This is a genomic window from Amaricoccus macauensis (assembly GCF_049800915.1).
GTDB lineage: Bacteria > Pseudomonadota > Alphaproteobacteria > Rhodobacterales > Rhodobacteraceae > Amaricoccus > Amaricoccus macauensis_A.
Genome location: NZ_JBNAFY010000007.1, coordinates 1 through 115343, shown reverse-complemented (window position 1 = coordinate 115343; position 115343 = coordinate 1). Strand labels below are relative to the sequence as shown.

Annotated in this window: 103 protein-coding genes (1 of these 103 running past the window's edge); 43 read left to right on the top strand and 60 right to left on the bottom strand. The window is 64.0% G+C overall.

Annotated elements, in window-relative coordinates; genetic code table 11:
* On the top strand, positions 1-849 hold the 3' portion of the coding sequence (locus ACP15W_RS17165) for a SulP family inorganic anion transporter (RefSeq protein WP_424934159.1). It extends 861 nt beyond the left edge of the window; the window shows 849 of its 1710 coding nt (coding positions 862-1710); its start codon lies off the left edge, out of view; the stop codon is at positions 847-849.
* Positions 850-974: 125 nt separating this feature from the next.
* Positions 975-1835, top strand: coding sequence for a universal stress protein (locus ACP15W_RS17160; RefSeq protein ID WP_424934158.1), 861 nt, complete (start codon positions 975-977; stop codon positions 1833-1835).
* A gap of 35 nt (positions 1836-1870) precedes the next feature.
* Here ACP15W_RS17160 and ACP15W_RS17155 read toward each other — a convergent pair whose 3' ends face one another.
* The 6 genes from ACP15W_RS17155 to ACP15W_RS17130 all read right to left on the bottom strand — a co-directional run bounded on the left by ACP15W_RS17155 (position 1871) and on the right by ACP15W_RS17130 (position 11870).
* Positions 1871-4255 carry a putative bifunctional diguanylate cyclase/phosphodiesterase gene (locus ACP15W_RS17155; protein ID WP_424934157.1) on the bottom strand — a complete coding sequence of 795 codons (2385 nt, stop codon included), beginning with the start codon at positions 4253-4255 and terminating at the stop codon, positions 1871-1873.
* 135 nt (positions 4256-4390) lie between these two features.
* A complete protein-coding gene (locus ACP15W_RS17150) occupies positions 4391-5998 on the bottom strand; it encodes a peptide chain release factor 3 (protein ID WP_424934290.1) in 1608 nt (535 codons plus the stop codon).
* Positions 5999-6143: 145 nt separating this feature from the next.
* Complete coding sequence (locus ACP15W_RS17145; protein WP_424934156.1) at positions 6144-7913, bottom strand: toll/interleukin-1 receptor domain-containing protein; 1770 nt, start codon at positions 7911-7913, stop codon at positions 6144-6146.
* Between the two features lie 353 nt (positions 7914-8266).
* Complete coding sequence (locus tag ACP15W_RS17140; protein ID WP_424934155.1) at positions 8267-8944, bottom strand: SDR family oxidoreductase; 678 nt, start codon at positions 8942-8944, stop codon at positions 8267-8269.
* Positions 8945-9047: 103 nt separating this feature from the next.
* The gene (locus ACP15W_RS17135; protein ID WP_424934154.1) at positions 9048-11555 is read right to left on the bottom strand and encodes a methyl-accepting chemotaxis protein; all 2508 of its coding nucleotides are present in this window, start codon (positions 11553-11555) and stop codon (positions 9048-9050) included.
* A gap of 102 nt (positions 11556-11657) precedes the next feature.
* A complete protein-coding gene (locus ACP15W_RS17130) occupies positions 11658-11870 on the bottom strand; it encodes a hypothetical protein (RefSeq protein ID WP_424934153.1) in 213 nt (70 codons plus the stop codon).
* Between the two features lie 120 nt (positions 11871-11990).
* On the opposite strand from ACP15W_RS17130, the gene ACP15W_RS17125 reads away from it, so the two are divergent.
* Together ACP15W_RS17125 and ACP15W_RS17120 are read left to right on the top strand one after the other, a co-directional pair.
* On the top strand, positions 11991-12260 hold the full coding sequence (locus ACP15W_RS17125) for a DUF2312 domain-containing protein (protein WP_424934289.1): 270 nt from the start codon (positions 11991-11993) through the stop codon (positions 12258-12260).
* Between the two features lie 367 nt (positions 12261-12627).
* Positions 12628-12813, top strand: a complete 186-nt coding sequence (locus ACP15W_RS17120; RefSeq protein WP_424934152.1) for a hypothetical protein — start codon at positions 12628-12630, stop codon at positions 12811-12813.
* A gap of 55 nt (positions 12814-12868) precedes the next feature.
* On the opposite strand, the gene ACP15W_RS17115 is transcribed toward ACP15W_RS17120, so the two are convergent.
* Complete coding sequence (locus ACP15W_RS17115; RefSeq protein WP_424934151.1) at positions 12869-13279, bottom strand: secondary thiamine-phosphate synthase enzyme YjbQ; 411 nt, start codon at positions 13277-13279, stop codon at positions 12869-12871.
* Positions 13280-13396: 117 nt separating this feature from the next.
* Positions 13397-13807, bottom strand: a complete 411-nt coding sequence (locus ACP15W_RS17110) for a cupin domain-containing protein (protein ID WP_424934288.1) — start codon at positions 13805-13807, stop codon at positions 13397-13399.
* 602 nt (positions 13808-14409) lie between these two features.
* Here ACP15W_RS17110 and ACP15W_RS17105 point away from each other — a divergent pair.
* Positions 14410-14733 (top strand): antibiotic biosynthesis monooxygenase family protein, encoded by a 324-nt coding sequence (locus tag ACP15W_RS17105; RefSeq protein WP_424934150.1) that lies wholly within the window; start codon positions 14410-14412, stop codon positions 14731-14733.
* A gap of 223 nt (positions 14734-14956) precedes the next feature.
* A complete protein-coding gene (locus tag ACP15W_RS17100; RefSeq protein WP_424934149.1) occupies positions 14957-15382 on the top strand; it encodes a response regulator in 426 nt (141 codons plus the stop codon).
* A gap of 13 nt (positions 15383-15395) precedes the next feature.
* Here ACP15W_RS17100 and ACP15W_RS17095 read toward each other — a convergent pair whose 3' ends face one another.
* Positions 15396-15791 (bottom strand): response regulator, encoded by a 396-nt coding sequence (locus tag ACP15W_RS17095; RefSeq protein WP_424934148.1) that lies wholly within the window; start codon positions 15789-15791, stop codon positions 15396-15398.
* A 102-nt stretch (positions 15792-15893) separates the two neighbouring features.
* Here ACP15W_RS17095 and ACP15W_RS17090 point away from each other — a divergent pair, with 102 nt between their 5' ends.
* The 8 genes from ACP15W_RS17090 to ACP15W_RS17055 all read left to right on the top strand — a co-directional run bounded on the left by ACP15W_RS17090 (position 15894) and on the right by ACP15W_RS17055 (position 26466).
* Entirely contained in the window at positions 15894-18557 is a 2664-nt protein-coding gene (locus ACP15W_RS17090; RefSeq protein WP_424934147.1) for a CheR family methyltransferase, read from the top strand.
* Positions 18547-22524 (top strand): chemotaxis protein CheB, encoded by a 3978-nt coding sequence (locus ACP15W_RS17085; protein ID WP_424934146.1) that lies wholly within the window; start codon positions 18547-18549, stop codon positions 22522-22524. The genes ACP15W_RS17090 and ACP15W_RS17085 overlap by 11 nt, the downstream gene beginning before the upstream one ends.
* On the top strand, positions 22505-22912 hold the full coding sequence (locus ACP15W_RS17080; protein WP_424934145.1) for a response regulator: 408 nt from the start codon (positions 22505-22507) through the stop codon (positions 22910-22912). Before ACP15W_RS17085 ends, ACP15W_RS17080 begins: the two co-directional genes overlap by 20 nt.
* A gap of 165 nt (positions 22913-23077) precedes the next feature.
* A complete protein-coding gene (locus ACP15W_RS17075; protein ID WP_424934144.1) occupies positions 23078-23704 on the top strand; it encodes an ATP-dependent Clp protease proteolytic subunit in 627 nt (208 codons plus the stop codon).
* A 145-nt stretch (positions 23705-23849) separates the two neighbouring features.
* Positions 23850-25118, top strand: coding sequence for an ATP-dependent Clp protease ATP-binding subunit ClpX (clpX, locus tag ACP15W_RS17070; RefSeq protein WP_424934143.1), 1269 nt, complete (start codon positions 23850-23852; stop codon positions 25116-25118).
* A gap of 116 nt (positions 25119-25234) precedes the next feature.
* Entirely contained in the window at positions 25235-25609 is a 375-nt protein-coding gene (locus ACP15W_RS17065) for an NADH:ubiquinone oxidoreductase subunit NDUFA12 (protein WP_424934142.1), read from the top strand.
* 27 nt (positions 25610-25636) lie between these two features.
* The gene (gene mlaD, locus ACP15W_RS17060; protein ID WP_424934141.1) at positions 25637-26080 is read left to right on the top strand and encodes an outer membrane lipid asymmetry maintenance protein MlaD; all 444 of its coding nucleotides are present in this window, start codon (positions 25637-25639) and stop codon (positions 26078-26080) included.
* Entirely contained in the window at positions 26077-26466 is a 390-nt protein-coding gene (locus ACP15W_RS17055) for a DUF2155 domain-containing protein (protein ID WP_424934140.1), read from the top strand. The genes mlaD and ACP15W_RS17055 overlap by 4 nt, the downstream gene beginning before the upstream one ends.
* Here ACP15W_RS17055 and aat read toward each other — a convergent pair.
* From aat to ACP15W_RS17030, 5 genes are all read right to left on the bottom strand, one after another.
* Positions 26430-27083 (bottom strand): leucyl/phenylalanyl-tRNA--protein transferase, encoded by a 654-nt coding sequence (aat, locus tag ACP15W_RS17050; RefSeq protein ID WP_424934139.1) that lies wholly within the window; start codon positions 27081-27083, stop codon positions 26430-26432. The genes ACP15W_RS17055 and aat overlap by 37 nt on opposite strands.
* Positions 27084-27090: 7 nt before the next feature.
* Entirely contained in the window at positions 27091-28434 is a 1344-nt protein-coding gene (accC, locus tag ACP15W_RS17045) for an acetyl-CoA carboxylase biotin carboxylase subunit (RefSeq protein ID WP_424934138.1), read from the bottom strand.
* A 31-nt stretch (positions 28435-28465) separates the two neighbouring features.
* Complete coding sequence (gene accB, locus ACP15W_RS17040) at positions 28466-28963, bottom strand: acetyl-CoA carboxylase biotin carboxyl carrier protein (protein ID WP_424934137.1); 498 nt, start codon at positions 28961-28963, stop codon at positions 28466-28468.
* A 120-nt stretch (positions 28964-29083) separates the two neighbouring features.
* Positions 29084-29854: a DsbA family protein gene (locus ACP15W_RS17035; RefSeq protein WP_424934136.1), complete on the bottom strand. Its 771-nt coding sequence runs from the start codon at positions 29852-29854 to the stop codon at positions 29084-29086.
* A 5-nt stretch (positions 29855-29859) separates the two neighbouring features.
* Entirely contained in the window at positions 29860-31230 is a 1371-nt protein-coding gene (locus ACP15W_RS17030) for a M48 family metalloprotease (protein ID WP_424934135.1), read from the bottom strand.
* Between the two features lie 46 nt (positions 31231-31276).
* On the opposite strand from ACP15W_RS17030, the gene ACP15W_RS17025 reads away from it, so the two are divergent.
* Positions 31277-32494, top strand: a complete 1218-nt coding sequence (locus ACP15W_RS17025) for a pyridoxal phosphate-dependent aminotransferase (protein WP_424934134.1) — start codon at positions 31277-31279, stop codon at positions 32492-32494.
* Positions 32495-32524: 30 nt separating this feature from the next.
* Here the strand turns inward: ACP15W_RS17025 and ACP15W_RS17020 are convergent, their stop codons facing one another.
* From ACP15W_RS17020 to ACP15W_RS17010, 3 genes are all read right to left on the bottom strand, one after another.
* Positions 32525-34138: a DEAD/DEAH box helicase gene (locus ACP15W_RS17020; RefSeq protein WP_424934133.1), complete on the bottom strand. Its 1614-nt coding sequence runs from the start codon at positions 34136-34138 to the stop codon at positions 32525-32527.
* Between the two features lie 307 nt (positions 34139-34445).
* Complete coding sequence (locus ACP15W_RS17015; protein WP_424934132.1) at positions 34446-35243, bottom strand: metallophosphoesterase family protein; 798 nt, start codon at positions 35241-35243, stop codon at positions 34446-34448.
* Positions 35240-36184: a diacylglycerol/lipid kinase family protein gene (locus tag ACP15W_RS17010; protein ID WP_424934131.1), complete on the bottom strand. Its 945-nt coding sequence runs from the start codon at positions 36182-36184 to the stop codon at positions 35240-35242. Before ACP15W_RS17010 ends, ACP15W_RS17015 begins: the two co-directional genes overlap by 4 nt.
* Positions 36185-36550: 366 nt before the next feature.
* Here ACP15W_RS17010 and ACP15W_RS17005 point away from each other — a divergent pair, with 366 nt between their 5' ends.
* Together ACP15W_RS17005 and ACP15W_RS17000 are read left to right on the top strand one after the other, a co-directional pair.
* On the top strand, positions 36551-37342 hold the full coding sequence (locus tag ACP15W_RS17005; RefSeq protein WP_424934130.1) for a ferredoxin--NADP reductase: 792 nt from the start codon (positions 36551-36553) through the stop codon (positions 37340-37342).
* A gap of 135 nt (positions 37343-37477) precedes the next feature.
* Positions 37478-38728, top strand: a complete 1251-nt coding sequence (locus tag ACP15W_RS17000) for a sensor domain-containing phosphodiesterase (RefSeq protein WP_424934129.1) — start codon at positions 37478-37480, stop codon at positions 38726-38728.
* A 52-nt stretch (positions 38729-38780) separates the two neighbouring features.
* On the opposite strand, the gene ACP15W_RS16995 is transcribed toward ACP15W_RS17000, so the two are convergent.
* The 5 genes from ACP15W_RS16995 to ACP15W_RS16975 all read right to left on the bottom strand — a co-directional run bounded on the left by ACP15W_RS16995 (position 38781) and on the right by ACP15W_RS16975 (position 43865).
* The gene (locus ACP15W_RS16995) at positions 38781-39677 is read right to left on the bottom strand and encodes a CehA/McbA family metallohydrolase (RefSeq protein WP_424934128.1); all 897 of its coding nucleotides are present in this window, start codon (positions 39675-39677) and stop codon (positions 38781-38783) included.
* Between the two features lie 92 nt (positions 39678-39769).
* Positions 39770-41071 (bottom strand): NAD-dependent dihydropyrimidine dehydrogenase subunit PreA, encoded by a 1302-nt coding sequence (gene preA, locus ACP15W_RS16990; protein WP_424934127.1) that lies wholly within the window; start codon positions 41069-41071, stop codon positions 39770-39772.
* A gap of 4 nt (positions 41072-41075) precedes the next feature.
* Entirely contained in the window at positions 41076-41546 is a 471-nt protein-coding gene (locus ACP15W_RS16985) for a GFA family protein (protein ID WP_424934126.1), read from the bottom strand.
* A gap of 104 nt (positions 41547-41650) precedes the next feature.
* Positions 41651-42484, bottom strand: coding sequence for a class I SAM-dependent methyltransferase (locus tag ACP15W_RS16980; RefSeq protein ID WP_424934125.1), 834 nt, complete (start codon positions 42482-42484; stop codon positions 41651-41653).
* Positions 42485-42527: 43 nt separating this feature from the next.
* On the bottom strand, positions 42528-43865 hold the full coding sequence (locus tag ACP15W_RS16975; protein WP_424934124.1) for an NAD(P)-dependent oxidoreductase: 1338 nt from the start codon (positions 43863-43865) through the stop codon (positions 42528-42530).
* 191 nt (positions 43866-44056) lie between these two features.
* Here ACP15W_RS16975 and ACP15W_RS16970 point away from each other — a divergent pair, with 191 nt between their 5' ends.
* The 6 genes from ACP15W_RS16970 to ACP15W_RS16945 all read left to right on the top strand — a co-directional run bounded on the left by ACP15W_RS16970 (position 44057) and on the right by ACP15W_RS16945 (position 47562).
* A complete protein-coding gene (locus ACP15W_RS16970; RefSeq protein ID WP_424934123.1) occupies positions 44057-44893 on the top strand; it encodes an urease accessory protein UreD in 837 nt (278 codons plus the stop codon).
* Between the two features lie 82 nt (positions 44894-44975).
* Positions 44976-45278 (top strand): urease subunit gamma, encoded by a 303-nt coding sequence (locus ACP15W_RS16965; protein WP_424934122.1) that lies wholly within the window; start codon positions 44976-44978, stop codon positions 45276-45278.
* Positions 45279-45285: 7 nt separating this feature from the next.
* Positions 45286-45543 (top strand): DUF1272 domain-containing protein, encoded by a 258-nt coding sequence (locus ACP15W_RS16960; RefSeq protein WP_424934121.1) that lies wholly within the window; start codon positions 45286-45288, stop codon positions 45541-45543.
* A complete protein-coding gene (locus tag ACP15W_RS16955; protein WP_424934120.1) occupies positions 45540-45848 on the top strand; it encodes an urease subunit beta in 309 nt (102 codons plus the stop codon). The genes ACP15W_RS16960 and ACP15W_RS16955 overlap by 4 nt, the downstream gene beginning before the upstream one ends.
* A gap of 176 nt (positions 45849-46024) precedes the next feature.
* Positions 46025-47038, top strand: a complete 1014-nt coding sequence (locus ACP15W_RS16950) for a YHYH protein (protein WP_424934119.1) — start codon at positions 46025-46027, stop codon at positions 47036-47038.
* Positions 47039-47049: 11 nt separating this feature from the next.
* On the top strand, positions 47050-47562 hold the full coding sequence (locus ACP15W_RS16945) for a hypothetical protein (protein WP_424934118.1): 513 nt from the start codon (positions 47050-47052) through the stop codon (positions 47560-47562).
* 15 nt (positions 47563-47577) lie between these two features.
* Here ACP15W_RS16945 and ACP15W_RS16940 read toward each other — a convergent pair whose 3' ends face one another.
* From ACP15W_RS16940 to ACP15W_RS16925, 4 genes are all read right to left on the bottom strand, one after another.
* A complete protein-coding gene (locus ACP15W_RS16940) occupies positions 47578-48114 on the bottom strand; it encodes a ricin-type beta-trefoil lectin domain protein (protein WP_424934117.1) in 537 nt (178 codons plus the stop codon).
* Positions 48115-48143: 29 nt separating this feature from the next.
* On the bottom strand, positions 48144-49094 hold the full coding sequence (locus ACP15W_RS16935; protein ID WP_424934116.1) for a hypothetical protein: 951 nt from the start codon (positions 49092-49094) through the stop codon (positions 48144-48146).
* Between the two features lie 130 nt (positions 49095-49224).
* Entirely contained in the window at positions 49225-49962 is a 738-nt protein-coding gene (locus ACP15W_RS16930; RefSeq protein ID WP_424934115.1) for a DUF1499 domain-containing protein, read from the bottom strand.
* 142 nt (positions 49963-50104) lie between these two features.
* Complete coding sequence (locus ACP15W_RS16925) at positions 50105-51085, bottom strand: NAD(P)-dependent alcohol dehydrogenase (protein ID WP_424934114.1); 981 nt, start codon at positions 51083-51085, stop codon at positions 50105-50107.
* A 101-nt stretch (positions 51086-51186) separates the two neighbouring features.
* On the opposite strand from ACP15W_RS16925, the gene ACP15W_RS16920 reads away from it, so the two are divergent.
* The 4 genes from ACP15W_RS16920 (at position 51187) to ACP15W_RS16905 (ending at position 57088) form a co-directional block, all read left to right on the top strand.
* A complete protein-coding gene (locus ACP15W_RS16920) occupies positions 51187-52071 on the top strand; it encodes a LysR family transcriptional regulator (RefSeq protein WP_424934113.1) in 885 nt (294 codons plus the stop codon).
* 231 nt (positions 52072-52302) lie between these two features.
* A complete protein-coding gene (locus tag ACP15W_RS16915) occupies positions 52303-54138 on the top strand; it encodes an N-acetylglutaminylglutamine amidotransferase (protein ID WP_424934112.1) in 1836 nt (611 codons plus the stop codon).
* A 2-nt stretch (positions 54139-54140) separates the two neighbouring features.
* On the top strand, positions 54141-55913 hold the full coding sequence (gene ngg / locus ACP15W_RS16910; RefSeq protein ID WP_424934111.1) for an N-acetylglutaminylglutamine synthetase: 1773 nt from the start codon (positions 54141-54143) through the stop codon (positions 55911-55913).
* Positions 55895-57088 carry an osmoprotectant NAGGN system M42 family peptidase gene (locus ACP15W_RS16905; RefSeq protein WP_424934110.1) on the top strand — a complete coding sequence of 398 codons (1194 nt, stop codon included), beginning with the start codon at positions 55895-55897 and terminating at the stop codon, positions 57086-57088. The genes ngg and ACP15W_RS16905 overlap by 19 nt, the downstream gene beginning before the upstream one ends.
* Positions 57089-57176: 88 nt before the next feature.
* Here the strand turns inward: ACP15W_RS16905 and ACP15W_RS16900 are convergent, their stop codons facing one another.
* The 7 genes from ACP15W_RS16900 to dusA all read right to left on the bottom strand — a co-directional run bounded on the left by ACP15W_RS16900 (position 57177) and on the right by dusA (position 66589).
* The gene (locus tag ACP15W_RS16900; protein ID WP_424934109.1) at positions 57177-58628 is read right to left on the bottom strand and encodes a hypothetical protein; all 1452 of its coding nucleotides are present in this window, start codon (positions 58626-58628) and stop codon (positions 57177-57179) included.
* Between the two features lie 354 nt (positions 58629-58982).
* Positions 58983-60785, bottom strand: coding sequence for an NAD(P)/FAD-dependent oxidoreductase (locus ACP15W_RS16895; protein ID WP_424934108.1), 1803 nt, complete (start codon positions 60783-60785; stop codon positions 58983-58985).
* Positions 60786-60817: 32 nt separating this feature from the next.
* A complete protein-coding gene (locus ACP15W_RS16890) occupies positions 60818-61942 on the bottom strand; it encodes a 2,3-butanediol dehydrogenase (RefSeq protein ID WP_424934107.1) in 1125 nt (374 codons plus the stop codon).
* 14 nt (positions 61943-61956) lie between these two features.
* Positions 61957-62745: a glucose 1-dehydrogenase gene (locus ACP15W_RS16885; protein WP_424934106.1), complete on the bottom strand. Its 789-nt coding sequence runs from the start codon at positions 62743-62745 to the stop codon at positions 61957-61959.
* Between the two features lie 305 nt (positions 62746-63050).
* Positions 63051-64952, bottom strand: coding sequence for a sigma-54-dependent Fis family transcriptional regulator (locus ACP15W_RS16880; protein WP_424934105.1), 1902 nt, complete (start codon positions 64950-64952; stop codon positions 63051-63053).
* Between the two features lie 121 nt (positions 64953-65073).
* Complete coding sequence (locus ACP15W_RS16875) at positions 65074-65421, bottom strand: hypothetical protein (protein ID WP_424934104.1); 348 nt, start codon at positions 65419-65421, stop codon at positions 65074-65076.
* 133 nt (positions 65422-65554) lie between these two features.
* Positions 65555-66589, bottom strand: coding sequence for a tRNA dihydrouridine(20/20a) synthase DusA (gene dusA, locus ACP15W_RS16870; protein ID WP_424934103.1), 1035 nt, complete (start codon positions 66587-66589; stop codon positions 65555-65557).
* A 327-nt stretch (positions 66590-66916) separates the two neighbouring features.
* Between dusA and ACP15W_RS16865 the strand changes: the two genes are divergently transcribed.
* On the top strand, positions 66917-67114 hold the full coding sequence (locus ACP15W_RS16865; RefSeq protein ID WP_424934102.1) for a DUF1127 domain-containing protein: 198 nt from the start codon (positions 66917-66919) through the stop codon (positions 67112-67114).
* A 553-nt stretch (positions 67115-67667) separates the two neighbouring features.
* The gene (locus tag ACP15W_RS16860) at positions 67668-69605 is read left to right on the top strand and encodes a TonB-dependent receptor domain-containing protein (protein ID WP_424934101.1); all 1938 of its coding nucleotides are present in this window, start codon (positions 67668-67670) and stop codon (positions 69603-69605) included.
* Between the two features lie 52 nt (positions 69606-69657).
* Here ACP15W_RS16860 and ACP15W_RS16855 read toward each other — a convergent pair whose 3' ends face one another.
* Positions 69658-69960: a DUF2218 domain-containing protein gene (locus ACP15W_RS16855; RefSeq protein WP_424934100.1), complete on the bottom strand. Its 303-nt coding sequence runs from the start codon at positions 69958-69960 to the stop codon at positions 69658-69660.
* A 134-nt stretch (positions 69961-70094) separates the two neighbouring features.
* On the opposite strand from ACP15W_RS16855, the gene ACP15W_RS16850 reads away from it, so the two are divergent.
* The 4 genes from ACP15W_RS16850 to ACP15W_RS16835 are packed head-to-tail and all read left to right on the top strand — an operon-like array spanning position 70095 to position 73650.
* Positions 70095-71003 (top strand): siderophore ABC transporter substrate-binding protein, encoded by a 909-nt coding sequence (locus ACP15W_RS16850; protein WP_424934099.1) that lies wholly within the window; start codon positions 70095-70097, stop codon positions 71001-71003.
* Complete coding sequence (locus tag ACP15W_RS16845; RefSeq protein WP_424934098.1) at positions 70993-71958, top strand: ABC transporter permease; 966 nt, start codon at positions 70993-70995, stop codon at positions 71956-71958. The genes ACP15W_RS16850 and ACP15W_RS16845 overlap by 11 nt, the downstream gene beginning before the upstream one ends.
* Positions 71951-72895, top strand: coding sequence for an iron chelate uptake ABC transporter family permease subunit (locus tag ACP15W_RS16840; protein ID WP_424934097.1), 945 nt, complete (start codon positions 71951-71953; stop codon positions 72893-72895). The genes ACP15W_RS16845 and ACP15W_RS16840 overlap by 8 nt, the downstream gene beginning before the upstream one ends.
* Positions 72892-73650, top strand: coding sequence for an ABC transporter ATP-binding protein (locus ACP15W_RS16835; protein ID WP_424934096.1), 759 nt, complete (start codon positions 72892-72894; stop codon positions 73648-73650). Before ACP15W_RS16840 ends, ACP15W_RS16835 begins: the two co-directional genes overlap by 4 nt.
* A gap of 14 nt (positions 73651-73664) precedes the next feature.
* Here the strand turns inward: ACP15W_RS16835 and ACP15W_RS16830 are convergent, their stop codons facing one another.
* From ACP15W_RS16830 to uxaC, 6 genes are all read right to left on the bottom strand, one after another.
* Positions 73665-74606, bottom strand: coding sequence for a TonB family protein (locus ACP15W_RS16830; RefSeq protein WP_424934095.1), 942 nt, complete (start codon positions 74604-74606; stop codon positions 73665-73667).
* Positions 74603-75253: a MotA/TolQ/ExbB proton channel family protein gene (locus ACP15W_RS16825; protein ID WP_424934094.1), complete on the bottom strand. Its 651-nt coding sequence runs from the start codon at positions 75251-75253 to the stop codon at positions 74603-74605. Before ACP15W_RS16825 ends, ACP15W_RS16830 begins: the two co-directional genes overlap by 4 nt.
* Positions 75254-75529: 276 nt before the next feature.
* Entirely contained in the window at positions 75530-76987 is a 1458-nt protein-coding gene (locus ACP15W_RS16820; RefSeq protein ID WP_424934093.1) for a mannitol dehydrogenase family protein, read from the bottom strand.
* The gene (kduD, locus tag ACP15W_RS16815; RefSeq protein ID WP_424934092.1) at positions 76965-77693 is read right to left on the bottom strand and encodes a 2-dehydro-3-deoxy-D-gluconate 5-dehydrogenase KduD; all 729 of its coding nucleotides are present in this window, start codon (positions 77691-77693) and stop codon (positions 76965-76967) included. Before kduD ends, ACP15W_RS16820 begins: the two co-directional genes overlap by 23 nt.
* A complete protein-coding gene (gene kduI / locus ACP15W_RS16810; protein ID WP_424934091.1) occupies positions 77690-78514 on the bottom strand; it encodes a 5-dehydro-4-deoxy-D-glucuronate isomerase in 825 nt (274 codons plus the stop codon). The genes kduD and kduI overlap by 4 nt, the downstream gene beginning before the upstream one ends.
* Before the next feature lie 87 nt (positions 78515-78601).
* A complete protein-coding gene (gene uxaC, locus ACP15W_RS16805) occupies positions 78602-80017 on the bottom strand; it encodes a glucuronate isomerase (protein WP_424934090.1) in 1416 nt (471 codons plus the stop codon).
* 92 nt (positions 80018-80109) lie between these two features.
* On the opposite strand from uxaC, the gene ACP15W_RS16800 reads away from it, so the two are divergent.
* Both ACP15W_RS16800 and ACP15W_RS16795 read left to right on the top strand, forming a co-directional pair.
* Positions 80110-80811, top strand: a complete 702-nt coding sequence (locus ACP15W_RS16800; protein ID WP_424934089.1) for a GntR family transcriptional regulator — start codon at positions 80110-80112, stop codon at positions 80809-80811.
* 52 nt (positions 80812-80863) lie between these two features.
* A complete protein-coding gene (locus tag ACP15W_RS16795; RefSeq protein ID WP_424934088.1) occupies positions 80864-81784 on the top strand; it encodes a sugar kinase in 921 nt (306 codons plus the stop codon).
* A 71-nt stretch (positions 81785-81855) separates the two neighbouring features.
* Here the strand turns inward: ACP15W_RS16795 and ACP15W_RS16790 are convergent, their stop codons facing one another.
* From ACP15W_RS16790 to ACP15W_RS16775, 4 genes are all read right to left on the bottom strand, one after another.
* Positions 81856-82137: an HlyU family transcriptional regulator gene (locus ACP15W_RS16790; protein WP_424934087.1), complete on the bottom strand. Its 282-nt coding sequence runs from the start codon at positions 82135-82137 to the stop codon at positions 81856-81858.
* A gap of 27 nt (positions 82138-82164) precedes the next feature.
* The gene (gene rpoD / locus ACP15W_RS16785; RefSeq protein ID WP_424934086.1) at positions 82165-84216 is read right to left on the bottom strand and encodes an RNA polymerase sigma factor RpoD; all 2052 of its coding nucleotides are present in this window, start codon (positions 84214-84216) and stop codon (positions 82165-82167) included.
* 86 nt (positions 84217-84302) lie between these two features.
* Entirely contained in the window at positions 84303-86291 is a 1989-nt protein-coding gene (gene dnaG, locus ACP15W_RS16780; RefSeq protein WP_424934085.1) for a DNA primase, read from the bottom strand.
* A gap of 88 nt (positions 86292-86379) precedes the next feature.
* Positions 86380-86982: a LysE family translocator gene (locus ACP15W_RS16775; protein WP_424934084.1), complete on the bottom strand. Its 603-nt coding sequence runs from the start codon at positions 86980-86982 to the stop codon at positions 86380-86382.
* An 81-nt stretch (positions 86983-87063) separates the two neighbouring features.
* On the opposite strand from ACP15W_RS16775, the gene ACP15W_RS16770 reads away from it, so the two are divergent.
* A complete protein-coding gene (locus ACP15W_RS16770; RefSeq protein ID WP_424934083.1) occupies positions 87064-87507 on the top strand; it encodes an Lrp/AsnC family transcriptional regulator in 444 nt (147 codons plus the stop codon).
* A gap of 22 nt (positions 87508-87529) precedes the next feature.
* Here the strand turns inward: ACP15W_RS16770 and ACP15W_RS16765 are convergent, their stop codons facing one another.
* On the bottom strand, positions 87530-88174 hold the full coding sequence (locus ACP15W_RS16765) for a L,D-transpeptidase (RefSeq protein WP_424934082.1): 645 nt from the start codon (positions 88172-88174) through the stop codon (positions 87530-87532).
* Positions 88175-88436: 262 nt separating this feature from the next.
* Between ACP15W_RS16765 and ACP15W_RS16760 the strand changes: the two genes are divergently transcribed.
* Positions 88437-89141, top strand: coding sequence for a hypothetical protein (locus tag ACP15W_RS16760; protein WP_424934081.1), 705 nt, complete (start codon positions 88437-88439; stop codon positions 89139-89141).
* Positions 89142-89175: 34 nt separating this feature from the next.
* On the opposite strand, the gene ACP15W_RS16755 is transcribed toward ACP15W_RS16760, so the two are convergent.
* Positions 89176-89517 carry an ArsR/SmtB family transcription factor gene (locus tag ACP15W_RS16755; RefSeq protein WP_424934080.1) on the bottom strand — a complete coding sequence of 114 codons (342 nt, stop codon included), beginning with the start codon at positions 89515-89517 and terminating at the stop codon, positions 89176-89178.
* A 130-nt stretch (positions 89518-89647) separates the two neighbouring features.
* Entirely contained in the window at positions 89648-92518 is a 2871-nt protein-coding gene (locus ACP15W_RS16750; protein WP_424934079.1) for an adenosylcobalamin-dependent ribonucleoside-diphosphate reductase, read from the bottom strand.
* A 134-nt stretch (positions 92519-92652) separates the two neighbouring features.
* Here ACP15W_RS16750 and ACP15W_RS16745 point away from each other — a divergent pair, with 134 nt between their 5' ends.
* Entirely contained in the window at positions 92653-93066 is a 414-nt protein-coding gene (locus ACP15W_RS16745; protein ID WP_424934287.1) for a DUF1489 family protein, read from the top strand.
* 11 nt (positions 93067-93077) lie between these two features.
* A complete protein-coding gene (locus ACP15W_RS16740; protein WP_424934078.1) occupies positions 93078-93524 on the top strand; it encodes a hypothetical protein in 447 nt (148 codons plus the stop codon).
* Positions 93525-93526: 2 nt separating this feature from the next.
* Here the strand turns inward: ACP15W_RS16740 and ACP15W_RS16735 are convergent, their stop codons facing one another.
* From ACP15W_RS16735 to ACP15W_RS16690, 10 genes are all read right to left on the bottom strand, one after another.
* Positions 93527-93760, bottom strand: a complete 234-nt coding sequence (locus tag ACP15W_RS16735) for a hypothetical protein (RefSeq protein WP_424934077.1) — start codon at positions 93758-93760, stop codon at positions 93527-93529.
* A gap of 117 nt (positions 93761-93877) precedes the next feature.
* Positions 93878-96157 carry a methyl-accepting chemotaxis protein gene (locus ACP15W_RS16730; RefSeq protein ID WP_424934076.1) on the bottom strand — a complete coding sequence of 760 codons (2280 nt, stop codon included), beginning with the start codon at positions 96155-96157 and terminating at the stop codon, positions 93878-93880.
* 374 nt (positions 96158-96531) lie between these two features.
* Positions 96532-98127, bottom strand: a complete 1596-nt coding sequence (gene ftsZ / locus ACP15W_RS16725; RefSeq protein WP_424934075.1) for a cell division protein FtsZ — start codon at positions 98125-98127, stop codon at positions 96532-96534.
* Between the two features lie 179 nt (positions 98128-98306).
* Positions 98307-99623 carry a cell division protein FtsA gene (gene ftsA / locus ACP15W_RS16720; RefSeq protein ID WP_424934074.1) on the bottom strand — a complete coding sequence of 439 codons (1317 nt, stop codon included), beginning with the start codon at positions 99621-99623 and terminating at the stop codon, positions 98307-98309.
* Complete coding sequence (locus ACP15W_RS16715; protein ID WP_424934073.1) at positions 99620-100504, bottom strand: cell division protein FtsQ/DivIB; 885 nt, start codon at positions 100502-100504, stop codon at positions 99620-99622. Before ACP15W_RS16715 ends, ftsA begins: the two co-directional genes overlap by 4 nt.
* Positions 100492-101406: a D-alanine--D-alanine ligase gene (locus ACP15W_RS16710; RefSeq protein ID WP_424934072.1), complete on the bottom strand. Its 915-nt coding sequence runs from the start codon at positions 101404-101406 to the stop codon at positions 100492-100494. The genes ACP15W_RS16715 and ACP15W_RS16710 overlap by 13 nt, the downstream gene beginning before the upstream one ends.
* Positions 101407-101478: 72 nt before the next feature.
* Positions 101479-102399, bottom strand: a complete 921-nt coding sequence (gene murB / locus ACP15W_RS16705) for a UDP-N-acetylmuramate dehydrogenase (protein WP_424934071.1) — start codon at positions 102397-102399, stop codon at positions 101479-101481.
* Positions 102400-102829: 430 nt separating this feature from the next.
* Positions 102830-104257, bottom strand: a complete 1428-nt coding sequence (gene murC / locus ACP15W_RS16700; protein ID WP_424934070.1) for a UDP-N-acetylmuramate--L-alanine ligase — start codon at positions 104255-104257, stop codon at positions 102830-102832.
* Complete coding sequence (gene murG, locus ACP15W_RS16695; RefSeq protein WP_424934069.1) at positions 104254-105357, bottom strand: undecaprenyldiphospho-muramoylpentapeptide beta-N-acetylglucosaminyltransferase; 1104 nt, start codon at positions 105355-105357, stop codon at positions 104254-104256. The genes murC and murG overlap by 4 nt, the downstream gene beginning before the upstream one ends.
* Complete coding sequence (locus ACP15W_RS16690; RefSeq protein ID WP_424934068.1) at positions 105354-106526, bottom strand: peptidoglycan glycosyltransferase FtsW; 1173 nt, start codon at positions 106524-106526, stop codon at positions 105354-105356. The genes murG and ACP15W_RS16690 overlap by 4 nt, the downstream gene beginning before the upstream one ends.
* 244 nt (positions 106527-106770) lie before the next feature.
* Between ACP15W_RS16690 and ACP15W_RS16685 the strand changes: the two genes are divergently transcribed.
* Positions 106771-107385 carry a hypothetical protein gene (locus ACP15W_RS16685; RefSeq protein WP_424934067.1) on the top strand — a complete coding sequence of 205 codons (615 nt, stop codon included), beginning with the start codon at positions 106771-106773 and terminating at the stop codon, positions 107383-107385.
* 49 nt (positions 107386-107434) lie between these two features.
* Here ACP15W_RS16685 and ACP15W_RS16680 read toward each other — a convergent pair whose 3' ends face one another.
* Positions 107435-107791, bottom strand: a complete 357-nt coding sequence (locus ACP15W_RS16680; protein WP_424934066.1) for a winged helix-turn-helix transcriptional regulator — start codon at positions 107789-107791, stop codon at positions 107435-107437.
* A 130-nt stretch (positions 107792-107921) separates the two neighbouring features.
* Here ACP15W_RS16680 and ACP15W_RS16675 point away from each other — a divergent pair, with 130 nt between their 5' ends.
* Positions 107922-108530, top strand: coding sequence for an NAD(P)H-dependent oxidoreductase (locus tag ACP15W_RS16675; RefSeq protein WP_424934065.1), 609 nt, complete (start codon positions 107922-107924; stop codon positions 108528-108530).
* The gene (locus ACP15W_RS16670; protein WP_424934064.1) at positions 108517-109218 is read left to right on the top strand and encodes a glutathione S-transferase family protein; all 702 of its coding nucleotides are present in this window, start codon (positions 108517-108519) and stop codon (positions 109216-109218) included. Before ACP15W_RS16675 ends, ACP15W_RS16670 begins: the two co-directional genes overlap by 14 nt.
* A 61-nt stretch (positions 109219-109279) precedes the next feature.
* On the opposite strand, the gene ACP15W_RS16665 is transcribed toward ACP15W_RS16670, so the two are convergent.
* Both ACP15W_RS16665 and ACP15W_RS16660 read right to left on the bottom strand, forming a co-directional pair.
* A complete protein-coding gene (locus ACP15W_RS16665) occupies positions 109280-110485 on the bottom strand; it encodes an FAD-dependent oxidoreductase (RefSeq protein WP_424934063.1) in 1206 nt (401 codons plus the stop codon).
* 195 nt (positions 110486-110680) lie between these two features.
* Positions 110681-111439: a trypsin-like peptidase domain-containing protein gene (locus ACP15W_RS16660; protein ID WP_424934062.1), complete on the bottom strand. Its 759-nt coding sequence runs from the start codon at positions 111437-111439 to the stop codon at positions 110681-110683.
* 267 nt (positions 111440-111706) lie between these two features.
* On the opposite strand from ACP15W_RS16660, the gene ACP15W_RS16655 reads away from it, so the two are divergent.
* Positions 111707-115343, top strand: a 3637-nt coding sequence (locus ACP15W_RS16655; RefSeq protein ID WP_424934061.1) for an MBG domain-containing protein, incomplete at its 3' end; no start/stop codon positions are given.

The window sequence follows — 115343 nt, the reverse complement described above, 5'->3', positions numbered from 1 at the left end:
GACGGAATGACGGGCCGGCGGCACCGGTCCAACTGCGAACTGGTGGGCCAGGGCGCGGCCAATATTGCCTCTTCGATCTTTGGCGGGTTCTGTGTCACCGGCACCATCGCGCGTACGGCGACGAACGTGCGGGCCGGCGCCCACGGGCCGGTGGCGGGAATGCTGCATTCGGCCTTCCTGCTCGTCTTCATCCTGATCGCAGCACCGCTTGCCAGCTACATTCCGTTGGCCTGCCTTGCCGGTATTCTGGCGGTGGTCGCCTGGAACATGGTTGAGAAACAGGCCTTCGCAACGCTCCTCCGGGCCTCGCGCGGGGATGCGGCGGTTCTGCTCACCACCTTCGGGCTGACCGTCTTTCGTGATCTGACAGAGGCCATCGTCGTGGGCTTCGCGCTGGGCTCGGTCCTGTTCCTGCACCGGATGTCGCAGGCAACGGCCATCGAGAGCCATGTGCCGCTGGTCGCCGAGGATCAGGCGGATACCGAGGGTGATGCGCGTGCGCCCTATGCCGGGCGGGACCCGCGGTTCCCGGATGTGATCGTCTACCGGATTTCCGGGGCGTTCTTCTTCGGTGCGGCGGGCTCGATCGGTTCGGTTCTCGACCGGATCTCGGATCAGTACCGGGCTTTGGTGCTCGACCTCTCCGCCGTGCCGCTGGTGGATTCCACGGCCGCCAACACCCTGGAAATGCTGGCTCACAAGGCCGAACGTCGGGGCACGCGGGTTGTCCTGACCGGCACCACACATGCACTGCGGCGGGAGCTATTCGCCCATGGGATCAAGCCGCCGCTCGTGCGCTACGAGCCTTCGATCGAGGCCGCGATGCGTTACATCGGGCCCGCGGATTGACCGTCCGGTTCCGGCTGTCATAGCGTGGTGTGCGGGGCACCCCAATCGATTTGATAAACTCATTCTCGCCCGGTCAGCCATTCGCCGCCGGGCAGGGTTCGCAATTATGGCGGAAGGCTGGTGAAATGAAGAAGATCATGGTGGCGACGGATCTTTCGGAACGGTCGGATCGGGCGGTGCGGCGCGCTGTCTTGCTTGCCAAGCAGACCGGCGCGCGCCTGATGCTGATCCACGTCGTTGATGACGACCAACCGGCTCGGATCGTGGAGAGCGAGCAGGCGGTGGCGGGCGATCTGCTGTGCCGTCAATCCGCGACGCTGAATTCCGTGGACGGGGTGGAGTGCGAGGCGCGGATCGTGCTTGCCTATGCCTTCGCCGGGATCGCTCGGGCCGCGGAAGAGATCGCACCGGACCTGCTGGTGCTGGGGCCGCACCGCAGGCAGGCGTTGCGCGATGTGTTCGTGGGCACGACCGCCGAGCGCACACTCCGTTCCGTCTCCTGCCCGGTCCTGATGGCCATCGCGCCGCCGGTGGGCGCCTATCGCCATGCCATGCTCGCGACGGATCTCTCCGAGGATGCCCGCCATGCGGCGCGGTCGTTCGAGGGGCTGCGCATCGCGAGCCCGGCCTCCTCCTCCATCCTGCATGTCTTCGATGCGCCGGAGTTGCGGCGCACCCTGAACCACGCGGTGGGGGAAGAGGAAAAACTGGCGCACCTCCAAGACATGCGACGGGATGCGGACCGCGCGCTGGCCGGCTTCATCAAGGACCTGGGCGGCACCTGGGGCAAGCGCATCGTGACGCGCAGAATGGAGCCGGTGGCGCGGGAGATCCTCGCAGTCTCAAACGAGCGGAACGCGGATCTCATCGTGATGGGAACCCGCCGCACCGGAATGGAGAAATTCCTGCTCGGGAGCGTCGCCGAACAGGTGGTGCGGTTGTCGACCCATGACGTGCTGGCGATCCCGCCCTGCTGTCGCGACTAGAGGGCGCGGGCGGATAGGTGCCCGACATCGGTGGATCAGGCGGTCTTGCGCGGTCCGGTTCTGCTCTCGAGAAACACGGTGAGCTCCGCGAAGGCCATCGGTCTGGCCAGTGCGAAGCCCTGAACGAAGTCGCAGCGCATTTCGGCCAGGCGGCCGACCTTTTCCATCGTATCGGCGCCCTCGGCGATGACCGGGATGTCGAGGGAATGTCCCATTTCGATGATGGAGCGCACAAGGCGTTCGGGAATGTTGCCGTCTGCCATGCCGGAGACGAGGTTGCGGTCGATCTTGAGATGTGCGGGCTCGACATTCATCAGGCCGAGAATGGAGGCGTTCGCCGCCCCGAAATCGTCCAGGTCGAGCGCGAAGCCGGATTCGCGAATGCGGTCCAGCGTCCAGGCCATGCGACCTTCGATCTTGTCGAGGACCATCGTCTCCATGAGTTCGAACCGCAGTTCGAAGGGCAGGTTCGTCAGGCCGTCGAGGGTCTCGGAGAAGTCGGAAGACGCCATCCGCTCCTCGGAGAGATTGACCGCCAGCGCGCCGAAGCGGTGCCCCTGCGCGTGCAGCTCCTTCATGCGCTGGACCGAGGACTGAAGGACGAGCCTGTCGATGGTCGGCAGGAGGTTGAGATCGCGCGCCAGTTCGAGGAAGGCGGCCGGTGGCAGCGTGCCGCGCTCGGGGTGTTCCCAGCGCACGAGCGCCTCGACCGAGCTGACCTCGAGGCCCGGCAGGCGGAACTGTGGCTGGAAATGGGGAACGAACTCGCCGTTCGCGAGGCCCTCCTCGATCTCCTGACCCAGTTTCCGCAGTTCGAGATGCTCGGTCATCAGCTCGGGCGTGAACGGCACGAAGCAATCCTTGCCGGCCTTCTTGGCCTCGTACATCGCCATGTCGGCGGCCTTGATGAGACCCGCGAGGTCCGAGGCATCCCGCGGCGAACGCGCGACCCCGACGCTCGCGCCGACCTTCAGATCGATCTCGTTGATCGTGATGGTTTCGCCGACGCGCGCCACGATATCTGCCGCGATGTCTGTCGGCATTTCGGAGTTCGCTGCGGGGATCCAGACGGCGAATTCGTCTCCGCCAAGCCGGGCGGCGAAGGGGCGATGGGCTTCCACATGCGCGCGGACGTTCTCCACATCCTCGGAGGCGAAGCGGGAGATGCCGATTACCTCACAGAGGCGGCGGGCCACGGTATCAAGAACCTTGTCCCCGACATCATGCCCGTGCAGGTCGTTCACCGCCTTGAAGCCGTCGAGGTCGATCAGCATGAATTCCCCGCTCTGCGCGTTGTCGAGCGCGGAGCCGAGATGGAGCTGGAGATAGGTCCGGTTCCCGAGATTGGTGACGCCGTCGCGATAGGCGAGCGCATTGATGGTGGCGATGTTGTCATGCAGCCGCTTCACCATCTCGCGGAAGCGCTGCTTGAGTTCCCGCAGTTCCGTCGGAAGGAAGCCTGTGCCGCGCTTCAGGTCCGGAATGTCGAACTTGCCACTCGCGATGCTCGAGGCTGCGGAGGTGAGCTGTTCCAGCGGGCGCACGATCCGCAGCGAGACGAGATAGGCGAGTGCCAGCGCCGACACGATCCCGATGAGGTAGACGATGATGCTGGAACGACGCGCATGGTCGGCCTTCTCGTGAAGTTCGGCTACCGGTTGCGGGATCATCACACCCCAGCCCACGGGTTCGACGGAGGTAAGCCCCGCGATCATGTCGCCCTTGAGGGCGGGGGAGTAGAACTGTTCGACGCCGGTCTCGCCGTTGAGCATCCGCTGGACGGCCGAGATCTTCGACATGTCCTTCCGCTCGGCGACCCAATGCGGCAGCGGGTGGGAGAGGGCGCGCCCGGTCTGATCGACGATCGCGGCGTGCCCCTTGACGCCGAACGCAATCGCCTCGCCCAGCTCGCGAAAGTAGGTTGTCGGGATCGTTGCGAACGCAAGCTCCTCACCGATACGCCGCACCATGTGGATGACGTTCTCGCCGCTCGGCGCCATCACCACGCCCCCGAAGGTGACCGCCTCGCTGGTTGCAAAGCCCTGCAACCGGGCCAGCTTGTCGGCTGGAAGAGTTGTCGGGCAGGGTTTTCCCTCCAGAGAGATCTCGGAGGACAGGACGCCGGTTTCCCAGTTCGCGAGGCAGATGTGCTTGACGCTGAGATTGGCGAGGACAGGCTTCATCGCGCTGCCATCGGACCAGTTCTCGGGCGTAGTGACCAAGAGATCGAAGGTCGTCACGAGATCCCGATAATAGCGTTCGAGGGCCGCGGCGAGATTGTTGGCGAGCAGAAGGTGGCGTTCATGCACCTCGGCGAATTCGCTCTCGAGTACCTCGGAATGGGGCCAGGCCCGGAACAGCACAAGCGGGGCCAGCGACAGAAAAAGGAAGAGAGACAGCAGGTAATAGCGCAGTTTCATGTCGCCGGAGCTTTCGTCGATGGGACTCCGGCGCAAGATGGGGCAAAAATCTGAAGTGTGAATAAATGCTCACGCCCTGTCTTGATGAGAACTTTATTCAACAGGGCGCGGGGTGGAGCGGGGGAGACCCCCCGTTCAGACCATCATTTCCTTGGTCGCGGTAAGTTTCAGCTCCGGGTAGTCGCGTTCGACGCGGTCGATATCCCATTGCAGGCGGGTCATGTAGACCGGATCGCCGTCGTGGTCCTCGGCCATGTGGCCCTTGTTGGCCTTCACGAACTCTTCGATTTTCTCCTTCGGACCGGAGATCCAGCGCGCGGAGGTGAACTGCGTCGGCTCGAAGCGCACGGGCAGCCCATATTCCAGCTCGATGCGGGAGGCGAGCACGTCGAACTGCAGGGGGCCGACGACGCCGACGATCCAGCCCGAGCCGAAGACCGGCTTGAAGAGCTTCGAGGCGCCTTCCTCGGCGAATTGTGTCAGCGCCTTTTCGAGGTGCTTGGCCTTCATCGGATCGCCCGCGCGGACGTTCTGCAGGAGTTCCGGCGCGAAGGAGGGAATGCCGGTGAAGCGCAGATCCTCGCCTTCGGTCAGCGCGTCGCCGATGCGGAGCTGGCCGTGGTTGGGGATGCCGATGATGTCGCCGGCCCAGGCGTCCTCGGCAAGTTCGCGGTCATTTGCGAGGAACAGCACGGGGTTGGAGATCGCCATCGGCTTGCCGGAGCGCACGTGCTTGAGCTTCATCCCGCGGGAGAAATGGCCCGAGCAGAGGCGGACAAAGGCCACGCGGTCGCGGTGCTTGGGGTCCATGTTGGCCTGCACCTTGAAGACGAAGCCCGCGACCTTCTCTTCCCAGGCGCCGATCTCGCGGGTCAGAGACGGGCGAAGCTGTGGCGGGGGGCCGTAAAGGCCGATGCCGCGCATGAGTTCCTGCACGCCGAAGGAGTTGATGGCGGAGCCGAACCAGATCGGTGAGAGATTGCCGTCGAGCATGGCCTGGTGGTCGAAGGTCGGGAGCAACTCCCGAGCCATTTCAACCTCTTCGCGAAGCTGTTCGAGCTGTGCTTCGGGAATGTGGTCGGCCATCCGGGGGTCGTCGAGCCCCTCCATGCGGATGCTTTCGGCGCGCTTGTTCCGGTCGGCGCGATCCATCAGTTCGAGCCGGTCGTTGAGCATGTCGTAGCAGCCCAGGAAATCGCGCCCCATGCCGATCGGCCAGCTTGCCGGGCAGACGTCGAGCTGTAGCTCCTGCTGGATTTCGTCTATGATTTCAAAGGTATCGCGGGCCTCGCGGTCCATCTTGTTGCAGAAGGTGATGATGGGCAGATCGCGCAGGCGGCAGACCTCGAAGAGCTTGCGGGTCTGGCTCTCGACGCCCTTCGCGCCGTCGATCACCATGATGGCGGCATCGACGGCTGTCAGCGTGCGGTATGTGTCCTCGGAGAAGTCGCTGTGGCCGGGCGTGTCCACGAGGTTGAACCACCAGTCCTGGAACGGGAAGGACATGGCGGACGCCGAGACCGAGATACCGCGGTCCTGCTCCAACTTCATGAAATCGCTGCGTGTTCTGCGCGCTTCGCCCTTGGCGCGGACCTGGCCCGCGAGCTGGATCGCGCCGCCGTAGAGCAGGAATTTCTCGGTCAGCGTCGTCTTGCCCGCATCGGGATGCGAGATGATCGCGAAGGTTCGCCGGCGGGCGACTTCGGGGGGGAGGTCGGGGGCGTTCGAGGCTCGGTCCAGCATGGCGGGGATATAGCCGGGGGGCAGGGATTGCGCAATCTGGGGCATGTGCACCGCATGCATATTTCATGCATATTCGATATGCATGGTGTTTTGGTCGGGTATTTTTGGAAGTCCGGATGACGGTTCGCCCTGATCGCGCAAAACGCTACAAGAAGAACGGTAGGATCTTTTCCAGGATCGCTTGAAACCGCGCAATGAGCACGACTGCAGCGTCGGCGGATGTAAGCAGCTCCACTGTGACACCCGTGGCGAGAGGCATCACTAATGCCGCTAACACCATTCCCAGGCGTCGAAGTGCGCGCCTAATCCGGGACGACCGCCTATCTTCACCCTCAGGTGAGAAGCTGAGCATCTTTACGGCGCCTGCCAGATCGGCAACGGCGCGCGCTAGAGCATCTTGTGCAGTAGGATCGAGGACGCTTTGCGCTTCCGGTGCTTCGAGTGCCTCGCTCGCTTCAAACGCGATTTCTTCCAGATCTTTCTCATTTTTGCCCGCGAGATCCGGATCTGGCACCGGCGGCTTCGCGTCTGGATCACCAGTCGCAGGCTGTTTGGGTCGAAGGAGAGGTTCGAGATCGCCAATTCTTTGAATGATCTGATCCAGTTGCCTGACCAGGGTACTATTCCAGCATTCACGTCCATCATGAATAGCAATGCAGTCGGCGAGTGATTGCCGCGTGAAATCAAGCGTATACCAATTCTGTTCTTGGTGTTCACGAAGCGACACGATGTCTTTCATGCAAACCGCCAAGTCAGGTGGAACCTGATAAATGCGATCTTCAATTCTTGCGGCAATCATCCCGACGGACTGAAACAGGCCCTCAAGCCGCGCCTTCAGATCATCGGGGTTGGAGATGGGCGGTGGCACATGGGGTGGTGTATCGAAGGCCGCAATCTTGCCGTTTTTCGGTTCAAAGGCGACAGGACTGGCACTTGATAGGCGGGTTTCCAAGGCGGCTCGCGGGGGAGGAGCAAGCTTGTCGCGCATCGCCTGAAGCAACTTCGCCATTTCCGCGTGGGTTGCGGTGCCGTCCCAGCCGCGCAGATCGACATACTGCGTCTCACCAAAACCATACGGCAGTGTCGAACTGTCAACACGGGCGTGGAGCAATTTTCGTGAAGCCTGTGCGGAACTGGCTTCTTCGATGACCGCGGTGGATTTCGTGCTTGCTTCCGTCCAGAATGTGAGAACGGCAGCCGCTGTTTCGAGTTTTTCAGCAATTGTCTCACGCCATGCGCCTCCGGCGGGGATATACTGATCCCACCAGATCGACAGGTTCTGCTGCTCGAAAAAGGAACGGTATCTGCCGACCAAATCTCTGTCGTGGCTGCTATAGGACAGGAAGATGAACGGTTGGCTCGGGTCGACGGTCTGAAATGGGGTGTCGGGTTTCGGCGGCTCCGGATCTGGCCAATGGGCCGGGTGGTGGAGGCCTTCGGGGAGGATGACGCCGATGTCGCCATTCATGGAGTCGAGCGATGGTTGGTCGAGGGTTGCGCCTCTTAAGTCTGTAAAGACAGGTCGCAGTTCGCCGGTGCTTTCTGATCGTTGCCAGAAAGTCCGGATGTCTGCATCTGCTACGCTCATGGCGCTGGGGCCATTGTCCCTGGAATCTCCAAGAAATGTATTGCGCAAATCGGCACCACGTAGATCTGCATCCGAAATGGTGTTGATACCGAATGTTGCGCCTCTCAGGTTTCCGAGCTTCAGGTTGGCTCCACTGAGATTGCACATAAGGAAGTTGATCCCACTGAGTGGAATGCGTCCCTCTGGAGTTAATTTGCCTGCGTCTTTGAACGCTCCGTAGATATCAGTATCTTGCAGAGTGACAACTGCGATATCTTCAGCAATTCGCCGTGCATTCCATGCCTCGACGCCTTCGAGGAGCCATTCGACATGTTGGGGATTGGCCATGGGTGGGACGCTCGGAATGAGTTCGTGAGAGAATATCCGGCGAGTATGGCAGGGTGGGGCGGTTGAGAAAACTCCTATGATGGTGTGAGCCCGATTTGACGAGTGGCAAATCGGGCAGCGCCTGCCTGCGAGAAATTGCTGGCGTGCCTTCTGCACGACGGCAGGCGCTCTTGCGCCCGCCCAGGCAGACGCCGCCAGGCTGATGCGTTCGGTGGCAGCTTTGCCCCTTTCACCCTTCGCTCACGCTTCGGGCGATCGATCCGCGAATGGCTCCACTGGAGCCCTTCCGTGCGGACCTCTGGACTGGCGGTTTGATGCGTGGCAGGCCGGGCAAGGCTCCACCGGAGCCTTGCTCAGAACGCGACGGGATTGCCGAGGTAGTCCTCGAAGGCGCCGGTGGTCTCGACGCTCAGTTCCGCGAAGCGTTCCAGCAGGCCGGTCGCGCTATGGTTGACATCAACCGGGGCGGCTTCGGTGCCCATGTCGGTGCGGACCCAGCCCGGATGATAGGCGCCGACCGCGATGCCGAGGGGGGCGAGTTCCACCGCGAGGTTGCGTGCGAGGTTGATCGCGGCAGCCTTCGAGGCGCGGTAGATGTAGGACCCGCCGGCGGCATTCTGGTTCGAGCCCATCACCGAGGCGATGATGGCCACGCGCGGGTGCTGGGAGAGCTGGAGATTGGGCAGGAGATCGCGCACGGTGAAATAGGGGCCGGCCACGTTGGTCATGAGACCGGCGAACCAGTCGAGCTCGGAGCAGTTCGCCTCGCGCAGTCCGCCGCGTCCGGGAAAGACGCCGGCATTGCAGACGAGAAGGTCCACCGCTTCGCCCTTGAGCTCGCTTGCAAGGGCGGCGGTCGACTCGGATTTCGTCACTTCAAGGCGGTAGATCTCGATCTCCGGCGGAAGGTCGGCGGCACGTTCGGGCGCGCGCATGGTGGCAAGCACCCGGTCGCCGCGGGCGTGCGACTGCAGCGCAAGTTCGCGGCCCAGGCCCCGGCCCGCGCCGGTGATCAGGATGGTCTGGCTCATCTGGCAGTCTGTCTCCCGCTGAATCGCGCCACCCTAAAGGGCGCTTCGCGGCGAGCGCAACCGAAAGAGGTGGCAGGATGGAGGCATTCGCCCGTGCGGTGCCTCATTCTGCCGCATGGACCCGGCGCGGTCCCGCATCCGGCGCCGATTTGCCGGTGCGGAAGCTGCGCACGAGGTCGAGCAGGTGGTTGCCGCTGGCCACGAGGTTGCCCATGAGCCGGGCGTTGTGCTGGACGAGGCCGGCGTTGCTCCGGGTGATTTCGCCGATCTCCGACATGCCCTCGCCGAGTTCGCGGATGCCGCCCGCCTGTTCCTGGCTTGCGGCGGAGACCTGCTCCACCCGGTCGATGACATGCCGGACCGCCTCCTGGATGCGCTGCAGGGCAAGGCCGCTCTCGCGGACCTTTTCGGAGCTGGCCTGCACGTCGCGGACATTGCCCTCGATCAGCCCGCCGATCCGCCGGGAGGCCTCGGAACTGCGTTCGGCGAGAGAGCGCACCTCGGAGGCGACGACGGCGAACCCCTTGCCCGCCTCGCCGGCGCGCGCGGCCTCGACGGAGGCGTTGAGCGCAAGCAGGCTGGTCTGGAGTGCGATGTCGTCGATCACGCCCACGATCTTCGCCATTTCGCCGGAGGTGCCCTCGATGGCCTCGATGGAGCGGATCGCCTCGTCGGAGATGCGCGCGCCCTCTTCGGCATGGGTGCCGAGCTGCCGTGTGAGTTCGCGGCCCGTGTCCATGCTGTCGGCGTTGCTCTGGACGGTTCGGGCGAGACCTTCGGTGGCGGAGAGCGACTGTTGCACGGATTGCGACTGGCGTTCGGTGCGGCGGGAGAGGTCGTCGGTGCCGTTCTGGATGTCGTCCACGGTTCGCGCGACGAGGCCGGACTGGTCCTCGATCTCGGCCAGCATCTGCGACAGCTTGGCCAGCGTTTCGCTGAGCGCGGTCTGGATCTCGGCGTAGAGGCCGTGGAACTCGCCCTCCATGCGCTGGGTGAGGTCACCGGCGGCAATGGCCGAGAGGCTGGCCTGGATCTGGCGCAGGCCGGACTCGGCGGCCGACGCGATGCCGTTCACGCCTTGGGAGAGGGTGGCGAAGACGCCCTCCTTGTCCACGACCGGGATGCGGCGGGAGAAATCGCCCTGCGAACAGGCCGCGACGATCTCGGCCAGTTCGGCGGCGGCGGCGGCCTGGATGGCGGCTTCCTCCTCGGCGCGGCGCAGGCTCTCGGCATGGGCGGCCTCGTCGCGGCGCTTGCCCTCGCTGACGACGGTTTCGGCGGTCTCGAGGATCTGGTTGATGCCCTGGCCGAGCACGAGGTTCGGACCCTGGAGGTCGCGCAGTCGGAACCGGGCGGAGAAGTCGCCCTGCTGGACGCCGGCGACGACGCGCCGGATGCCCTCGCTTGCGGTCTGCTGCAATTCGCGCGCCTCCTCTTCCTGGCGGATGCGCGCGAGTTCGCGGGCCTGGAAGCTCCTGAGCGCGCCCGTCATCTTGGCGAACTCCTTGAGGTCCGCTTCGGGAATGGGACTGTCGATATCGCCGCTGGCCAGCGCGTCGAGGCGTTCGATGGTCAGGTCCGCTTCGCGGGAAATTCGCCGCACGAGGGCCGCGCCCGCCCCGCCGATGAGGATCGTGAGCCCGATGAGCGTGTTGATGTGCAGGAGGGCGGCGGAGGCCACCGAGGTGGCGGCACGGTCGAGATGGGCGGTGATTTCCGCCGTGCTGGCGGTCTCGATGCCCTTGATGGCCTCGATCTTGCGGCTGATGGCATCGAACCAATCGGTGCCGGAGATCGCGAGGACTTCGGCGGGATTGCCCGAATTGGCGGCCGCGCGCATCCGCTCGACCGTCCGGGCCGCGTCGGTTGTGCGCATGGTATCGAGCTTTCGGGCGAGCGGCGGCGTGCCCGCGATGGCGAACGCCTCGAAAAGCGTGTCCTGGGTGCGGAAGAGCGTGTTGAAGCGCTCAAGGACAGGGGCGGGAAAGGCGCCGCCCTCGGCCGCGGCTGCCGCGAAGCCCGCGGCACCGGTGGCGCGCTCGAGACCGGCGAGATCCTTGGCGGCCAGAAGCAGGCTGTGGCGGATCATGGCGCGGGCGGTGGGCGCATCCCCGATCCGGGCGGCGGTCTCGGGCACGAGACCGATCAGGGCGGTATTCAGCGCGGTGATCGCGGCGACGGCTTCGAGCCTTTCGATGGAACGCGCGTCGATCTGTTCCCTGAGGCGGGCCAGCCCGTCGATCTGCCGCTCGGTGGCTTTGAGTGGTTCGGCGAGTGTGGCGTCCGTGACGCGGGCCTCGGACTGGGCCGCGCGGAAATCCGCGAGGGCGGCATCTGTCAGCCGGCGCTGGTCCGTCAGACGGTCGGCGAAGGCGGGATCGCCGCTCGCGAGGTAGCCCGAGGAAATTCCGCGTTCCTTCTGGAGTTCATGCACGAGATCTCCGATGCCAACGCCGAGTGCGGCGTAGATCCGGGCCTCGGACACCCTCTGCCTCGCGCTGAAGTCGTTCGAAATCTCGAATCCCGCGAAGACAAAGGCGACGAAGAAGCCACAGAAGGTGAGCAGCCCCATGACCTGGAACAGCGAAGTTCTTCGAAGCAATCCAAACATATCAAACTTCTCATCGCCGACAAACTATTGCAGCTAGTGAGAAAGTACTCGGACGCCTTGTCTAAGATTTGGTGAATGGCGCGGTAATGGCCCGCAAGTTGCTCAGAACTTCAGGCCGATGAACAGCATGATGAGGCCGAAGGTGGCAAGCGCCATGGAGCCGAGATTGACGGCGATGAGCTTTTGCAGGAGCGAATGGGTTTCCTCGGGAGGCAGACCCGCGCGGCGGATACGGAAGCCCTTCCAGATGCAGTATCCCAGACCGCCGAGACCGGCGAGGATCAGGAGCACCCCAAGAATTGTAAGCAGGATCAATGGAAAGCCCCTTTGCGTCGGTCGGCGCTGCATATTCCAGGACAAGCGGGCTTGCAAGCCGTGGCGGGACACGGTTAGGAGAGTGCCCGCAATCGAGCAGGAGACGGAAGCTTGAACGAGATCGTGGAAGAGATCGGGGAAGACGGGTCGCAGAGCCAGTACCGGGTGACCGCGGGCGAGTTGCGTCAGTTCGTGGAACGCTACGAGCGTCTGGACCAGGAGAAGAAGGACATCGCCGACCAGCAGAAGGAGGTGATGGCCGAGGCCAAGGCGCGGGGCTACGACACGAAGGTCATGCGCAAGCTCATTGCGCTTCGCAAGCGCGACACCGAAGAGATCAACGAGGAAGAGGCGATCCTCGAGCTTTACAAGGAAGCGCTGGGCATGTGAGCCGCTCCTGGCGGCGTCGAGCCTGCCCAAGATGCCGCGCCGCGCCCTTCGCAGGCTGCGGTTCGCGATGTTTTGCCCATTTTATGGGCAAACTTTCCCCCATAATGGTTGATGGCGACAATAGGCTGATAATACTCGGAATTCGCCTATGTAATTTCGTGTTCTCCGGGCCACTACTCATCAATATCGGCGGAAAATGGATCACGAACGCGAAGAATCGTCACTGAAACTCTCAAAATCGCAAATTGCGTCACGATCTTATTGGAGCGTGACTCACGGTATGGTAATTTATCGGCCGGGAAAACACGCATAGCGTGTGTATTGCGAGATAGGCGAGCCAGAAAGGCTCATGTGCAGGAGTATGAAGATGAGTGAATCCACCGAGATGAAGGTTCGCGCCCTGATCGAAGAACAGCTTGGCGAGTTTCGCCAGTTTGCCGGACTGCCTTCGGCTGAGATAGAGGCCATGGCGCTGCGGATCACCCGCGCCATCAAGAACCACATCCAGACGCCCGGCGAAGCGGAAGAGACGGATCGACAGAACGCGGCCTGAGTTGCCTGCCTGTGACGGGCCATGCCGGAGCGCACAGCGCCCGGTGGCCCCGAAATCAGGCGAAATGCGCCGCGACCTGCCGCGCATGAGGCGCGCTGCGGTGCTCGAACAGGTAGATCCCCTGCCATGTGCCGAGCGCCATACGCCCGCCGCTCACGGGAATGGACAGTGAAACCGGCGTCATGGCCGCCTTGATATGGGCGGGCATGTCGTCGGGACCTTCCATGGTGTGGGTGATCCAGGACATCGACGGATCGTCACTGTCAGGCACCAGCCGGCGGAAGAAGGCATCGAGATCCCGCTTCACATCGGGGTCTGCATTCTCCTGGATCAGGAGCGAGCAGGAGGTGTGGCGCACGAAAAGCGTGAGCAACCCGTCTCCGGCGCCGGAGATCCAGCGGCCTACCGGGGCGGTGAACTCGTAGAGGCCAGGGCCGTGCGTGGCGATCTTGAAGGTTGTCTGCATGGTGGGACTCTTCCGGGCGGGACTTGGGGGCGGCGGTTGAAACCTGTCTGTCGGGACGAAGCTATCCTTGCGCCAGTTCGACCAGACGGCCAATGGGGCATTGAATGCCATGAAGCGCTACGTCGCATCCTCGGGTGGGTGTTCTTTGAACCAATCGACGATCTGGGGCATTCTGGCCTCGAACGCACCAGGCGCAAAGACATTCAGCACGCCCGCCCGTTTCTCGCTCCGGTTCTCGAAGTCATGCTGTACACCTGCGGGCACGAAGATGAAGCTGCCCTGTTCCGCATCGCGCCATCTGTCACCCACAAGAAAACTCATCGTTCCCTCCAGGACATAGAAGATCTCGTTCTCATGGTCGTGAGAATGTGCCCCTACACCTTTGGTGTTGGGCTCCATCCACCATTCCGAAATCGAGTACTGGTTCGCGATTTCATCGCCGTCCGCTTTGAAGCTGGCCTTGATCCGGCCCATGTCGTAATCGCGGCCTTGCCCGCGCTTCAGGAAGATGGGCTTCGGGTTCTCCATGTCGGTCACATTTCAGGTCCCTGAGCTTTTCGGTCATTCGGAGCTACAACAAACGCCGGCATGCGCGCAATTCGCAGGAATCTCTGGACTGAGCCTCATGCGGATTTTTGGCGTTCGGCGGCATGGGCGGCGAGGCCCCATGCGGATGCGCGGTGCCTCTTGCGGCCGTTGGCAACGCGGAACATGCCTTGCACCTGCTCAACCACTGCGACAACCGCCTCAGGTTGTTGCGGAGCGGGCTCTTCTCCGGGGCGATGATACAGCCGATCAGGGCAATTGCCGCACTCTCGATCCGCACGGACAGACATGTTCTTTGTCTCGGGTGGCATTCTCGGGAAAGAGCCGGACATGACGCTTGGTCGGCAGGTCCGACCGGAAGAGGCTTTTGGCCATTTCGATGATCTGGAGCAAAATCCTCTGTTCAAACTGTTTCAGTTTGATCCGTTTCCGCTCTAGAGTTTCCCTGTTCGGGTCGCGATGGCCCGGAGACGGATACTGACCCAGACTGATCGCGCACGCGCGGGGGTGACATTTCGGACCAGGCTGGAGCCGAACTGCATGTCCCGCCCGAAGCGCGGCGGATGCGAACCAGGGAGGCCGCCATGCCAACGATTTCTTCAAGCCAGGCGCTGCAGACGGTGATAACGACCTTCGAGACCATGCCGGGAAACTGCCACGTGCTGCTCGATGAGCTGATGGATGCCTACGAGAGCTTCATCCGCCACCAGGAGGGGTTCATCGGCGCGGGCCTGCATGTGAACGACGCGCAGACGCGGATCGCGAACTATTCCCAATGGCGCAAACGGGAGGATTTCCTTGCGATGCTGCGCTCGACGGAGATGCAGGAACGCAACCGCAAGATCAGCGCGCTCTGCAAGGGATTCGAGCCGGTCATGTATGACGTGGCGCGCACATTTCCGGGCTGAGCCGAACGCGGGCAGCATGGGTGCGCAAGTGCCCATGGTGACATCTGGTCATATTCAGATTTTTCTTCGTGCGATAATTCATCCACAACGGATAGACTATTATTAAAAAACAATCTAAGGTAGCATGATCTCCACCTTGCAGGGCACCCCTGGATACTTGTGGGTAGGGCCGTTTCTAGAAGTTTTCTGACGAGGACGTGATTTGAGCGACAAAGAGAACAGTTTGACCGCTGCGCTTAGACCGAGAATTCTCGTTCTTGAAGATCATTGGCTCGTGGCGATGCATACCGAGGTGCTCTTGCAGGAGCTTGGGTGCGATGTGATCGGCCCTTTCATGACACTTGAAGAAGCCATTTCGGCCATGCTCCTGGAGACGCCGGACGTGGGCCTGCTCGATGTTCATCTCGAGGAGGGCACCTGCTTTCCGCTCGCGTCCATCTTCGAGGCGCAGGGGATTCCCTTCGCCTTCGCCACCGGCTGCACCCGCGAGATGGTGCCGGAGCAATTCCAGGGCCAGCCGCATATCGACAAGCCCTACACGCGGGAGGCGCTCGGTGCATGGCTCCGCTCTGCCGGGCTCTTAGGTCAGCCGTCCTGCCTGGGCGCGGACCCCACATGTGACGACGCACCGAAGGTGCAGGCCCGCTAGGGCGGGCTGCGCCTCAATCGGTGAGGGGGCGGGGTATCTCCGGTTTGGCTGACGTGAGGTCCGAGATGACCTCGGCAAGATCCCGCAGGCCGCCGGTTTTCGACATTTTCGCCTGAGCGAGCTGGAGGCCTTCCCTGATGATCGGGGAATCGAACACGACTTCGTTGCCGCTGATGATGACGATGGGGGTGTCGGAGTGTATCCGGCGGATGGCATGGAGGGTGGAGATCGCGCCGCGCCGGGGCATGAGCACATCGAGAAAGATGATGTCGAACGCCTGTTTGCGAAGCATCTTGATCGCCTCGTCGCCATCTCGCGCACTTTCGCACGCATACCCCAGCGACATCACGGCCTCCTTGAAGAAGAACCGGAAGTCGGGATCGTCGTCGGCTATCAGGATCCTGATCAAGCATGTACTCCGGCGGGTTTTGTCGCATAGCGCTTATCGCTTGCCGCTACCGGCTCTCTGTTACAAGAAGAAAAGACGGGCGGAAACCGAGGGACTGGTTAAATGAATTCGGGCAGAGAGGGAATGCCGGGCGAGGCCGAAAGGGTGCCTGTGGTTGCATTGGGGGCATCCGCGGGTGGACTGGAGCCGCTGGAAGCCTTTTTCGAGACCGTGCCGCCCGATAGCGGGTACTGTTTCGTCGTCTTGCAGCATCTTTCACCCGACCGGCGCTCGATGATGGACGAGATCCTCTCGCGGCGCACCGGGTTGACGATCCGGCATGTCACCGAGGGCGCGAAGATCGAGCCCGACACCATTTTCCTCAACCTGCCCGGAACGCTTGTTTCTCTGATCGATGACCGGTTCATGCTCACCCCCTATGCCGAAGGCGATCCGCTGCCGCATCTGCCGATCGACACTTTCTTCATGTCGCTGTCGCGGCGTGGCGGGGGCAAGTGCGCGGCGGTCGTGCTGTCGGGGTCCGGGCTCGACGGAGCCGCGGGAGCGACGGCGATTCGCCAGACGGGGGGCAGCGTCTTCGTCCAGTCCCCGGCTGAGGCCCGCTTCGATTCGATGCCCCGTGCCGCGATCCTGGCAGGTTCGGCGTCGGGCGTCCTGCCGGCCCCGCAGATCATGAAGGCGATCACCGCCGCTTTCGAGGGGTTAGAGGACGAGCCGCGACCGGAGAAGGAACAGATGCCGAGCGACGAAATTCTCATGGCGCTCGAACGGGCGCATCGGGTCGACTTCTCGGCCTACAAGCGGCCCACGGTCATGCGCCGGATCGAGCGGCGGCACCAGCTGCGCGGGATGTCGACGATCGAGGCCTATCGCGACTTCGTGGTCAAGAATCCAGAGGCGCTGGAAGAGCTTTACCATGACCTTCTGATCGGGGTGACGGAGTTCTACCGCGACCCGGAGGCGTTCTCGGAACTGCGGAGCAAGGCGCTCATGCCCCTGGTCGAGGCCTCACAGAAGGACATGCGCGAGATCCGGGTCTGGGTCCTGGCCTGTGCGAGCGGAGAAGAGGCCTACACGATCGCCATCGAGTTGAGCGAGGCGTTCCGCATCGCCGGCTATCAGCCGAATTTCCGGGTCATCGCCACGGATGTTCACCGCCCTTCCATCGAGCGGGCGGCGGCCAGCATCTATTCCGACGAGGCGCTCAAGAAGCTGCCGCGCGAGATCAAGGAGCGGTATTTCATCCGCCACCGGCAGGGCTGGCTGGTCGATCCGGTGCTGCGGCGCCGGGTGATCTTCTCGGTGCATGACGTGATGCGCGATCCGCCCTTCATGCAGCTCGACCTGCTGACCTGCCGCAACCTGCTCATCTATCTCAAGGAAGCGGCGCAGGACCGGACCTTCGCCAAGTTCGTCTTCGCGCTGCGCAAGGGCGGCTACCTGTTTCTGGGTCCGTCGGAGTCGATCCGGCAGAAGATCGACGATTTCGTGCCCATCGACACGAAATGGCGGATCTACCGCAAGGACAGCGATCGGAGGGTGCTGGAGCGATCGATGCTGATGGAAGCCGTGATGGCCAACCAGAGTGCGCCGCCCCCTCTGGCCCACCGGGATCAGAGCCGCGAGGTGGCGCAGGATCTGCCCGCGCGGCCGCCGCTGACGATGGTCGACCAGACGCAGGGTGCGCGCCCGGATCGGGACAGCCTGTTGCGCGGCTATGATGCACTGCTGCGCCGGTTCGCGCCGTCCTCCATTCTGATCACTTCGGACGGAGCGGTGCTGACCTGGTTCGGCGCGGCGGGCGCCTATATCGACACCATGAGCAATCTGGCGGAATGGACCGTGGACGAGATCGTTCATTCCGATCTGCGCTATGCCATCAACCTCGGCATCGAGCGGCTGATGCGCGCGGGCGATAATCACTACAAGCGGACGGCACAGGTCACCGGCGAGAACGGCGAGACACATTCGATCGAGGTGAGCATGTCGCCTCTGAGCGGCAGTGCCTCGGGTCGCCGGTTTCTGCTCGCTTCGCTCAAGCGGACGGGCGAGGCCGAGCCTGTGGAGGAGGCGGACGAGGGCGCGAACGAGGTCTCGTCGGAGCAGGAGACCGGGACCCAAGGCGACAATGCGCTTCTGGTCGGGCGCATCCGGGAACTCGAACGCGACCTGCGCCTGACGGAGGAAAGCCTCCAGTATGTGACCGAACGGCTGGAAGCGAGCGGGGAGGAGCTTCAGGCTTCGAACGAGGAACTGCAGGCCTCGAACGAGGAGCTTCAGGCGTCGAACGAGGAATTGCAGGCGTCGAACGAGGAGTTGCACGCGGTCAACGAGGAACTGGTCTCGGTCAGTGCCGAGCATGAGCGCAAGATCGAGATGCTTTCCGATCTGAACTACGACATGGAGCGGGTCTTCGAGAGCATAGAGGCCGGAATGATCATGCTCGACAAGGATCTGCGGATCAGCCGGTTCACCCATGCCTGCGGCAATGTCTTCGAACTGGAGCATCAGGACGTGGGGCGGAACATCGCGAACGTGGGCGCACGGCCCGAATTCGTCGATCTTGCGGCACTGGCGCGTGCGGCGAAGGACAGCGGACGGGAGCAGGTGGCTTCCGGCACGTTCCGTGGCGGCGACATGACGATCCGCGCGAATACCGTGGCCGCAGCCTCGACGGGGCGCGGCGGTGTGATCCTGCTGGTTACGGGCGGTGCTGTCGAGGCGGTGATCAAGGGCCGTCATGACGGAGGTGGCGATGGTTCGTAACCGTGCCAACGGAACCGTGACCGTGGGGGTCGGGGCGTCTGCGGGCGGGCTCGACGCGCTGGTGCGGTTCTTCGGGGCAACCAATACCGATCTGAACGCAGCCTTCATCGTGGTCCAGCATCTCGATCCGACCCAGAAGAGCATCATGGCAAGCCTGCTCGGGCGCGAGACGGCGCTGGAGGTGCATGAGGCGCGGCACTCCGAGCGGTTGCAGCCGCGCACGGTCTACACGGTGCCACCGGGAAAATATGCCACGCTGCTCGATGGGCATATCGTGCTCGAGGAGCCGACGGAGGAGCGCTATCACCGCTCGCCCATCGATCACCTCTTCCGCGGGTTGGCCGAGGCCTATGGCGCGCGGAGCATCGGTATCGTGCTGTCAGGCACGGGAAGCGATGGCAGCAAGGGCCTTTCCGCGATCAAGGCTGCGGGGGGCATGACGCTGGTGCAGTCGCCGGCGGACGCGGAGTTCGACGGGATGCCGCGGGCGGCCATCGAATGCGGGGCGGCGGATATCGTCGCGGGCGCCGAGGATCTCCCGAACCGGCTGCGCCAGCGGCTCGGGCTCGTGCAGCGGATGCCCCCGCCCTCGGAGGATCGCGACGACGGTCTGGCGGAGGTGCTCGATGTACTGAGCATCTGCGACGGTTTCGATTTCTTCGAATACAAGCCCTCGACGCTCGGGCGGCGGGTGCGCCGGCGGATCCTGCGCAGCGGTGTGGGCGATATCGAGGAATACGTCGAGTTGCTGCGCAAGACGCCCGACGAGCGCAAGACGCTGATCAATGACCTGCTGATCGGGGTGACGAGCTTCTTCCGCGATCCCGAGGCCTGGCAGGAATTCTCGGAGCTTGCGCTCAAACCCACCATTGAACGGTTGAGCGACGGGGCGACGCTTCGGGCCTGGACCGCGGGCTGCGCCAGCGGCGAGGAAGCCTACACGCTTGCCATGGCAGTGATGGAATGCGCGGAGACGCTCAAGAAGCGCGTGGGTGTGCAGGTTTTCGGCACCGACCTGAATGCCAATGCCATCGAGGTGGCGCGTGCGGGCATCTACGCGGCGGCCTCGATCAGCGATTTCACCCAGGAGCGGGCCGATCGCTGGTTCACCCGCAACAATTCCCAGATCCGTGTCGTGCCTGAGCTGCGCGAGAAGGTGGTGTTCTCGACCCAGAACGCGGTGAACGATCCGCCGTTTTCCTCGCTCGACATCATCACCTGCCGGAACTTGCTCATCTATCTCGACAATCACGCCCAGGACCGGCTGATGGATCTCTTCCATTTCTCGCTCTGCGAGGGGGCATACATCATGCTGGGCTCGGCAGAGACCGCCTCGCGCTCGCAAGGGCAGTTCAGCGTGGTTTCGGCCAAGAACCGCATCTATCAGCGTATCGGCGGGCGCTCGCGCCTCTTGCCGTCACGCCCGGCGCAGAAGGGCCAGGGGGACAAGGAGACCAAGGCGCGGGATGCGGGCGCCATCGTGGCGAATGCCGCGACCAACACGATGATCTCGCGTTTCGTTCCGCCGGCGGTTCTCCTGAAGGAGAATTTCGACATCATCGGGATGCATGGCGATCTCGGCGAATACATCCGCTTTCGCCGTGGCGGTCTGACCTCCAGCATTCTCAACATGGTGGCCGATCCCTACCAGGTTCAGGTCTGGAAGGCGGTGCAGTCGGCGCGGGCCGACAATGCGGCGGCGGAGGCAATCGTCAATCCAATCGAGCCTGGCCAGTCCCGCGTCACGATTATCGCGGAACCGGTGGGAAGCGGGTCGAACCGTGAATACCTCGTCTATTTCCTGAAGGATGCACCGCTTACCGTTTTCGAACCGGACCACTATGCCCGCAGGGACACGGGCGAGCCGCTCCTGCCGGCGGGGGACGAGTCCGTCGAGAGCTATCGCCGTGAAGTCGTGATGCTCCGCGACGAGTTGCAGTCGGTGATCGAGCGCAGCGAACGCTCGAACGAGGAGTTGCAGGCGGCCAACGAAGAGGTGATGAGCGCCAACGAGGAGCTTCAGAGCTCCAACGAGGAACTCGAGACCTCGCGCGAGGAGCTGCAATCGCTCAACCAGGAGCTCAAGAGCATCAATCTAGCGCTCGAGGAGAAGGTTTCGGAACTCGAGGCGACCAACGACGATTTGTCCAATCTCATCCGCTCCACCGATGTGGCGACGGTGTTTCTGGACACGAATTTCTGCATTCGCCGCTTCTCGGGGCGGGCGGTGGATCTCCTGAGCATCCGGGACAAGGATATCGGCCGTCCCGTGGGGGACCTGTCGCTGAAGGTGGACGACCCCACGCTGATCCGGGATCTCGAGAGCGTCATGGCCAATCTGGAAACGGTGGAGGTGGATGTCTCGGGTGCCGGACGGTCCTATCTCCGCAGGGCCACGCCCTACCGCACGCGGACGAACGTGATTCAGGGCGCGATCGTCACCTATTCGGATGTGACGGCGCTCGCACGCTCGATGGAGAAGCTGAGCCTTCAGGCCGCACGCCAGGCGGTGGTGGCGGAGCTTGGCGAGCTCGCGCTGGGCAGCCAGGACGAGGTGCTGCTCTTCGATCGGGCCGCGAAAGGTGTGCAGGAGAGCCTCGGCGCGGCGCTTACGGCTGTGCAGCGCTACGATCCCGAGACCCGGAGCTTCTGTCTCGTGGCAGGGGCCGGTCGGGCGTCGCGGTTCAAGGGCACGCTCACCATCAACGAGAGCCGCAACGAACTGGGCCTCGCCTTTCTCCAGCACGGGCCACTCGTCACCGCCGATGCAGTGACCGAAACGCGCTTCATGCGCTCCGCGCTGCTCAAGGACAGCGAGGTGCATTCGGGGGTCTGCGTGACCATCGGGCCCATGCTCAACCCCTGGGGGGTTCTCGAGGTCTGGTGGAACGAGGTGGGCAAACCCGATGGCGAGACGGTCAACCATGTAAGCTCGCTCGCCGGCGTGCTGTCGCTTGCCATATCGCAGGCCGAGAGCCGACAGCTGCGCGAGAACGAGCGCGAGGTGCTGCAATCGCTGATCGACGGGTTGCCGGTGCTCTTCGGCGTGGTCGATGCCGGTTCGAAGTTCGAACTGTTCAACAGCCGGTTCGAGACGATCGGCTGGCTGCCCGACGAGATCAAGGGCGCCCCGGTGGAGGAGGTTCTGGGCCCCGCCGCGGGCAAGGCGGTCGCGGCCCTTCTGGCCGATCCGGCGGCGGCACCGGGCAAACCGCGCGAGATCCAGCTCCAGTATCCCGGCGGACGGCAGAAGACGCATCTGCTCTACTGCGTGCCGAGGCTCAATCGGGGCCGGATGATCGGGGCCTATCTCGCGGTGCTCGACATCCACGAGCGGAAGATGTGGGAGGAGCGCAACCGGGTCATTTCCGCCGAGCTCGACCATCGGGTGAAGAACATCCTCGCGCTCGTCAGCACGATCACCCGGATGACCGGGCGCTACACCCAGAATTTCGAGGATTTCCAGAATGTCCTGACCGAGCGGATCGATTCGCTTGCACGCACCCATGCGCGGCTCGCGGCGAAGAGCTGGGCGGGCATGGAACTGCGCCAGCTGGTGGAGGACGAACTGGCGGCCTACATGCCGCCCGAATCGGGGCGCTACACGCTGAGCGGCCCCAATGTGGATCTCGGCATGCGGGCGACACAGAGCCTATCGATGGTGATCCACGAGTTGACCACCAACGCGGTGAAATACGGGGCGCTTTCCAGTACGCCCGGCACGCTCGACGTGACCTGGTCGCTGGACGAGGAGGCGCTTGAAATCTGCTGGACCGAAACGGGGGCCAGCACGCCGAAACAGGAGCCCGACCGGAAGGGGTTCGGAACAACGGTGATCGAGAATGCGATCAAGCGGCAGCTCTCGGGCAAACTCGAGCGCAGCTATGACGACGACGGCCTGCGCTACGTTCTCAGGATTCCCGTCGGGAAGATCGAAGAGGGAAGCAATGAGCACGAACCCGGTTGACGCGCAGGGCGCTCCGCGCGTGCTTGTCGTCGAGGATGAGTCGCTCATCGCGATGGATGTGCAGGACCTGCTGGAGGATTCGGGCTTCGAGGTGCTCGGCCCGACCGACAGCGTGAAGGAAAGCCTCGAGGTGCTGAGTTGCCAGGTGGTGGATGTGGCCGTGCTCGATCTCAACCTGCATCGGGAGCGCAGCGACATGGTCGCGGACTGCCTTGAGGATCTCGGCGTGCCCTTCCTCTACCTCACCGGGCACCGGCGCGAGGTGCTTCCCTTTCGTCACCGGGAGCGGCCTCTGGTCGAGAAACCGTTCCAGCGCCGCCGGCTCATCGAGGGGCTGCGTGCGCTCATTGCCAGAACGGGTGGGAAATGCAACAACCCAAAGTTGTAGCGAACTGTGCACTGGCCGCTCTTGCGGTCAGCGACCACGATGATTATTCCTCAATCACCCCCGAGGTTCTCCAGTTCCCCCAGCCGGAGCCAGATCACGGATCCAACGCTGGAATACGTCGGGCGCCAGAAACGAGACGAGCGCCAAAGAAAGGCTTCCTTCCCAATGAGCGATCCCATTGAGACCTATATGAACCTCGTCCCCATGGTCGTCGAGCAGACGGCCCGTGGCGAGCGCGCATACGATATCTTCTCGCGCCTTCTCAAGGAGCGGATCATCTTCGTCTCTGGGCCGGTTCACGACGGAATGTCCACGCTTATCGTGGCGCAGCTGCTGTTCCTTGAAGCGGAGAACCCGAAGAAGGAAATCTCGATGTACATCAACAGCCCCGGTGGCGTGGTGACATCGGGCCTGTCGATCTATGACACGATGCAGTATATCCGCCCGCCGGTTTCGACGCTCTGCGTCGGACAGGCCGCCTCCATGGGCTCGCTGCTGCTGACCGCGGGTGCCAAGGACATGCGGTTCGCCCTTCCCAACGCACGGATCATGGTTCACCAGCCCTCGGGCGGGTTCCAGGGCCAGGCGACGGACATAATGATTCACGCGCGCGAGACCCAGGCCCTTAAAAACCGCCTCAACGAGGTTTATGTGCATCACACGGGCCAGTCCTTCCAGGACGTGGAGGCGGCGCTGGAGCGCGATCGTTTCATGTCCGCGCAGGATGCAAAGGACTGGGGCCTGATTGACGACATCGTGAAGCGTCGGGAAGTGGACGAGGCTTCGGAATAAGTTAGCGTTTGTCCAGTAACCTCACTGATCTCTTGGGGCTTGTAATTCTACTGTCATGCATGTTCCTATGGAGATGTGACACAGTCGACAGAGGTGAGTTTACGTTGAACGCGCTGGACTGGTTGGCGAGAGCCGGAGAACGAGCATGAGCAAGACAAGCGGCGGCGACGCGAAAAATACACTTTACTGCTCATTCTGTGGGAAGAGCCAGCATGAGGTCCGCAAGCTTATTGCGGGCCCGACCGTTTTCATCTGCGATGAATGTGTCGAGCTCTGCATGGACATCATCCGCGAGGAGACGAAGAGCAATCTCGTCAAGTCCTCGGACGGTGTGCCGACGCCCCACGAGATCTGCAAGGTGCTGGACGATTACGTGATCGGCCAGGCAGTGGCGAAGAGGGTGCTGTCGGTTGCGGTGCACAACCACTACAAGCGTCTCAATCACGCCAGCAAGAACTCGGATGTCGAGCTTCAGAAGTCGAACATCATGCTGATCGGCCCCACGGGCTGCGGCAAGACGCTTCTGGCCCAGACGCTGGCGCGCATCCTGGATGTGCCCTTCACCATGGCCGATGCGACGACGCTCACGGAAGCGGGCTATGTCGGCGAGGATGTGGAGAATATCATCCTCAAGCTGCTGCAGTCGGCGGAATACAACGTCGAGCGCGCGCAGCGCGGCATCGTCTACATCGACGAGGTCGACAAGATTTCCCGCAAGTCCGACAATCCCTCCATCACGCGGGATGTCTCGGGCGAGGGCGTGCAGCAGGCGCTTCTGAAGATCATGGAAGGCACGGTCGCTTCGGTTCCGCCGCAGGGCGGGCGCAAGCATCCGCAGCAGGAATTCCTGCAGGTGGACACGACCAACATCCTGTTCATCTGCGGTGGTGCCTTTGCCGGTCTCGACAAGATCATCGCGCAGCGCGGCCGTGGCTCCGCCATGGGCTTCGGGGCGGATGTGAAGGACGAGGAAGAGCGGCGCGTGGGCGAGCTCTTCGAGGAACTCGAGCCGGAAGATCTGCTGAAATTCGGCCTGATCCCCGAGTTCGTCGGTCGTCTGCCGGTTCTGGCGACGCTAACCGATCTTGACGAGGATGCGCTCATAACCATCCTGAGCGAGCCGAAGAACGCCCTGATCAAGCAGTATCAGCGTCTCTTCGAGATGGAGGACGTGAAGCTCACCTTCGCCGAAGATGCGCTGCGGGCGATCGCCAAGCGTGCCATCGAGCGCAAGACCGGTGCTCGCGGGCTGCGGTCGATCCTCGAGGAAGCCCTGCTCGACACGATGTTCGAACTGCCTTCCATGCAGGGTGTCGAAGAGGTCGTGGTCAACGAGGAGTGCATCACCCGCAAGGCCGATCCGCTGCTGATATATGTCGAGCACCGGGGTGAAGGGTCCGCCTCCGCTTCCTGATCCGATTGCCTGCGCCCGGACGGTTTGTCTGTCCGGGCCTGTCTCCCCGGCGCTGGACCCGCCGCCCGGAATGCTACATAAGCTAGTGTGACCGATCGCTTCCGGAGGATCCCCGAATGAGTCTTCTCGCGCAGCTTTTCACCTGGTGGAATGGCCAGACCATTGCCACGCGGTTCTACACCTCGCGCAAGGGCCAGAAGGTGGGAGAAGACGGCGACGGTAACATCTACTACCAGTCGGCGGACGGCGCGAAGCGCTGGGTGATCTACAACGGTGAGGCCGAGGCCAGTCGGGTGTCGCCCGAATGGCATGGCTGGCTGCATCACACCTGGCAGGAGCCGCCGACCGAGGCCCCGTTGCCGCACAAGCCCTGGGAAAAGCCGCACCAGCCCAACATGACCGGCAGTGCCGCGGCCTATCATCCGGCGGGCAGCCTGCTCGCGGCGCAGCCCGTATCGCGCAGCGACTACGAGGCCTGGTCGCCGGAATGAGCGCGGCTCGGACGGGCTGATTGATCCATGGCGAATACCGCAGCAGAAACGGTGATTGGCGCGGCGGTTCTGGCGCTGGCGGGCGGCTTTCTCGTCTATGCCGGCCAGACGTCCGGCTTCGGTGTGGAAGGCGACAGCTATGCGCTCAATGCGAGCTTTCGCAGTGTCGAGGGGATCGCGGTCGGCACGGATGTGCGGCTGGCGGGCATCAAGGTCGGCACGGTGACGGGTCTCGAACTCGATCCCGTGAGCTACCGCGCTCGTGCATCCTTCACTGTGGATGACGAACTGGAAATTCCTGAAGATTCGGACGTAAAGATCGCTTCCGAGGGGCTTCTGGGCGGCAACTACATCGAGATCACGCCGGGAGCCTCCGAATTCATGCTCGCCGACGGCGATGAATTTCTGAACACCCAGGGCTCGGTGAGCCTGCTCAACCTTCTCATGCGTTTCGGAACCGGCAACGAATGATCGCACGTCCTCTTGTCCTTGTCGCGGCGCTTCTCGTCGGCGCCTCAACCGCGGCCTCGCAATCGGTGGTCGTCGCGGGCCCGGAACAGACGGTCGAGGCGCCCAATGTGCATCTGCGCGGGCTCGATACGGTCAATGGCGCGGCGCAGGATATCGAGCTTCGGGCGGGTGAGACGGTGCGCTTCGGCCATCTAGAAGTTTCGGTCGATACCTGCCGGGTGCCCCGCGGTGACACAACGGGCGATGCCTTTGCCTTTGTCCGCATCCGGGATATCCGGGAGACGGAGGCGCGGTTTTCGGGCTGGATGTTTGCGTCGTCGCCGGCGCTCTCTGCGCTCGATCACCCGCGCTACGATGTCTGGGTGGAGAGCTGCAGCAGTTCCTGACGGCTTGCCGCCGGATCGAGTGCATGGAAATCCGCCCTGACGCCGAGCGCATCGCGGAGCCGCTTCCGGTAGTCCGCGCGGCTGATCTCGCAGGCCCCGAGACGCATCAGGTGATCGGTGACGAACTGGGTGTCGAGAAGCAGGAACCGCCCGGCGCGGAGCCGCGCCACCAAGGCGATGAGCGCGAGCTTCGAGGCGTCGCGCTGGCGGCTGAACATGCTTTCTCCGAAGAAGGCGCCACCGAGGCTGACCCCGTAGAGCCCGCCGGCCAGGGCGCCCTCCTGCCAGATCTCGACCGAATGCGCGTTGCCGCGTTCGAACAGCGCGCGGTATAGATCCTTGATGCGCTCGCTGATCCAGGTCTCTGGCCGCTCGGCGCAGGCGTCGATCACCTCGGCGAAGGCGGTGTCGATTCGAATCTCGAAATCGCGGGTGCGGAAGGTGCGGGCCAGCCTGTGCGAGACCCGAAGCCCGTCGAGCGGCAGGATGCCCCGCCGCTCCGGATCAACCCAGAACAGGTTGCGCGCCTCGCGGTCCTCCGCCATGGGAAAGACGCCCGACGCATAGGCGCGCACCAGGAGGTCGGGCGTGATTTCCTGTCGGTCGGGTCCGCCCATGCCGCGCTCAGCCCTGGCGGGCGAGCCAGTGTTCAAGCCAGTGAATGTCGTAGGCCCCGGTCTGGATGTCCGGCTCGGCAAGCAGCTGGTGGAACAGCGGTGTCGTGGTGTCGATTCCGTCCACGACCAGCTCGGACAGTGCGCGTTCGAGCCGGGCGAGTGCCAGGGGGCGATCTGCGCCATGCACGATCAGCTTGCCCACGAGACTGTCGTAATAGGGCGGGATGACGTAGCCGTCGAAGATCGCGCTGTCCATGCGCACGCCAAGGCCGCCTGGCGCGAAATAGGTCTTCACCTTGCCGGGCGAAGGCGAGAAGTTCGGCAGCTTCTCCGCGTTGATCCGGCATTCGATGGCGTGGCCCTTGGGCACGAGGTCGTCCTGCGTGAAGCTCAGCGGCAGACCGGAGGCGACCCGGATCTGCTCCTGCACGAGATCGACCGAGAACACGGCTTCCGTCACCGGATGCTCGACCTGGAGCCGGGTATTCATCTCGATGAAGAAGAACTCGCCGTTCTCGTAGAGGAACTCGATGGTGCCGGCGCCGGAATAACCCATCTTGCCCACGGCATCGGCGCAGATCCCGCCGATTCGGGCGCGCGCCGCGGCGTCGATGGCCGGGGAGGGGGATTCCTCGAGCACTTTCTGGTGGCGGCGCTGCAGGCTGCAGTCGCGTTCGCCCAGATGCACGGCATTGCCCTTGCCGTCACCGAAGACCTGGATCTCGATATGGCGCGGGGTGTCGAGATACTTCTCGAGATAGACCTCGTCATTGCCGAAGGCGGCCTTCGACTCCGAGCGGGCGGTGCGGAAGGCTGTTTCCAGTTCGGAGGCCGAGCGCGCGACCTTCATGCCGCGCCCGCCACCACCGGCGGTGGCCTTGACGATCACGGGGTAGCCGATCGCTTCGCTGAGCGTATGCGCTTCCTCGTAGGTCGCGACGCCGCCGTCGGAGCCCGGCACACAGGGCACACCGAGCACGCGCATGGTTTCCTTCGCGGTGATCTTGTCGCCCATCTGCCGGATATGCTCGGCGCTCGGCCCGATGAAGGCGATGCCGTGATCCTCGACGATCTGCACGAAGTTGGCGTTCTCCGAGAGGAACCCGTAGCCGGGGTGGATCGCGTCGGCTCCGGTGATCTCGCAGGCCGAGATGATGTTGGGGATCGAGAGATAGCTTTGCGCGGCGGGCGGCGGGCCCACGCAGACGCTTTCATCAGCCATCCGCACGTGCATCGCGTTGGAATCCGCGGTGGAATGGATCGCGACCGTCTGGATGCCCATTTCCTTGCAGGCCCGGTGGACGCGCAGGGCGATTTCGCCCCGGTTGGCTATCAGAACCTTGTTGATCATGATGAACGATGCCTCCTGCGCGACCGGCGGCTCATTCGAGAATGATCAGCGGGGCGCCGAACTCCACCGGCGATCCGTCATCCACCAGGATACGGGCAACCTTGCCCGCGCGTGGAGCCGGGATCTGGTTCATGGTCTTCATCGCCTCGATGATGAGAAGCGTCTGGCCCTCGTCGACCGTGTCGCCGACACGGATGAAGGCGGGAGCTCCCGGCTCGGACTGCATGTAGACCGTTCCGACCATGGGCGAGGGGATCATGCCGGGATGCTCAGCCGGATCGCCGCTGGCGGGTTTGGATGCGGCCTGTGCCGGCTCGGCCTGCTGGGCCGGAGCGGGGGCCGTGGCCATGGCCGTTGCCACCGGTGCGGGCGCGGGCGCTGCCATGATCTCTCGAGCCACCCGAACCACCAGCCCGTCATCGGCGCCGTAGCTGCGCTCGACTTCGATCTCGGTCAGATCGTTGTCCCGCAAGAGTTCTGCGAGCGCTCTTATGAAATCGACATCGGCCTCTTGCGGTCTGTTTTTCATGGCTCGCTCTATTCTCGCTCGGTCATTCCGCCGGACAGGTTCCGGCCCGTTTTCATTGGTTACTACACGAAGCTATATTGCGCCCGGCTGCTACTTGAAAGCCGGAAATCTGCGGCAAGGCTAGTCCAGAGCCGCACGTTTCTCCTCCACGAGCGCCTGCATCTGCTCCAGCGGCACGTATCCGCGGACCAGCTCATCCTCGAAGACGAAAGTGGGGGTTCCCGAAACCTGAAGCGTTTCGGCGAGTGCACGGTTGCCGTTGATCCGCTCCGTCACTTCCGGCGCATCCATCCCCGCGCGGATCTCCTCCGGGTCGAGATCGTTGGCCCGCAGCAGCGCGTCGAGGGATTGCTCCGTCACCTGGCCGCGGCCTTCCATCATCGCGTTGTGCAGCCGCAGGTAGGCCTCCTCGCCCGCATTGATCTGGGTGGAGATCGCGGCGCGTGCCGCCAGTTCGGAATTGGGCCCAAGAATGGGGAACTCCTTGATGATCCAGCGGATCTCGCCGTCGCTTTCCAGAAGCTCCGCAAGCTCGGGATGGGCCTTCCGGCAATAGCCGCACTGGTAGTCGAGAAACTCCACGATCGTCAGGTCGCCCTCGGGGTTGCCGCCCTCGTAGGAGTAGCCGTCGTCGAAGATCGCTGTGGCGTTACGTGCGACCAGCCCTTTGTCCGCCTCAGCCGTCGCGGCCCGCTGCTGCTCCTCGAGGAGGGCATACATCTCCATCATGATCTCGGGATTTTCCAGCAGGTAGCTGCGGATTTCCTCGTGCAGCGCCGCACGGCTTTCCGCATCGAGATCGAGCAGGGGCGAGTCCGCACGAACCGGCGCTGCCGCGCAGAACAGTGCTGCCGCCAGCCCGATCCAGGATTTCGCATGTCTCGTCGTCATTGGCTTCACTCCCGCGTCCGCCGTGTCATCGTTATCACATCTTCCGCGCGCTGCCACCCGGGCGAGCCCTTGGGCAGCAGCTGCGCCGCCCGGTGGGCATTTCGCGCCGCATCCTGGAAGTCGCCCATGAGCACGAAGCGCTCCGCCGTTGCAAGGGCTGCCGCACCCTCGTTGCCGAGCCGGGCCTCCGCAAGCGCCAGGTCGCGCAGAACGCCCGCATTGGCCTTGTCATATCGTGCGGAAATCCCGAGCTTTTCCGCGGCCTCGCGATTGGCGGCCTCCGTGTTCATGTTGAGCAGTGCGCGCCCCAGTCCGCCCAGGATCTGTGGCTCGAGGGGGGCGGCCTCGACCGCTGTGCGGTAGGCCTCCGCCGCCGCTTCCGCGCGCCCCGATTCGAGCAGGAACTGCCCCTTGAGTTCGAGGTAGTAGGGGTCGTCCGGGCGCATCGCGATCAGCGTGTCGACGGCGGCAATGGCGCTGTCCGGGTCGGGAAGCCGGTGGAGCGCCACTGCGCGGGCCAGCATTTCGGGCTCGGTGTCGACCGTTTCGGGGTAGCGGCGCAGGGTTTCGCGTGGCGGGCGCAGGAAACCCTCGAGTTTCGCCACCATGCGCGCGTGCCAGTAGACCAGTTCCGGGTCCGGCGCCCGGCCCTCGGGCAGTTTCTGTGCCTCTTCGGCGATCAGCGACAGCCGGTCCGACCAGATCGGGTGGGTGGTGGCGTAGCGGTTGGCTGACAGCGAGCGCTGGAAATCGCGGCTCTTGAAGTCCCGGAGAACCTCGAGCATCGCATCGGGGTCGCTTCCCGACATGGCGAGATAGCGCAGGCCCATTCGGTCGGCGGCGGCCTCCTCGGCGCGATTGTGCGAAAGCAGCTGACGGTTGATCGCCTGCTGCGAGGAACTGGCGAGCGCAATGCCCGCCTCCGGGCTTCCGGCCAGTGTCGCGGCGGCCGCGCCAAGCATTCCGATCACCGCCGCACCGCGCACGCCCCTGAGCGCTTCGTTGCGTCGGGCCAGGTGACCGCCTGCAATATGACCACTTTCGTGGGCGATGACGGCGCGCAGTTGGTCAACTGTCTCAAGAGACATCAACATCCCTGCGTGAACGAATATATTTTGACCACCAGCCACAAAGGCGTTCATTTCCGGGTCATTTACGATATAGACTCGCACTATCGCAGGATTCAAAGCGGCAGCGCGGAAGACTGGGTTGGAGATGCGATCGAGCGTCTCTTCGATTTCCGCATCGCGGATCAGGCCGAGCGCCGAGGCAGGCGCGAGGCAGAACGCAAGTAGCGCAAGCCATGTCAGGGCAATGAGGCTGATCGCGCGTCTCAGGCCGCCCTCCCGTGTTCTTGTGCGATCCGAGGAATTCATCGGCGGTCTGCCGCCGATTGCGTTGAGGCAACGTAGGAGATCAGGTGTGCGCACATCAAGCCGGGGTGAAGTTGATCCCTTCATTGTGATGGATGTCATGGAGGAAGCCCGTGCCGAAGAGGAGAGGGGCAGACATATCATTCACATGGAAGTAGGTCAGCCGGCCGCGACCATACCCGATTCCGCCCGAGAAGCCCTCGTCGAGGCGATGGAAACCGACCCGCTTGGCTATACGGTGGCGCTCGGCCTGCCGGAACTGCGCGAGGGCATCGCCGCGCTCTATGACGACTGGTACGGGATCGACCTCGATCCGCAGCGGGTGATCGTCACCTCGGGCTCCACCGCCGGGTTTATCCTCGCCTTCACCAGCCTCTTCGACGAGGGCGACCGGGTGGCGATCGGCGATCCGGGCTATCCGAGCTATCGCAACATCCTGCGCTCCCTAGGGTATCAGCCCGTGGGCATCCAGACCTCCGCCGAGCACCGCTTTCAGCCGCGCCCGCAGGACCTGACAGGCGACCTGTCGGGTCTGCTCGTGGCAAGTCCCGGAAATCCCACCGGAACCATCCTGCCGCGGGAGGACCTCTCTTCGCTGATCGGGGCCGCGCAGGATCGCGGCATCGCCTATATCTCCGACGAGATCTATCACGGGCTGCATTACGATGCGCCCGCGACCTCGGCGCTCGAGTTGAGTGACCGGGTCTACGTGATCAATTCCTTCTCGAAATTCTTCTGCCTGACAGGCTGGCGGATCGGTTGGATGATCGTGCCGCCCGAGCATGTACGCCGGATCGAACGCATCGCCCAGAACATGTTCATCTGTGCGCCGCACGTGAGCCAGGTGGCGGCGCTTGCGGCGCTGCGGTCGCGGGGGGAACTCGAGGAACGCGTGCCGCAATACGGGCGCAACCGCGAGATCCTGCTGAAGGGGCTGCCCGAAGCCGGGTTTCGGAAGATCACCCGGCCCGATGGCGCGTTCTACATCTATGCGGATGTATCCGAATTCACCTCCGACAGCCGCGCCTTCGCCACGCAGTTGCTGCGCGAGGCGGGTGTCTCGGTAACGCCGGGTCTTGATTTCGATCCGGGGCGCGGCCACGGCACGATCCGGTTCTCCTTCGCCGGTGACGAGGGTGAACTGAGGGAGGGGCTGCGCCGATTGGGCAACTGGATGGGCAAGCAGCGCGCGGGAAGGGCGCAATCCGGCCGACCCGGCGGAATCCGCAACCTGCCGGACGCTCCGCCCAGGCGTGCCGCCCTCTGAGCGGCAGGCCGAACGCTCTCGCGGCCCGGATCAGGCCGCTTCGGAGGGGGGAGTGCTGCTTTCGCCCGCGTCGGAAGCCTCTTCCTTTGAGGTTTCCTTGGCCTCAGAGGCCTTGCTGCTGCGGCGGGTCGAGGCACGGCGCGGCTTGCGCGCGGGTGTCTTCTTCGTTTCGGCGCTGGCCTCCGCCTCGGCCTGGGGCTCTGCCTCGGCGTCGGTTTCCGCTGCTGCAGCCTCTGCGGCTTCTTGCGCCGCATCCCGTTCCGCCGGGCCGCGGAAGTCGCGCATCAGAAAGGCCGGGACGTGATCGCCCATGCCGACCACGACTTCACCGCCGCCACGGCGCGAGCCGTTGGAAGACCGACCCTGACGACCGCCGTTGCCCGAAGCGCTGCCACCGGAGCGGCCACGCGATCCGCCGCGACTGCGGCGTCCGGTTTCGGATTTCTGCACCGGAGCCTCCTCGCTCGCGCGTTCGGTCTTGGCGGGCGCCTCTTTCGCAAGCGGGCTTTCGATCCTGTCGATCGTCTTCTTTACCAGTTCTTCGATCTTCGCGAGATATTTCTCGTCTGACGGAACGCTCAGCGTGACGGACTTGCCGGTGCGCCCGGCGCGGCCCGTGCGTCCGATCCGGTGGACGTAATCCTCGGAATGGATCGGCACGTCATAATTGTAGACATGGCTGACATTGGGAATATCGAGCCCGCGTGCGGCCACGTCCGAGGCGATGAGTAGCTTGAGATCGCCATCGCGGAACTGGCCGAGGATCTGCATACGGAGCTTCTGATCGAGATCGCCGTGAAGCGCTGCGGCATTAAGCCCGTGCTTCTTGAGCGACTTGGCGACGATATCCACGTCGCGCTTGCGATTGCAGAACACGATCCCGTTCGTCAGCGCATCCCCTTCGGCCGCGATCAGCCGGCGCAGGATCTCGCGTTTCTCGCTGTCTGTCCGGTCCTTGCGCGACGGCGTGTGCTCGCAGATCGCCTGCTCGATGGTTTCGGAGGTGGTCGCCTGGCGCGCCACTTCGACCCGCTCGGGATTGTGGAGGAATTCCTCGGTGATGCGGGTGATTTCCGGCGCCATCGTTGCGGAGAAGAAGAGCGTCTGGCGCGTGAAGGGCACGAGCTTGAAGATGCGCTCGATATCCGGGATGAAGCCCATGTCGAGCATCCGGTCGGCCTCGTCCACCACCATGATCTGCACGCCGGTGAGCATCAGCTTGCCGCGCTCGAAATGATCGAGCAGGCGGCCGGGCGTTGCGATAAGCACGTCGACGCCGCGATCGATCAGGCGGTCCTGATCCTTGAAGGAGACACCGCCGATCAGAAGCGCCATGGAGAGCTTGAGATGCGCGGAATACTTCTCGAAGTTCTCGGCGACCTGGGCTGCGAGCTCGCGGGTCGGCGCAAGCACGAGGCTGCGCGGCATCCGGGCCCGGGCACGTCCCTGAGACAGGTGGCAGAGCATCGGCAGCACGAAGGACGCCGTCTTGCCGGTGCCGGTCTGGGCTATGCCGAGCACGTCGCGGCCTGCGAGGGCATGCGGAATGGCCTGTGTCTGAATGGGTGTAGGTTCGGTGTAGCCGGATTCGGTTACAGCCTGAAGGACCCGCGGGTCGAGCGAGAGATCGTTGAAACTTGTCATATGGCCTGCGTTACTGATTGCGGTCGATTGGCCGCAAGTTCCCATACGCGGCCCGGACCTCCGGATTGAGATCCTGCATTGGGGTCCACCGCATACAATAATAAATCGAATACGTCAATTGTGCCCTTTCGCCGATCAATGCGGTGTTGCGTAAAATACATGGGTACCGGACGAAGAACCGTTTCAGCGGGAAACACCGACTGGAAAGCGACTTTGGACAGGTCATTGTTTTGGTGCGTGAGCGCGGGTTCAGGCCGGTATCAGTTCGAACATATCTCTCTTTCGATACGCCTTGTTTTATGGCGTTTCAGAGCCTGTCCCATCCAGTCGCCGTCCGGTGGAAGCCGACGCTTGCAACTCTGCCGAAACTCAGGTCCGACGTTGCCGCGTATCGGTCCACCTGCACCGATCTGCCGTCGATCTCGATGAGGTTAAAGTCGTTCTCCTCGCCGCGCCGTCGTGTCGACAGGCCGGTGCCTGCCTGGATCTGGAGGGTTTGCGCGCCCCCGAGCCGGGTCGCGACCGGGTCCGCGCGCCAGACATGAAGATGGCCCGAGAGCACCATGTTCACGCCGGCGTCGCTCAGGGCCTCGATGCCCGCCTGCGCGCCCTTCATGAGCGCCTTCGGCTCGCCCGGCAGATGCGAGAAGGGGTGGTGCACCATGAGAACGCGCATCATGTCGGTGTCTCCCTGGCCCAGGCGGGCCGCGGCCCGCCGGATCGCGCGCCGGCCGATCTTACCGCGCTGGTGGGCATGGGGATCGACCGTGTTGACCCCGACGAGGGTCATTTCCGGATCCCGGTGGAGCGGTTCGAGTTGGCGCGAGATCCACCTGCGGTAGCCGCGGAAGGGTGCGATCAGCCGTCCCGCGAGATTGTAGAGCGGCACGTCGTGGTTGCCCGGCACCGCGAGCCAGGGCGCGGGCAGCCGGTCGAGAAAGGCCCGTGCGGCCCGGAACTCCGAGCTTCGCGCCCGCTGGGTGAGGTCGCCGGAAACCGCCACGAGATCGGGCGAAAGCCGCTCCACCGCGTCGAGCAGGGGCTGCTGCAGCTCCGGCGCCACGCGGCCGAAATGCAGGTCGGACATGTGCAGCAGGCGCCTCATCCCGTCTCGTCCGCCCCCTGTGGCGGGACAATGAGACGCAGGGCGCCGGGATGGATCTTGAAGTCGAAGGGGCTTGTCATGTGGCTCTTCTCGCCATCGCGCGCGACGAGCCTGCGTTTGCGATGGGTCTCTATGCGGATCTCGGAGCCGGTCAGCAGGGTGAAGTCGCGGTTCTTTTCCATGCCGCCCGCAGACAGCCGCAGCGCGAAGGCAAGCAGCGCCGGGCCTGTGGTGTCAGGGGCCAGGAAAAGCGCGAGCTTGCCCTGGCGCACCTCCTCGACACCCGGAAGTCCGAAGGTCTCGAGCTGGAAGGCATTCGCGGCGACAAAGGCCAGCGGCGTGCGCACCTCTCGGGTTTCGCCGTCGACGGTGATGCGCATGGGCTGGGAGGTGCGCATCCTGAGAAGGGTCACGATGACGGACCAGTAGGCGGCGATCCGGCTGCGGCCCCAGCGGCGGTAGATCCGTTCGCGGCGTTGAAGGATCGCTGCATAGGCCCCGAGGCTCGCATTGTTGAGAAACCCCGCGCCATTGACCTCGCTGCGGGAAATGCGGCGCTCCTCGCCGGTTACGAGGCAATCCACTGCCGCGTCGATCTCCTCCGGCATGCCGATCGACCGGGCGAAATAGTTGAACGTGCCGAAGGGGAGCACGCCGAAGCGCAGGCCTGCCTTCGAAACGATGGGCGCGATGGCCGAGATCGTGCCGTCGCCGCCCGCCGCCACGATGGTCGGGAAGCCTTCGCTCGTGGCTGCCTGTGCGCTGCGCTCGATGTCCTGACCGGATTTGAGCACGCGCAGGGTGAAGCGCCCCGGATGTCGCTCGAAGGCTGCATGCAACTGGGCTTCCGCAGCCCGTCGGCGCTTGCCGGAGCGGGTGTTGAGCAAGACACAGATATCGGGTGCCTGGGCTTGTGCGGGGGCGGGGTCTTCCTCGGCCACCTTCGGGTTTCCTCTCGGGCTCTATGGGTTTGTCGGTCTCCAACGCGTGGATCGACCGGTCGGTTTCCTGCTCTGCCGGGAAGAGATAGCGTCGCACGGGGCTGTCGACCACCGGAGACGAGTTGCCAATCCCGCCAGCCGGTTCCCCATGGACACAAGAGAGCGGCGGTCTGGCGGGAAAAAGGGAAAATTTTGCGTGCGAGCCGCAAAAACGCGACCGTTTGATCCATGTCGTTGCGTGGTGGCGCGCATTTGTCACGATCCGGGCGCTGCAACTGCACTGTTGTTTCTGCGCTGCGGCAGGGCCGACATTGCCGTTTCTGACCAGATGTGTATAGGCGGGCGCAACCCGAGATGAGGAATGCAATGAATCAGGAAGTCCCCAAGGCCCTGCGCGGTGTGGCCCTGCTCAAGGTCCGCAATATCCACCATTGGACCGACCGCACCTTTTCGTTCAACTGCGAACGGCCGCAGAGCTTTCGCTTCCGTTCCGGCGAGTTCGCCATGATCGGCCTGATCGTGGACGACAAGCCGCTCCTGCGCGCCTATTCCATCGCCTCGCCCTCCTGGGACGAGGAACTGGAGTTCTACTCGATCAAGGTCGAGGACGGCCCGCTCACCTCGCGCCTCCAGCACCTGCAGGAAGGCGACGAGATCGTGATGCGCCCCAAGCCCGTGGGCACGCTGGTTCATGACGCGCTGCTGCCGGGCAAGCGGCTGTTCCTCTTCTCGACCGGCACCGGCATCGCGCCCTTTGCCAGCGTCATCCGCGACCCGGAGACCTATGAGAAGTTCGACCACGTGATCCTGACCCAGACCTGCCGCGAGGCGAAGGAACTGGACTACGGCAAGCACCTGGTCGAGACGATCGCGAACGACGAGCTTCTGAGCGAACTGGTGGGCGACAAGCTCACCCATATCGCCACGACGACCCGCGAAGAAACCGAGCACATGGGCCGCATGACCGACTGGATCCGCGACGGGCGACTGGCCGCCGCGGTGGGCGGCGATCTCGACCCGAAGACCGACCGGGTGATGATCTGCGGCTCGATGGCTATGCTCCAGGACCACAAAAAGATCTGCGAGGACCTGGGCTTCGTCGAAGGCTCAAACTCCGAGCCGGGCGACTTCGTGATCGAGAAGGCCTTCGTCGACTGAGACCCTGCCGCCGCGGCAATAGAACGCCTTCGAGGCGTATTTTGCGCATTTTTCTCGCGGCGTCCGGAATGCGTTAATCGGGTCTTCAGCCAAGGTCGCGCATGTTCGCCACACCTGAGATCGGTGGGTGGTGACTTGGATAACCTGGATCACATTCTTTCTTCTGGCCCTGGCCGGTCGAGTTGCAGCTTTGATGTCGTCAATCAGGCGCTCAACTCGGTGCGGACGCATCTGGGCATGGAGGTCGCCTATCTCTCGGAATTCGTGGAGGGCCGGTCGGTCTTTCGTGCCGTCGATGCGCCGGGGCTCGAACACCTCATCAAGGTAGGCGACTCTCGCTCCCTCGACGAGGTCTACTGCCAGCACATTCTCGAAGGCCGCCTGCCCGAACTGATTCCCGATACGGCAGACGAGGCGATCGCTGTGGCGATGCCGATCACGAAGGCAGTGCCCATCGGGTCGCATGTGAGCATTCCGATCCGCAAGCCCGATGGCAGCCCATACGGCATGTTCTGCTGCCTGAGCCCGACGCCGAACCGCTCGCTCAATCCGCGCGATCTCGGCGTCATGCGCATGTTCTCCGATGTGGTCTCGCGGGAAATCAACGGGGAGATCGCGTCGCGGATGCGCGAAACCGAGATCCGCAGCCGCATCGAGGCCACGTTGCGCGAAGGCCAGTTCTCCCTGGCCTATCAGCCGATATTCGAGTTGGGCGCCAAGGCGCCTTCGGGTTTCGAGGCGCTGTGCCGGTTCTCCGCCGAACCCTATCGCACGCCCGACGTCTGGTTCGCGGAGGCCGAGAAGATCGGACTTCAGATGGATCTGGAACTGGCCGTGGTGGAGCGCGCACTCGACGGCCTCTCCGACCTGCCCGAGGGGGTCTATGTCTCGATCAATCTCTCACCGCAGACCGTGATCGAGACGGATCTCTACGCGGCCCTCAAGGGCTACCCCCTGGAGCGGATCGTGCTCGAGTTGACCGAACACGCCACGGTCACGGACTACGACAGTCTGCTCGGCAATCTCGCGCCCCTGCGGTTCGATGGGATGAAGCTCGCGGTCGATGATGCGGGCGCGGGGTATTCCGGGCTTCAGCATATACTTCGGCTGCGCCCCGACATGATCAAGCTCGACATGACGCTCACGCGCGATATCGATCGTGACTGGCCGCGTCGCTCGCTTGCGGCGGCCCTGGTGCATTTCGCGGCCGAGACCCGCGCGGTCATCGTCGCCGAAGGGATAGAGACGGCGGGCGAACTGCGGGCGTTGCAGGACCTCGGCGTTCATCGCGGACAGGGCTATTTCCTCGGTCGCCCGCAGGATCTCGATGCCGCGCGGGCCTGGTTCGACCAGGCACCGAAATCGGCACGGAAGAAGGCCGGCTGAGCCGTCAGGCCGACGCCAGATCCCCGTTCTGCCTTCGTGGCGCTCTACCGGGTCAGCCGTCGAGCCAGAGCGGATTCGACCACGCCCGGCGGCCCATGGCGTCCCGCACGATCAACCGTCGCCAGCCGCCCCTTTCCGACGCGAGCGGGAGCCGGGCACGGGTGAGGCCTGCGCCCACCATCCGTTCGCGCCAGGTCAGGTCGCCCGCGAGAATGATCGAGGAGGCCGGAGAGCAGGCGACCTCGATCGCGTCGCCGTCGCGGGCAATCGCGTGGATCTCTGGGCCCTGGCTCGCGTAGAACGCGCCGTGCTTTAGGGCGGCAATGAGGGCCTGGGGCGTGTTTTCTTCCGCCTTGACCATGATCCAGCCGGCGAAGGCATCGGCATTGTGCCAGTGGCTGTCATCCGAGGCGATGGCGCTCACCCGCCGCCCGGCATGAAGGAGCGCATCCCAGAGGTAGATCCCGTCGCCCCGGTCGGTCTCGATCTGGGCCTTGTGGTTGTAGATCTCCACCGCGTGGGCAGCCTCGACCGCTAGTCCGTCGGCCTCGGTGAGCTGGGACCAGAGCGGATGCGCGAGCGCCACGAAAGCGCCCGCATCCGCCGCGCGACGGGCGATCTCGGGGCCGGTTTCCGTCTCCCCGGTGGGGGCGAAATCCGGCGGCAGGCCGGCCGCCACGATATGCCACATATCGCCGCGCGAGGTCGCCTTCGGGTGCAGTTCCGCCCCGAGAAGCGTGGTGAAGCCCTTCATGCGAAAGGGCGTGGTGTCGGTGACGGGGAAGTCGAACTTCGACAGGAAATGGTCGCTGATCGAGACGAAATCATAGCCCGCCTGCCGGTAGCGCGCGCAGACCTCCCCCGGCGTAAGCGCCCCGTCGGACCGACTGGAATGACCGTGCAGGTTGCCGCGCCAGAAGCGGCCTGGGCTCTCGAAAGCGTCGAACATGGGATACTCCTCGCCGGACGGCACCCCTTATAGGTGGCCCGCCCGGTGAAGCCGAATGAAGGTTTGATGTCGGTTTGTCGACCCTTGTCGGACTACTCCGCCGCCTTTGCAATCGGGTTGTTGGGGTGGGTCGTCCAGTCGCCGTGCTCCGCGGGCACCACCCGGCCGGTGCGCGGGTCGGTGGTTCCGGCCGCGAGCTCTTCCATGGTGATGCACTCCTCCACCGGGCAGACATTGACGCAGAGGTTGCAGGCCACGCATTCGTCGTCCTTCACCTCGAACACCCGGCCCGGCTTCATCGCGATCGCTTGGTGGCTGGTGTCCTCGCAGGCGGCGAAACAGCGCCCGCACTTGATGCAGAGGTCCTGGTTGATCCGCGCCTTGGTGACATAATTGAGGTTGAGGTCCTGCCAATCCACCACATTGGGCACGGCGCGGCCCCGGATCGCGTCGAGATCGGCATGGCCCGCGTCGTCCATCCATTGCGACAGCCCGGAGGTCATTTCTTGTACCACCTTGAAGCCGTAGGTCATGGCGGCGGTGCAGACCTGGACGGTGCCGCAGCCCAGCGCGATGAACTCCGCCGCATCGCGCCAGGTGGTCACGCCGCCGATGCCCGAGATCGGCATTCCGTGGGTTTCCGGATCGCGGGCGATCTCGGCCACCATGTTGAGCGCGATGGGCTTGACCGCCGGGCCGCAGAGCCCGCCATGGGCGCCTTTGCCGTCGATGGTCGGCTCGGGGCTGAACGTGTCGAGATTGACGGATGTGATCGAGCTGACCGTGTTGATGAGGCTGACCGCATCCGCACCGCCCGCCTTCGCCGCCCGTGCCGGGAAGCGGATGTCGGTGATGTTGGGCGTGAGCTTGACGATCACCGGCATGCGGGTGTGCGCCTTGCACCAGCGCGCGACCATCTCGATGTATTCCGGCACCTGGCCCACCGCGGAGCCCATCCCGCGCTCGCTCATCCCGTGCGGGCAGCCGAAGTTGAGCTCGACCCCGTCCGCGCCGGTTTCCTCCACCAGCGGCAGGATGAACTTCCAGCTCTCCTCGTCGCAGGGCACCATCAGGCTCACGATCATGGCGCGGTCGGGGTAGTCGCGCTTCACGGCCTTGATCTCGCGGAGGTTCACCTCCAGCGGACGGTCGGTGATCAGCTCGATGTTGTTGAGCGCCAGCAGTCGGCGGTCCGCGCCCCAGATCGCGCCGTAGCGCGGTCCGTTCACGTTGACGACATGCGGATCGAGGCCGAGCGTCTTCCAGACCACGCCGCCCCAGCCGGCCTCGAAGGCCCGGCGAACATTGTATTCTTTGTCCGTCGGCGGGGCGGAGGCGAGCCAGAACGGGTTGGGGGACTTGATGCCCAGAAAGTCGCTTGCGAGGTTGGCCATGCTGCTAGTCCTCCGATCTGGCATAGAACTCGGCAAATTCCGCCATCAGCGCGGAAAATGCCTCGGGCGGCGGGAATTTCTCGTAGCTGCGCAGTGCGCCGGTCCGGGCCCATGGCAGCATTTCGGATGTGCAGGTTTCGGTGAAAGGCGCGAACCACGCAGTGTCATCCAGCATCACCGCGCGCAGGTTCACGAAGGGAAGCTCCGGCCCCAAGGTGGTGAACACCCAGCTCAGGCAGTCGGGACAATGCTGGTGATGGATATCCGCGCCCTTCAGCCCACCAACGACCGGTGTTCCGGCGATGACCTCGAACCCTGCCGCCGGGATCATCGCGGTGGTCGAAAAGGCACTGCCGGACATCTTCTGGCAACCGGTGCAATGGCAGGCCGCCGTCAGGATCGGCGGCTCGGTCACGCGAAACCGCAGCGCCCCGCAGCGACAACTTCCCTCGGCCGGCAGCGTCATCCGGGGCATCGCGGTCTCCGCGTTGCGCCGACGGCACGCCGCAAGAGGGCAGGCGGCTTGCAGTTCGGAATGTCGTCGGCCCTCGGATCATTCATGTGTCGTTCTGTTCCGCATCAGGGTTTTCGGAAGATCATCTCGCGCGGCGCGACCTTGCCGCCCTCGAGATTGGCGACGAGATTTCGGATCTTCTCCGAGGCGGAGTCGCCCATCAGCAGGTGGAGGCCGAGCGGCGGCGGCCCGTCCAGCTCCATCCGCTCCAGCACGCCGCGGAAGAAGTCGAGCGCGAAATCGCCCCGGTCGCGTTCGGCCACATTGCGAAAGCCCGCCGCCGTCGCCGCCTCGCGATAGACCTCGGGGGGTGCGACGAAGGACATCTCGGCGCTCTCCGCCCAGGGCAGGGGAAAAACGAGGTCCGTGTCGTCACCGGCGCGCATCATGTCGAAGATGGCGAAATGCCCGCCGGGTGCGAGGGCCCGCGCCGCCGAGCGGAAGAGTGCTGCCTTGTCCTCGATGTTCATGCCCACATGGAGCATCAGCGCGAGGTCGAAGGTCTCGTCCATCACCGGCAGATCCGTGGCGCTGCCAGGATGGAAGTGCGTCAGCTCGCCAAGCTCGACCGCGTTCGAGAGGTAGCGCGCGGTTTCGACATATTCCTCCGTCAGGTCCACGCCGGTCACCCGCGCGCCGTAATGCTGGGCCACGTAGCGTGCCGTGCCGCCGATGCCCGACCCGATGTCGAGCACGCGGGTGCCCGGCTCGATCTCGAGCTGTTTCAGCAGTTCATCCGTGGCGAGCAGACCGCCGGTGTGGAACTCGTCCACCGGCTTGAGGTCGTCGGGATTGAGCGCATGGCGATCAAAGCCCGCGCGCTCCAGACCGCCCAGAATGTCCCGCAGGACATGGTGAGTGCCGTAATATTCGGTCACGAGTTCGGTTGTGCCGGTCATTCAGATTTCTCCCCGAGATTATTTTTTCGCGAGGATACTACCATCAGGCGAGGCTCTTGTGGATGTCGAGTGCAGCGTTTCGTCCTTCGGCAACCGCGGTGACGGTCAGATCGTCGCCGCCGAGCGCGCAATCGCCGCCCGCCCAGATGCCGGGAAGGCTGGTGCGGCCGTTCTCGTCGACCCGGATCTTGCCGCCTTCAAGCGCGATGCCCTGCGGCGCTTCGGAGAGCGTCTGGCCGATCGCAGTGAAGATCTGGTCGGCTTCGAGCCGGAATGTTTCGCCGGTTTCGCGCAGGCCCGTTTCGGTCTCTTCGGTATAGGCGAACTCGACGGCCGCCCCGCTCCCATTGCCGATCACCCGCTTCGGAGACGCGCCGCAGATGATGCGCACACCGGCGTCGGTGGCATGTTCCTGTTCGAGACGGCTGGCGCTCATCTTCGCCCGCTCGCGACGATAGACGATGGTGACCTCCTCCGCGCCAAGGAGTTTCGATTGCACGCCCGCGTCGATGGCGGTCATGCCGCCGCCGATCACCACCACGCGCCGTCCCACGGGCAGGGTGGAGAGATCCTTGGTCTGGCGCAGCTCGGCGATGAATTCCGTGGCGGGCCGCACGGGCCCGTCCCCAAGCCCCAGCGCGTTGACGCCGCCAAGGCCGAAGCCGAGAAAGACCGCGTCGTGATCGGCCTGAAGCAGTTCGAGGGTCAACTCGTTCTCGAGCGCCGTGCCGTATTCGATGCGGATGCCCCCGATACCGAGCAGCCATTCAAGCTCGGCCTGGGCGAAACCGCCGGGTGTCTTGTAGGCCGCGATGCCGAACTCGTTGAGACCGCCGCCCTTCTGCCGTGCTTCGTAGATCACCACGTCATGGCCGAGCATGGCGAGCCGGTGGGCGCAGGCGAGCCCCGCCGGGCCTGCACCCGCCACTGCGATCCGCTTGCCCGTCGGCGCGGCACGGGTGAACGGATGCTCGCCGCGGGCCATGATCGTGTCGGTGGCATAGCGCTGGAGCCGGCCGATCTCGACCGGTTTCGCCTCCGCCGTCTCGCGTACGCAGGCTTCTTCGCAAAGCGTCTCGGTGGGGCAGACCCGGGCGCACATGCCGCCGAGTATGTTCTGCGACAGGATGGTCTTTGCCGCGGCAACCGGCTGGTCGCTGGCTATCTGCCGGATGAAGAGCGGGATGTCGATGGACGTGGGGCAGGCGGTGATGCATGGCGCATCGTGGCAGAAGTAGCACCTGTCCGCGGCCACCGCGGCTTCATGCGGCGAAAGGGGCGGGGCCAGATCCGCGAAGTTCTCGGCGATGTCTTCCGGGGGCAGGCGCCCCGCCGCAATTCCGGGCGTCTGTGGAGAATGGGCGTTGGGCTGGGATGGCATGGGCACTCCTGGCACTCGTCGACATCCCTTCAGGCTGGCACAGCATTTTTCTTCGCGCAATCGGGAAGTTCTGTGCCATCGCGACACGAGTTAAACGCTTGTCGTCACGGTTGCGCCCGTTCGTCGCGGGCCTGCACAGGCCCGGCCGCATGGCCCTTTTCATTCACGCTTGCCCGCGCAATGGTAGCGCCATGAATCAGACCACCCGGATCACGGCCTCTCCAACCCTTCAGCGCGCCCGCGGCTGCGCCGAGGTGACGGTCGGCACGCGCGAGGGCCGCACGGTGCTGCGCCGGCTCTACCAGCAGGGCTGCGCCAAGGCGCTTCTGCCCCGCACCCATTCCGCCAAGCCCGAGGCGGTGATCGTGAATACCTCCGGCGGGCTCACCGGCGGCGACCGGCTCGACTACCGCTTCGAGGCGGAAGCGGGCGCAGGCCTCACCGTCACCACCCAGGCCGCCGAGCGGGTCTATCGCGCCAGCGCGGGCGAGGCGCGCGTGGTCACGGGGCTTCACCTCGGGGCGGGGGCGGACCTCGCCTGGCTGCCGCAGGAAACCATCCTCTTCGAGGGGGGCGCGCTCAGGCGCACGCTCGACGTGGAGATGGCGGAAGGCGCGCGGCTTACCGCGATCGAAAGCATCGTCTTCGGCCGGGCCGCCATGGGTGAAACCGTGACCCATGGCGCCCTGAATGACCAGTGGCGCATCCGGCACGAGGGCAGGCTCATTCATGCGGAAGCGCTGAGGGCCACGGGCGATCTCGCGCGCTCCATGGCAGGCCGCGCCACCCTGCGGGACACGCGCGCCATCGCCACGCTCGTGCATGTGGAGGCCGGTGCCGAGGACCGGCTTGACGAGGCCCGTGGCATCATCGCCCAATTCGAGGGCACATCCGCCGCCGCCACAGCCAAACCGGGACTTCTGATCGCCAGATTCGCCGCCCCCGACGCTGCCCCCTTGCGCAAAGCCCTGATCCGTTTTCTGATGGCGTTCCGGCGCGAAACGCTTCCGCGCGTCTGGAGCTTCTAGACCAGAGCCGTTTCGGGTCATCCGCCGCCCGAAAAGGCTTCCCGGTCTTTCGAGATGACAAGGCAAGAGCCCGAGGACAAAGATGAACCTGACCCCCCGCGAGAAAGACAAGCTTCTCGTCTCCGTTGCCGCCATGGTCGCCCGTGGCCGGCTCGAGCGCGGCGTGAAGCTCAATCACCCGGAGGCCATCGCGCTCATCACCGATTATGTGGTCGAGGGCGCGCGGGATGGCCGGGCGGTGTCCGATCTCATGGAGGCGGGCGCGCATGTGGTAAGCGCGGCGCAATGCATGCCCGGCGTGCCGGAGATGATCCATGACGTACAGGTCGAGGCGACCTTTCCGGACGGCACCAAGCTCGTCACCGTCCACCACCCGATCCGCTGAGGTGCCGATGCTGGAACTGCGCCCTAACTGCGAATGCTGCAACCGGGATCTCCCGCCCGAAAGCCCGGATGCGATGATCTGCACCTTCGAGTGCACATTCTGCGCCGATTGCGTCGAGCACGCGCTGGGCGGTGTCTGCCCCAATTGCGGCGGCAATTTCTCGCCGCGCCCGATCCGGCCCGCCGCGGCGCTCGCGCGTCACCCCGCCGGAACCCGGCGTGTGTTCAATCCCGACGGCTGCCAGATGCAGGAGGCAAGCGCATGATCCCCGGAGAATTCTTCCCCGCTGACGGCGACATCACCCTCAACGAGGGCAAGACCGCGATCTCGCTCAACGTCTCCAACACCGGGGACCGCCCCGTGCAGGTGGGCAGCCATTTCCACTTCGCCGAGACCAACCCAGCGCTCGATTTCGACCGCGCCGTGGCGAAGGGCTACCGCCTCGACATCGCCGCCGGCACCGCCGTGCGCTTCGAGCCGGGCCAGACCCGCGAGGTGCATCTCGTGCCCCTGGGCGGTGCACGCGAGGTCTACGGCTTCAACGGCCATGTCATGGGCAAGCTGGACTGACACCACCGGGCCCTGGCCGGAGGTTTCCTCTGGCGCCACCTTGTGTCGCCGGGTCGATAGTTCTCACGGAGCGGCCATTTGCCCAGGGACCGATCGAAGGCTAAGTGTCGCCTCAGGACCGGCCAATCGGATGTTGCGCGTTGGTCCCGGTGGCAACGGAGATGGATCGGAACCTCATGTCAAACAGGGCGCTCTACCTGACGGCCGCCGCATCTGTGCTTGCCGCTGTCGGCGCATTGCAGTGTTCGCCCCTGATCGCTCAGGATGGCAGCGGTGGCGCACCGGATACGAGCGCGGCAATTGCCGGCGCAAACTGGGCCGACACCGTCACCATCGCCATCGATGACAAGGCCGAAACCTTTCGCTTCCAGTCGAACGGCATCCCGAGCCACGGCTTCGCGGAGAAATACCTCATTCCCAACGATGTGGGGTCCATGCCGTTTTCCGACAACGCGGCAGATGAATTCACGGTCGTGAACTCGGCTGAGTATTTCCAGGAAACCCCGATCGATGCCACCATCACCACCCGTCCGGTCTATGTGGAGGACATGACCGATACGGCGCTGGGGCGTATCGGCGTGGCGGTCAGCGGAGCCCAGATCTTCAACGATTACGAAGACCCCGAACGCACGATTGCCGCAATGGATGACAACGTCATCCATGATCATGTGCCCTTCGTCGACGAATGCAACGGGCATACATTGGTAGACGGGACCAACTACCACTATCACGGCATCCCGGTCTGCATCACCGCCGACCTGGACGTGGCGGGCGAGCACTCGACCATGATCGGAGTGCTGGAAGACGGCTTTCCGGTCTATGGCAATCAGGGCGCGGGCGGCGTGACCGTCACCGATGCCGATCTTGACGAGTGCAGCGGCCATTTCGGCGTGACGCCGGAGTTCCCCGACGGCATCTATCACTACCACCTGACGGCGGATGAGGCCCCCTACATGATCGACTGCTATCACGGGGAGGTCAGCGAGGCGCTCCGCGCTGGCCGTCCGGGCGGGGGTGGGCCGGATTTCGGCGCCATCGCGACCCAGCTTGGCATCACCGAAGCCGAACTGATGGACGCGCTTGGCACGTCCCAGCCGCCCGATTTCGCAGCGGCGGCCGAACGGCTCGGGATCGACGAAGACGACCTGCGCACGGCGATGCCGGCCCCCGGCGGTGCTCCCGGCCAATAGGCGAACCCGGCATGGAGAAGATCGCCTGTCTCGTGATCGGTGCCGCCCTGGCGGTGGTGGTGATGACGCTTTTGCCGGTGGTCCGGATGCAGGCTGGCATGGGCGCGGACATGGCGGTGGCGACGGAAGGCGCGGGGGCCGGAATGTCGGAAATAACGGCGATGCATCAGCATCCCCCGCGCGAGATCTCACCCGACCTGCCGGAGCCCGGCTTGACCCATCTCATGTTTCCCGACGCGATGGACGGCTACAGCATCCAGATCCTACCGCGCAATTTCACCTTCACCCCTGCCGGCATCAACCGCGTGCCCGTGTTCAACGAGGGTCATGCCCATGTCTACGTCAACGGGGCCAAGGTCGCGCGGGTCTATGCTCCGTGGTTTCATCTTCCGGGAGCGGCGCTCCGGCCTGGCCGCAACGAGGTCACCGTGACCCTGAATGCGAACGATCACGGTGAATGGAGCAGGAACGGCGTCCCGATCTCCTCGACCGTTCAGGTCCAGGGGCCCCTGGCCTCCCGATAGCCGCCCTTGGCCGGCTCAATCCGCGGCGCTGCGCACGTTCCAGGTCTGATAGGCCGCCTGGTCGTCGTCGCAGGGCTCGAGCGACAGCACCTTGATCTGGTTGGAGTCACTGCGCCCACCGCGCGTCTCCTCGCCCAGGGTGAAGCACATCTCCGGCGCGGATGCCGGCGTGATGGTGCCCTCGCCCTCGAAGGCGAAGCTCTGTGCCTCGCTGCCATCACAGGCCGCCAGCCCGACCGACGCCCCGGCCTCAGTGCCTTCGACAACCGCGCAGACATCGAAGTCCGGCATATAGAGCACCCCGTCGGCGAAGCGGTCGGTTTCGAAGGTCTGGTCCACGCCGAGCGACCCGCCGGGGCTGTAGCAGGTATGGCCCTGCAACCCGTCCTCGGGGTTCGCCTGCGCTCCCTGCGCCCGCGCGATGTCGAGGCAGTAGCCGGCCTGGGTATTGTCCAGCATGTCGATGAGGTAGATCTCGACGGTCTCTGCCTGCGCCGCACCGGCGGTCAGCATGGTTCCGGTCAGGGCGGCGAGGAATTTGCGGGCCAGCATGGTGTCAGTCCTTCCGTGAGGCAGCAGGATCAGTCGATGGTCGTGCGCAGGAGTACGAGATTGTCGAGCACGAGGTTCGAGGTCCAGATGAAGCTCGCATCGGCGCCCGGCGTGTCGAAAACCTCGGTGAAGTTCGTGTAGCCTGGCTTGTTGTCCACACCGACCGTCTCGTTGCTGTAGGCCACCGCGGCAGGCCAGGCGCTGTCGTCGAAACCGGGCTCCATCCAACCATCGGGAATGTCCCAGAAGGCGGCGGAATACCCGGAACCGTCCTGCACGGACGCGGTGCTGCAGGCGGAGCTGTCGCGGGTCTGGCCATCGACCAAGAGGCAGCTGCGCTCGGCAAGCGGGCTGACATAGAAGACCTGCGCCCGCCAGTCCGTATCGGTGATGGCGACGGTTTCCCCCGCCTCATCCCGGATCTGCATGACGATCCCGGCATCGCCCGGATGATACGCCGCGCCGCGACCCGCCTCGGAGCCGAGACCGAGGTTCTCCTCCCAGTCGACCCCCATCACCGCGAGGCTCACCGGGCGATCCGCCTTGAACCGCACAGCGCTGGAATTGAACGGCGTGAAGGGCACCGGATCGACGGCGATCAGCTTACCGTTCACGTAGAGCTCGAAATAGTTGTCCGCAAAGATCAGGGCAGTGAATTCCTCCGAGCCGCCGACATCGACAACCTCGACGGCCTCCAGGTCCACCGCCGAAAGCGCGTCCGGCTCGAACCCGGCACAGGCGTTGTAGAGATCCGCCGCCTGCGGCCCGGTCAGGAAATGCGTGTCCGCTGGGACTATCCGCGTCTTGCCGTCCTCCGACTTGATTTCACCCACCGAACTGATGCGCGAGCCGCGCCCGCAATCGATCAGACCCTCGGTGACGGTCGTGGCGGGGCCGGTGGAGAAACTCACGTCCTGTGCGAAGGACGGGGCCGCAACCAGCACCGCGACGACCGCGAGGCAGGAAACCTTGTACACCATGACGCACCTCCTTGTCGTGCTGAGCGGTCGCGGCCGTTATGACAGGCCGGCGCTGCGACTGAACCACGACAATCGCTAGTGCGCAATTATTCGCCGATTGAGCGAATGCTCAAGTTGCGAAGGGGGCTCTTCAGCCGGGGTAGGCTTCGATGAAGGCGCGGACGCGGGCGGCATTCACCCCCCTGTCGCCACGGCCGATGCGCGAGACGCTGCGGAGATCGACCCGGCTTCCCTCCGCCTCCGGCCTGACCACCACCACCAGGTCATCGGCGAAATGGTAGAGCGCCGTGCGCGCCGTGGCCTCGAAGCGCAGCGCTTCCGCATCCTCCGCCACGATCTCCCAAGCCATGCTTTCCGCTGTCTCCCGTGCCGCGTCGAAGGCCTCGGCCGGTGCAAGATCGGTCTCGATCGGGGCAATGTCGGGGTAGGCGGCCTTCTGCATCTGCGCGACCTCCGGGCCACCATATTCGAGCGAATTGCGCGCCCCGGGCCGGGTCTCGTCGAGAACGAGAAACGCCGGCGGATTGGCGGTGTCTGTGGTGATGTCATGGATCGGCGGATAGGAGACCGGCGTGCGGGTGAGGGAGATCAGCATCGGGGCGAGCATCGCAAGCCCGATCAGCGTCGTGATCCCGGCCTTCCCGGCCGCGCGCGGTTCCGCCTGCACGGTGAAGGCGACGAGCCCGAGCAGGCCCAGCCCGCTCAGGATGGCGCCGAACGGCACCAGATAGGTCTGCAGCAGCCGGAACCCGACGATCGGCTCCCAGAAGCCGAGCCGTGTTCCGAAGCTCATCAGGGCGATGGCAAGGGCGGCCACCACGGCCAGGATCAGCAGGCCGGTGCCCACGCGCGATGCTGTGGATGTCATTGTTGTCCTCTCGTCCCGAGCCCCTTGGCGGTGCTCATTCTTTCGGTTTTGCCCATGGTTAGGAGCAGTTCCCGGCCGGGGCCAGTCCCGATTTCGTGAGACGTTCATCCGACGGTGATCCTTCATCTCGCACGACCGCGTCTCATACGAGCGTCACGTTTCCCTGCTTGTGCCCCGTCTCCACATGGCGATGCGCCGCGACGAGTTCGTCAAAGGGAAAGCTCCGATCCATCACCGGGCGCAGGGTGCCCGCTTCCACCATGGCCAGAAGCTCCGCCAGCATGGTCCGCAGGGCTTCGGGCTTTTGCAGGCCCGTGGCCGAGAAACGCGCCTTGCGCCGCCCGAAACGCGCAGTTCGCAGCATCGCCGCGAGAAGCCCTGCACTCAACACCGGGCAGACATAACGGCCTGTCGGTGTGAGCGCGCCCTTTGCCTCGCCAAAGCTGGACACGCCGAGCGTGTCGTAGATCACGTCGTATCGTGCAGTGCTGCGGCTGAAATCCTCGCGCGTGTAGTCGATCACGCGGTTCGAGCCGAGGCTGGAAACCAGATCCGCGTTCCGGGCGCTGGCCGTGGCGGTCACATCCGCCCCCATTGCCTTCGCGATCTGAACCGCCGCACTGCCAAGACTGCCCGACCCGCCGAGGACCAGCACCCTTTCGCCCGCGCGCACCTCCGCGATTTCGCGCAGGAAGTTGAGCGATGTCAGCACGCCGTCGCACATTACTGCCGCCTCCTCGTGGTTGAGGGCGGGGGGCTTCGGCATCAGGGTGCCGGTTTCGTCGAGACAGATATGGCTCGCATTGCCGCCGAAATTCATCCCGGTTTCCCCGAAGACCTCATCGCCCATGCCAAACCGGGTGACGCCCTCGCCGAGAGCGATCACCTCGCCCGAAAGCCCCGTTCCGGCCAGATCACGGCGTGGTCGTCCAAGTCCGAGGAATGCCCGCGCGAAACGCGGAATGCCCGCCCGCATCATGGTGTCGGCGCGCGTGACCGCGGAGGCACGAATGCGGATCAGCACTTCCCCCGGCCCCGGTTGCGGCAGGGGGCGCTCCACCGGGATCAGCTCTTCCGGCCCGCCGTAGCGGCGAATGCTCCACGCTTTGAATGTCTCGGTCATCGTTCTCGGCCCCGCTTGTCTTGACGGGGGCGGTCTAATGGAATGATTATCATCCGCATATTGGCAGATACGCACCATTGTGGATCGAAAATGAACCGCATATGACGGATTGGAAATCTCTCCCCGCCTTTCTTGCCGTGGCCCGCGAGGGCTCGCTGCGCGCTGCCGCCGAGCAGGTGGGCGGTACCCATGCCACGCTGCGCCGGCAGATCGAAGCGCTTGAGGCGGGGCTCGGTGTGCAACTCTTTCGCCGCGCGGCCGATGGCCTGCACCTGACGGCGGCGGGGCGGACACTCCTGCCGCAGGCGCTTGAGGCCGAAGCGGCACTGCTCAAGGGCTTCAATGCGGTGCAGGGTCTCGATCGCGAGGCGAGCGGGCGCATCCGGCTCTCGGCGGACCCGGTGACCGCGCATTATCTGCTTGCACCGGTGCTTGCGGAGTTTTCCGCCCTCTACCCGGAGATCGAGATCGAGCTTCAGCTTTCCTACGGCATCGATTCCATTCGCAGGCACGAAACCGATGTCTCCATCCGCCATGTGCTGGCGGTCGATGACGAGGCCGTCGGGCGCAAGCTCTTCCCGCTTTCCATCGGGATCTTCGCCGCGCGCAGCTATCTCGACCGCGCGCTGCCGCGTGCCGGGCCGAAGGGGCAGGGGCTGGAGTGGATCGGCTACGGGGAGGTGCCGGAACTTCTGGAGATCATCCGCGCCTCGCCCTTTCCGGAGGCACGCATCCGTCACACCATTCCCGATCCCGGGATGCATCTGCACCTTGCGCGCGCAGGCGCCGGGCTCACGGTGCTTGCGGCCTGGGTCGAGGCGCGCTTCCCCGAGTTGCAGCGCGTGCCGGGCACGGTGCTCGACGAGCGGCGCTCGACCTGGGTGCTCTACCGGGAGGATCTCCGGCGGGTCCGGCGGGTGCGACTCTTCGTCGATTACCTGTCCGCGGCCTTGCTGGAGCGCCGGGCGGATTTCATCGGGGGGTGACGCCGGACCTGCGCCCGTGCCATACAATTAGCCATACTGAATCCATACCGGAACCATATCGATTCCATACCCGGCTTTTGTGCGAAGTGCGCGGCTTGTGCGATTGTCGGAGAATGGCGCGAAACTAATCTCTTCGGATGGCGTTAAGGCCCTTGGCATGGCCCGGTTTGCGCATAATTGGACGCAAGGGCGTTGGATCGGGCTGGTTTCCCCGGTTCCGTTTGTGCCCCAATGATGAATGCTCTAACCAAATCGTGTTGGTTCAACGGACAGAGGGAATTCGACAGGCATATGTGCGGTATTTGTGGAGAGGTAACCTTCGACGGCTCGATGGCGTCGCCGGGCAGGATCGAGAAAATGGCCGATTGCATGGCCCCGCGCGGCCCGGATGGCGCAGGGGTCGTCGTGCGCGGCCGGGTCGGTTTTGGCCATCGCCGCCTGAAGATCATCGACCTCTCGGAGGCCGCGGCGCAGCCTTTCGTCGATACGGCGCTGGGCCTGACGATCGCCTTCAACGGCTGCATCTACAACTATCCCGAGCTTCGCAAGGAGCTTGAGGGGCTGGGTCACAGCTTCGCCTCGACCGGCGATACCGAGGTGATCCTGAAGGCCTGGAAACAGTGGGGCACGGATGCGGTCCCGCGCCTGCACGGCATGTTCGCCTTCGCGATCCACGATCGCGAAACCGGCAAGATTGCTTTCGTGCGCGACCGGTTCGGGATCAAGCCGTTCTACTATGCCGAAGCCGGAGGCACGATCCGGTTTGCCTCTTCGCTCCCGGCGCTCGTTGCCTCGGGCGACATCGACACATCGATCGACCGGGTTGCGCTCCAGCACTACATGACGTGGCACGCGGTGGTGCCCGCGCCCCGCACGATCCTCGCCGGCGTGCGCAAGCTGCCGCCCGCGACGATCCGCATCTACGAGGAAGATGGCTCTCATACCGATCAGGTCTACTGGCGGCCCGACTTCACCCGCAGCGCCGAGGACGCGAAGCGCTCGCCGGAGGAGTGGCGCGACATGGTGCTCGAGGCACTGCGCGTCTCGGTCCGCCGTCGCATGGTCGCGGATGTGCCGGTGGGCGTGCTGCTTTCGGGCGGAGTCGACAGTTCGCTGATCGTGGGCCTTCTGGCGGAGGAAGGACAGAAGGACCTCGCGACCTATTCCATCGGTTTCGAGGCCGCGCATGGCGAACAGGGCGACGAGTTCAAGTATTCCGACCTGATCGCCAACCACTACGACACGGATCACCACAAGATCTTCATCCCGTCCCACGAGATGCGGGAAAACCTGCCGAACACCATTCGGGCGATGTCCGAACCGATGGTATCCTACGACAATATCGGCTTCTTTCTGCTCTCCCGCGAGGTCGCCAAGACCATCAAGGTCGTGCAATCGGGCCAGGGTGCGGACGAGGTCTTCGCGGGCTATCACTGGTATCCGCCGATGGCCAATTCGAACGATCCGGTGAAGGATTATGCCAAGGCGTTCTTCGACCGGTCCTTCGAGACGTTGGGCAAGCACCTGCAAGCCCAGCACATGCCGGAGAAGGACGAGTGCCTCGCCTTCGTCGCGGATCACTTCGCCCTCCCAGGCGCCGATGGCGGCGTGGACAAGGCGCTCCGGATCGATACCAACGTGATGCTGGTCGATGATCCGGTGAAGCGCGTCGACAACATGACGATGGCCTGGGGCCTCGAGGCGCGCGTGCCGTTCCTCGATCACGAGCTGGTCGAATTGGCCAACCGCGTGCCCTCCGACCTCAAGCTCGCCCATGGCGGCAAGGGCATTCTCAAGGATGTCGCACGGCAGGTGATCCCCTCGGAAGTGATCGACCGCCCCAAGGGCTACTTCCCGGTCCCGGCGCTGAAATACATCGAGGGCCCGTATCTCGACATGGTCCGTGAGGTGCTCACATCCCAAAAGGCCCGCGAGCGTGGCCTGTTCCGAGAGGACTACCTCGAAACGCTCTTCGAGGCCCCCAAGGAGCACATTACGCCGCTGCGGGGTTCTGAACTCTGGCAGGTCTCGCTTCTCGAAATGTGGCTGCAGGAACAGGGAGTCTGATCTTGAGCGCCGACGTCAAGAAGGGCGGCGATACCCTCTCGAAGCCCTTGACCCACAAGGAAGCGCATAGCCCGTTCACCACACCGCCGGGGCCGACGGGCGATCCCAACGCGATCGTGGATTGCGGCTGGGGGCGGCTGATCTTCGCCCATACGTTCGAGACGAATGAAGCGCTTGCCGCGGCGCTTGAGGACGAAAGCCCGGACCGGCGCGATATTGCCTTCTACGTGCCCGAGCCGCATGTTCTCCTTTCGCTCAAGCCCCAGGAGCTGTTCCTCGATCCGTCGCACACGTTCCGGCTCAAGTTCGAGGATTACTCCCCGAGCGACAAGAAGAGGCCCGGTTTCACCGTGCGCCGGCTCAGCACTCAGCTCGATGCCGAGGCGACCAACCTCATCTATCTCGAGCGGGGCATGGTGCCGGTGCCACCGGAATTCTTCTGGTCGCATCGGGATGCGCGCACGCTGACCGTGCTTGTGGCGGAGGATAGCGAAACCGGGGCAATTCTCGGTTCGGTCATGGGCGTGGACCACGAACTGGCCTTCCACGATCCGCAGAAGGGCTCCTCGCTCTGGTGTCTCGCGGTATCCTCGAAGGCGCCCCATGCGGGCATCGGCGAGGCACTGGTACGTGCGCTGACCGAGCACTTCCAGGCGCGGGGCTCGGCCTACATGGATCTCTCGGTGATCCACGACAACGGGCAGGCCATTGCCCTTTACGAGAAGCTCGGGTTCCGGCGGGTGCCGGTCTACGTCGTGAAGAAGAAGAACCCGATCAACGAGAAGCTTTTCGCAGGTGAGCAGCCCGACAGCGAACTGAACCCCTATGCGCGGATCATCATCGACGAGGCCCGCAGACGCGGGATCGCGGTCGAGGTGATCGATGCACGCTCCGGGCTCTTCCGGCTGTCCTATGGCGGGCGCGCGGTGCGTTGCCGGGAATCTCTTTCGGAGTTCACCAATGCCGTCGCCCTCTCCATCTGCGATGACAAGCGGCTCTCGCAGCGGATCGTCGCGGCGAACGACGTGAAGGTGCCCGCACAGCTTGCGGAGAATACGCCAGAGGGCCGTGCCGCCTTTCTCGAGGAATACGGCAGTGTCGTGGTCAAGCCGGTGAAGGGCGAACAGGGCAACGGCATCACCGTCGGTGTCGACACGGTCGAATGGCTCGAACGGGCAGTCGAGACGGCGAAAGCCGTCTGCGAGGACGTGGTTATCGAGCAATTCTTCCCCGGCGAGGATCTGCGACTTGTCGTGATCGACTACCGCGTGGTTGCGGCCGCGATCCGGCGTCCGGCGCAGGTCGTGGGGGACGGCGTGACGCCCATCCGCAAGCTCATCGAGGTGCAGAGCCGCAGACGGTCCGCCGCAACAGGCGGCGAGAGCAAGATCCCCCTCGATGCGGAAACCGAACGCTGCGTTTCGCTGGCCGGCTATGACATGGATGACATCCTGCCCCAGGGCGACACGCTGCGGGTGCGCAAGACGGCCAATCTGCACACCGGCGGCACGATCATCGACGTGACGGGTGAAACCCACCCCGAACTCATCAAGGCGGCGATCAGGGCTGCGCGGGCGATCGACATACCGGTCACCGGCATCGACCTGATGGTCAGAACCCATCTGAAGCCAGACTACGTGTTCATCGAGGCGAACGAGCGGCCCGGGCTTGCCAACCATGAGCCCCAGCCCACGGCGGAGCGGTTCATCGATCTGCTCTTCCCGCTCTCGGTGCCGGCGTCTGCAAGGGAGACCCAATGGAGACAGGCAAAATAGAAATTCCCGGCCATCGGCTCGACATCGATGTCGATTACCTCGAGGGCCAGCTTCGCGCGCTCCTCGAGATCGCGAGCCCGACGGGTTACACCGACACCGTGGTCCGCCACGTCTGCCACGAGCTCGAACGGCTCGGCGTGGAATTCGAACTGACCCGGCGCGGGGCAATCCGCGCAAAGATCCCCGGCGAAACGAAGGGAGGGGCACGAGCCATCGTGAGCCACCTCGACACGCTTGGTGCGCAGGTCAAGGCGCTCAAGTCCAACGGACGGCTGGCGGTGGTACCCATCGGCACCTGGTCGGCGCGGTTCGCGGAAGGGGCGCGGGCGACCATCTTCAGCGGGGGCGGCAGCTTCCGCGGCACGATATTGCCGCCGAAGGCGTCCGGCCACACCTATGGCGACGATGTGGACACGGCGCCGATCGGCTGGGATCACGTGGAGCTTCGGGTCGATGTCTATGCGCCTGGTCCGAAGCGCCTTTCCGCGCTGGGCATCGAGGTGGGTGACATCATCGCCATCGATCCGCAGCCGGAATTCCTCGAGAACGGCTTCATCGTTTCGCGCCATCTTGACAACAAGGCGGGTGTCGCAGTGATGATGGCGGCGTTGAAGTCGCTGATAGAATCGCAATCGAAGCCGCCGGTCGATCTCTACTGGCTTTTCACCATTGCCGAGGAAGTCGGCTACGGCGCCTCTGCCGTGCTGCTGCCCGAGATTGCATCGCTCGTTGCAGTGGACAATGGCACGACCGCACCGGGGCAGAACTCGGCCGAGTTCGGCGTGACAGTCGCCATGGCGGACCAGACGGGACCGTTCGACTACCACCTGACGAACAAGCTGGTGGATCTCTGCAAGGCGAACGACATTCGCTACCAGAAGGACGTGTTCAAGTTCTACCGCTCGGACAGTGCTTCGGCCATCGAGGCGGGCGAGGATGTGCGTACGGCGCTGGTGACCTTCGGGGTGAGCGCGAGCCACGGCTATGAACGCATTCACATGCACGCGCTTCGTTCGCTCTCGGAACTGATCACGGCCTATGGGCTCAGTGACGTGGAGATCAAGCGAGACGTGAACCCGGTCGGCGGCCTCACTGGATTTACGTCGCAGCCGGGGCAGGATGATAATCCGCATTACGTTCCGGAGTATGAGATCGAGCACGTGGAAGAGGAGTAGGCGCGGCCTGCTAGCCTTACCTTGCGGAGATTGGACCGCCCGCCCTAAGCTTCGGCGCTGGGCGGGCGTTTTGCCACGATTGGGCTGTTCAGATTGCACCGATGGCTCGAGCGAAGCCCTCACAGACTTGGAGCGTGAACCGCAGCACGGGTTCGAGACCCATCATCGCGAGATGACAGACCAGCCAGAACGGCACCCAGGCGGCGAGCGCAATAGAGAAGATTAAGGTCAAGGTAGCGAAATTGCCTGCGGGACCCGCGCCGGAAGCCAGACCCGCGGCGATGGGTCTGCCGAGCTTGCGTGAAACGATGGTGAACGCGGCAAGGCAGCCGATGCAGAGATGCAGGAGCGTCGGCAGCAGGGTCGAGAACAGCATGCCGATGAGCCAGTAGTATTCATTGGCGCGCCCCTCGCTGAAATCGGTAAAAATTTCCGTCAGATTGATGAGTGGCGGTGTCCCCGTGGGGGTCGCGAAGCGGATCGTCGTGATGATCGCGAAGGCTAGCATGAGAAGGATCGCGTAGCCCGCCAGTGCGTCAATCACCGCATTGCGGATCAGGTGGCCCTGGATGCCGCAGCGCAGCCGCCAGCGAGTGAGGCCGGCGGAGAGATAATCGAAGAGCCCGTTGAGGAGTGGCAAGAAGCCGAAGAAGAGAAGGAGGCCACGCTCTTCATTACCGATCTGCTGCGCGTTGAAACGCGAGGCGGTACCCAAAGCGAACAGTACTAAGAAAGCGTAGCCGATCAGAACTTCGCGCCGGCAGCCTGTTTTTCTGCACAACCATTCCTGAGCGAGCGCGCCTGCGATCGCGATGTAGCCTACGGCTGCGTTCTCGAATGCGCCGAAGTATACGACTGCAAGTGCAAATGGGGTTGCGCCAACGAGTACGATGGCAAACACGCCAACGAATAAGGCTGCGAATGCGACTGCGAGCGGGAATGATTCTTCGCCCTCGAAGGCACCTACAACTGGGAAGTTTACATCTACGAATGGGACCCAGGATGTGGATGCGTGTACTAGACCTAGCGCAACGAGCAACAAGATTGGTCGCACCCGCATTGAATCGATGCGCAGCGCAAATATCGCGGTCAAAACGGCGCCCGCAAACAGAGCAATTGGGAGCAGCCTACGCCATTTTTCAGACTCTCCTTGAAGAACGACGAAACTGCCCAGACGACCCGCGTCTCCCGTTATCATCCAATCCACCCCGAGGCCGATGATTGGATAGACGACTGCCAGCAGAAGGCAGAGGTCCAGAAGTCTCCAGCCCCAGGCACGGCCCGGTTCAGTCTTGGGGAGGCCTGCTTCATCGGGCCAGTCCGGCGCGGGGGAGAGGGCGCGGTCGATGCGGTCGAGCAGTGAGGTGAGCAACTCGCGATAGAGGCGCGCGAAGCTATCATGCTTGAGCTTGGCGACCCACCAGCCGCGCTTCGCGGTATTGTTGCTGAGGCCGTGAAAGCAATAGAACGAAATGCAAAGAAGCGCGCCGAGGAAGGTCCACCAGCCGCCCTTGCCGAAAAGCCAACTGATGATTTCCAAACCCGCCCCCGCTCAAATTGGGAGGCAGGATACAAGGCAGGGTTGTCGGGTCTAGAGTTTTGTCGGGCGTGTTGGCAGCAGGGCAGAGAGGTCTTGCTACATATTCTTGATCAGGGATGACTGTCGGCATGAGGGTCCGAAGAATCGGGCACGACCCGAAGGATTGCGCAATCGCGCTCGCCTGTGGGAACGGGGCGTGCGCGATCCGGGGCTTTGCCCCGGGGGAAGTGGTAGCCGGCTCGGCCCAACGTGGTTGCGCCTCACCCTAATGTCACCGGCCCGCGGACGGGCACTGGCCCTCTGACAGGTCGCGCGAAACCGGTGGGGAGGAACCCGGTTTCGCGCGGGTGTCCATCACTTCAGGTGATGGACTTCCTGGAGGCCGTAGACGGGGGTGTCTATCCCCTCGTAGCGGGCCTTCAGTTGCAGCGAGAGATACTGCGAGTAGTGGCGCGACTGGTGCAGGTTGCCGCCGTGGAACCAGAGCGCCGCCTGCTTCGTCGGCTTCCACATGTTGCGCTGCTCGCCTTCCCAGGGGCCGGGGTCCTTCGGCGTGTCGGAGCCAAGGCCCCAGACCTTGCCGACCTTGTCCGCCGTCTCCTGGTCGATGAGATCGGCCACCCAGCCGTTCATCGAGCCGTAGCCGGTGGCGTAGACCACGAGATCGGCCTTGAGTTCGGTGCCGTCCTTCAGCACCACGGCGTCTTCCGTCAGGTGGCTCACGTCCGAGCCGGACTTGAGCTTTATCGAGCCATCGATCACCAGGTCGCAGGCGCCCACGTCAATGTAATAGCCCGAGCCGCGGCGGAGGTATTTCATGAAGAGCCCGGAGCCGTCCGCGCCCCAGTCCAGCATGAAGCCGCGGTCTTCGAGCGCCTTGTAGAAATCGGCGTCGCGCTCCTTCATCTGCTCGTAGAGTGGGATCTGCCACTCGTGCATGATGTGATAGGGCAGCGAGGCGAAGATCAGGTCCGCCTTGCGGGTGGTGACGCCCGCCGCTAGGGCCTTCTCGGAATAGAGACCGCCCAAGCCGATATCCATCAGCGTCTCGGAGCGCACGATATGGGTGGAGGAGCGCTGGACCATGGTCACATCGGCGCCGCCTTCCCAGAGCGCCGCGCAGATGTCATGGGCGGAGTTGTTCGAGCCGATGACGACGACCTTCTTGCCCTCGTAGGCGTCCGGCCCCGGGTGCTGCGAGGAATGCTGCTGCTCGCCCCGGAAGATGTCCTGGCCTTCGATCTCGGGAATGTTGGGCTTGCCGGACATGCCGGTGGCCATCACGAGCTGCTTGGGGCGCAGCACGACCTCTTCTCCCTCGCGCTCGACCACAACGGTCCAGTCCTGTGTCGCCTCGTTGTATTTCGCCGACTTGGCAAGGGTGGAACTCCAGTAGCTGAGCTCCATCACCTTGGTATACATCTCCAGCCAGTCGCCGATCTTGTCCTTCGGCGAGAAGACCGGCCAGTTGTCCGGGAAGGGGATGTAGGGCAGGTGGTCGTACCAGACCGGGTCATGCAGGCAGAGCGACTTGTAACGCTTGCGCCACTGGTCGCCTGGGCGCTCGTGCTTGTCGATGACGATGGTGGGCACGCCGAGCTGGCGCAGCCGCGCGCCGAGCGCGATGCCGCCCTGGCCGCCACCGACGATCAGCACGTAGGGCTGCGTCTTGTAGCCGAGTTCGGCGGCCTCCTTCTCGCGCTTCTCCGCCCAGGTCAGGCGGTTGCGGTCGTGGCCGTGTTCCGCGCCCATCGGCCGGCGTACGCCCCTGGGCTCCTCGTGGCCCTTGAGCTCGGAGAGCGTGGTGAGCAGCGTCCAGATCCGGCCGTCTTTGAGGCGAATATGGCCGTAGCCACGGCCCTTCCCGGTCTCGAACTCGATCCAGCCCTCGGCCAGGTCGCTATCGCCGGTTACGTCCTCCGCCGGGTCGAGGCGCAGGCTCTCGGGCCTGATATGCGCAAGCTGGCTTTCGAGCATCGCGCGGACGGCCTCCTTGCCCTCGGAGGTCTTCAGGTTCCAGGTGAAGGCGACGAGATCGCGCCAGTAGCACTCGTCTGCGAAGAGCTCGACCGCGGCGTCGATGTCGCCTGCCACCAGTGCCTTTTCGAGGCTGCTGACCACCGGCTCGAGGGCCGTTCTTGAACTGTCGTCCAGCATTTAGGGTCTCCCTGTTGTTTTGTTGCGTTTGATTACTTGGTGAGATCGATCAGGATCTTGAGTTGCGTTCCGGCGGGATCTAGCAGCGCGTTGAAGCCCTCGCTCACCGCCGTATCCAGCGTGATCCGCTTGGTGATGACCCTGGAGGCGGGCAGGGCGCCGCTCGCGATCATGCGGATCACCCGTGGCCAGTAGTGGGTCGGGTAGGCCCAGGAGCCGCGGATATCCACGTCCTTGAAGGTGACGGCGAACCAGTCGAGCGGGTTGTCATGCGGGTGCAACCCGGTCTGGACCACCACGCCCTGCTTGCGCACGGCATCGAGGCAGGCCTTGAGCGCGTGCTCGTTGCCGACGCATTCGATGGCCACGTCGCAGCCCACGCCGCCCTCAGTGGCCGCGCGAACCACGTCCCCCACGTTGTCTCGGCTCGGGTTGATGGTCACGACTTCGGGCAGCATTTCCTTCATGAAGCCCAGCCGCGTGTCGTTGATATCGGAGACGAAGAGTTGCACCGCGCCGGCGGCCTTGGCGGCCAGAAGTGTCAGTGCGCCAATGGGCCCGGCGCCGGTCACGAGCACGCTTGACCCGGCCGTCACTTCGCCGCGGTCGCAGGCATAGACCGCCACGGCGGCGGGCTCCACGAGCGCGGCTTCCTCGTCGGACATCTCCGCCGGGATCGGCTCCACGTTGTAGTCGTTGAGGAGCGCCCATTCCGCCATGCCGCCTGAATGCCAGGAGAGGCCCGCGAGCGCGAGATCGCCCGAGAGGTGGAAGAGCCCGCGGTCGGAGTAGTAGTCTCCCTTTCGCGGCATGATCAGCGGCTGGACCGAGACCCGGTCGCCGGGCTTCACATGGGTAACGCCTTCGCCCACCGCCTCGACAACGCCACCGAATTCATGGCCGAGAATCTGCGTCCCATGCGCGCCGGAAAACGGGTGGGGCTCGGTCGGGATGAAGATCGGCCCGTAGGAATACTCATGCAGGTCGGTGCCGCAGATTCCGACATACCAGTTGCGCATGAGAACCTCGCCGGGACCCGGTGCGGGTGGTTTCGCGACATCTTCGACGCGCAGATCCTTCGCCGCGTGAAAGCGCAGGGCCTTCATGCTGTCCGTGCCGGTGACTGCTTCACGTGTGAGTTCGCTTGCTTCGTTCATCTTATTCTTCCCTGTCAGACGAAAACCATGCCGCCATCGACCACCAGGCTCTGTCCGGTCATGTAGTCTGAGGCGGGGGAGGCGAGGAAACGGGCGATGCCCACGAGATCATCGGCGACCGACGGTCGGCCGAGCAGGATGCCCGAAGAAAAGCTCTCGAAGGCCTCGTTCTCGCGGCTGGTGAGCCCTTCGTCCTTGAAACCCTTGTCGATGACCTTCCACATCTCGGTGGCCACGACGCCGGGGCAGATGCAGTTGGCGGTGATCTGCTGCGCGCCGAAGGCTCGCGCCGCGGCCTGGGTGAGCGCCACCACGCCGAATTTCGAGGCGCAGTAGTGCGCGAGCGGCTCGTAGCCCTGCTTGCCGGCGATGGAGGCGGTATTGATGATCTTGCCGCCCCTACCCTGATCGACGAAGCGGTGGATGGCCTCCTGCATGCAGATCAGCACACCGAGCCCGTTGACATCGAGAACGCGGCGCCAATCCTCTTCGGTGATCGAGAGGAAAGGCTTTGTCTGTGCGATACCGGCATTGTTGAAGATCACGTCGAGACCGCCATGTGCCTCCGCGGTTCTCGCGATCATCTCCTTCACGCTGTCGCGTTCGGTGACGTTCACCTGAGATGCGACAGCCACACCGCCATCGGACCGGATCGCCTCAGCGGTTTCCTCCGCCGTATCTGGATCGATGTCGGCAATGGTGACCTTCGCCCCCTGCGCCGCAAGCCCCATTGCCATCGCTGCGCCAATGCCACGACCTGCGCCTGTCACGATTATTGATCGGCCCTCGAGTTCTGCCGTCATGCGTTTCTCCCTGTCTTCCCCGTTTTCGGGATTGGTATTGACGGTTAGCGAGCAAGAAGCGTGCCAGAACTGACACGCCAAATTTTCCTTATGTTTCAGAGAGGCTTGGGTGTGGAAGGTGTGGCCTGCAACGGCCGGTGCAACAGGTGTCGCAGCGCAGAGTGCAACAGGTGGTCACGATGCTGCTGATCGCTCCCGATGAGCAAATGCCTCGGGCCGCCAGCAACTGCTAATTGCGCCCTATAGGCTGGTTCGTGAGCAAGTGGATCTTGTGGACGAAAAGGGAAGGGGACGCCCCGAAAAACTCAGGCGTGGGCCGAGAGACCGAGCCTGCGCATCCGCCGATGAACGGTGGAGCGATTGATGCCAAGCTGACGCGCGGCCTGCGATACATTCCCGCCGCTCGCCTCTAGCGCTGCTTCCAGTTCGGAACGCTCACCGCCGCCTGGCAGGGCCAGGCGTTGCGCCGCCCGAAGGCCCTCTGGCAGGTCTTCCGGCCGGATCAGGCCGTCATCGGCGAGAATGCCCGCGACGTTGAGGGCATTGTCGAGTTCGCGGACATTGCCAGGCCAGTCATGCCCGTGGAGGAGCGCACGCGTGTCGCTTCGGAGCATTGGGGCAGGCACATCCTGCTCGCTCGAATGACGCGCAAGAATCCGGTCGATCAGCCAGTCGAGATCTTCGCGTTCGCGCAAGGCCGGAAGGGTGAGCGTTGCGGCATTGAGCCTGTAGAAGAGATCCTGACGGAAACGGCCCGCGTTGCAAAGTTCTTCAAGATCGTGATGAGATGCGGACAGGACGCGCACGTTCACGGCTTTGGGCCTGTTCGAGCCGATCGGCATTACCTCCCGCTCGGAGAGGAACCGCAATAGACGGGCCTGCAGTGTCAGGGGCATGTCGCCGATCTCGTCGAGAAAGAGCGTGCCGCCGTCCGCCTCTTCGATAAGACCCTTGCGCCCTTTGGAGACCGCACCCGTGAAGGCTCCGGCCACATGGCCGAAAAGCTCGCCTTCGATCAGGGTTTCGGGGATCGCCGCGCAGTTGACCGCAACGAATCGTCCCCGCAAGCCACTTGCCGCGTGGAGCGCCCGGGCGAGGTATTCCTTTCCTGTGCCGGTTTCTCCCTGGATCAGGACGGGAACGGGTTTCGGCGCCAGCTTCGCCGCGCGTTCCTGGAGCGCAATGATCTTCGGGTCATGCTCGCCCAGTTGGCGGAGCGGGTCGGGCCTCGCCTGCGTGCGTGCTTCCCGCAGACGCCGCTGGATCCTGAACTGAGGTTCGATGGCGTGGGCGAAGAGGGCAGGACCGTTCTGTGCCCGGATGATCCGGTCGCGGCTGGGCCGGGATCGTGTGAGTTCGGGGAGGTCGTCGATCGTCACTTCGAAGAAATCGCTGACGGGACGCCCGAGTATCCCGCTTGGGCGTCTCCAGTCGGTTCCGGCGGCCTGGGCGAGCATTCGTGCGCCCGCATGGGTCATGCCTGCGATCCGGCCCTGACCATCGAGCGAGATCGCGGCTTCCGGATCGACGTCGAGAAAATCCGGCGTACGGGCAAAGCGGAGCACCCATTCGTGACGTGTCCGCGCCATCAGGTTGGCGAGTTCGATCCGGCGCGCCGTCATCTTGACCATGTGAAGCGCGAGGTTCTGGCTGGCCTTCGCAATGGGTGAACTCAGGAGCGAGACATCGAGAACGGCGGTCAGTTCGCCGACGGTGTCGTAAATCGGGCTCGCGGTGCAGGAAAGTGGTGTGTGAGTGATGTCGAAGTGATCGCTCTGGTGGATCACCATGGCTTCGCCCGAGGCAAGGCAGGCGCCGACCGCGCAGGTTCCGGCGCGTCCTTCGAGCCATTCGGAACCTAGATAGAGCCCGGCCTTGCGCAGATGGTTGTCGAATTTCGCATCTCCGAGGAAGTCGACGGTTACACCCTTGGCATCGGACAGGATCAGAACATACTTCTGGTCGGCCACTTGGGAGTAGAGCGTGTCTAGTCCCGATCGGGCAATCGAGATCAGTTCCTCGGCTTGCTGGCGATGTTCGCGCAGCCGCGTCTCTGTCACGATAATGGCTTCCTGGGCGCGGGCGGGGTCGAGTGCGTGGTCGTGAACGCACCGGTTCCAGGATTCGATCACATGCGGATCACGGCCGGTCGCGCGGCCATCAAGTGCTTTCTCGATCTCGCGTATATGTTCGGTCTGGCCGGCCATATCTTCGGGCGCCCAGATTTTTTATATGGCGCCTCTCCTCCCTTGGCCGGGAAGCATTCCACAGAATCCTGATTTCCGGAATAGGCTTTTGGTCGGATGTTTGCCTGGTCGCGGGGTGGCATCAGCGGTCGAAGGGACCATCGTCGCGCCCCAATAGGGACTTCAGCCAACCGTAGTGATCTCCCATCCCGGAGCGATCTCCGCCCGGCTCGGAAGACGGGTCCCAGTCGTGATCGACATAAGCGACCCAAAGACCGAGGAGAAGGAAGCCAACGAAGGGATACTCGACGATGAACGGAACGACGAGAAGCACGAGCCCCAGTGCCGGGCCGAGGATTCGCCCGGAATCTCGGGCCAGGTCCGGCCCGTAGCGGCGAGCGATTGTCCGGTATGCGGCCAGGTAAATGACCGGTCCAATGCATGCGAGCCCGATATAGGTCTCGAAAATCGAAAGGATTGCGTTCTGCATGAGAATGATGATGCCCTGATTGCGCGTTTCGACATGCGCGGAGGCAAACGAAATTGGGTCGCCGCCGCCGGCGTCGTCCCTAATTCTGACAATTTAAGGTTTCCGGGTTATTAATGTTTCGCACCCGCCCGCATCAGCCGCGCGCGGCTACTTTCTCATCTTGTATCTGCCCCGGCATGACTTTCGACAGGGCCGCTTCGACGGTCTCGGGCCCGGCGCCGGGGAGATGGCCATTTTCCGACAGATGACGGCGCCAGGCACGTGCGCCGGGCCGGCCCTGAAAGGCGCCGAGCATGTGGCGAGTGATCTGATTGAGCCGGGTGCCCTGGCTCAGCTCCCGCTCAATATAGGGAAGCATGGCCCGCACGGCATCTTCCGCGGTGGTGTCAGCGCAGGCCGCATCAAAGATGAGCCTGTCGGCAGAACCAAGGAGTGACGGGTTGTGATAGGCCGCACGCCCGATCATGACCCCATCGAGACCGTCCGCGAGATGGGCCTGTGCCGCCTTGAGGTCCGGGATTCCGCCATTGATGACGATGGTGCAATCGGGGAAACGCGTCTTCATCCGTCCAACAAGCCCGTAGTCGAGCGGCGGAATGTCCCGGTTCTGGGCTGGGCTGAGCCCCTGGAGCCAGGCCTTGCGCGCATGGATGATGAAGGTGCATATGCCCGTCGCGCGGATCCGCTCGATGAAGTCGGGCAGGACGTGTTCCGGCTCCTGATCGTCCACGCCTATGCGGCATTTCACCGTCACCGGAATGTCTCCAGCCGTTTCCTTCATGGCGGCGACGCATTCCGCGACTCGTCCGGGATCACGCATCAGCGCCGCGCCGAAACATCCCGATTGAACACGGTCCGAGGGGCAGCCGACATTGAGGTTGATCTCGTCATACCCATGGGCCGCGCCCGTGCGGGTCGCCGCGGCCAGCTCGTCCGGTTCCGATCCGCCGAGTTGCAGCGCGACCGGATGTTCGCTCGCGTCATGGGCAAGCAGGCGATCTGCGGGGCCATGCAGGATCGCGCCCGTCGTTACCATCTCTGTATAAAGGAGGGTCCGCCGGGTGAAGAGCCGGTGAAAGACACGGCAGTGCCTGTCCGTCCAATCCATCATGGGCGCCACTGAAAGACGGGAGACCGCTTTTACATTGCTCTGGCTGTCCTGTCTCAACGTGGCTCCTGTCCGTGGTGTGGGCCGTTCGGTGCGATGGGTCGGGCTGTTGCCGAACCCCACCTGCCTCGTGGTTTTCCGGCGTTGGTGATTTATGCGCTCTTTCGCCCCAATGGAACCCGACACTGGCCGGTTCGCTGGAAGTCGGCAGTCTGCGGATGGGTGTTGCAAGCCCGGCTGGCCTAAGGCGCGAATGAAAACAAGTGAACAAAAGTGAGTTTCGATTCCTGCAATGCTGCGTTGCAAAATTAGCCGCCAAATCGTCTTTTTTTGTTAACGAAAAGAACCGATATTGAGGTCGAAGCAACGAAACACAGGAGAAATCAGATGGCTTTCGCATCTGCAATGGACTTTCCCTTCGACTCGAACAACGCGCGCAGAATGAAAACGCGCTTTCGGGCTGCTGTTCGCAATTGGAAAACGCGCCGCCGCACGGCTGCCGAACTTAACGCGCTTTCGGACCGCGACCTCGCCGATATCGGTATCGCACGTTTCGAAATTGCATCGGTCGTCCGCGAACTGTGATCCTATCCGGCCCACCGGGGCCGGGCAGGAAAGAACGTTTCAGCGGGCGCGGTTGAGGCTCGTACTCTTTGCCGCGCCCCGCTGCCGCTGGCCAGCTTCGATTGGGCCAGGCCTGGCAACAGGAAGCCGACGCTAGGCGTTTCGGTCTCCGCAATTCCCAAAAACCAGGGGCCATATGGCTCTTACTGCTGATACCCCGCCGAACGGCAGCTGAACGGGTGTCCCATTTTGATTTGAGATACTCACGCAAGGCGCTTAAAGGCACCGTCTGCGATCGATAAATATCTCCAAGCCGAAATCGTTTCACGCGAAATTACCGCACCTCAACTATCCCAAAACGATCAGAATCCGCGAGCTACAACGCAAACGCGTCAAAGTTGACTGTTTTGCTTTGTTAAGCTCTTGCCATATTTCCTGCGAGGCTTCATAGGCAATCTCGATTGGTTGCGGCGGTTTCCATAGGCGAGGCCGGAGCCAACTCAGTTGCAGCAAGACAGCGCAATTCCGGATTGCGCCATCCAGCCAGCGTTCATTTTCACTGGGGGACCATGTTATGTATCAGACCTCGCGGGGCCTGCTGCTCCTGACCGCCTGTTTCACGGGCACATCGCTCTTTGCTCAGGAATCCGAACCACTCTTCCTTGGCACGTTGCGCATCGAGAGCACGAGCGCGCAGTCGCTGCTCGGCAATGAAGAGATCACGGAAGAAGATATCGACCGTCGGAATCCCGTGACGGTGAAGGAGGTTTTCGACGGGGAATCCTCCGTTCTCGTCAGCGGCGGCGCACCGATCGCGCAGAAGGTATTCGTCAACGGGATCGAGGAAAGCCTCCTTTCGGTGACCATCGACGGAGCGCGTCAGAACAAGGGAGCCTTCCACCACAGTGGCAACGTGCTTCTCGACCCATCGCTTCTGAAGGCCGTCGAAGTTACCGAAGGGCTTGCGCCGGCAGATGCGGGGCCCGGCGGGCTCGGCGGCTCGATTGCCTACGAGACGATGGATGCGCGCGATCTGCTGCGCCCGGATGAAGCCTATGGCGGCATGGCGACGGTCGGCATGTCGGACAACGGGCTGGACTTCCTCGGCACATTGAGCATCTTCGGTCAGATCGAGGGCTTTGAATACCTCTTCAGCGGGTCGCGTCAGACCGGTGGCGACTACGAGAACGGCAGCGGAGATTCGGTTCCGGGGACTGCGGCAGACCTGACATCCTACCTCGGCAAGATGGCCTTCACGACGGAGACCGGCAAGCGGTTCGAGTTCGCGGCCTCCGAAACCGAGGACAGCGGCGACCGCATGGGCCAGGGGGCCAATGGCATCTACTTCATCCGTCCGGATTTCGCCGAAGTTCTCGGCCGGGACAACCAGCTGGTAGATGCCTACGCCAAGCGCACTTCCTACACCGCGACCTACACCGACGAAGCGCCGCAAAGCTGGTTCGCGCCGGAGGTCCAGCTTTCCTACAACGAGCAGGAAGTAGACGCGAACGCTGTCTGGGGCCAGAACTCCAGCCTCTCGGGTTACCTCAAGAATGACTTCGACATCTACGGAGGCGCAATCACCGGCGGTGTCGATTTCTTCAACGAGAAGGCCGAGGGCGAATACGACGCCGGCGACACCGGTGGCGAGGAAACCCTCTGGGACATCGGCATCTTTGCGCAGGCCCGCCAGGATCTGACCGATCGCCTGTCAGTGACTTACGGCGGACGCTACGACTACCAGGAATTCGAAGGCTCCGACGGCACCGACTTCTCCTCGGGAGGCCTGAGCGCGAACGGTGCCGTGGATGTGGTCCTCACCGAAACGGTTACCCTCAACGCAGGCCTCGCCACCACTTGGGGCGGCTACGAACTGGGTGAAGCCGCGCTGGTGAACTACGGCGGGCAGTGGGACTACGACGGGTTCGATACCTCGCGAAGCAATTCCGCACGCATCGGTCTGCGCTATGAGAACCGTGGCTGGGCCGTCGCTGGTGCGCTCTTCTACACGGAGATCGACGACATCGCGGCTGTCCTTCCGACGAACCTCGAACGTGGCGCCCTGACCGACATGACCTCGCAGGGTTTCGATGGCTCGATCGCCTGGACCGGGGAAAGATCCTTCGCGTCGATTAAATACACCTACGCGGATGTCGAGTTGGACGGCGACGAGATCGCGACCACGGCTTACTACTTCGGACGCCCGGTAGGCAGCATCTTCGCGCTCGAAGGCGGATATGAGGTGACTCCGGAATGGCGCCTCGGTGGCACGGCCGAGATCGCGCTCGAGAACGAACTCGAAGGCTATGAGCTTCCCTCCTACGAGGTGTTCAATGCCTATGCGGCCTATTCTCCGCGCGCCATGGAAGATCTCGAGATCCGGCTCGATGTCCGGAACATCTTCGATGAGTCCTATGTGAGCCGAAGCTCCGACGGGCAGGGTCTTCCGGTTATTGTCGCGCTCGACGAACCCGGCCGGACCTTCGCGCTGACCGCCAAGCTGCGCTTCTGAAGCCTGGCCAGTTGCTGCGGAGGCGGGTGATCCGCCTCCGCAACAGTCAGTCTCAGGCGACCTTTTCGCCCTGCCAGTTCATCGCCTCGAACTCTTCCCTGAAGGCAAACCGCGCCAGATGGCTGTCGATGACCTCGCGGCCTTTCTCGATGTCTTCGGGGGCCGTGCCCGTCACCGTGATCTGAAGGGTCCCGTTTGTGGCTTCGAGCGTTGCCGGCCCCATGGGAAAGGCCACGTTCCCGCTCGTCTCGTCAAATGTGACGTCCACCTTGTGGCCAAAATGCTTGCAAAGCTGCTGAAGATACTTGCTCGCCTGCGGCGTGGAGAAGGTCCCGGTGTCGGAAAATTGAGTCATTTTGCTTTCCTGAGTAAACTAGTAGAAAAATAGGGCTTGCCGGATCGGTTCACAAGACGCTATCCGGCCATCCGACCTTCGGGCGCTGCCAGCCGAGAGCCAGCCTTCCGCCCCCCACTGGGAGAAATCTCGACATGTTCAGCCGTTTTCCGGTTTCACTGGCTTTTGCCCTGTGCGTCGCGGCACCGCTTAGTGCCGAGACCGTCAATATCGAAACGGCCGTCGGGCCGGCCGAGGTTCCCGCCAACCCCGAAACCATCGCCGTCTTCGATATGGCCGCGCTCGATGCGATCGACGCTCTGGGCATCACCGTCGCGGGGGTGCCGCAACCGCACTACCTTTCCTATCTCGACGATGCCGCCGCTACGGCCCAGTCCGTCGGCTCCCTCTTCGAGCCCGATTTCGAGGCGCTTGCGATGATCGCGCCCGACCTGATCGTCGCTGGAGGGCGGTCAAGCACGCAGGTCGATGCACTGAGCCGCATTGCTCCGACTATCGACATGACCATCTGGGATGGAGACTACCTGGACGTGGCGCAGGCCCGCGTCAGGGCTTACGGCGAGATCTTCGGGAAGCAGGACGACGCGGAGGCGCTCGCCTCTGCGCTCGTGGCAAAGACCGAGGAGGCCGAGAATGCCGTTGAGGGCCGGGGCGATGCGCTAATCCTGCTGACCAATGGCGGAAAGATCTCGGCTTATGGGTCCGCGAGTCGATTTGGCTGGCTTCACACCGCGCTCGGTCTGCCGGAAGCCTACCCGGGCCTCGAATCCGAGACGCATGGCGAGGCGGTGTCATTCGAGTTCGTCGCCGAGGTGGACCCCGACTGGATTCTCGTGATCGACCGAGGGGCGGCCATCGGTAATTCCGGCGAGTCCGCCGCGGCCACTCTCGACAACCCCCTGATCGCCAAGACCAGGGCCGCGAAGCAGGGTCAGATCGTCTATCTCGACAGCGGCCCGCTCTACATCGCTGGCGGCGGTGTCCAGTCGATGACCCATACGCTCGACGAGGTGATTGCCGCATTCAGCCGCGATGGGAACTAGGTCCGACGCTCTGTTCTGGATCTGGTTCGGTGCAGGTCTGCTCCTCCTGTCTGGGGTCAGCCTGTGCATCGGTGCGGCGTCGCTGTTCTCTGGTGACATGGGCGCGTCCTGGCTAATCGCGGTAAGCCGGTTTCCGCGAACGGCGGCGGCCCTTCTGGCAGGCATGGGTCTCGCCCTTGCAGGCGTCGTGGTGCAGCAGACCGTGCAGAACAGGCTGGTGGAGCCATCCATGACCGGCACACCTGAATCGGCCATGCTGGGTCTGCTCGCCATAACCCTGCTGATGCCCGGTGCGCCGATGATGGCAAAGATGGCGGTCGGCACGCTTGCCGCCCTTGCCGGCACCGCCGGGTTCCTCATGCTTGCCACCCGCGTTCCAAGGCAGGACCCGATGCTCCTGCCGCTGGTGGGCATGATCTATGGCGGGATCATTGGTGCGGTGGGCCTCTGGATCGCCTGGTCGACCGATCTCATGCAGGTTCTGGGCATCTGGAGGGTCGGGGAATTCTCCGGCATCATCCAGGGGCGCTACGAAATGCTGTGGGTTGTCGCGGTGCTTGCGGTCCTGCTCTATGGCGTCGCCGATCGGATCACTCTGCTCGGGCTTGGCGAAACCCAAGCGCGCAGCCTCGGGCTGAACTACAAGCAGACCCGCGCTCTCGGGCTGGTCATCGTGGCGGCCATAACGGCCCTGGTGATCGTGACGGTCGGAACACTGCCCTTCGTCGGGCTCGTGGCGCCCAATATCGTGTCGCGCTGGCGCGGTGACGACCTTCGGGCGAATCTGCCGATCATTGCCGTGGGTGGCGCGGGCATGGTGCTCGCCGCCGATGTGATCGGACGGCTTGTCCGCTACCCCTACGAGATCCCGGCGGCGACGGTGTTCTCCGTCTTCGGGGCGGGTGTCTTTCTCTGGCTTCTCTATGCGGCTCCCGCCCGGTCCTCCCATGGCTGAACGCAGGGTCATCGCACTTTCCGGGCTGTGTCTCGCGTTGGCCCTGCTGTTCCTAACCTGGAACCTCCGCGGGCCGCTGGATTTCATCCTCATGTTGCGCGCCGACAAGCTGGCGGCCCTTGCTCTCGTCGGGGCGGCTACGGGCGTCGCGACCGTCCTGTTCCAGACCGTCGCGGGCAATCGTCTCCTGACCCCGGGCATCTGCGGCTTCGACGCGCTTTTCATCTTCCTGCAAACCATGCTGGTGCTTCTTTTCGGCGGGCTCGGCTACGCGCAGCTGCCGGGGTTTACCCATTTCCTGTTCGAGACCGCGATCCTGATGGCCACGGGCACCGCGCTCTTCGGGCTGATCCTGCGGCGCGGCGCGGCGGACATCACTCGAATGATCCTGACCGGCGTCATACTTGGTGTCTTCCTGCGCGGAATGGCCGAGATGACACAACGCATGCTCGATCCATCGGAATTCGCGGTTGTTCAGCAACTGACCTTCGCGAGTTTCGGTTCCGTGGACCGCTCTCAGCTTGCGTTTGCCGCGCTCGTGCTGATCCTTGCGGTCGGTGGAGCCTGCTGGATGGCTCCGGCGCTGGACGTTGCGGCGCTCGGGCGGACGAACGCCCGCGGTCTTGGGCTGCCCCACGACCGGGTAATCCTCACGACGCTCGCAATCGTATCCGCGCTCGTGGCTGTCTCGACCGCCCTTGTGGGCCCGTTGACCTTTCTCGGGCTGCTCGCGTCGAGCCTTGCCCGCGCCCTCGTCGATACACACCGCCATGCGCTGCTTCTGCCGGCCGCGGCGATCATTGGCGCCACGATCCTGATAGCGGGCCAGTTTGTCTTCGAGCGGATTCTCGGAATGCAATCGAATCTCGCCATTCTCGTCGAACTCTTCGGTGGGCTCCTCTTTCTTGTCCTGGTTCTGCGCCGGAGGCCGGTATGATCGAAGTGAACAATCTCACCTACACGGCCGGTGGCGCGGAAATCCTTCATGACGTTTCCCTCCGTATCCCTCGAGGCGGGATCACCGCGTTGATCGGGCCCAATGGTGCGGGAAAATCAAGCCTCCTGCATTGTATTGCCGGGCTGAATCGCCCCGTTTCTGGCCGCGTACAGATCGAGGGAATGGACCCGTTCACCGCTGCCGACCGCGAGCGTGCCCGGCAGGTGTCGCTGCTTCAACAGACCGCAACGGTGGTGAGCCGTCTGCGGGTTGGGGAGTTGGTGGCCTTCGGCCGCTGGCCGCATCATGGCGGAAGACCAGGGGCGGAGGACCGCCGGATCACCGGCGAGGCGTTGGCGGCATTCGAACTTGAAACTCTGGCCGATCGTCCGCTCGATACATTATCCGGCGGGCAGCGCCAAAGGGCGATGGTGGCCATGGCCTATGCCCAGGCCACGCCATGGATGTTGCTCGACGAGCCGTTGAATGCGCTCGACCCGCGACACGCCCGCGATCTGATGGCACGTCTCCACGACATGTCGCGCGGCCCAAACGGGCGCAGTGTCGTCGTGGTGCTTCATGATATCAACGCCTCCGCCTTTTGGGCGGACCGGGTCGTGGCGATGAAGGATGGCCGGGTTCTCGCCAACGGCGCGCATGACGAGGTGATCAGTGCCGGGACCTTGGCCAATGTCTATGACATGGCTTTCGACATTCTCGATCACGGTGGGCGCAAGCTCGTCGTGGCGCGCTAGTCGCACGCTGGTCTCTACTCCGTGCCGAGCTTGAAGCTGAAATCCCGCCGAGCCCCCGGAGGAGGGGGCGGAAACGGCGCGGCCCGCTTGACCATCGCGATGACGGCATTGTCGAACCGGACGGATCCAGAGCTTCTGGCAACGGCGACCCGGACCAATCCGCCGTTCGGAGCGACCACGAAATGCACGGTCGCGGGCGATTCGATACTGCCGCGCGGTCTGCGCATGCGGGAGATCTTGCCGAAGACTTCGCCGGGGTAGTTGGTCGCGGCCGCATTGCCGGCCTCCTGCGACTTGCCCCCAGATCCGCTTGATACGGCCGTCGCTGTTGTCGTCCCCTTTGCCTGCCCGGCGGCCGCGGTCCTTTGCGCATTGCCCTGTGGAGCGGGTTTGGCTTCCCGGCGCGGCAGGTCTTCCGGGCGCGGCATGGGGTCCGGAGGCGTTTCGGCTTCGGCCTGCTCGGATTCCGTCACGTCCTCCGCCTCGGCCTCCTCCGGTTCGGGCTCCTTTGCTTCGACCGGCTTGGGCGGCTCGGGCGCCTGTGCGGCCACACTGCGCGCGGGTTCCGCCATGGATGCGGCCGCAGTCTGAAACGGGGCAACGCTTTCAGCCAGGGCAGGAGCTTCGATGGCGGGTTCGATCGGCTTCGGCTGCTCTGCGGGCTGCGCCGTCTCGGGTGGAGACGGTTTCGCGCGTTCGGTTTCGCGCGTCTTTTCCCTCGGCATGTCCTGCACGGCTTCAGGGTCCGGGGGTTCAAGCAGGTCCTCGGCCGGCGTGCTTGACAGTGTTCCGGCAACCATGTCGGCAAAGCTCGTGCCCAGTCGTGCTTCTGCGGCGCCTGCCTGGCCCTCGATCAGGGTGTCCTCTTCAGGTGTAAGCGCATGCGTCAGCGCGCCATGAACCGCAAATGCCCCGATCAGGGCGAGAAGCTTCATCCGGGCAGAAGAGGGTATCATGCGGGCCTCCCCGTCTTGGCGTGCTCGCTAGTTTCCTCACGGTTCAGCGGAGCAAGAACAGCCCGGATGGCGCGGTTCGCCACGACCCGTTCCGCCTCCATCCGAGCCTCGAACCAGGAATGGACAAGCGCGGTCGGCATGGCCACCGCAAGCCCGACGGCGGTGGTCAGCAGCGCCACCCAGATCCCACCAGCCAGGATTGAGGGATCGACCTGCGAGCCTGCCCCCTGCAGCGCCTTGAACGCGGAGATCATGCCGAGAACCGTGCCGAAGAGACCTAGAAGCGGCGAAAGCTGCGACACGGCTTCGAGAAAGCGTCCGCCGCGCTCGAGCCGGGCAAATCGCGCCTCGGCCTCGGACGTGAGTTTCTCGGGGTCCGATCTGCCGCTCATCGCCATGTCGATCACCGGTCGGAGGTAGCTGCGCGAGCGCCCGAGCGTGTCGCGGGCCCGGGGCAGGTCTCCGGCTTCCCACGCCGCGACGGCCTCGACCAGGGCGCGATGGCGACCCACCCCGCTGACGACGAACTGCCAGGCCTTGTAGAGCATCACGCTGAGAGCGGCGATAGACAGTCCGATGAGCACGAGCACCACGGGCCCGCCCAGATCGGCGATCCGCGAAAGCGTGCTGATGAAGGCGTCGATCACGTCGTCACCTCCCACCCCGCGCCACATGAGCGGTGCAACATAGCCGGGTGCAGACAGACACTACCAACGCCGAAAGGACCGCAGAACAGCACGGTCGAAACTCCTGAGCCGGTTTGCAAATGGCGTCCACTGGCGGGGGCCGCAAGGGCCCGATCTGGCTGGGATCACTTGAACCCAGATGACCACAAAACGGGCGCAGGAACAATACCCAATGAAAAAAGTCAGGTAGCAGAATAGGTGCCCGGCCCGGGTGCCCAGGCCGAATCTATCGGTGCGTCACGCAGTGAGTTGGTTCACCGATTGCCGCGCGCCTTGCTCCAGAAGGCCCTGATAGGAGGCGATCAGATCCGCCTCGCTCGTGTGCGCCAGCTCGGCCGGGAAAATGTCCCGCACGGAGAGAAGCGCGCGCACCTTGTCCTCCGCCCCGCTCGCGCCGTCGCTGAGATCGCGAAGCCGTTCGGCAAGCGGGTCGCGTACGTCGATCGGTTCGCCCTGCTCATCCGTACCACCCACATAGCGCATCCATGCCGCCACGGCGAGAAGGAGACCGGGTGCGTCCCGCCCGGCCTGATAATTCTCGGCAAGCGTGCCCAGAATGCGCTGTGGCAGCTTCTGGCTTCCATCCATGGCGATCTGCCAGGTCCGGTGACGGATTGCCGGGTTGGCATAGCGCGCCTGCAATGCATTGGCATAGGCCGCAAGGTCTTCGCTAGGAGGCGGCGTGAGTGTCGGGATGATCTCGCTGCGCCAGAGGTAGCAAACAAACCGCACGAAGGCTTCGTCGCCCATGGTGTCGGCAATGGTTTCGTGCCCTGCCAGGTAGCCGAGATAGGCAAGCGAGGAATGCGTGCCGTTGAGCATGCGCAGCTTCATGTGCTCGAAGGGCGTCACGTCCTCGACGAGCTGCACGCCCACGGCTCCCAGATCGGGCCGCGCCCCGCCAACGAAGACATCCTCGACGACCCATTGGCGGAAGGGCTCATGCAGAACCGGTGCACAGTCGAGCCGGCCGGTCATCTCGGCCAGTCGTTCGATATCCTCATCCTTGGTGGCCGGAACGATGCGATCGATCATCGTGGCGGGAAACGCGCCCTCTGCCTCGATCCAGTCCGCGAGGTCGGGATCAATGGCCCGCGCCAGTTCCAGCACCACGCCGCGCACGACACGGCCGTTCTCCGGCAGGTTGTCGCAGGTCATGACGGTAAACGGCGCATGCCCGGCGGCTTTGCGGCGCTGCAGGGCGCGGACCAGAAATCCCGGCGCGGACCGCGGCAGTTCGGCACTTAAGTCATGGACGATATCCGGATGCGACTTGTTGAGCGCGCCGGTGGAGGGCTCGTGGCAATAGCCCTTCTCGGTGACGGTCAGCGACACGATGCGGACCTTCGGGTCGGCCATCAAGGCCAGCACCGCTTCCGGATTTTCCGGTGCGACCAGCACGTCCTGCACCGCCTCGATGATCTGCGGGTTCTCTCCATCGGGGCCAAGCTCCAGCGCGGTATAGGCGCAGCCCTGTGGGGCGAGGCGATCCCGCGTCGTCGGGCTTTTCAGGCTGACCCCGACTATACCCCAGTCGCCGCCGGAGGCCTTCATGGCTTCCGCGATATAGATCGCCCCATGTGCTCGGAAGAAGGCTCCGAGCCCCAGGTGCACGATACCAACGCCGGGGGCCGTCGCGTCAGAGCGTGCCAGTCGCGGCAGCGTCGTTGCTTCAGCGGGCAAGCCAGCCTCCATCCACGTTGAGAACCGCACCGTGGATGTAGTGCGCAGCCGGTGAGGCGAGGAAGACCGCAGCCTCACCGATATCCGAGGCCTCGCCCCAGCGTCCGGCAGGAATGCGCTCGAGGATCGCCTTGTTGCGCTCGGGGTCGTTCCGCAAGGCTTCTGTATTGTTCGTGGCGATGTAGCCGGGCGCGATGGCGTTGACGTTGATGCCCTTCGCGGCCCACTCATTGGCAAGAAGCTTCGTGAGCCCGGCGACGCCATGCTTGGACGCGGTGTAGGATGGCACACGAATGCCCCCCTGGAAGCTCAGGAGCGAGGCGATATTCACGATCGCGCCGGTGGCTCCACGCGCAAGCCGCGCCTTGGCGAAGGACTGGCAGGTAAAGAACACGGCCTTGAGATTGACGCCGATCACGTCATCCCAGTCGCGCTCGCTGAAATCCACCGAATCCGCGCGCCGGATGATCCCCGCGTTGTTGACCAGAATATCGACATCATGCCCATCGAAAATACCCTGCGCCGCCATCGGGTCCGAGAAATCGAGCTGCAATTCCTCCGCGCTCTCGATCATCCCGACCGTCTCTGCGCAGGAGGATCGCCCGGCACAGATCACATGCGCGCCTGCCTTCCCCAATGAAACGGAGATTGCCTGGCCAATACCCGTGTTGGCACCAGTGACCAGCGCCGTACGACCTTCGAGCGAAAACGGGTTCATCGCAGATCCTCCATCGCGACCATGTCCATGTCGGTGAAATCGGCATTGTCGCCAGCCATCGCCCAGCAGAACGTATAGGAGCCGGTGCCGGCGCCCGAATGGATCGACCATGGCGGGGAGATCACGGCCTCTTCATTCTTCATGACGATATGGCGGGTTTCTTCGGGCCGCCCCATGAAGTGGAAGACCCGCGCCTCGTCTGCCAGGTCGAAATAGAGATAGGCCTCCATTCGGCGATCATGCAGGTGGCAGGGCATCGTGTTCCACAGTGAACCCGGCATGAACTGGGTGTAGCCCATGGTGAGCTGGCAGGTCTTGTGAACGTCCGGGTGGAGGAACTGCAGGATCACACGCTCGTTCGCGCTTTCCTTGGCGCCAAGTTCGACGCGCTTCGCCTCCTCGACCTTGATCAGCCGGGTGGGATAGGTCTGATGCGCCGGCGCGGAGAGCACGTAGAAGCGACCCGGGCCGGAAAACGCCACGGGCCCCGCGCCCATGCCGATATAGAGCACATCGCCGCGCCCCATCTCGTAGCTTTTGCCCTCGGTGGTGACGGTTCCTGTTTCACCGACATTAAGGATCCCCATCTCGCGGCGCTCGAGGATCGTCGATGTGCCGGTGTTCTGGACTGCGTCGAGCTCGAGTGTTCCCCCATCCGGGACGACGGAGCCGAGGATCAGGCGGTCATAATGGCTGTAGACGAGCGTGATCTTGCCCGGTTCGAAAAGCCCGCCCACATGGAAGTGGTCGCGGAGGGCTTGGGTGTCGAGGGTCTTGGCGGTGGCGGGGTCAATGGCGTGGCGAACGGTCACGGCTTGCATTCGAAGGTCCTCAATACTGAAAAGGTCTGATTTCGCGCACTGTCATGCGCATGTCCAAAGTCGCGCCTGCGTGTGGTGTCGAACGTGTCACAACCTGTAGGCCTGTTTGGCCAACCGGTAGGCGAGATCGTGCGCAACTTCGTGCGCTTCTGTTTCTGTGAGGCGACCCGTAGCCACGAGGGTCGCGAGGTATGCGCAGTCCGAGCGCCTGGCGACGTCGTGCCGGGCCGGGATGGAGCAGAAGGCCCGCGTGTCGTCGTTGAATCCCACCGTGTTGTAGAAGCCGCAGGTTTCCGTGGTGGCTTCGCGGAAGCGCCTGATGCCTTCCGCGCTGTCGAAGAACCACCAGGGCGGCCCGAGCTTCAGCGCCGGGTAGACGCCTGCGAGCGGTGCAAGCTCGCGCGAGTATGAGGTCTCATCCAGCGTGAAGAGGATAATGGTCAGATCCTTCTCCATGCCCACGGCGTCCAGAAGCGGCTTGAGCGCGCGGACATAATTGGTTTGGCTCGGAATATCGAAGCCCATGTCGCGCCCATGAGCCGCCATGACCGGGCCTGAATGGTTGCGCACGGACCCGGGATGGATCTGCATCACCATTCCGTCCTCGAGGCTCATGCGCGCCATCTCGGTCAGCATGTGGCCGCGGAAGGCGTCAGCCTCCTCTGCGGTCGCCTCCCCGGCCAATGCGCGGGCAAAGATCGCTTCCACCTGGTTGCGGGGCAGATCCTCGGTGCGTGCAGTCGGGTGGCCGTGATCGGTGCTCGTGGCGCCGAACTCCCGGAAATAGGCACGCCGCCTCCGGTGGGCCTCCAGATAGCCGTTGAAGGTCGAGGTATCGCAACCGGTGATTTCGCCGAAGGCCGCGACATTCTCGGCAAAGCCTTCGAAATCCGGGTCGATCACCGCGTCGGGTCGGTAGGCGGTCACCACGCGCCCCGTCCAGTCCGATTCCGCCAGCATTCTATGCCAGCGCAGATCGTCGAGCGGGCTTTCTGTCGTCGCGATTGCCTCGATCCCGAATCGCTCGAAGAGAGCGCGGGGCCGGAACTCCGGCTTCGCAAGACAGGTGTCGATGTGATCGAAATGGTGATCCGCAGTGTCGCGGTTCAGCGGCGTATCGAGACCGAACACCTCGGCAAAGGAATGGTTGATCCACATGGCCGACGGCGTGCCGCGGAAAAAATGGAAATTCTCCGCGAACCTCCGCCAGATCTTCCGACCATCGGTTTCGGTCGGGCCACCGTCGATCCGGGGCACCCCGAGGTCTTCGAGAGCAACGCCTTGCGAGCAGAGCATCCGAAAAACGTAGTGGTCGGGCACCACGAAAAGCTGTGCCGGATCCGGGAAACGTTCGTTCTCTGCATACCAGCGGGGATCGGTATGGCCATGCGGGCTGATGATCGGCAGTCCCCGGACTCCCTCATATAGCGCCCGGGCAATCCCGCGAGTGCGCGACTCGACCGGGAAAAGACGATCCGGATCGAGCAGGTTCGGTGACGTCATGTGGTATTTCCCCCGCTACGGCCAACTTATGCTTCCTGTTCGGCTAGTAATCTAATATGCTAGTTTATAAGATGAGTCAAAGGAGAAGTGTCATGACCGGCAGGGCAAAGCTCAGCGGCATCGAGCCGATCCGCATCGCCTCGGTGACCGAACTGGTTTTTGCCGAGTTGTATCAGCGGGTCGTGACGCTGGATCTGCCGCCCGGATCGAGAATTTCGGAGGCGGATGTCGCTAAACAGATGGGAGTTTCCCGTCAGCCGGTAAGAGATGCGTTCTATCGCCTGTCGCAACTGGGATTCATCGAGATAAGGCCGCAGCGCGCAACACTCGTGTCTCGGATTTCGACCACGGCTGTTCTGGAGGCGCGATTCCTGCGGACTGCCCTGGAGGTCGAGACGGTTCGGGTTGCCTGCGAGAAGTTCGGACCGGATGATCTCGCGGTTCTCGACGAGATCCTCGAACGGCAGAAGGCCGCGCTGGAGGCCGGGAACAAGGCGGAATTCCACGCGATCGATGATGAGTTGCACAGGGCAATCTGCATCGGATCCGATCTTTCCTTTGCCTGGGACCTTATCCAGATGCAAAAGGCCCATATGGATCGTGTAAGGTTTCTTTCGCTCAGCTTTGCCTCGGAACAGGCGTTCGCCGATCATGTGGAGATTGTGGAAGCAATTCGGTCTTCGGATACGGCGCGGGCTGTCGGTTCCATGCGGGCGCACCTGGGGCGTATCGAGGGGTTGATCGAGCAGATCCGCAACGATCATGCTGCATTTTTCAAGGAGGCGATGGAATGAAACGAGGGGCAGGGAGCAAGCCGGGGAACATGAGCCTGCGGGGGCTCATCGCATGAGCCAGCGCATCGTGAGCATCGGGGAATGCATGGTCGAACTCGCGCCATCCGGGCAGCAGGACCACTACGCACTCGGGTTCGCCGGAGACACGTTCAACACCGCCTGGTATGCGCGAAAGCTGCTACCGGCCGCATGGTCGGTTGATTACGTCACCGCCGTCGGGTCCGATGCGATCTCCCGGCGCATGACCGGTTTCCTCGAGGAATGCGGGATCGGGACAACCCATATCGAACGCCGCTCGGACAGCACGATCGGGCTCTACATGATCGAACTTAAAGACGGCGAGCGCAGCTTCTCCTACTGGCGGAGCGACAGTGCGGCCCGGCGCATCTGCCAGTCGCCCGAACGGCTCGAGGCCGCTCTCGATGGGGCGGAGATCGCCTATTTCTCCGGGATCACGATCGCCATTCTTTCCCCGGAGGACCGGGAAACCCTGCTGAGCCAGTTGCGCGCCGCGCGTGACAAGGGCACGCGGATCGTCTTCGATACCAACCTGCGGCCAAAACTCTGGGAAGATGAGGCGACAATGTGCCGGGCCGTGATGGACGCCGCCCGCGTCAGCGATATCGTCCTGCCATCCCATGACGACGAAGCGACATATTTCGGCGATGCGGACCCTCACGCGACGTTGGAGCGATACCGGGATGCAGGCCCGACGACCATCGTGGTCAAGAACGGGCCAGGCGAAATGGTGAGCTTGGCGGACGGGCAGGTGACGAGCCACGTTGTCGAACCCTCGCAATCCGTGGTCGATACCACGGCCGCCGGGGACAGCTTCAACGCCGGCTTTCTGTCCGCGAGCCTGCGGGGAGCGGATCACACCTCCGCCCTCATTGCCGGTGCAGAGGTGGCAGCCTTCGTGATCGGGCATCGCGGTGCCCTCGTCGAACTCGACGCGGCCACTTTTGTCAGTTGATCGGCATGTAATGAAAAAGACAGGCCGACGGGCCTGTCTAACGAAGCAGAGCGCATAGAAGTGCGGGTGCGCTACCCGAAGATCTTGTCGCCTTGCTGGTCGATCAGTTGTTTGGCCTTGCCGATCGAAGCCTCCTCCGCCTGCTCGGCGGAGGTGCAGATATCCGCACGGATCATCTGGTGGCTCTTCGTCTCACCGTCGATGTCCTTCTCGATCCGCGCACCGATGCGAAACCCGCCGCTTTCCTTGGCAGGCTCGGGATAGATCCTGTAGCCCTCATGAGCCACCGGCTCCGATTTCGGGGCCGGAGTGGAGGAGGATCCTCCCCCGAAGAGACGGGACAGAAGGGACATCGTCGGGTTTCCTCTCTTTGATCCCGATTACTGATCGAGGAAGCTTCTCAGTTTCCGCGACCGGCTCGGGTGCTTGAGCTTGCGAAGTGCCTTGGCTTCGATCTGACGGATACGCTCACGAGTGACCGAGAATTGCTGGCCCACTTCCTCGAGAGTGTGGTCCGTGTTCATCCCGATGCCGAAGCGCATGCGCAGCACACGCTCCTCGCGCGGTGTGAGCGAAGCCAGAACCCGCGTCGTGGTCTCCTTGAGGTTCAGCTGAATGGCGCTGTCGAGGGGCAGAACCGCATTCTTGTCCTCGATGAAGTCCCCGAGCTGGCTGTCCTCCTCGTCGCCGATGGGCGTCTCGAGCGAGATCGGCTCCTTGGCGATCTTCATCACCTTGCGGACCTTCTCGAGCGGCATCTGCAGCTTTTCGGCCAGTTCCTCGGGCGTCGGCTCGCGGCCGATCTCGTGGAGCATCTGGCGGCCGGTCCGCACCAGCTTGTTGATCGTCTCGATCATGTGGACCGGGATGCGGATCGTGCGTGCCTGGTCGGCAATCGAGCGCGTGATGGCCTGCCGGATCCACCAGGTCGCATAGGTGGAGAACTTGTAGCCGCGGCGATACTCGAACTTGTCCACCGCCTTCATCAGGCCGATGTTGCCTTCCTGGATCAGATCGAGGAACTGCAAGCCACGGTTGGTATATTTCTTCGCGATCGAGATCACGAGGCGCAGGTTGGCCTCGACCATCTCCTTCTTCGCGATCCGCGCTTCCTTCTCGCCCTTCTGCACCTGGTTCACGATGCGGCGGAATTCCGAAATGTCGAGGCCGACGAATTGGCCGATGGCGGCCATCTCGCTGCGAACATCCTCGACCTTCTCGGCGAACCGCGTCGTCAGCTGGTCCCAGCCGCGGGTCTTCTTCTCGGAGACACGCTCGAGCCAGCGCGGTTCAAGCTCCGCACCTCGGTATTCCTTGATGAATTCCTGCCGGTTCACGCGCGCCTGATCGGCCAGCTTGACCATGGCGCCGTCGAGCGACATGATCTTCCGATTGATGCCGTAAAGCTGATCGACCAGTGCCTCGATACGGTTGTTGTGCAGGTGGAGCGAGTTCACGAGCTCGACGATTTCACTCCGCAGCCGCTGATATTCCCGTTCCTGGTTGAGCGAGAAGCTCTCGCCATGGTTCAGCGTGGCCGAGATGCGCTCGTCCTGCATCTCCGCCAGCCGCACGTAGTCGCCGGCAATACGATCGAGGGTCTCGAGTACTTGGGGCTTGAGCGCAGCCTCCATCGCCGCGAGCGACAGGTTGCCCTGATCCTCGTCCTCGTCTTCGTCGGAGTCCCCGTTCTCGTCCGTGCTTTCGCCGTCACCAGGCGCCGCTGCAGCCTTTTCCGAAGCTTCCGCAGGCGCTTCGGGCTTCTCGGCCGCGTTCGCACCCTGAAGCGCGGACAGGACGCTCTCGTCCACGCCGCCTTCCTCGTCGGCCTCCATCTGCGAGCCGAACGTCGTTTCGAGGTCGATCACGTCCCGCAGCATGATCGCTTCATCGAGAAGCTCGTCACGCCAGATCGTGATGGCCTGGAAGGTCAGCGGGCTTTCGCAGAGCCCCGCAATCATCGTGTTGCGACCGGCCTCGATGCGCTTGGCGATCGCGATCTCGCCCTCGCGGGACAGAAGCTCCACCGAGCCCATCTCGCGCAGATACATCCGGACCGGGTCGTCCGTGCGGTCGAGGTTCTCGTTGCTGGTGCTCGAAATCGTAAGTTCGCGCGAACCGCTATCCGAACCGTCGGAGGCATCATCCTGCTTGTTGTCGCCGTCTTCCTCGGCCTCGTCGCCTTCCGTGACGTTGACGCCCATTTCGGAGAGCATCGCCATCACGTCTTCGATCTGCTCGGACGTGACCTGATCGGGCGGCAGAACTTCGTTCAGCTCGTCATATGTGATGTAGCCACGTGCCTTCGCCTGCGCTATCATCTTTTTGACAGCGGCCTGGCTCATGTCGAGCATGGGCCCGGAACCGTCCGATCCGTCAGAACCGTCCGAATTGTTCCCTGGCTTTTTCTGCTCGGTGTCCTTCGCGACCATAGGCGGCTCCGTTTTGATGCCCGAATGATTCGGTGATTCGGGATGAAATACGTTAATCCATTACGAATCGTTGATTCGCAATGTCATCATCGATTCTTCTTCGGTCGAGACTTGTGGCGTTCGATCATCTGGTCCAGTTCGAGCGACAGTGACATCTCGTCTTGCGTGGAAGTTCCGGCATGTTCGGCAAGCGGTCGCGTATCCGCCTCGAACCGCGCCTGTGCTGCCTGACTCAACCTCCAGGCGACCCCGTCATCCTCGGCCTCTGAGATTTCCCGTTCGGCTTCCGAGGTTTCGGAAAGTCTGCCAAGTATTGCAGCATGGCGTGTTAATTCCTCGTCAATAGCGCGGCGAGCCTGTTCGGGAGTTGCGTCTCGCGACAGATGCCGATTGGCCCGCACCTGTCCAGGGGCGAACAACTCGGTATAAGGGTCGCGGCCTATGCGCCGGCCTATGGCGGTTCCGATCCATTCGGTCGGATTGGGGTGACTTAGGGACTCATCGACGCAAGACAAGAGGGCGTCACGAATTTTTTCGAGATCATCGCAGGTGAAGGCAATCCGTTCGAGCCGATCCTCGAACTCCGCCGCCAGCTCGGGGTGGGCGATACAGCCCGCAAGTATGGCGCATTCCCGGATCCGGCTTTCGGCCAGCGCCCCGGCGGCACCGGCCCCGAGAAGCGATGCGAGCGTTTCCGGGCGCGGCGCGGCAGGCGGGCTCCAGCGCGGGGCACCACGGCGCGCGGGGCCTCGTCCGGGCATCTGGCCGCGCGGTCTTCCCGCTTCCCGCTTCGGCGCGAAAAGCGTAGCGCGGCGTGTCTTGATCTCGCTCCAGTAGTGCGCCCGCAGCCGTTCGTCCGCGATCGCCTCGATCCGCTGGCGCAGGCGCTGATCCAGAGCCGCCCGCCGTTCCGGGCTGTCGAGGGGGTGGCCCTCCGTCTCCTTGGTCCAGATCAGATCGATCATCGGCAGGGATTTCGCGAGCACCTCCTCCATCGCCTTCGCGCCCCCGAGTCGCACGATATCGTCCGGATCCGAATCGGCGGGGAGAATCACGAAACGCAGGGCCTTGCCGGCTTCGAGAAGCGGCAGCGCCAGGGAAATCAGCCGATGCGCCGCCCCCATTCCCGCCTTGTCGCCATCAAGGGCCACGACGGGTTCCGGGCAGAGATCCCAGAGCTTGCGCAGCTGCGTCTCGGTAATCGCGGTGCCGAGCGGCGCAACAGCATGGTCGATGCCGGCCTGCGCCAGTGCGATCACATCCATGTAGCCTTCGACGATCACCAGTTGGCCGCATTTCTTCGCCGCCGTGCGGGCCGGCCCGACGTTGTAGAGATTGGCCCCCTTGTCGAAGAGCGGTGTCTCCGGGGAATTGAGGTATTTCGGTTCCTGTCCCGGCCGGATGGCACGCGCCCCGAAGGCAATGGCCCGTCCGCGGGTATCGCGGATCGGGAACATGATGCGCCCGCGGAAGCGGTCATAGGGCGAACCGCCGTCGCGCGGCTTTCCGGCCAGTCCAGCCTCCACGATCCGCTCCATCGAGAACCCCTTGCCCCGAAGGTGTTCGATCAGGACCGTCCGCCCCTCCGGCGCGAAGCCGATCTCGAATCGCTCGATCGCCGCGGGCGAGAGATCCCGTCCCTCGAGGTAGGTTCTCGCTTCTGTCGCGCGGGCAGAATTGAGCTGAAGCCGATAGAACTGCACCGCCGCTTCCATGGCTTCGGCCAGCCCCTTGGCTTCTTCGGCACGGGCGGCGGCGGCAGGATCGCGCGCCGGCATCGCAAGCCCGGCCTGGCCCGCCAAAAGCTCTACCGCTTCCATGAAGCCCATGTTTTCGCTGTCTCGCAGGAAGCTGAAAACGTTGCCCTTCGCCTGGCAGCCGAAGCAGTAATAATAGCCCTTCACGTCATCCACGTGGAATGACGCGGTCTTTTCCTGGTGAAAGGGGCAGGGGGACCAGTAGTCTCCCCGTGCGGCGTTGCTCTTGCGCGGATCCCAAGTGACCTTGCGGCCCACGACCTGCGCGAGCGAAACACGATCCCGGATTTCGTCGAGGAAGGCCTGAGGCAAATTCATCGGCGGAATATCTGCCCTGGGCCTGGGCTTGGCAAGGGGGGCGACCCGCGATTGTACGCCGGGTGTGGACCCCTGGCCTCAGAAAGGATCAGGCCGTGATGATCGGGTAAAGCGAGGCAACGAGAAGGGCTGCCACCGCAATGTTGAAATACCGTAGTCGGACAGGCGCTGAGAGAAACCCGCGCAGACGTTCGCCGAAGGCCGCCCAGAGACTGATTGACGGCAAACCGATCAGCACGAAGGCCGCCGCGACCAGGAATACCGAACCCAGTTCGCGCGCCGGGGCATAGACGCTCAAGGCCGTCACCATGATGGTCCAGGCCTTCGGATTCACAAGCTGGAACAGCGCGGCCTGCACGAAACTGAAGGGTCTGGGGTCAACCTGTGCCTCGCTTTCGGTCTCGAGCGGGGCGGCGGTGGCAATCTTTACGGCAAGGTAGAGCAGGTAGACGACCCCGACGACCTTCAGGACAATTCCCGTCACCGGCCAGATTTCGAAGACCCGGATCAGCCCGACGCCCACCAGTCCGACCATCGTGAACATGCCGAAGGAAATGCCGAGCATGTGCGGCACTGTCCGGCGAACACCGAAATTGGCCCCCGACGCCATGAGCATGAGGTTGTTCGGTCCTGGCGTCACGGTTGCGACGAAGACGAAGAAGGCGAGGGCAATGAGCTGTTCTTGTGTCATGACGCAATCCTATGCGATCATGCGCACAATATGACGCTAAACATGCATTTCTGAGCGTAGATTACACAATGATTGACGATCATGGATGAGAAAGACGAGCGGATATTGCGCGAACTTTCCCGCGATGGGCGCATCAGCAATATCGATCTGGCGGAGCGAATCGGCCTTTCGCCCTCGGCCTGCCTGCGCCGGGTGCAGGAGCTTGAGCGATTCGGTGTGATCCGGGGGTATCGCGCGGTGATCGACCCGTCCGCACGCGGAGCTGGTTTCGTCGCCTACATGACGGTCGGGCTTTCAGTTCACACAAAGGCGGCGCAGGAGGCGTTCGAGCGTGCCGTGACCCGCGCGCCGGAAGTGCGTGAGTGTCACAACATCACCGGAACGGTGGAATATCTTCTTCGCGTGGAGGTGGCAGACCTCGCGGCCTACAAGATCTTCCACACCGATGTTCTTGGAACCCTGCCGCAGGTGAACTCGATCGTCACCTACGTTGTGATGGGCTCGCCCAAGGACGAACGGGCCTGAAAGGATCAGGCCCGCAAGCGTGTCACAGCACGACGACCCGCGTGCCGGCCGGGACCCGATCATAGAGATCGATCACGTCTTGATTGAGCATCCGGAAGCAGCCAGAGGAGGCCGCATAGCCGATGCTCCGCGGCGAATTGGTTCCGTGAATGCGATAGCCCGAGTCGCGCCCGTTGAAGTAGATGTAGAGCGCCCGCGCCCCGAGTGGATTGTGCACCCCGCCCGGCTGTCCGCCGGCCCATTTCGCGAGGCTCGGGTCACGCTTGATCATCTCGGGCGGCGGCGTCCAGCGCGGCCATTGGGCACGGCGCGCGATCACACCCTCGCCGGTCCAGCCGAAACCCGTGCGTCCGATGGCAATGCCGTAGCGGATCGCCTTTCCCTCGCCTTGCACGAGGTAGAGAAACGGTCCCTTCGTATCGATCACGACCGTTCCGGGCGCCTCGGTGGTCTCGAACTCCACCTCGTTGCGCAGGAGCGCCGGGTGGTAGTCCTCGATGTCGATCGCCGGCAGCGTGCGCGACCCGTCCGCGCGCGAGGCGTAATAGGCCTGATCGACCGCCGGCTCCTGCGGCGCGGCCTCGACCACCGGCCCCGTTTCCATCATGCACCCCGACAGGAGTATCGATAGCCCCATTCCGGCGGCCAATATGCGCAAGTTACTCATCCCTGAACCCCTCTTCCCCAGGATCGGGTCACCCAAAACTCAATCGACTCGGTCATCGGCCAGAGAGGCTAAGACCCCGACCCCTCTGGAACGACGGCATGTGCGGGCGAGAACACGGGCCCGGCACAAGACGCATCATGCCGCCCAGACCTTAATTCCCCGACCCCCGAGCGGGGATCAAATGCAGGGAATTTGATCGAGAGTTTCAGCGTATCTTTACCATGTTCGCGGCGATCTGGTCACGGCTTTCGAGGTGTTGTTCATGTGCCGGCTTGTGTCCCAGATCCTGGCTCTGCTGTTTTGCCTGTCCGCAGGCGAGGCACGGGCAGGTGCGTGGCCGCGCGAGGAAGGACAGGTGTTCATTGCCGTCAGCCAGACCATGAGCACTGGCGCGCGAACCGTGCTCGAAGCGGTGCAGGACGTGCGCAGCTATTCCTCGCTCTATGCCGAATACGGGCTCACACCCGAGATCACTGCCGGTCTCGACGCCGGGTTTGCGCGCGGAGATCAGGACGAGGCATCCGCCTGGAACCTGTTTCTCCGCCGCCCGGTCCGGGCCTGGGAGAACGGCCACAGGGTTGCCGCCTCACTGGGGATCGGCCAGCTCACTGAGCCTGAATACGGCCGGCAATGGCGGATCAAGCCGGGGATGTCCTGGGGCAAGGGCTTCGAAAGCCGCTGGGGCAACGGCTGGGCCGGGGTCGAAGCTTCGGCGGCCTACCGTTTCGCGAGCAAGGACTTCGGCTACAAGGCGGATTTCACAGTTGGCCTCAAGCCGAGCGAAAACTGGATGGGCATCATGCAGGTCCAGACGGGCCGCTACGGCGATGATGATCCCATCATCCGCCTGGCGCCCTCCGTTGTTCGGAAGTTCGGTGAAAGGATCCACATCCAGCTCGGCTTCATCGGTTCGGTCGCCGGAGACGATTCCATGGGCGTGAAATTCGGAACCTGGTTCACCTTCTGAGGGGGCGCGGTCTCGCCTCCCCCCTTCTAGGTGCTCAGTAACTGTCGCAGAACAGGTCGTGCAGCGTCTCGATAATGCGGTGCACCTTGTCGTCACCGATCGAGTAGTAGATCGCCTTGCCGTCCCGGCGGCTCTTGACCAGACCTTCGAGCCGGAGCCGCGCAAGCTGCTGGGAAACTGCGGCCTGCCGCGCACCGATCAGGTCCTCGAGCTCGCTGACCGACTTCTCGCCGCTGACGAGATGGCACAGGATCATCAGGCGCCCCTCATGGGCCAGCGCCTTCATCAGATCCGCAGCGGATTTCGCCTGATCAGCCATCATCTTCGTGTCGGAAACGGTGTTCATGCCCCGTTCCTCGACTGCCTGGGCGTCCATCCCGGCAACCCCCGTAGGTTAATGTTGTATCCTAGCTTAGTCATTTTTTTGACGTAATTGAAGTGCTCGTTGCCTGAAGAAGCCGATGGGTAACGGCAAATGCGTTGTAAATCGAGCGCTTTCAACCAAATCACCCGCAAGAGCCGGAATAACCGCAGGCGGTGCAGAAGTCGCAACCATCCCTGCGGATCACCGCGGCATGGCCGCATTCGGGACAGATACTGCCCTTGATCGCCGTTGGTGCATCTTCTTCCGGAACAGGCGCGTCCGACCACAGAACGGCAGAGCCCGCGACCGGATAACCCTCGGCATCCAGCACGCCGAGCATGGCATAACGGTGGATCAGCAGCCGCGCGACATAGGCCAGCGTCGAGGGCTGAACGGCCTGCTTTTCGGAGCCCGGCACCTTTGCGAAGAAATCTCCCTGCGCCTCGGGCAGGTCTTTCAGCCCCCGCAGCTTCTTGCCGATCCAGGCCGGGTCGATCACCCGCATGTCGAGGCTCAGGCTCTTGGTGAGCCCGTTGAATTCGAGCGGATAATCTCCCGAGAGCCAGACACTGAAGGGCCGCTTCGTTCCGTCCGGCAGCACGCATTCCTTCACGAACATGGCGAAGTCATCGCCAGTGACCGGGTTGAGGATGTCCACCGTCCAGGAGAGCGTGCCGTCCGCGCCCGACTTCGGCTCCTTGCGCGAGAACATCGCGGCCATCAGCGGCGCCTCGCCGGAGGGCGCGTCGAACACGCCCAATGCCTCGCAGCGATAGCGCACCACATGCGCGAAGGCCGAGACATTGCCGGCCACGGGGCGTTTTTCGCCATCGGGCGGCATTGCGACGTGATAGGGCGCGCCGGGTGTCTTCGCGAGGCTTTCCAGTTTGTGCGCCAGCCATTCGCTGTCTTGTGCGCGCATGTCCATGGAGAGGTTCTTTGCCAGCGCGCCCAGGCCACGCGGGGTCTGCTCGCCATTCACCCAGACCTCGAAAGGCTGGCTACGGCCATTCTCCACGTGGCCGACGAAGACCGCGAAGCGGTTCTGTGGCGCCTCGACCATGTAGGTCCAGGAGGGCGAGCCGGCGGTGAGCTTCGGCCGGTGGGGCCAGCGCAGCGCGGCGAGCGCCACCTGTGGCGCGTCGGAGATCCGGATGCGACGGTCAGGCTCGGACTGATCGAGATCCTGCGGCGTCGATCCCTCGACCGAAAGCACGGACCCCAGCACATTGTTGGGCCGATAGGTGGTGATGCCCTTGAGCCCCGCCTTCCAGGCATCGAGATAGAGATCCTCGAAGTCCTCGAAGGGGTAGTCCTCCGGCACGTTCACGGTTTTGGATATGGCCGCGCAAATATAGGGCTGGATCGCCGCCTGCATGGCCATGTGGTCCTTTGCCTCGATCTCCAGGGCGTTCCGGAAGGCGGCCGGAAGCTCCTTCGTGTTGCCGCCCCGCGCACGCCAGAGCCGGTAGGCGTGGTCCTCGACCCGGTATTCGCGCATGGAGCCGTCGCCCTCACGTTTCTTGCGGGTGTAATGCCAGGAATAGGCCGGTTCGATCCCGTTGGAGGCATTGTCGGCGAAAGCGAGGCTGATCGTGCCGGTGGGCGCGATTGAAAGGAGATGTGAATTGCGGATGCCATGCTCGGCAATTTCTGCGCGAATGTCTTCGGGCAGGCGCCGCGCCATGCCCGAGGCGAGGTAGTCCTCCGCCCGGAAGAGCGGGAACGGCCCCTTTTCCTTCGCCAGCGCCACGGAGGCGCGATAGGCCGCATCCCGCATCTGGCGCGTCAGATCGGCGGCGAAATCGCGCGCCTTGGCACTGTCGTATTTCAGTCCCATCAGGATCAGCGCATCGCCAAGCCCGGTGAAGCCGAGGCCGATGCGGCGCTTGTTCTCCGCTTCCCTGGCCTGCTCCTCCAACGGCCAGACGGTGGCGGTCAACACGTTGTCGAGCATCCTCACGGCGGTCGCGACGCAATCGGCAAAACCGTCCTCGTCGAAGCGCGCATCTTCGGTGAAAGGTGCGTGGATGAAGCGCGTCAGGTTGATCGAGCCGAGACAGCAGCAGCCGTAATCGGGGATCGGGATCTCGCCGCACGGGTTCGTGGCCTCGATCCGCTCGATGTAGTGAAGGTTGTTCTCGCTGTTGATCCGGTCGAGAAAAAGGACACCCGGCTCAGCCGCCTCGTAGGTGTTCCGGGTGATGATCTGGAACAGTTCGCGTGCTCGGATCCTCGCGTAGACCCAGAGCCCGTCGGGCCGCTGATGCGCGCCGCCCGCGATCTGGACCGGGGAGGGCTCCGCCTCATGCACCAGCTCGAATTCGCTATTGGCATCCACGGCCGCCATGAACGCGTCCGTGACGCCCACCGAAATGTTGAAGTTGTTCAGCCGCCCGGCCTGCCGCTTCGCGGAAACGAATTCCATGATGTCCGGGTGATCGCAACGCAGGACACCCATCTGCGCACCCCGCCGGGCGCCCGCGCTCTCCACCGTGGCGCAGGACTGGTCGAAGACATGCATGTAGCTGATCGGGCCGGAAGCGGAACTGTCCGTTCCATGAACCCGCGCACCGCGCGGCCGGATCGCGGAGAAATCATAGCCCACACCTCCCCCGCGTCGCATGGTTTCCGCCGCCTCGCGCAGCGCGTGATAGATGCCCGGCTTTCCGTTGGTGCTGTTTGAGATCGAATCACCCACCGGTTGCACGAAGCAGTTGATGAGCGTGACCTCGCGAATATCGGCTCCGGCTGCCGAATTGATCCGTCCGCCGGGTATGAAGCCGGTTTCCAGCGCCTCGAGGAAAGCGCGCTCATGCGTTTCCGGCTCGGCCTCCACCGCCGCCAGCCCGCGGGCCACGCGCCGACGCACCGCGCGCGCCATGTCCGGCCCGTCGAGATCCTTCTCCGCGCCCTTCGCGTATTTCTCCCGCAGAACGTCGAGCGAAACCTCCTGCCAGCTCAGGTCGTCGCTGTGTGGCGCTGGTGCTGTCGGTAGGTCCGGCTTGTTCATGGAAGAGTTTTCCGCTCTCTGGGAGTTGGATTTTCAGGATACGGGCGGGTGCTATTTCGGTCAATTGCGTGACCCTCGGAACACGGCATTATATGGTGGAAGGCTGCGCACGCTTCATCTAGGGATAGGGCATGATGGCCGGGGGCATTCATCTTCTCAAATTGTGTGTTGGCGTCGAGAGCGTAAGCGATCTCGAGGCGCATATTGCCACGCGCGGAGCACGGCAGCAGGTCCATGTCACCCGCATGTGGCCCAAGAAATCCGATGAACTTCTTGATGGCGGTTCACTTTACTGGGTGATCAAGGGCGCCATCCTTGCCCGCCAGCGCATCACCGGATTCGAGCCCCGCCGCGGGGAGGACGGGATCGAACGGTGCGCCATTCTGCTCGACCCGGAACTCGTGCGCACCCAGCCGGCGCCGCGCCGTCCGTTCCAGGGCTGGCGCTACCTGCGCGCAGGCGATGCGCCGGCGGACCTGGATGCGTCGCACAGGGAGGATCTACCCCCCGAACTTGCCGCGGAGCTTGCGGCGATCGGTGTGTTCTGAGGAGTGCGGCAATGCGCGCATTGGGTTTAGCGTTGGTGCTCGGACTGGCCGTTTCCGGTCCGCTTCAGGCTGGAAACAGCCGCTACGGCTACAATTGGGACGAGATTGGCACGGAATTCTGCCGGCTCACCCTCGCGAATGACATGGCGGGTCTTGCCCCGCTTCTGACAGGCTCGCTGCGGCAGTTGATCGAGGCCGCCTCCGCCAACCCAGAATTGCCACCGGCCCGCACCCTCTTCCAGACCTATGTCAACGAGGTCTCGGGATGCAGCGCCGACACGCGCAACGCGGCACTCGTGGAAATTGCACGCAGCAACGGCGGCAGGGCCCCGGCCTGGACGGATATCCTCGTGATCTCACCGGAGGCCGACGGCACATCCCGCATCGACGACGTGCTCTTTGCCACCCGCAAGAGCGATACCCTGCGCGCGCGGCTCCAAGTCTATGCCGGAAGATAACATCAGTCGTTGCGGTGCATGTCCGAAAGTTCCTGCGCCCTGAGACGGCGCGGGCAGGTCGCCCAGGCTTCCGGGTTGCAACTCGTCCTGTTGCAGTCGAACTCGCAGACCGCGAGCAATGGTGGCACATCCATGACGATCGCCGCCACCAGACGGCGGCGTCCCTGGTCCAGCCAGTTGCGAAGCCCTTGGGGTACGGAAGCTGGGGCGGCACGGTCTAGACACTGTTCCTGCATGACACTCTCTCCCGGCGGACATATGCGGTTTCGCGGCAAAGATGTCAGAGTGCCCGGCCTCATGTCTTGATGTGGCGCAAGCCAGCAGCGATTTTCCCCGAGCCATAGCCCTTCGGCTCAGAAGTCGGCCCAGCCGTCCTCGTCGGTATCCGGATCGATGGAGAGCGCGGTATTTCCCTGAACCGGGGCCTCGTGTCTGAGGACCGGGGCAGGAGGAGCTTTTGCCGGCACCAGTGCCTTGGGCACGGCAGCCGGCGGGCGCGGTGCCACTGGGGCAGCCGGGAGCGTGACAGAGCCGTTGTTCTTCGTCTCGAACTTGTCGACCAGCACGCTCACCCGCTCGATCTCGCCCTTGATCTTGTGGCTCGCGCTGGATGACTTCTCCACCATGCCGGCATTCTGCTGCGTGACGTCGTCGAGATGCGTGACGGCCGTGCTAATTTCCGCAAGACCCGTCGCCTGCTGCCGCGCGGAGGTGGCAATCGAATCAACAAGCGTCGTTATCCCGACCACGGCATCGACAATGATTTCGAGCGATTCTCCGGTGCGCCGCACGAGATCCACGCCGCGGGTCACCTGGTCCGAACTGGTCGAGATCAGTCCGCGGATCTCCTTGGCCGCGTCGGACGAGCGCTGAGCGAGGGCGCGCACCTCCGAGGCCACCACGGCAAACCCGCGCCCGGCTTCCCCGGCGCGTGCGGCCTCCACTCCGGCATTGAGGGCGAGAAGGTTGGTCTGGAAGGCGATATCCTCGATCACCCCGATGATCTGACCGATATGCTCGGAGGATTTCTCGATCTCGCCCATCGCCTCCACGGCCTGGCGCACGACCCTTCCGCTTTCCTCCGCATTGTCCTTGGCCGAATTGACATCGCGGGACGCCCGCTCCGCGCTTTCCGAGGCCCCCCTCATGGTCGATGTCATCTGTTCAAGCGCCGCGGCCGTCTCTTCCAGAGCCGCGGCCTGGTTCTCGGTGCGGTTCGAGAGTTCATCGGTCGCGCTGGCGAATTCGCTGATCTGGCTCTGTATTTCGCCCATCGCCGATTTCACCGCCTCGATGGCTTCCTCGAGAGTGCCGATGGTGGAATTGAAGTCCCGGCGCAGCGGTTCGTTTTCCTCGGCGAATTTCTCATCAATCCGCGTGGTCAGCGTTCCGCCGGAGAGCTGCGCGAGAGCCTTGGTGAACCGCGAAACCATGCGCTCGCGTTCGTCATCCTGGACCTTCTGCCTCGCTTCCGCGGCTTGCCGCTCTTCCTCCACCCGCGTCACGTCGGATACAACCCCGACGACCCGGATCACCTTGCCCTTCTCGTCGCGGATCGGTGCATAAGTGGCCTGGAAATGCGCGATTGTGCCGTCCTTGCGCAGCCGACGCATCCGCTTGGTTCCGTCGGTCTCTCCCCGCCGGAAGCCTTCCCAGATCTTCAGGTTCTCCGGCGAATTGGCGAAACCCGGCTCGCTGAGCTTCGACTGATGCATGCCGATGATCTCGTCCGGTCCGTATCCGGTCATGCGCATGTAGTTCTGGTTCGCCTTCGTGACATGCCCATCCAGATCGTATTCGACGATACCTTCGGTCGTGTCGATCGCCTCGAAGACGGCCGCCTTCTCCGCTGCCGCACGCTCGGCCTGCGTCACGTCGCAGAGAAGGGCCGCAATCTTGAAGGGCTTGCCGTTGGCCCTGAAGATCGGCGTCAGCGTCCCGCTGAAGCTGACCCGGCTGCCGTCCTTGGCGCGCAGATGAAAGATGCCGGAGGAAAATTGCCCTGCGCGCAGGTTTTCCCAGATACCTTCGTCGGTGACATCGTTGGGCGGTTGCGCGTTCACGAGCGTCTCGAGCTTCATGCCCATCAAGGCTCCGCGGTCGTAGCCGAGCGCGCGCATCGCGTTCGGATTGCCCTCGATGATTTCCTTGTCGAGCGAGAACTCGAGATAGACCTGTGATCCCTTGTCCGACAGGAATTTCTCGGTTTCCACGCGCCCGGCGGTATCATCCACCCATTCGACAACGCTGCCGAGATACTCTCCGCGCGGCCCCCTGACGGCCAGCGTGGTCAGGGCGAAGCTCATGTCGCCGATCTTGATGTTGGCCTTGAACGTCTTCCGGTTCGGGTCCCGCAGGACCCTACGGTTCTGCTCAGGGTTGCGGTGGAAGGTATCGACTGTCGAGCCGATGATGTTCTGTGGCGAGATGGTCGGCCACATCTGCTGGAAGGTCTCGATATGCTCGGTCAGAAGCTCGAGAAAGGCCTCATTGGCAGACTGGATGCGGAAATCCTTGTCGATGGCGAGCATCGGCACGGACGATCCCTCGAAGCCGGCAATGCGCGCCCTATCCGCGGATGCCCCGTTTCGACCGGAGGCTCCGAACGAAAGAAGACTTCTCTGACTGCACATAATGCCACCTTGGAAAAACGACCTTCGCGGCAAGATAAACGTCCGTTATCGTTAAAATCTCTTGAACATTGGCGCTGAGGGGCCCGCAATTGCCCTAAACTGACGCGCAATACACGGCCAACAAGGGAAGCGGTTAAGAACTGATCCGGTCGAATCCTGCCCGAAACGCTGATGCTCTTTACCAGTACTGCCACGGCTCCTTATTTACACACTTAAATGATGTGAAACAGGTAGAGTAATATTTGGCGGCGAGTATCCACCCGCGACCGGAAGAACGCGCCGTCTCCTGAAGTGGCATACGGCAGGGCGCGGCGCGCACAAAAAAAACGGGGGCCAACCGGCCCCCGCAGATTACGTCCAGACTGTCTGGTGCGTCAGTTGGCCTGACGACGGAGGAAAGCCGGAATGTCCACGCGCTCACGCTCGTTCTCGTCGAGATCGGCTTCGGCGCGCTCCTGGGGCTGGGACTGGAAGCTCTCGCTTTCGGTCTTGGCGCGGAGCCCGGAGTTGGTTTCGCCGCGCGAGGCCTGGCCAGTCATCTTGTGGATCAGGCTGTTGATCGTGAGCCGTCCGGCGCGGTCGCTTTCATGGCGCTGACCGCCCTGAGGTGCGATCGAGCGCACCATGGGCTGAGCCTTCGGCACGTTCTGCACGGCAGCCTGAAGGCGGCGCAGCGCATCCGGTGTCGGCTCGCCCTGACCGTTGTCCGCGGCCGTCTGAACGCGCGGCTGGCCGAAGGGCGTGCTGCGCGCGGGAGCCTGGGGCTCGGCCGGTTCGCTCTGGGCCCGGACCTGCGCGTCCGCGAAGCTCGGCGCTGGGGCCGGCTCGGCGGAAGGCTGGAGAGCGGCAGGGGAGGCGGGCATCGGCGATGCGGCACTCGGCGCCGTCAGCTCGGGCTCGGGCTTCGGAGCCGGCTGCTCGGCAACTGCGTCCGGTGCGGACAGTGTGGAAGCCGCGGGTTCGCCGAAGCGGGCCTGCGGTGCGGAGACCTCTTCCGTGCGGACAACGGCGTCGATGCCGGTCGCGACGACCGAAACGCGCATCTGGCCGGCCATTTCCGGATCGAGCGTGGAGCCGACCATGATGTTGGCGTCGCCATCGACCTCGGCGCGGATACGGTTCGCGGCCTCGTCGAGTTCGAAGAGCGTGAGATCCGGTCCGGCGGTGATGTTGATGAGCACGCCGCGCGCACCCTTGAGGCTGATCTCGTCGAGCAGCGGGTTCGCGATCGCCTTCTCGGCGGCCTGAACCGCGCGATCCTCGCCCGAGGCTTCGCCGGTGCCCATCATCGCCTTGCCCATCTCGTTCATCACCGAGCGGACGTCCGCGAAGTCGAGGTTGATGATGCCCGGACGGACCATCAGATCGGTCACGCCCTTGACGCCCTGGTAGAGAACGTCATCGGCGAGCGCGAAGGCTTCCGTGAAGGTCGTCTTCTCGTTCGCCAGCCGGAAGAGGTTCTGGTTCGGAATGATGATGAGCGTGTCGACGTGGTTCTGAAGCTCGTCCACACCGTTCTCGGCCTGGCGCATCCGGCGCGAGCCCTCGAAATGGAACGGTTTGGTCACGACACCGACGGTCAGGATGCCCATCTCGCGCGCGGCCTTGGCGATGATCGGCGCTGCACCGGTGCCGGTTCCGCCGCCCATGCCCGCGGTGATGAAGCACATGTGGCAGCCCGAAAGCCGCTCGACGATGTCTTCGATGGATTCTTCTGCGGCCGCTGCGCCGACCTCGGGCCGTGCGCCCGCGCCGAGCCCTTCGGTCACACGGGTGCCGAGCTGAAGCTTGTTGCTGGCGTGGGACTGCTGGAGCGCCTGGGCGTCGGTATTCGCCACGACGAATTCGCACCCTTCGAGCTGCTGCTCGATCATGTTGTTGACCGCGTTGCCGCCTGCACCGCCAACGCCAACCACCGTGATCCGGGGGCTCAGATCGGGAGTAACCGGAATGCTGAGAGTCAGAGCCATATCTTTTTCCGCCTGTTGAGTTTCTTCGGTCATCCACGCCCCCGCGCAAATGACCCTGCCTGTATTCCGCACGGATCGTAGCGGAAGAAGCCGCAAGGGTCACGCAGAATCATATGATTCTCCCCAATATGTTGTGTATCGCTACAAGATGAAGCGGAATTGTGCCAATAATCCGCAAGTTACCAGTTGTCCTTAAACCATCTCAGGGCGCGCACGACTTTCCGGGCCCCCTGCCGGTCCGCTGGCAGTTCGAAATCCCAGTATTCGTCTTCGGGGTATGCGATCTGCATGGCAAGCCCCACGGAGGCCGAAAATGCCGATCCCGTCACCGATTGCGGCAACCCGCGGATTCGCAGCGGACGCCCCACCCGGCACTGACGCCCCAGGATATGGCTGGCGATGGTTTCGAGGCCGGGGATCTGGGCGCTGCCGCCCGTGAGCACGATCTTCTGCGACGGCAGGTATTCGAACCCGGAGGCGTCGAGCCGCGCCCGGACCTCCTCGAGGATCTCCTCCACCCGGGGCCGCATGACACCGATAAGCTCGGAGCGGCTGATCTGCCGCCGGTCATGCTCCCAGTCCCCGAGGACGGAGGGCAGATCGATCATGTCCCGGTCGTCGAGGCTGGTCGCGATGAGCCCGCCCTGCTTGGTCTTGAGCCGCTCCGCATCCTGAAGCGAGACCTGCAGCCCCTGGCAGATATCGTTGGTGATGTGATGCCCGCCCATCCGCACGCTGTCGGCATAGATCATCTTGCGCCGCACGAAGATCGAGATGCCGGTTGTGTTGGACCCGATGTCGATGCAGGCCGCGCCAAGCTCCTGCTCGTCCTCGATGAGGCTCGCAAGTGCGCTGGCGAAGGGAGCCGCGACGACCCCTGCAAGCTCCAGGTCGCAGCGCCGGATGCAGTGCATCAGGTTCCGCAGCGCGGTGGAGCCCACCGTGACCATGTGCATGTCCACCGTCAGCTCTCGACCGATCTGTCCGCGCGGATCGGTCAGGCCGCTGCGCTGATCGAGGCAGAAATTCACCGGCAGGGCATGGATCACGTCGCGATCATGACCGAATTCCGGCATGTCGCAGGCCGCCAGAACCTCGCCGATCTCGGCGCTCCCGACCGCGCCCTCGCGCATCGCGACCTCGCCGGTCACACCGTAGGAGCGGGGCCGGCCGCCTGAAAAGCTCACCAGCACATGGTCGAAACGCATGTTGGCGGCCTTCTGCGCCCCCTGCACGACGGTCCGAAGCGCGCGCTCGCACTCCTCCATCGAGGTGATCTCGCCGAAGGCCACGCCGCGCGAGCGGGTGTTGGCCGCGCCGACCACGCGCATTCTGGGCTCGCTTGTCTCGCCGCCCATGTCCTCGGGCACGAACTGCAGCACGAGACAGGTGATCTTCGACGAGCCAATGTCGAGCATGGCGACAATGCCCCTCCGGAGCGCCGCCTCGCGCCGCGCCCGCATCGCCCGCTGCAGCTCATAGAGGTGACGGTTCATGCATCTTCTCCCAGGGACATCCGCTTCAGGCGGTCGATTTCGGAAATGGCGTGTTCGCTGATCTGGATCATCGGCCGGTCGGGGTTGCGCATGTCCACGACCTGTACATCCCGCGCCAGAAGCTGATCGCCGTTGTTCAGGTCGAGAATGCGGCGTAGCGCGCCCTGCGGGTCGGTCTCCGGCAGGCGCAGTACCTGGCCGCGGTCAAGCGCGACATCCCAGCGCCGCTCGCCCACGCGCAGAAGCCCGCGAACCCGCGCCGCGACCGGCTGCAACGCGTCGAGAAGCAGCATCGCCTCGGGCACCTGCGCATCGGCACCGGCCCCCACGATCAGCGGCAGGTCCGGGCGCCGCAGCCGGCTGTCGATCTCCGCCACGCGGACGCCGGTGGCATCGAGAAGCTGGAGGTTGTCCGCCGTGCGCCATACGACCACCGGAACCCTCTCGATCGCCCGGATCTCCAGAACCCCGTCGGAGCGAAGCTGAACACGCGCCCGCTCCACCGCATCAAGGGACTCGATACGTGCCCGGACAGCCGCGACGCTCACCTCGAGGCTGCTCGCGGGCAGGGTGACAAACGCCGCCACCCGGATCTGTTCGGCGAGATCCTCGCTCACATCGGGGACCGCCATCTCGGTGATCATGAACTGCGGCTGCTCCACCACGATCCCGTGGACCTTCTGGAAAAGCGCATAGGCTTCGCCACGAATGTCGAACTGCGTGAGGAACGTGCCTGCCGCCAGAACGCCCACCGAAAGCGGAATGCCGACATTGAGAAACTTCCGGAAGGAGGGGCGCAGCCACAGCCGCGTCAGCCGGTAGCGGAGCCGCGATGGGGCCGGATCGCGCGAGCTGCGCGGATTGCCGTTCACCTGCCGCATGAGGCGTCCTCCACCATCCAGCGCACGAGGCTGCCGTAGTCGATGCCGCAATGCGCCGCCTGTTCGGGCGCGAGCGAGGTGGGCGTCATGCCCGGCTGGGTGTTGGTCTCGAGGAGGAAGAGCCCGTCGAGCCCGCGCGGTTCGTCCCAGCGGAAATCGGTCCGGCTCACGCCACGGCATCCCAGCGCCTGGTGCGCCCGCAGCGCATAATCGAGGCAGGCCTGCGTGATTTCCTCCGGCAATTCGGCGGGAACCACATGGCGCGAGCCCCCGGCGGAGTATTTCGCGTCGTAATCGTACCAGCCGTCCGAATAGATGTCCGTAACCGCCAGCGCCCGCTCGCCCATGACCGTGGTGGTCAGTTCGCGGCCCGGAACGAATTTCTCGACCAGCAGAACATCGGGTGCATCGGCCGCGAGTTGGGCGGGGCCGTTGGCGCTCTCGTGCACGAGGTAGATGCCGACCGACGAGCCCTCGTTGTAGGGCTTGACCACATAGGGCGGTTCCATCGGATGCGCGGCCATGACCTCCTCGCGCGGAACGAGCCGCCCCTCCGCAACCGGAAGACCGGCCTGCCGGAAGGCCTGCCGCGTGCGTTCCTTGTCCATGGCGAGAGCGGAGGCCAGCACACCGGAATGGGTATAGGGAATGCGCAGCCATTCGAGGATGCCCTGAACGCAGCCGTCTTCGCCCCAGCGTCCGTGAAGCGCGTTGAGCACGGCATCCGGCGCCTCGGCAACCAGCCGGGACGCAAGATCAGGCCCGGCGTCGATCTCGACGACGGTATATCCTTCATTCCGCAACGCAGCCGCACATTCCCGGCCGGAAACCAGCGACACCTCACGTTCGGCTGAGAAGCCGCCCTTGAGCACTGCGATGCGGGCTGCTGTCCTGCTCGACATGCCCGCCTCAATATTCGCTCCGCGACCTTTTTGATGACCTGTCCGGTCGTTCGGAGCATGGGTTACGGGGTCTTATTTTCGTCCGACCCGCATTATTTCCCACTGTAACAAAATGTCGCTTGATTTCAAAACGTTTTTTCGAACCTCTTCACCAAGACCTTCAAGATCGGCCGCCGAGGCCCCGCCGCGGTTGATCAGAAAATTCGCGTGCATCTCCGACATCTGCGCTCCACCCAGGGTTGCGCCCTTCATTCCCGCGTCCTCGATGAGCTTCCAGGCCTTCAGGTCATGCACGTCATCTGCCTGTCCCGTCGAGGAGAATCCTGCCGGGTTGCGAAATGTCGAGCCGGCGCTGCGCTCCTTGGTGGGCTGGGTCGCGTCACGCTTCGCGATCTGCTCCGTCATCCTGTCTTCGAGCATCTGGGGGTCGCCCATCGGCGCCTTGAAAGTCGCCTGCGTGAGAATTGCCCCCTCTGGAAGGCGCGAGAAGCGATAGGCGAACTCCATCTCTTCGGCTTCCATCGTGATGAGCGTGCCATCCCGCGTGATCGCCCGCGCCGAGATGAAGACATCCGCAACATAGCGCCCGTAGCAGCCGGCATTCATCCGCACCGCACCCCCGATGGAGCCCGGTATGGTGCGCAGGAAGGTGAGATCCACACCCGCTTCCGCAGCCCTGCGCGCCACATGGGCATCGAGCGCCGCCGCACCGGCGGTCACCGTGTCGCCTTCGACCTCAATGGAGTTGAACCCGCGCCCGAGCCGGATCACCACGCCCGCAATACCACCGTCCCGCACGATGAGGTTTGAGCCGACCCCCATGGGAAAGACCGGAATGTCGCGGGGCAGGGCCGCGAGAAACGCCGCCAGGTCCTCCTCGTCCGCCGGCTGAAACAGCCAGTCCGCCGGTCCGCCCACCCGCAACCAGGTGAGCCCCGCCATCTCCCGGTCCGGGGTCAATCGCCCACGGACGGGAGGAAGAGGTAGATCCATTGCCATTACCGCTTTGCCCCTGCGCGTCGCCAACCCGGAGCGCAATGGCGGGGCGCCAGTGGCGCGCCGCGCGGTCCGGTCGGCCGGAGCGCCAGCGCGCAGGCCGAGAGGGGAAGGCATGGGCCGCGACGCGCGCCAGAGGGGCGGGCAGCACGTGGCAAGCGCGAATGCGTGCAGCCGCCCGGGACGGGCTGCACGGCCCGATCTGTCACGTGCCAGATCGGGTTGCCCCCCGAACAAGCGGCTTTCAATTGATCATCTGCGCATTCCAACACCGCGCTCAAGCTCCGCTAGAAAGTTCCAAGGATTGCCTGATTTCACCAATTTAGCTTCAGGACAACCTTGGGATCATCTCGATTGCGCGTTCGTTGTTGGCGTTCCTCCCGCATCACGACTTCGCCCTCTCACGCGACTGCAAAAGTCGAGCGGCTTACGCTCCGACTGCCTGGCGGTCCTCCGCCCCGGCCCCAAGCCGTTCGGGAAGCGCATTGGCCCAGGAGCTGATCGATCCTGCGCCGAGGCAGACCAGCATGTCGCCCGGCTTGCACTCGGACCGCACGAATTCCGCCAGCGCCTCTTCCCCGCCGAGCGGCAGCGCGCGCCTGTGCCCATGCGCCACCAGACCGCCGACCAGCGTGTCGCGGCTCACGCCCTCGATCGGAGCCTCGCCCGCCGCATAGACCTCGGTGATGGCGACGGTATCGGCGTCGTTGAAGCAGCCGCAGAACTGGGTGAAGAGATCGCGGAGCCGCGAATAGCGATGCGGCTGGTGCACGGCGATCACCCGGCCCTCGGTCGCCTGCCGCGCGGCCTTCAGTACCGCGGCGATCTCCACCGGATGATGAGCGTAGTCGTCGATGATCGTCACACCATTGATCTCGCCCACGCGGGTGAACCGCCGGTTGACCCCGCCGAAGCCCCGCAGAGCCTCGCGGATCGCCTCGCCCGGAATGCCGAGATGCCGCGCCACGGTGATCGCTGCAAGCGTGTTGGACACGTTGTGATCCCCGGTCATCGGCAGGACCAGATCCTCGACCACCCGGTCCTCGGCATTGAGAACCACGTCGAAATGCGCCGCTCCCTTCTCGTAGCGCAGGTTTCGACCCTGCACTTCGGCCTGCGGGCTGAAACCGTAGGTCACCACCCGGCGGTCCTTGATCCGGCCCACGAGCGCCTGAACCTCCGGGTGATCGATGCAGGCCACCGCGAGGCCGTAGAAGGGGATGTTCGAGACGAAGGTGTCGAAGGCCTCCCGCAGCGCATCGAAGTCGCCATAGTGATCGAGATGCTCCGGGTCGATATTGGTGATCACCGCCACCGTGGCAGGCAGCTTGTTGAACGTGCCGTCGCTCTCGTCGGCCTCGACGACCATCCACTCGCCCTGTCCGATGCGCGCGTTGGAACCATAGGCGTGGATCACGCCGCCATTGATGACCGTCGGATCCATCTCGCCGCCCACCAGCAGCGCTGCCACCAGCGAGGTGGTGGTGGTCTTGCCATGGGTGCCGGCGATCGCGACATTGGATTTGAGCCGCATCAGCTCCGCGAGCATCTCCGCCCGGCGCACCACGGGCAGCTTGCGGGCGCGGGCCGCATCAAGCTCCGGGTTGCCCGGCTTGATGGCCGAGGAGATCACCACCACCTGCGCGTCCGTGAGGTTCTCCGCCGCCTGACCGATGAAGATCCGCGCGCCCTTCTCCTCCAGCCGCTTGGTGATGGGCGAGGCGCGCAGGTCGGAGCCCTGCACCATGAAACCGTGATCGAGCAGAACCTCGGCAATCCCCGACATGCCGATCCCGCCGATACCGGTGAAATGGATCGCGCCGATATCATGGGGAAGCCGCGTCTGTCCGTTCATTCTGCTCGTCCTTGTTGAGCCAGCTCCTCGACGAGACCGGCAAGATGCTGGGTGGCCTCCGGGCGACCATGGGCATGGCTCGCTGCCGCCATCGCGCTGGCACCCTCGGGATCGGAAAGGATCGCGGTGATATGCCCCGCAAGCCCCTCCGGCGTCAATTCTTCCTCGCGGATCATGAAGGCGCCGCCTGCCTCCACAAGCCCCGCGGCATTGGCGGCCTGATGGTCGTCTGCCGCCGAAGGGTAGGGGATGAGGATTGCGGGGCGCCCGACGACGGTGATGTCGGAAATCGATCCGGCGCCGGCGCGGCTGATCACCAGGCTCGCGCGCGCCAGCCGCTCGGGCACATCGTCGAAGAACCCGCGCAGATCGGCATCGAGCCCCAGCCCGTCATAGACCGCGCGCACCCGGTCCATGTCCTCCGGGCGCACCTGCTGCGACAGCCGCAGCCGCTGGCGCAGCGCATCCGGGATCTGCTCGAGCGCCGGGGGCACGAGGCGTGCGAAGGACCCGGCCCCCTGGCTCCCGCCCATGACAAGAATCTCGATCGGCCCGGTCTCGGGGCAAAGATAGGTCGCGCCCGCCTGGGCAAGCACACTCGCGCGCACCGGGTTGCCAACGAACTCTCCCTTGGACTCCTTGGGCAATGCCGTGGGCCAGACCCCGCAGGCCACCCGGTCCACGCGCGGCGCGAAGATCCGGTTCACCCGGCCCAGGACGCCGTTCTGCTCGTGGATGAGGCGTGGAATGCGCAAGAAGGTCGCCGCGGCCGTGGCGGGCAGCGCCGGATAGCCGCCGAACCCGGCAACGCAGGCCGGACGGTCCCGCCGCATCGCCATCACCGTCTTCGCGATACCAGCCGCGACAGTGAAAGGCGTCGTGGCGCGGGAGATCGGGCTGCCCTGCGCAAAGGTGCCCGAAGATGTCACCCCCCGCTCGACCGCTTCCGGAAAGCCGCCCGCATAGCGCGCACCCCGCGGATCGGTCGAAAGCCGTACACGCCAGCCGCGCGCAAGCATCTCCTCGGCCAGCGCCTGGGCGGGAAACATGTGACCGCCCGTACCGCCGGCCGCGATCACCAGAAGCGGCGGTCTGCTCATTGGCCGTGCGCCCCGCGCGCAAGAAGATCGTCGAAATCGTCCTGGGGCCGCTCGCGGGTCATCGCGAGCAACATGCCGAGCCCGATCCCGGCGGCAATCAGCGAGGAGCCGCCATAGGAGATCAACGGCAGGGTCATGCCCTTCGCGGGCAGCAGACGCACCGCGACACCGATGTTGATCATCGCCTGCATACCGAGCAGCACCGCGAGCCCCGTCCCGGCAAAGCGGATGAAGAGGTCACGCTCCCGCACCAGCCGCAGAAGCGAGCGCACGACGATGAGCATGTAGAGGAATATGATCAGGGCGCAGAGCATGAGACCGAATTCCTCGGCTGCCACCGCGATGATGAAATCGGTATGCGCATCGGGCAGCGTCCACTTCACGGTGCCGTTCCCGATGCCGACCCCGAAGATCCCGCCCTCGTGGATCGCATTGGTCGCGTAGCCGATCTGCGTGCGCGGATCGACCTCGGAGGAGAGAAACCCGTCGATGCGCCGGGCAACGTGCTCGGAGTTCTCATAGGCAAACCAGCCGAAGGCCAGCACACCCGCGCCCACGCTGCCCACCAGCGTGATCGGCGCCCCGGCCACGAAATACATCAGCGCCCATGTCGCGATGATGAGACCGGCCTGTCCGAAATCGGGCTGGGCGGCCAGGAGCAGCACCAGCAGGATCGCCACCATGAAGGAGAGCAGCTTGCCCGGCGGGCCGCGGTCGTCGAAACTCGCGGCCATCAGCCAGGCAGTGAAGACCGCGAAGGCGGGCTTGAGAAATTCCGAGGGCTGGACCGAAATCACCTTCAGTGAATACCAGCGCGTCGCCCCCTTGCCGAAATCGGTGCCGAAGACCGGCAGGAGCAGGATCGCCACGAAGGCCGCCCCGAAGGCAAGGACGGCCAGCCTGCGGATGCGCACCGGTGACATCATCGAGACCACCAGAAGACAGGACAGCCCGGCCACGCCGAACACCGCCTGCCGCGTCACGTAATGGAAGGGGTCGAGCCCGTTTCGCACCGCCAGCGGCGGCGAGGCCGCCAGCCCGAGCAACAGCCCGATCATGAACAGCGCAAGGATCGCGGCGAGCGACCAGCGGTCGACCGTTCGCCACCACGCCGTGACAATCGCCTCCGTCGGTCGATCCGACGGCGCGTCGTAAACCATCTCGGTCATTGGGAACTGCCCTTTCCCATCTGCCTGTCTGCCCTCGTTCGCCCGGGGTTTGCCCCGGTGCGGACTTCTTGCGGGATACTACCTGTCAAACGCGCCCTTTACCAGAAATACCGACAGACATCGCGCCCGCGCCCCGTTCGGGCAGGCGCAATGGCCCGCGCCGAACCGAACATTAATTGGTTAATCGTCGATTAACCTTCGTGAAGTTAATGTATACCGCAGGAGCACTGGATGAGGAAAAGCGATGCAAGCTGCGGCTGAACCCGAACTGGATCTGATGCCACCGGCCTTCAGTGATGGGCTTCACGACTGGTCGCGGGGCGACGGGCGGCCGGACACCCCGACCTATGGCGATCTGAAGTTCCTGGATGCGCGCATCGTCGAGGATTCCGAGTTCGGCCCCTGCCTCGAGATCCGCAAGACCGACACGATCCAGCGGCTGCGCTACATGGGCGAGATGCCGTTTCGGCCCGGCTGCTATCTTGAGGTCTCCGCCCGGATCAAGGCGCTCAGCGGGCCGCGTGGTCTCGTTCGGATCGCGGCCATGCCCGGCGGGCGCCATGGCAAACCCGTCACAGGCCTCGACACCAGCGGCAATGTCGTGGGGCTCGATGTGTTCGAACGCTCCTACGAGGCCGTGGCCGTTTTCGGCCCCGAGATGCTCGAAGGCGTCAGCGTCGTGTGGAACGACCGCGTGCTCTACGCCCATGTCGGGCTCGACATCATCGGCCCCAATGGTGGTATCGTCCGGATCGAGAACCTCCGGGTCCGTGACGTCACCAACGAGATCACCGGAGCGCCCCGGATCATGCCTGGCTTTACCAAGGCCGATCTCTCGATCGCAGCAAGCCGCGACTGACCGCGCGCCCGATCTCGCACTGCAAGCCCGCGTGGGGATTTGATGGGGGCTATTCGGGCAACCCCTCGCTCCACACGCGCAACGCGTCGAGAAACCCCAGCGCCGAGCGGCCGAATTCCGTGATCTCGTAGGTCACCGATATGGGAGAGGTGTCGAGCACCTCGCGCCTGACGAGCCCCTGACCCTCGAGCTGGCGAAGGCGCTCGGTGATCATCTTCTTCGACGCGCCGCCCACCATGCGCGCCAGATCGTTGAAGCGAACCGGCCCATCCTTCAGATGCCACAGGATCGAGCCGGTCCACTTGCCCCCGATGATCCGCATGCCCCGCTCGATCGCGCAGGGCTCGAGGCAGGCATTCGCCGCACTCCGTCGGCCGGCACCGTCTGTTTCGATCTTTGCGTCCATCGTTTTGCGCTCCGCTGATCCACTCCGGATTAGGTTACAAAAAGTATACTGGTTGTTTTTACTTCCCGCCACGTTCATCTCATCTCGGACCCCGCCGAAGTCAAGCGGGCGCAGCAACGGAAGAAACGACATGAGCAAGATCCACATCCTGAACGGCGCGCAACCTTACGAATTTGCACCGGGAAAACTCAACGAGACGCTCGCGGAGCGCGCCAAGGCAACACTCGAAGCGCAGGGGCATGAGGTACGCCTGACCACGGTGGCTGCCGGTTACGATGTGCAGGCCGAGGTGGAAAGTCACCTCTGGGCGGACGTGGTCCTCCTGCAGTTCCCGGTGAACTGGATGGGCGTGCCCTGGTCGTTCAAGAAATACATGGATGAGGTCTACACGGTCGGCATGGGCGGGCAGTTGAGCAATGGCGACGGTCGCCGCGCAGCTGCCCCGAAAGCGAACTACGGCATGGGCGGCAAGCTGGAAGGCACGCGTTACATGATCTCGGCCACACTGAACGCACCGGCCGAGGCTTTCGGCGACCCGGCTGAGCCGTTTTTCGAAGGCATGTCGCTGGATGATCTCCTGCGCCCGGTCCACCTGAACGCAAAGTTCTTCGGCATGACGCCGCTGCCGACCTTCGGTGCCTTCGACGTGATGAAGAACCCCGACGTCGCCACCGACCTCGCTCGTTTCGACGCCCATCTTGCCACGACCTTCGGGGAGCTCACCAATGTCGCAGCCTGATATTGTCCTCTACACCGCCAACACGATGAATGGCTGGAAGCCTCTGATTTTCCTGCATGAGGCGGAGATCGACTACGAACTCGTGCCCATCGATTTCGGCAGGAAGGAGCAGAAGGCGGACTGGTACTTGAAGCTCAACCCGAACGGCCGCATTCCCACCATCGTGGACCGCGCAAACGATGATTTCGCCGTGTTCGAGAGCGGCGCGATCCTGTGGTATCTGGCGGAGAAATACGACCGTTTCCTCAGCCACGACCCAAGGGAGCGCTCCGAAACCCTGCAATGGCTGATGTTCCAGATGGGCGGCATCGGTCCGATGATGGGCCAGGCAATGTTCTTCCAGCGGATCGCCAAGCCGAACGGCGACGAGGTGCCCTATGCCATCGACCGCTACGTGAACGAGAGCCGCCGCCTGCTCGAAGTTCTCGACACCCGCCTTGCGGGGCGCGACTGGCTGGTGGGTGATGCCCTGTCGATCGCCGATATTGCCACCTACCCCTGGGCGCGCAGCCACTTCTGGGCCACGGTGAGCGTCGAGGGCTTGGGGAACCTGCAGGCCTGGTTCGATCGCCTCGATGCGATGCCTCGGGTGCAGGCCGCCCTCCAATTGCCGGAACCGCGTCCATCTGCCTTTGGCGAAGGCGATACCGACGCGGCGGCGCGGGAGAATGCGGCGAGGTTTCGGTAAGCGCCGCGTGGGCGGACGGGATCTGGCATGACCAGAACCATGCCGCGTCCAGACCCGTTTTTCAGGCCGTCGCCTGGGCGCTCACCACATCCGCACCGTAGAGCCAGTCATAGGCGCCGATCAGCAGTCCCGGCGCCACGCCCGTAACGGCGGACATGCCCAGATGCGCGACCTGCCGTAGGCCCGGCCCGAGGTGAAAGATCGTGCCGTTCCGCCTGGAGGCCGATTGCACCTTCGTGACCCGTGACTTGCGCCGCGCCTCATAGGCTCTCAGACCCGTCTCGATGTCGGGGGCCACGTCCAGCTCGGCGGCGAGAACCCAGCCGTCCTCGAGACCCATCGCCGCCCCCTGCGCAAGGAAGGGAAGGGTCGGGTGACAGGCATCGCCCGCCAGCACCAGATGGCCGGAAACCCATGTCTTCAGGGGCGGATGATCGAACAGCCCCCAGAGAAAGGTCCGCTCGACCGCCCCGAGCAGGGTCCGCACATCCTCGCCCCAGCCGCTGAAGGCGTCGCGCAGGTTCGCCGGATCGTCCATCTGCATCCAGCCTTCGGGCACCATGTCCGGGCGTTCCTCCACCGCCACGAGGTTGCGAAGTTCTCCACCCCGCAGGGGGTAGGTCACGATATGGCGCTTCGGCCCCATGAAGACGGTGGTCGTTCCGGCCAGGAAATCCGGCGGCAACCTTGAGGCCGGCACCACGCCCCGCCAGGCGACATTGCCGGTATAGCGCGGGCTCAAGGCCGAGAAATGCTCGCCCCTCGTGCGTGATCGCAGCCCGTCCGCGCCCACCACGATCGCCGCTTCCTCCTCGGTCCCATCCGCGAGGCAAACCCGGCATCCCCCCTGCGTGGGCGTCGTCGAGGCAACCTCGGACCCAAGATGCAGCGCGACCCCGGCCTCCTCGGCGCCATCGGCCAGGATCTCGAGAAGATCGGCACGATGCAGATGCCAGTAGGGCCGACCATAGCGCGCCACGCAATCCTGCCCGAGGGGGATCCGTGCGACCTGCCTGCCCGATCCGCGGTCGCGCATTTCGATGGCTCTCGGGAGGCTCGCCCGCGACTCGGCTGCATCGCGCAGCCCGAGCGCCTCCATCACGGCCACGCCGTTGGGGCCCACCTGGATGCCCGCACCGACTTCCCGGAGGGCCGTTGCACGCTCGAACACGCGCACATTCGCGCCGCGTTGCGCCATCGCCATTGCCGTGGTCAGCCCGGCCACACCGGCTCCGATCACGATGACGTCGTGTCCTGCAAGGCGCATCGGCTAATTCCCTGAGCGCATCAATTCGTGCCGGACACTCTACAGATTGTTCGCAGCCGGTATACATTCAATTGCGAGATGTGCCGTTTGCAGACCCGGATCTTGCGACCCAAAAGGAAAATCAGTCCAAACCCGGGGCGGTTTGAACTGATCGAGATGACTTGCGATGTTGATCCGGTCGGGTGGGCCGCACGCTCAGCGTGCGAGGCTCACCACCCTTCGAAGCAGCCGGTCGACTTCGGAGCGCAGGGCCGAGGCGCGCAGCACATAGGCCTCATCCGCCTGTTCCGAGGCGACCTGAACGCGGCTGCCGGATGACTTCAGACCGGTCTTCTTGTTCCGGATCGCGGTGAGCATCCCCACGAGCCGCCCCTCCCGGTCGAGAACCGGGCCGCCCGAGAAACCGGGACGGACACCGGGAATATCGGCAATGAGACCAGGCCCGAACACGTCGATGTTCTTCCGCGGAATGGAGACCGCGCCCCAAAGCGCCAGCCGTTCGCCCGAGTGAGCCCCGCCGGACGCATCCACCCCCGCCGCCACGATCTTCAACCCGGAGTGGTTCTGAACCATGCCCGAACGCACCGGGGGCAGAAAACCCCGCGGCGCGCCGAGTATTGCCAGATCCATCATCCGGCTGATTGCCACGACCTCGGCCATTGCCCGGCGATCGCTGCCATCGGACGAAATGAGACGAACGGTATCGCCCGGTCTTCGTCCCTCGACCACATGCGCGTTTGTCACGATGACCGTATCGCTCAGGGCGAAGGCAGAGCCGACGAGATCCTGGTTGAGAACGGTCGCATGAAAATCCATCGGACTTCGCACGCGTGAATCGGCGCGAACGGTGCTGAATGCGAAGAGACAGCACAACCCGATGACGAAAGACAGGACAAGCAGCTTCCACCCACGGCGCAGCTCGACTGCACCATGAGCCCCCTCAAGGACACCCATTATAACCCCCAATGTGCCAACCCCCATATCGGCACGTGAGCACTCTAGGCTCGGGTGTGTTACCTGCGCCCTAATTCCGATTTCCCGATTTCGTTAAAGCTCTACGTTAACGCATTGTAAATTTCTCACCGTCAGAAGGTCGCGCGAAGCGTTTTCACACGCATTCGCGTTCTTTGTCATTTGACCCAGTCGTTTCTTGGGAGGCTCCGTCCCCGCGCATGGTTCCGGTAAATCGGCCCGCGGGACGGCGGCGTTGGGAGTAGTGTCATGATGTCGTTTCCGAAGCTTTCCGGCAGGTCGCTTTCCTGGTCACTGAGACTCGCTCTGCTGGCCGGCACCTCCCTGCTGGCGCTGGGCGGCACGATGGCACTGGCCGACGGCGTTTCCGGCGGAAAGGTCGCACGGGGCAAGGTGACCATCTCCCAGAAGGGCGGCAACTCGGTCATCCGGCAGCAGAGCCGTCGCGCAGTCATCGATTGGGACAGCTTCGATGTCGGTCGCAACGAGAGCGTGACCTTCGACCAGCCCGGCGTGAAAGCCTCGACGCTCAACCGGGTCAACAGCGCCAGCCGGAGCGTGATCGAGGGGGCCATATCGGCGCCAGGAACCGTCATTATCCAGAATACCGCCGGTGTGCTCTTCACCGGAACCGCCAAGGTCGATGTGGGCGGGCTTGTCGCCACGAGCCAGCTTGTCGATGCCGATCTCTTCCAGTCCCGCGGGGATCTCACCTTCGGCGGAGGTGAGGCCGCGGACGCGCGCGTCATCAACCGGGGCGAACTGACGATCGGCGAGGCAGGCCTCGCAGCGCTTGTCGGGCGCAATGTCCGCAATGCCGGTGCGATCGTCGCGCGCAGCGGCACCGTTGCGCTTGCATCTGGCGAGCGCACCACCATCGACCTCTCGGGCGACGGCACGGTCCAGATCGCGGTCGAGGGCGAAGCCGAGGGCGGCCGCGTCGAAAACCCCGGCATGATCGACATCGGCAACGGGACCGTCATCCTGAGCGCAGGGGCTGCGTCCGACGCGCTCGACGGGGCCATCAATACATCCGGGATCGTCCGGGCCGGATCGGCATCCGGTGGCAAGGGCCTGATCCGCATCGAAGGCCGCGGCAAGGCCCGCGTCGAGGTCTCGGGAACCCTGGATGCGTCCGGTTCGGACCAGGGCGGGGCGATCGAGGTCACCGGCAAGGACATCGCGGTGACGGATGGTGCGCGGATCGATGCCAGCGGCACCGAAGGCGGCACCATCAATATCGGCGGCGGTTTCCAGGGCCGTGGCCCGCTGAAGCGTGCCGACTACCTGACGATCGAAGACGGTGCAGTGATCGCTGCCGACGGCACCTCGGGCGACGGCGGCACGATCGTCGCCTGGTCGGACGGGGAGACCCGTGTCGGCGGTGCTCTGTCCGCCACCGGCAACGGGGCAGGCGGCCTCATCGAGACATCCGGCAAGAAAACTCTGACGGTCGAAGAGACGGCGCAAGTCAATCCGGGCGCGGGCGGCCAGTGGCTGCTCGATCCGCGCGATGTGGTGATCGGCAACTACAGCGGCGATGTTGCTTCGGGCGTGAACGATCCGGCAGATGGGTCCGGTCCCTCGCAGGTCAGCTATTCCGCGCTCCAGTCGACGCTCAATTCGGGCAGCGACGTTGTTATCACCACCGATGCGAACGGAGAGCCGGGCGCGAACGAGGGAAATATATCCTTCACCCGGCGCCTGAGCTGGTCCGGTTCGGGCGCCCTCACGCTTCAGGCCGATGGCGGGATCGATCTCGGCTGGACCATCAACACGACGGACGGCGATTTCACCGCAGAGGCCGGGGGTGCCATCGACATCGATGCCGACATCACGTCCCGCGGGACCGCCGATCTGAGCTTCTCGGCCGGAAGCGGGATCACCGTGACGGAGGATGTCGAGGCCCGCGGCAGCGGCGATGTCACGCTCCGGGCACGGGGCGGCAATGTCCAGATCGGGGAGTTCTCGACCGGAAACGTGGAGGTCTCGACCAACACCGGCGCGCTCGGCATTCATGCTGACAAGGGAACCGTCGTCATCAAGCGGCACAGCGCAACCGGCGCGGCCCATGTCGAGATCGAGAGCGACAGCGGCCCGATCGACATCACCGCAAGGGACAAGGTCTGGATCAAGGGCGCCACGAACTCGGCAAGCTGGGTGCGGATCGGCAATTCGAGCTCGAGTTCCGATGTCCGGATCGCGGCGGATGTGGTCAAGGTCTTCGGCGGTGACCGGAACAACGCCTTTGCGGAAGTCGTGACCGGCGAGGGCGGATCGATCACGGTCGAGGCCGACAGGTTCCGGCTCGAGAACGGGACGTCGGCGATCGGAATGATCGCGGCACTGAACGGGGCCGATCTCACACTCAATGCCTCCACGCAGGAATGGGACGGCGTGATGCGCGCCGGTTCGGGCGCGTCGGACGGCGGAAACGTCACGGTTTCCGGCAATGTCGATGCGACCATCAAGCCGGAGTTCAGCCTCGCACCCGGTCGCAACTTCAGCCTCGCCCCGGGCGGGAGCATCACCTCCTCGACAGAGTTCGACGTCACGACCTCTGGCACCGGTACCATCGACGTTCAGGGGAACGTCACCGCCGAACAGATCGATCTCGTGGCCGAGCAGGGCGTGTCTCTGGGTCCGGATGTGACGATCACGGGCACGGGGCCGGGCAATGCCATCGTCGTCGCGGCCGGTGCGAGTTTCGAGAACCTGGCCGGCGGGGGCGCATTCGAGCTGACCGACCCCGGCGCACGCTGGCTTCTCTACGTCGATGATTTCGACAGCATCGCAGGCGCGGTGCCCGCGTCGGGGAACTTCGACCTCTACGGCAGGCCCTATTCCACCACGCCCCCGCAATCCGTGGCCCATGGCGGAAACCGGGTGATCTACGGCGAGCAGCCGACGCTCACCCTGGTCGCGTCCGATACGGGCAAGACCTATGGCGAGGAGATCGAGCCGGATTACGAAGTGACCGGCCTTCGTCCCGGCGACACGCTTGGCAACGCGCTCATCAGCGGGCCGAACGTTTCGAGCGATGGCGCCGAAGCCGATGCCGAGGTCGGTGAGTATTCGATTGGAATCTCCGCGACCCAGTCGAGCCAGGGCTACCTTTTGTCCTTCGTTCCCGGGACGCTGACCATCGATCCGGCCCAGCTGACCGTCACCGCCGATGACGCCTCCCGGACCTATGGCGCGGAAAACCCCGACTTCACCGCGAGCTACAGCGGCTTCGTCCTCGGCCAGGACGCGAGCGACCTCGACGGCACGCTGGGCTTCACCACCGCCGCCGGGATCGCAAGCGACGTCGGCGACTATGATGTCGCCGCCACCGGCCTCACCTCCGGCAACTACGAGATCGCCTATGAGGCGGGCACGCTGACCATCGATCCGGCGCAGCTCACCGTCACCACCGACGATGCCTCCCGCACCTATGGCGCCGAAAACCCGGACTTCACCGCCAGCTACAGCGGTTTCGTCCTCGGCCAGGACGAGAGCGACCTCGACGGCACGCTGGGCTTCACCACCGCCGCCGGGCTCACGAGCGACGTGGGTGACTACGATGTCGCCGCCACCGGTCTGACCTCTGGCAACTACGAGATCGCCTACGAGGCCGGCACGCTCACCATCGACCCGGCGCTTCTCACCGTCACCACCGACGACGCCTCCCGCACCTACGGCGCCGCGAACCCCGAGTTCACCGCGAGCTATTCGGGCTTCGTGCTCGGCCAGGACGCGGGTGATCTCGACGGCACGCTGGGCTTCACCACCGCCGCCGGGCTCACGAGCGACGTCGGGAATTACGATGTCGCCGCCACCGGTCTGACCTCTGGCAATTACGAGATCGCCTACGAGGCGGGCACGCTCACCATCGACCCGGCGC

Coding starts and splice junctions, on each gene's coding strand:
- ACP15W_RS17160 (WP_424934158.1), top strand. CDS start 975: ATGAAGAAGATCATGGTGGCGACGGATCTTTCGGAACGGTCGGATCGG.
- ACP15W_RS17155 (WP_424934157.1), bottom strand. CDS start 4,255: ATGAAACTGCGCTATTACCTGCTGTCTCTCTTCCTTTTTCTGTCGCTG.
- ACP15W_RS17150 (WP_424934290.1), bottom strand. CDS start 5,998: ATGCTGGACCGAGCCTCGAACGCCCCCGACCTCCCCCCCGAAGTCGCC.
- ACP15W_RS17145 (WP_424934156.1), bottom strand. CDS start 7,913: ATGGCCAATCCCCAACATGTCGAATGGCTCCTCGAAGGCGTCGAGGCA.
- ACP15W_RS17140 (WP_424934155.1), bottom strand. CDS start 8,944: ATGAGCCAGACCATCCTGATCACCGGCGCGGGCCGGGGCCTGGGCCGC.
- ACP15W_RS17135 (WP_424934154.1), bottom strand. CDS start 11,555: ATGTTTGGATTGCTTCGAAGAACTTCGCTGTTCCAGGTCATGGGGCTG.
- ACP15W_RS17120 (WP_424934152.1), top strand. CDS start 12,628: ATGAGTGAATCCACCGAGATGAAGGTTCGCGCCCTGATCGAAGAACAG.
- ACP15W_RS17115 (WP_424934151.1), bottom strand. CDS start 13,279: ATGCAGACAACCTTCAAGATCGCCACGCACGGCCCTGGCCTCTACGAG.
- ACP15W_RS17110 (WP_424934288.1), bottom strand. CDS start 13,807: ATGGAGAACCCGAAGCCCATCTTCCTGAAGCGCGGGCAAGGCCGCGAT.
- ACP15W_RS17105 (WP_424934150.1), top strand. CDS start 14,410: ATGCCAACGATTTCTTCAAGCCAGGCGCTGCAGACGGTGATAACGACC.
- ACP15W_RS17090 (WP_424934147.1), top strand. CDS start 15,894: ATGAATTCGGGCAGAGAGGGAATGCCGGGCGAGGCCGAAAGGGTGCCT.
- ACP15W_RS17085 (WP_424934146.1), top strand. CDS start 18,547: ATGGTTCGTAACCGTGCCAACGGAACCGTGACCGTGGGGGTCGGGGCG.
- ACP15W_RS17080 (WP_424934145.1), top strand. CDS start 22,505: ATGAGCACGAACCCGGTTGACGCGCAGGGCGCTCCGCGCGTGCTTGTC.
- ACP15W_RS17075 (WP_424934144.1), top strand. CDS start 23,078: ATGAGCGATCCCATTGAGACCTATATGAACCTCGTCCCCATGGTCGTC.
- clpX (WP_424934143.1), top strand. CDS start 23,850: ATGAGCAAGACAAGCGGCGGCGACGCGAAAAATACACTTTACTGCTCA.
- ACP15W_RS17065 (WP_424934142.1), top strand. CDS start 25,235: ATGAGTCTTCTCGCGCAGCTTTTCACCTGGTGGAATGGCCAGACCATT.
- mlaD (WP_424934141.1), top strand. CDS start 25,637: ATGGCGAATACCGCAGCAGAAACGGTGATTGGCGCGGCGGTTCTGGCG.
- ACP15W_RS17055 (WP_424934140.1), top strand. CDS start 26,077: ATGATCGCACGTCCTCTTGTCCTTGTCGCGGCGCTTCTCGTCGGCGCC.
- aat (WP_424934139.1), bottom strand. CDS start 27,083: ATGGGCGGACCCGACCGACAGGAAATCACGCCCGACCTCCTGGTGCGC.
- accC (WP_424934138.1), bottom strand. CDS start 28,434: ATGATCAACAAGGTTCTGATAGCCAACCGGGGCGAAATCGCCCTGCGC.
- accB (WP_424934137.1), bottom strand. CDS start 28,963: ATGAAAAACAGACCGCAAGAGGCCGATGTCGATTTCATAAGAGCGCTC.
- ACP15W_RS17035 (WP_424934136.1), bottom strand. CDS start 29,854: ATGACGACGAGACATGCGAAATCCTGGATCGGGCTGGCGGCAGCACTG.
- ACP15W_RS17030 (WP_424934135.1), bottom strand. CDS start 31,230: ATGAATTCCTCGGATCGCACAAGAACACGGGAGGGCGGCCTGAGACGC.
- ACP15W_RS17020 (WP_424934133.1), bottom strand. CDS start 34,138: ATGACAAGTTTCAACGATCTCTCGCTCGACCCGCGGGTCCTTCAGGCT.
- ACP15W_RS17015 (WP_424934132.1), bottom strand. CDS start 35,243: ATGAGGCGCCTGCTGCACATGTCCGACCTGCATTTCGGCCGCGTGGCG.
- ACP15W_RS17005 (WP_424934130.1), top strand. CDS start 36,551: ATGAATCAGGAAGTCCCCAAGGCCCTGCGCGGTGTGGCCCTGCTCAAG.
- ACP15W_RS16995 (WP_424934128.1), bottom strand. CDS start 39,677: ATGTTCGACGCTTTCGAGAGCCCAGGCCGCTTCTGGCGCGGCAACCTG.
- preA (WP_424934127.1), bottom strand. CDS start 41,071: ATGGCCAACCTCGCAAGCGACTTTCTGGGCATCAAGTCCCCCAACCCG.
- ACP15W_RS16985 (WP_424934126.1), bottom strand. CDS start 41,546: ATGCCCCGGATGACGCTGCCGGCCGAGGGAAGTTGTCGCTGCGGGGCG.
- ACP15W_RS16980 (WP_424934125.1), bottom strand. CDS start 42,484: ATGACCGGCACAACCGAACTCGTGACCGAATATTACGGCACTCACCAT.
- ACP15W_RS16975 (WP_424934124.1), bottom strand. CDS start 43,865: ATGCCATCCCAGCCCAACGCCCATTCTCCACAGACGCCCGGAATTGCG.
- ACP15W_RS16970 (WP_424934123.1), top strand. CDS start 44,057: ATGAATCAGACCACCCGGATCACGGCCTCTCCAACCCTTCAGCGCGCC.
- ACP15W_RS16965 (WP_424934122.1), top strand. CDS start 44,976: ATGAACCTGACCCCCCGCGAGAAAGACAAGCTTCTCGTCTCCGTTGCC.
- ACP15W_RS16960 (WP_424934121.1), top strand. CDS start 45,286: ATGCTGGAACTGCGCCCTAACTGCGAATGCTGCAACCGGGATCTCCCG.
- ACP15W_RS16955 (WP_424934120.1), top strand. CDS start 45,540: ATGATCCCCGGAGAATTCTTCCCCGCTGACGGCGACATCACCCTCAAC.
- ACP15W_RS16950 (WP_424934119.1), top strand. CDS start 46,025: ATGTCAAACAGGGCGCTCTACCTGACGGCCGCCGCATCTGTGCTTGCC.
- ACP15W_RS16945 (WP_424934118.1), top strand. CDS start 47,050: ATGGAGAAGATCGCCTGTCTCGTGATCGGTGCCGCCCTGGCGGTGGTG.
- ACP15W_RS16940 (WP_424934117.1), bottom strand. CDS start 48,114: ATGCTGGCCCGCAAATTCCTCGCCGCCCTGACCGGAACCATGCTGACC.
- ACP15W_RS16935 (WP_424934116.1), bottom strand. CDS start 49,094: ATGGTGTACAAGGTTTCCTGCCTCGCGGTCGTCGCGGTGCTGGTTGCG.
- ACP15W_RS16930 (WP_424934115.1), bottom strand. CDS start 49,962: ATGACATCCACAGCATCGCGCGTGGGCACCGGCCTGCTGATCCTGGCC.
- ACP15W_RS16925 (WP_424934114.1), bottom strand. CDS start 51,085: ATGACCGAGACATTCAAAGCGTGGAGCATTCGCCGCTACGGCGGGCCG.
- ACP15W_RS16920 (WP_424934113.1), top strand. CDS start 51,187: ATGACGGATTGGAAATCTCTCCCCGCCTTTCTTGCCGTGGCCCGCGAG.
- ACP15W_RS16915 (WP_424934112.1), top strand. CDS start 52,303: ATGATGAATGCTCTAACCAAATCGTGTTGGTTCAACGGACAGAGGGAA.
- ACP15W_RS16905 (WP_424934110.1), top strand. CDS start 55,895: ATGGAGACAGGCAAAATAGAAATTCCCGGCCATCGGCTCGACATCGAT.
- ACP15W_RS16895 (WP_424934108.1), bottom strand. CDS start 60,785: ATGCTGGACGACAGTTCAAGAACGGCCCTCGAGCCGGTGGTCAGCAGC.
- ACP15W_RS16890 (WP_424934107.1), bottom strand. CDS start 61,942: ATGAACGAAGCAAGCGAACTCACACGTGAAGCAGTCACCGGCACGGAC.
- ACP15W_RS16885 (WP_424934106.1), bottom strand. CDS start 62,745: ATGACGGCAGAACTCGAGGGCCGATCAATAATCGTGACAGGCGCAGGT.
- ACP15W_RS16880 (WP_424934105.1), bottom strand. CDS start 64,952: ATGGCCGGCCAGACCGAACATATACGCGAGATCGAGAAAGCACTTGAT.
- ACP15W_RS16875 (WP_424934104.1), bottom strand. CDS start 65,421: ATGCAGAACGCAATCCTTTCGATTTTCGAGACCTATATCGGGCTCGCA.
- ACP15W_RS16865 (WP_424934102.1), top strand. CDS start 66,917: ATGGCTTTCGCATCTGCAATGGACTTTCCCTTCGACTCGAACAACGCG.
- ACP15W_RS16860 (WP_424934101.1), top strand. CDS start 67,668: ATGTATCAGACCTCGCGGGGCCTGCTGCTCCTGACCGCCTGTTTCACG.
- ACP15W_RS16855 (WP_424934100.1), bottom strand. CDS start 69,960: ATGACTCAATTTTCCGACACCGGGACCTTCTCCACGCCGCAGGCGAGC.
- ACP15W_RS16850 (WP_424934099.1), top strand. CDS start 70,095: ATGTTCAGCCGTTTTCCGGTTTCACTGGCTTTTGCCCTGTGCGTCGCG.
- ACP15W_RS16845 (WP_424934098.1), top strand. CDS start 70,993: ATGGGAACTAGGTCCGACGCTCTGTTCTGGATCTGGTTCGGTGCAGGT.
- ACP15W_RS16840 (WP_424934097.1), top strand. CDS start 71,951: ATGGCTGAACGCAGGGTCATCGCACTTTCCGGGCTGTGTCTCGCGTTG.
- ACP15W_RS16835 (WP_424934096.1), top strand. CDS start 72,892: ATGATCGAAGTGAACAATCTCACCTACACGGCCGGTGGCGCGGAAATC.
- ACP15W_RS16830 (WP_424934095.1), bottom strand. CDS start 74,606: ATGATACCCTCTTCTGCCCGGATGAAGCTTCTCGCCCTGATCGGGGCA.
- ACP15W_RS16820 (WP_424934093.1), bottom strand. CDS start 76,987: ATGGAGGCTGGCTTGCCCGCTGAAGCAACGACGCTGCCGCGACTGGCA.
- kduD (WP_424934092.1), bottom strand. CDS start 77,693: ATGAACCCGTTTTCGCTCGAAGGTCGTACGGCGCTGGTCACTGGTGCC.
- kduI (WP_424934091.1), bottom strand. CDS start 78,514: ATGCAAGCCGTGACCGTTCGCCACGCCATTGACCCCGCCACCGCCAAG.
- uxaC (WP_424934090.1), bottom strand. CDS start 80,017: ATGACGTCACCGAACCTGCTCGATCCGGATCGTCTTTTCCCGGTCGAG.
- ACP15W_RS16800 (WP_424934089.1), top strand. CDS start 80,110: ATGACCGGCAGGGCAAAGCTCAGCGGCATCGAGCCGATCCGCATCGCC.
- ACP15W_RS16795 (WP_424934088.1), top strand. CDS start 80,864: ATGAGCCAGCGCATCGTGAGCATCGGGGAATGCATGGTCGAACTCGCG.
- ACP15W_RS16790 (WP_424934087.1), bottom strand. CDS start 82,137: ATGTCCCTTCTGTCCCGTCTCTTCGGGGGAGGATCCTCCTCCACTCCG.
- rpoD (WP_424934086.1), bottom strand. CDS start 84,216: ATGGTCGCGAAGGACACCGAGCAGAAAAAGCCAGGGAACAATTCGGAC.
- dnaG (WP_424934085.1), bottom strand. CDS start 86,291: ATGAATTTGCCTCAGGCCTTCCTCGACGAAATCCGGGATCGTGTTTCG.
- ACP15W_RS16775 (WP_424934084.1), bottom strand. CDS start 86,982: ATGACACAAGAACAGCTCATTGCCCTCGCCTTCTTCGTCTTCGTCGCA.
- ACP15W_RS16770 (WP_424934083.1), top strand. CDS start 87,064: ATGGATGAGAAAGACGAGCGGATATTGCGCGAACTTTCCCGCGATGGG.
- ACP15W_RS16765 (WP_424934082.1), bottom strand. CDS start 88,174: ATGAGTAACTTGCGCATATTGGCCGCCGGAATGGGGCTATCGATACTC.
- ACP15W_RS16760 (WP_424934081.1), top strand. CDS start 88,437: ATGTGCCGGCTTGTGTCCCAGATCCTGGCTCTGCTGTTTTGCCTGTCC.
- ACP15W_RS16755 (WP_424934080.1), bottom strand. CDS start 89,517: ATGGACGCCCAGGCAGTCGAGGAACGGGGCATGAACACCGTTTCCGAC.
- ACP15W_RS16750 (WP_424934079.1), bottom strand. CDS start 92,518: ATGAACAAGCCGGACCTACCGACAGCACCAGCGCCACACAGCGACGAC.
- ACP15W_RS16745 (WP_424934287.1), top strand. CDS start 92,653: ATGGCCGGGGGCATTCATCTTCTCAAATTGTGTGTTGGCGTCGAGAGC.
- ACP15W_RS16740 (WP_424934078.1), top strand. CDS start 93,078: ATGCGCGCATTGGGTTTAGCGTTGGTGCTCGGACTGGCCGTTTCCGGT.
- ACP15W_RS16735 (WP_424934077.1), bottom strand. CDS start 93,760: ATGCAGGAACAGTGTCTAGACCGTGCCGCCCCAGCTTCCGTACCCCAA.
- ACP15W_RS16730 (WP_424934076.1), bottom strand. CDS start 96,157: ATGTGCAGTCAGAGAAGTCTTCTTTCGTTCGGAGCCTCCGGTCGAAAC.
- ftsZ (WP_424934075.1), bottom strand. CDS start 98,127: ATGGCTCTGACTCTCAGCATTCCGGTTACTCCCGATCTGAGCCCCCGG.
- ftsA (WP_424934074.1), bottom strand. CDS start 99,623: ATGAACCGTCACCTCTATGAGCTGCAGCGGGCGATGCGGGCGCGGCGC.
- ACP15W_RS16715 (WP_424934073.1), bottom strand. CDS start 100,504: ATGCGGCAGGTGAACGGCAATCCGCGCAGCTCGCGCGATCCGGCCCCA.
- ACP15W_RS16710 (WP_424934072.1), bottom strand. CDS start 101,406: ATGTCGAGCAGGACAGCAGCCCGCATCGCAGTGCTCAAGGGCGGCTTC.
- murB (WP_424934071.1), bottom strand. CDS start 102,399: ATGGATCTACCTCTTCCTCCCGTCCGTGGGCGATTGACCCCGGACCGG.
- murC (WP_424934070.1), bottom strand. CDS start 104,257: ATGAACGGACAGACGCGGCTTCCCCATGATATCGGCGCGATCCATTTC.
- murG (WP_424934069.1), bottom strand. CDS start 105,357: ATGAGCAGACCGCCGCTTCTGGTGATCGCGGCCGGCGGTACGGGCGGT.
- ACP15W_RS16690 (WP_424934068.1), bottom strand. CDS start 106,526: ATGACCGAGATGGTTTACGACGCGCCGTCGGATCGACCGACGGAGGCG.
- ACP15W_RS16685 (WP_424934067.1), top strand. CDS start 106,771: ATGCAAGCTGCGGCTGAACCCGAACTGGATCTGATGCCACCGGCCTTC.
- ACP15W_RS16680 (WP_424934066.1), bottom strand. CDS start 107,791: ATGGACGCAAAGATCGAAACAGACGGTGCCGGCCGACGGAGTGCGGCG.
- ACP15W_RS16675 (WP_424934065.1), top strand. CDS start 107,922: ATGAGCAAGATCCACATCCTGAACGGCGCGCAACCTTACGAATTTGCA.
- ACP15W_RS16670 (WP_424934064.1), top strand. CDS start 108,517: ATGTCGCAGCCTGATATTGTCCTCTACACCGCCAACACGATGAATGGC.
- ACP15W_RS16665 (WP_424934063.1), bottom strand. CDS start 110,485: ATGCGCCTTGCAGGACACGACGTCATCGTGATCGGAGCCGGTGTGGCC.
- ACP15W_RS16660 (WP_424934062.1), bottom strand. CDS start 111,439: ATGGGTGTCCTTGAGGGGGCTCATGGTGCAGTCGAGCTGCGCCGTGGG.